Raw genomic sequence first — 115,343 nt, forward strand, 5'->3', positions numbered from 1 at the left:
AAGAGCAAATCACAATTTCCGCAAACCAAAACCCAAAACCTCGAAGCACAAAACCGAGCCAAATGCACACGGGCATTAACCCTAAACATTCTGCTTAAGTTGCGTTTTTCTCGTTGGCAACTAACGCTTTCTATACGGCTTTTTGCCGTCTTTCAGACACGCTACCGCCGTTTTTCTAACAAAAACAAATATGAATAATAGCACTTATCTTTATGAAAAATATAGAAACGGGGTATGAATATGAGTGCTAACACGCGCAATTAGGCGGCTAAAAGCAGGTTAATTAACTGTAGGATGCTAAATTAACAAGCCTGTATAAATAAACAGGACACATTTCGTCATGAAATCCCAGTTTTTACTTAGTGTAAAAGAGCACATGTTACTGCGTCATTACTCAAATAAAACGATTGAAAGTTACCTATTTTGGATCAAGCGTTATATCGTTTTTCATCAGTTTGCACATCCATCTAAGTTATCAGAAGAACATGTAGTTCAGTTTCTTAGCCACATGGCCATTAAAGATAAAGTTGCAGTAAAAACCCAAGCTTTAGCTCTTTGTGCGATTGCATTTCTATATCGAGATTTCTTTCAGACCCCTCTCTCACTAGATATGCAATTTCAAAAGTCACTTACGGAGAGAAAACTTCCTGTCGTATTAACACGAGACGAGATTCGTCGTTTTATTCAACATATAGACCCCAAATACAAGCTTCACACACTTCTACTCTATGGCTCCGGGCTTCGGTTGATGGAGTGCTTAAGATTAAGAGTTCAGGACATTGATTACGATTACGGCGCAATTCGCGTCTGGCAAGGTAAAGGCGGAAAGAACCGTACGGTGACCTTAGCAAAAGAACTACATTCTCCCCTAAAAGCACAAGTGGAACTCGCTAGAAATTATTATCAAAAGGATTGTCATACGCCTGGGTACGCAGGTGTTTATATTTCAGAAGGGCTACAACGTAAATACCCAAACGCGCAGTTGGACTTTAACTGGCACTTTCTATTTCCGTCAGCAAAACTCAGTGTTGATCCGGAAACGGGTGAGTTACGCAGACACCATATAAATGAGAGTGTTATTCAAAGAGCAGTTAAACGTTCAGCTCTGGATGCTGAAATTAAAAAGTCGGTAACCTGCCACACACTAAGACATAGTTTTGCAACCCATTTACTGGAGTCAGGCGCCGATATCAGAACAGTTCAGGAGCAGTTAGGACACTCGGATGTCAAAACCACACAAATCTATACCCACGTTATAGAAAGAGGAGCGAGCGGCGTGCTTAGCCCTTTATCCAGCCTTTGAATAACGAAAGCCACCGAGTTGGTGGCTAAGAATATTAATAACAGCATGCTACCTAGTGGCGTTCACCTAGTTGAACGTTGCCTTTTGAGTCAAACCAAAGTGCTTGAGAGCGACGGCGGCCAATCAACATTGGGCCATCGTCATAGAACAGGAAGTTCTTCCAGTGCTTTTTGAAGATAGACCACTTGGTTTCAATGACGTTGTATTTCTCGTAACAGAAATAAACCGTCACATCGTCTTGCCAATCAATATGTGTTTCCACTTCGGTTGGCATTTCTGGCTCGTCCGACTCCCATGCGGCCATCCAGTCAACAGTTTCTAACCAATTGGACTCTTTCATTGGCCAATCTTGAGAGCTCAAACGGTCCATGTCAGGGCTTTGCGCACTGATGTTCTCTTTCCAGAACTGAGCGGAGCGAGCCTGACTCATCGGCTTTATCTGCGCTAAGTCTTCTTCTGGTACCGGCATAGACTGGTGAGTAAAAATCCATTTTCTTTGGTATTCGTCCAAAGGCAAATAAGACATTCAGTCTCCTTTATTACGACTTCAGCCAACCTTTATCGGTGGCATTTTCAATTATTTCTTTCGCTTTGTCCCACAAAGTGACAGAGCCAAGTTCAATTCGTTTATTAATAGTAAGCGCTTGTTCGCGCGTTACGCCATGTTCTTTCCAACTTTGACCGTCGTTATGATAATTCAGAAGCATTGGTATTAAACGGTCGAGCGCTTTTGCATACTTTGCATCATCAGTCTGGGCTGCTTCAAACTCATGCCACAGTGCCAATAGCTCTTTACCTTGATCTCTTGGCAGCATACCGAATAAACGTTCTGCGGCTTTGATTTCTTTTTCCGCCTGCTCTTTTGAAGCGGCTGTATCATAAACAAAGGTGTCGCCGGCGTCGATCTCAACAACATCGTGAATCAGCAACATTTTCATGACGCGACAAATATCGACAGGCGCATTGGCATGTTCTTCCATCAACACAGCCATGAGGGCGACATGCCAACTGTGCTCACCACTATTCTCCAATCTGCCTCCCGCGCTTTTAATACGGGTTCGACGAAGCACATTTTTTAACTGATCCAACTCTATTAATAGCTTTAGCTGCTTCTCTAGTCTGTCCATATCATCGAGCCTTTGGTTGCCAGTCACGTTTAGTCAGTGAGGTTAAGATATGATCTTGCCACTCGCCATCTATCAAAAGATAGTCCTTCGCATAGCCTTCTTTATTAAAACCAACATGTTCCAGAACAGCTTCGCTGCGTTTATTGTGCGGCATGTACCCTGCCTGAATTCGATGCATATTTTGCACGTCGAACATGTAATCACAAGCCATTTTTAGACCACGACGCATGTATCCGTTACCTTGCGCCGTTTGGGCAAGAGAGTAACCAACGCTGCAGGAGTGGAATGGGAAACGAACCAGACCGCTGAAGGAAATTGTCCCTAACATGCGTTGTTTTTGGGTATCAATGAGAAGGCAGTAATAGCCAAGCCCCTGACGGTGGAGTTCGCTTAGTTTAATGAGTTTTTGTAGCCAACCATTGACGGTAAAGAAGGCGTCCTCGCGCGTTGGTTCAAACGGCTTTAAGTACTCGCGATTTACCTGAAAATATTCGGCAATCATATCTGCATCAGCGATTTCAGCAGTACGCAGAAGTAAGTCGCCGTCCAACTTATGAACGGCGACGGATGAACTTTTATCTTCCATTACAAATGACAACGTCCGTTTTCTCTTCGTTCAGGATTAATTCTTACGAATCCCATAGTCACGCAGTTTATTGGCAATTGACGTGTGTGATACATTTAAACGCTTCGCCAGCTTGCGGCTTGATGGAAATGATTGATACAAACGCTCAAGGATCTGAGACTCGTAATCACGCATAATCTCATCCAAAGAGCCATCTAAGTTGAGTGTCGCACTGCCACCACCGACAGATTGAGGTTGTGGCAAATTAAAGTGCTCAACCTTCAATAAATGACCATCCATCTCGGTTAACGCGCGCAAAACCATATTATCCAGCTGACGCATATTGCCTGGCCATTGGTAGTTTGCGAGTCCGTCAATCAAATCGTCGTCGAAATCCGGCTTATCAATGCCCAATTGCTGCGCGTGCTTGGTCACAAACAGCTCTAATAATGGAGAGACGTCGTTAGATCGCTTACGTAAAGGAGGAATATTCAACGTAAGAACGTTCAGACGATAGTACAAGTCTTCACGGAACATGCCCGCTTCCGACAGCTCAGCAAGGTTGTGCTTGGTAGAGGCGATAATGCGAACATCTACGTGCATTTCATCCTCTGCGCCAACTCGACGGAAGTTACCATCCTGAAGAAAACGCAGTAGCTTGATTTGCAAGTGGGAGCTCATCTCACCAATTTCGTCCAAGAAGACGGTGCCGCCATTCGCTTGTTCAAAAATGCCTTTGTGCCCCTGCTCGTGGTTAAATGAGCCTGGCGCATGGCCGAACAGTTCAGTTTCAGCCACATCATCCGGCATAGACGCGCAGCTCAGTACAAGGAAAGGCTTGCTCGCTCGGCTAGATCGGCTATGACACGCTTTGGCCAGCATTTCTTTACCAGTGCCTGTTTCACCTTCAATCAGTAATGGCTGATCAAGGACAGACAACTTCTTGGCTTGATTCATCAATGCTTTATGGCGGTTAGATAATCCGACAAAGTGTTCAAAACCAAGCGGGTTATGCAGCGGCACGGCTTCTTCAATTCTCGAAACTTGCTGGCTGGAGCGAATCGTGATCAACGTACTCGCCAGTGTCGAGTTTTGCGCTTCATCTTTGATATAAACCGGCATTAACTCGAGAATATAATCCAAACCATCAATCACCAGGTTTTCACGAGTTCGGGCGTTCACCCCTTCCGACCAACGAGAGAAACGCATACTTGGTAATAGAGTACCAATTTGAGTACCGATCACCTCTTGCTTGTGCAAACCTAACAGGGACAACGCGGACATGTTTGCCATGTCTACCGCGCCTTTGAGGTCGATAGCAAAAACGGGATCTGGTAAATTATCCACCAGCGAAAGCAGCTCGGTATTGTGGCGCTCCATGGGCATGAACTGGATTTTACGTACGTCTTTAACCCCCGAAATACGACGGATTTCGGCCATTAGTTCGCTAAAGGTATCAAAATCAATATCCGGGCAATTCAAATATATAATGCCGCTGATATCAATCTCGATACCACGCAAGTCGATACTCTTAGATGCTAAAATATCGAGCAGTTCTCGGGTAAGACCGAGTCTATCTTCACATAAGACTTCAAGACGCACTGAAAATATCCCAATTCACAACTGTCAGGAAAAGTTGACAGTAGTTTCTATCAAGCTTGGAATGGCGTCAAGCAATCCTATTCATCAATGGTGATATTGGTTACGGTTTCATCGTAATTGATGCAACTTTCGCCACTACGGCTTTACGAATCGTACCCAGTTTGACCTGACGCTCAGGATACCAAGGTAGAGGGCGCAACAATGTCATCGCTTTCAAGCCCAAACGAGCGGTAAGAATACCGACACCAAGCCCCTGACCTGCGCGAGCTGATACTTTACCCGCAAGATCCATCGACATTAAATCCATGCCAGCATCAATCGCGAGCTCACTCGCACCTGCGGCAGCCATATTCACAAAGACCGCTTTAAGCAGTTTTATTCGCGACGCATAACCTAGCTCGACACCATAGACTTTCGATAAATTATCGATCATTTTGAAGTTACGCCAAGCAACCAAAAACATATCTGCAGCGGCAAGTGGGCTTACTGCGACTAACGCAGCGGACTCTGTGGCATGTTTAGACACGATTTTAGTTGCGAGCTTATCCTGCTGGCTAACCACCATTGAGTCGTACATATCAAGAATTTCCGCGTCGCTGTGTGCAGGGTTAACACTGTTCTTCCAACGATCAAAGCCTGGATTTTCAGCCAGAACGCCACTTTGTTCAGCCACTTTTTCACAAAACACTTTGCCCTTGCCAACGCTATCACTGCCAACAAGTAATTCGCTCTCTTCTTGAATACTGAAGTGATTTCTCAGTTTACGCAGTTTCCACAACTCTTTGCCTAACGCGCCAATACCAAATGAGGCAATGGTTGCAATAAAACCAGCCCAGCCCAACGCAAGCCAATCAGATGTTTGAACCGCCGTGATAACTGAATCGATCGCCTGCCACCCCACCAGACCTGAAAACGCGGTAAGTAGCCCTGTCGCCAACCATTTTCGACCAGATTTAGGGCGAATCACATGCTCAAGCTGTAATTCCTGCTCCGTTTCTTGCGTCTCTTCTTGCACGGTTACGGGCACAAAGGTCTCTTTGTCACTAAAGGCCTGTTGAGAAGTTAAATCCTCAGATTCAGACTCCTGATCTTTCTCTAGTACATTGTCGGAGAAGACCTGCTTTTGTTTGAACTCACTCATTTCAACTTATCTCCAAGCAGGTAATCCAGTGCCTTATCTAAACGTATGTGTTTCATTGGTTCATCACTTGCTGACGGCATTGGACGGAAAGAAGTGAAATCAAAACCACTGTTTTGCCAATACGCCGCATTCGGTAATTTCCTTGGTACCTCACCAGGGAACATCGTCATAGGTTCACCATCCAGGGTTGTGCCTTGTAAAGCCGGAACAGTCTTGTCGCCGGTGGAAATAAACCCGGGCGTCGTGGCCTGAATCGAGGCAATGCTCATACAGCTCATCTCGATATTCTCATACGCTGCGGTTTGCCAAGCTGGATGTACCATCTGCTGAAGTAAAGAGACCAAATTCGGGTGCTGCTCTGGCGTCACATGGTCCGCTTTGGTTGCTGCGAAGAGGACTTTATCTATTTTTGGCGAAAATAGCCGACGCAAAAAGCTACTGCGTCCGTAACGGAAGCTGTGCATGATCTGCTCCAGCGCCTGACGCATATCATAGAACGCTTCATCCCCCGCATTCAAAGGTTGTAAGCAATCCACCAGCACGATCTGACGATCAAAAGTCGCAAAGTGATGTTTATAAAACGCCTTCACTACTTTTTGCTGATATTCATAGAATCGTGCTTCTAGCATCGCCAAGTTACTGCCTTTAACTGGCTTAGCATCTGATTCAATCCGACATGGGAAAAACTGTAGAACCGGTGCACCGACTAATTCACCTGGCAGAACAAATCGCCCTGGTTGAACCCAATGCAACCCTGCGTCTTTACAACCATGTAGATATTGCGTGTAAGAATGTGCAATGCTCTCAAGCTGCTTTTCATTGACACTTTCGTTAAGGTCTAGATTTTCCAGTTCTGCTAACCACGATTCTGCTAACTTACTGCGTTGGCCTTTTAACGCATTAAACTGTGTTTCCGACCAAGTCGCGAAATCCATATCTAACAGGGGTAAATCGAGCAGCCACTCGCCCGGATAGTCGATGATATCCACGTTAAGCACGGCGGTTTTGCTCAATAACTTTTTGGTGGTTTTATTCGGCTTATATTTCAGCGCAAGACGGATTTCACTTACATCTCGCGTAGGCACTGGCCACTCTGGGGGCGTGGCATGAATTTGATCGATTGCTTCGTCGTAAGCAAAACGGGGAACCATCATGTTCGATTGAGGCTCGCGTTTAGCACCTATCAAGCGTTTGTCTCTGGCCGCGGTTAGTAATGGCAGATTGTCGTGCGTCGCCGTATAAAGCAGTTGATTGACCAGAGAAGTAATAAACGCCGTTTTACCCGCTCGGGATAAGCCGGTAACAGCAATTCGGACATTAGAGTCCATGCCACGGTTGATAAAGTCATTCACTTCTTTTGTTATTCTTTTCATGCTTTTTTTATCTCGTTAGTAAACGACGAAGGTATGAGTCTAATTTTACATACATTAATCAAAGATGAACAAAATACTCACATCAGAAATGCATCGCCCAAAAACACAAAAGCCCCTGAGAACTCTCAGAGGCTTTGGTATTCTAACTATCGATCAAACGATTTAAGCCTAAACGATCTAATCTTCTTCAATCAGTTTGTAGATAACGAATAGAGCCACCTCTAGCACTAACCACAATACACACGCAATCGTGACGTATTTTTCATCAAAGATGCTGATACCATGAAGAATCAAGTCATAGCCAACAAAGCCACCCACCACAACAGCAAGGATAATTTGTAGAATTTGAATAAAACGAGGCATGCCGTCTCCTAATTATTATTGTTCGCATAACGTCTGTTGCTATGCCAAAAGGTTAATATACCTAGTATATAGACAAAAAGTGCAGTTTTCGCTGCACTTTTGTCAATTGTTTGCTAGGTAAATCAGCACCTTGTCACATTCTCAAGACTGAGACGCCCTCAAAGTGCCATTTACATTAAGCTTCCATCTCTTGGATTTTTACTTTCCAAGTGTCCGGACCAATCTGGTGAGCGTTCACACCGTTAGAATCTACCGCGACGGTTACTGGCATGTCTTCTACTTCAAATTCGTAGATCGCTTCCATACCGAGATCTTCAAACGCGACCACGCGCGCTTTCTTAATCGCTTTTGCAACCAGGTAAGCCGCACCGCCAACCGCCATCAAGTAAACCGCTTTGTGCTTCTTGATAGATTCAACTGTCGCAGGGCCACGCTCCGCTTTACCGATCATGCCCATAATGCCTGTTTCATCAAGCATCATGTCGGTGAATTTGTCCATACGTGTTGACGTTGTAGGGCCAGCAGGACCTACGGCTTCATCACCTACAGCGTCTACCGGACCTACGTAGTAGATAAATTTACCTTTGAAATCGACACCTTCTGGCAGCCCCTCACCATTTTGCAACATAGTCTGGATGCGTTTGTGTGCTGCATCGCGACCAGTAAGAATCTTACCAGAAAGAAGAACTGTCTCACCGGTCTTCCACTGCTCAACATCTGCTTGTGTCACTTCGTCTAAGTTAACGCGACGAGTATTCGCGCCCGCTTCCCAAGTGATATCTGGCCACTCTTCAAGCTTAGGCGGCGTTAAGTCTGCCGGGCCTGAGCCATCTAGCGTGAAGTGTACGTGACGAGTCGCAGCACAGTTCGGGATCAGACACACTGGCTTAGACGCAGCGTGCGTAGGCGCGGTTTTGATCTTAACGTCAACTACGGTAGTCAGGCCGCCAAGACCTTGCGCACCGATACCAAGCTTGTTCACGCGATTGAAGATATCAAGACGAAGCTCTTCTTCTGCGTTTTGTGGGCCACGATCGATAAGCTCTTGAATATCGATGTGCTCCATAAGCGATTCTTTTGCCAGTACTGCTGCTTTTTCAGCCGTACCGCCGATACCAATGCCAAGCATACCCGGAGGACACCAACCAGCGCCCATCGTTGGTAGTGTTTTTTCTACCCACTCGGCAATATCGTCAGATGGGTTTAGCATCACCATCTTAGTTTTATTTTCACTACCGCCGCCCTTCGCCGCGATCTGAATTTCAACTTTATCGCCCGGTACCATATTGATGTGAACTACTGCAGGCGTGTTGTCTTTGGTGTTAATACGTTTACCAGCCGGATCCATTAGAACCGATGCACGCAATGGGTTATCTGGATTCGTGTAGGCCTGTCGAACGCCTTCATCTACCATTTGCTGAACCGTCATGTCCGTTGAGTCCCACTGCACGCCCATACCGATGTTGACAAAACACGTCACGATCCCTGTGTCCTGACAGATTGGGCGGTGGCCTTCTGCCGACATACGGGAGTTAATTAAGATCTGCGCAATCGCGTCTTTCGCGGCTTGGCTCTCTTCGCGGTGGTAGGCTTTTTCAAGGGCTTGAACAAAGTCTAGCGGGTGGTAGTAAGAAATGTACTGTAGCGCATCAGCAACACTGCTGATGACATCCTGCTTGCGAATTACCGTCATTACATGCCTCGTTATAGTTATGCTTCCATTACTGGCTTGGCTTCAATCGTGTTTGTTAAGCGATTTGCTCTTTTGAGCTTCATTTTTATAAATACATTTTATAAACAATTGTCGAATGGCTGATCTCGACACACGAGTTACTGAAGTCGCCTTCTTGTATAGTAAAACCGCCTCTGAACCCTGTGTATCGAGGAAGTTTGGCTATACGGTGGAATATGATACTCTTGCTGCCCATGACATGCCATGCAGTGAACGATCTCTTTGTCACAAATTACACAAATGAACAACATGGATAATCAATTCATTGATTTTAAAGCGTTGGAATACGCACCAGACTTAGCGCTTCACCTTTTTTCGCGTATTCAGCACCAGCCTTGGGCGATGTTGCTACGCTCCGCGTCCGAAACTCACATCGATAGCCGTTTTGATGTGCTGGTTGCGAACCCGGTAGCAACGCTAGAAACCATCGCCGAGAATACATACATCAAAACGCCAACAGACGCTTACACCTCGAGTGATGACCCGTTTACATTACTCGACCACTTGCAACAGCAATGGTTACCGAGTGTTGAGCTCGGCTCAGAGTGGGATCTGCCGTTCGTTGGCGGCGCGCTTGGCTACTTCAGCTACGATTTAGGTCGCCGTGTGGAAGCCATGCCAGAGCTTGCGGAAAAAGATCTGCAAACAGCCGATATGGCGGTTGGCCTCTATCAATGGGCTCTCGTCGTCGATCATAAACTAAACAAGGCCTGTATGGTTGGGCAAAATATTGCTCAAGCTTGGGATTGGCTCAATAAACAAATAGCAGTGCAAGACACTGAATTTAGTTTAACTGGCTCTTGGCAATCTAATATGACCGAGCAATCGTACGGCTCTCGCTTTGATAGCGTACAAGAGTACCTGCTAAGCGGTGATTGCTATCAAATCAACTTAGCGCAACGTTTTAATGCCCCCTATACTGGCAGCGAGTGGCAAGCCTACCTAAAGCTGGAGTCGGCGAACCAAGCGCCATTTTCTGCGTTTATTCGTATGCCTGAATCGTCTATTTTGAGTATCTCACCAGAGCGTTTTCTGGAGCTGAAAGAGAGAGTCATCGAAACCAAGCCGATCAAAGGTACGCGCCCACGTAGCCTGGATTCAGAGCAAGATGAGGCCAACGCCCATGACTTACAAACGGCAGAGAAGGATCAGGCTGAAAACCTGATGATTGTCGATTTGCTGCGAAATGACATTGGTCGCGTTGCATCACCGGGTAGTGTTCATGTGCCAAAATTATTTGATATTGAAAGCTTCCCTGCGGTTCACCATTTGGTAAGTACTATTCGTGCCGATTTAGATAAGCAACACTCTCCTGCGGATTTGTTGCGAGCGTGCTTCCCTGGCGGCTCAATCACTGGCGCACCTAAAGTGCGTGCGATGCAGATCATTGAAGAGCTAGAGCCCCATCGACGTAGCGCTTACTGCGGCAGTATTGGTTACATTTCGCGCCATGGTCGTATGGACACCAGCATTACCATTCGCACTTTGGTTGCAGAGAAAGGTAACTTGTACGCTTGGGCCGGCGGTGGTGTAGTCGCAGACAGTGAATGCGCGGCCGAATATCAGGAAACACTGGATAAGCTGTCGAAAATTCTGCCAGCATTAAAGTAACGCCAACGGTACTCTCCGAACAATAGCTTAACGCCTCCACAATTGGGGGCGTTTTTGTATTAGACGTTCTTACCCTAACGTCTGATTTACTCCTGTTCGCCATCGTTATAATCTTGATAACACATTGAGAGAGGGAGTGAGTCCTCTATAATTATCAATAGATGTTAGATAAAAGGACGCAATTTGGTCATCAATAAAACGAAGCTACTGCAAAACTTTCAACTGCAGTTGCCTACTGGATATCACAAAGAGTCACTCGCTCGATTAAGCTTTTTAAAAAACAAGCCACTGCGTGACGCAGCAGTGTTGATTGGGTTTGTTGAACGCCAAGAAGGATTACAGGTCATTTTGACCAAACGAGCCGAGCACTTGCGCCATCATCCAGGGCAAATCAGCTTCCCCGGTGGTAAATTTGAACCTGAAGACATTCACTTGTTGAATACCGCGCTTCGTGAAACAAAAGAAGAAATTGGTATCGCAAATAACGAGATACATGTCTTTGGCCAGTTACCAAAACTTCCTACCATTAGCCGCTTTAATGTCACTCCTTTTTTGGCTTTTGTATCACCAGACTACAAAACTCATATTGACCCCAATGAAGTTGAGTATGTGTTCGAAGTACCCGCAAACCATATTTTAAATCCGAGCAAGCTCTACAGCACCAAATTTAACCTTAAACAAAGTGGACACCGAGTGTTTGCTATTCCTTATCGTCAGCACTTCATTTGGGGCATGACCGCTCAAATTATTGAGTCAATGCAAAGGCACATCAGTGCCAAGTAGGTATGGAGCGATGTGCCCTTCCATCCTATTTCACCAATTCAAAACCTGTTTATAACCCCTCATTCACATTAGTTTAATTTGTCGTTTTCACCGCAAGCGTTTGCATTGATAAAAATATGTACAAATAACATTATCAATTAGATTTTCTAATTCGACACATTAACATTAATCACCAGTAGCACATCATTTTCGTGATAAAAAACGGGTTTTTGACATATTATTCAATAAGCCCGAGCAATACATGACGCAGATCTAATTTTCTCAATGCAAAATCTTGCAAAATTGCACCCGACTTATTTCCTGTTCCCAAAATGAGTAAACAAAAAATGAATTCAATCAATTCAGCGGTTTCTACCGCACAATCGTCTAGTAAGTTTTCTTACAAAGACTTCACCTGGTGTCTGTCGTTATTCGGTACTGCCGTAGGCGCAGGTGTATTATTCCTACCAATTAAAGCTGGTGCGGGTGGTTTTTGGCCATTAGTAATCCTAGCCCTAATCGCAGCACCAATGACTTGGTTCGCACACAAATCTCTGGCTCGCTTCGTTCTTTCCGCTAAGAACCCAGAGGCAGACATCACTGACACAGTGGAAGAACACTTCGGTAAAACTGGCGCAAACCTTATTACTTTCGCTTACTTCTTCGCTATTTACCCTATCGTACTTATCTACGGTGTCGGCATTACAAACACGGTTGACTCATTCTTAGTGAACCAAATGGGCATGGAGTCTATTCCTCGCTGGCTACTGTCTGGTGCTCTTATCGCAGCGATGACAGCGGGTGTGGTATTCGGTAAAGAGTTAATGCTGAAAGCGACATCTGCAATGGTTTACCCACTGGTATTTGTCCTGCTAGCGCTGTCTTTCTACCTGATTCCTGATTGGAACACGTCAATGATGGAAGTATCGCCAAACTGGGGCGACATGCCTTCAATCATTTGGCTAGCTATTCCAATCATCGTTTTCTCATTCAACCACAGCCCTATCATTTCTCAGTTCTCTAAAGAGCAACGTCGCGTGTACGGTGAAAATGCAGTGAAGAAAACTGACGCTATCACTGGCGGCGCAGCGATGATGCTAATGGGCTTTGTTATGTTCTTCGTGTTCTCTGTTGTGCTTTCTCTGTCTCCAGAGCAGCTAGCGACAGCACAAGCACAAAACATCTCTGTTCTTTCTTACTTAGCGAACGTTCACGAGTCTCCACTGATCTCTTACTTAGGTCCACTGGTTGCGTTTGCCGCTATCACTTCGAGCTACTTTGGTCACTTCCTAGGTGCTCACGAAGGTCTGGTTGGCCTTATCAAGTCTCGCTCTAACTCTCAGATAAGCAAGATCGAGAAAACATCTTTGATTTTTATCGTACTGACGACATGGGTAGTTGCTATCGTTAACCCAAGCATCCTAGGTATGATCGAAACAATGGGTGCGCCAATGATTGCGGCAATCCTATTCCTGATGCCTGTTTTCGCTATGCAAAAAGTGCCAGCAATGGCGAAGTACAAAACTTCAGCACCTGTGCAAATTTTCACAGCAATCTGTGGTCTTGCAGCCATTAGTTCTGTAATCTACGGCGCTCTTTAATCTCAGCTGAAATACCAGCGTGATTAATCGAAAAATATAACGATAAAAATTAAGCCTCCCAAATCCCCTTGGGAGGCTTTCTTCTGAGGTAATCGATATGATTAGTGTATTTGATATCTATAAAATCGGTGTTGGACCTTCAAGCTCACACACTGTAGGCCCAATGAAAGCGGGTAAAGAGTTTATTGATGATCTTCGTGCAATGGGAAAATTGCGCGACATCACTAAAATCACCGTTGACGTTTATGGATCGCTATCACTGACAGGGAAAGGTCACCACACAGATATTGCTATTATCATGGGTCTTGCAGGCAACTCCCCTGAGAAAGTCGATATCGATTCTATTCCGGGCTTTATTGCTCGCGTAGAAGATACTGAACGTCTTCCTGTTGGCATGCACTGTCATACAGTATCGTTTCCACGCGAAGGTGGAATGAACTTCCACAAAACGAATTTGGAACTTCACGAAAATGGTATGCAAATCCACGCTTGGATTGATGACGAAAAAGCATACTCAAAAACCTACTACTCTATCGGTGGTGGTTTTATCGTTGATGAAGAAAACTTCGGTAAAGAGGAAGAGAACCCGATCAAAGTTCCTTTCCCATTTACCACAGCAGAAGAACTGGTAAATCAGTGCCGTGAAAGTGGCCTTTCTATCAGTGCGCTAACCATGAAAAATGAACAAGCGCTTCATTCTGATGAAGAGACCCGTACGTACTTTGCGAACATCTGGCGTACCATGCGCGAATGTATGGATCGCGGTATGAACGAAGAAGGCATTCTACCTGGTCCACTGCGTGTACCTCGCCGTGCTGCAGCACTTCGCCAACAACTGCTTACTTCTGAAAAGACAACCAACGATCCTATGTCCGTGGTTGACTGGGTAAACATGTTTGCTTTTGCTGTAAACGAAGAAAACGCGGCAGGTGGTCGTGTTGTAACGGCACCAACCAATGGCGCGTGTGGTATTATCCCTGCGGTACTGGCTTACTACGATAAGTTCATTCAAACCGTATCAGAGAAAGACTACATCCGTTACTTTGCTGCTTCTGGTGCAATCGGTGGTCTATACAAACGTAATGCATCTATCTCGGGCGCAGAAGTTGGCTGTCAGGGCGAAGTTGGCGTAGCGTGTTCAATGGCAGCAGCTGGCCTTGCAGAACTGATGGGTGGTAGCCCAGAACAAGTTTGTATGGCAGCAGAAATCGCAATGGAGCACAACCTAGGTCTGACGTGCGATCCTGTAGCAGGTCAGGTTCAGGTTCCATGTATCGAGCGTAATGGTATTGCAGCTGTAAAAGCGATCAACTCAACTCGCATGGCTTTGCGTCGTTCTTCTGCTCCGACAGTATCTCTGGATAAGGTTATCGAAACCATGCTAGAGACAGGTAAAGACATGAACGCGAAATATCGCGAAACTTCTCAAGGTGGTCTGGCAGTGAAAGTTATCTGCTAATCCTACCCTCTGAAAATCAAGCCCGAGCTATCTGCTCGGGCTTTTTTGTATGTGGCTTAGCTTTTATAATCCATAGACAACAAAGGCAAGCGATAGGCTTGCCTTTGTAAATGACGCTTGTTGCGATTACTCGCCTTTGTAGATACAACCTGCTGTGCAAGTTTCTTTGATCTCTACTTTGCTTAGTAGCGGAAGGCTTGGTTTTAGTTGCTGCCAAATCCATTTCGCTAGCACTTCGCTGGTTGGGTTTTCCAAGCCTTCAATATCGTTTAAGTAGTAATGGTCTAAACGATCATAAATTGGTTTGAAAGCGGCTTTGATTTCTGCAAAATCCACAACCCACCCCGTATGCGGGTCTACCTCACCTTCCACATAAAGACGAACAAGGAAAGAGTGTCCGTGCAAACGACCACACTTATGACCTTCAGGTACATGTGGCAAGTGGTGTGCCGCTTCGAACATAAACTCTTTGTATAATTCTGTTTTCATCTTGAATCTCGGGCTTTAAAAAAGACGCGGTATACTACGGAATTCACCGCCAAGAGACAAGCTTTAGTCCTTTATTGAGTCATAAATCAGTATCTTTATTTAGCCAAATGATATTCAGACTTCAAGTTTGGTCAGACACCGATTATTTGATTACATAATAATTACATTACGAGCACCAACCAAAACAGCTTTTTAACGCTGCATACGAATAAATGCCCTCTGCCAGCACCCTATAAACTGAATTTCAGGGTCAGCGTACAATTTCTATCTGAACATTTTTAGCCATTCCCGCTTTCGGCGGCAGTAAAACGAAGACGAAATCATCTTTTTCTGACCTTCAAAATGAATATAAAGGTTGAAGCTGACGAATTGACAGGTAATATGTCTCGATGAATCTGTAAAATTCTACCCAACCCAACGCTTTGCTTGTTTTTTAAACAAAAAGATTATGAAACAAGGACTTTAATAAGCGTTGCGTTGTATTTTTACCTCTATGGAGAATATTGAAAACATGACTTACGCGCCTGTATCAGACGTTTTGAAAGGTCAGCTAGCAGTAGACAGTGAAGTGACTGTTCGTGGCTGGATCCGTTCACGTCGTGATTCCAAAGCTGGAATCTCTTTCCTTGCCATTTATGACGGCTCTTGTTTCGACCCGATTCAGGCCGTGGTCCCTAATAATCTTAATAATTACGAAGACGAAGTATTAAAGCTGACTACAGGCTGCTCTGTTGAAGTAACTGGCAAGATTGTTGAGTCTCCTGCGAAAGGTCAGGACTTTGAGCTGGCAGCAACTGACGTTAAAGTGGTTGGTTGGGTTGAAGATGCTGAAACTTACCCAATGGCAAAAACTCGTCACTCAATCGAGTACCTACGTGAAGTAGCACACCTTCGCCCACGTACTAACGTGATTGGTGCGGTTGCTCGTGTACGTAACTGTCTATCTCAAGCTATTCACCGTTTCTATCACGAACAAGGTTACTTCTGGGTATCAGCTCCGCTGATCACAGCTTCTGATGCTGAAGGTGCTGGTGAAATGTTCCGCGTTTCTACGCTGGACATGGAAAACCTACCTCGCACAGATGCAGGCAAAGTAGATTACAACGAAGATTTCTTCGGTAAAGAGACTTTCCTAACCGTATCTGGCCAGCTAAACGCAGAAGCTTACGCTTGTGCAATTAGCAAAGTTTACACTTTCGGTCCAACTTTCCGTGCTGAAAACTCAAACACAAGCCGCCACCTGGCTGAATTCTGGATGGTTGAGCCTGAAGTTGCGTTCGCAGACCTAGATGACGTAGCGAAACTGTCTGAAGACATGCTGAAGTACGTATTCAAAGCGGTACTTGAAGAGCGTCGTGATGACCTTGAGTTTTTTGCTCAACGTATCGATAAAGAAGCGATCACTCGTCTGGAGCAATTCGTTGAATCTGATTTCGCACAAGTCGATTACACTGATGCAATCCAAATTCTTCTCGATTCTGGCCGCGAGTTCGAATTCCCTGTTGAATGGGGCATCGATATGTCTTCTGAGCATGAGCGTTTCCTTGCAGAAGAACACTTCAAAGCGCCTGTTATTGTTAAGAACTACCCGAAAGACATCAAGGCTTTCTACATGCGTCTAAATGACGACGGTAAGACAGTAGCAGCGATGGACGTTCTTGCACCGGGCATCGGTGAAATCATCGGTGGTTCTCAGCGTGAAGAGCGTTTAGACGTTCTTGATGCACGTATGGTTGAAATGGGCATCGACCCAGAGCACATGAGCTGGTACCGAGATCTACGTCGTTACGGTACTGTACCTCACGCTGGTTTCGGCCTAGGTTTCGAGCGTCTAGTGTCTTACGTAACAGGTATGGGTAACGTTCGTGATGTAATTCCATTCCCACGTACACCACGTAGCGCTAACTTCTAATCAAAGTTTTATCGAATTGAAAACCTCCTTCGCGGGAGGTTTTTTTCGTTTCAGGGTTATAGAAATCAGCGTCTATCTATCATACTTATAGTGTTCAGGAGCTTTATGAAGAACTCAAAATGAAAGTATTCAGAATGGAAGACCTCAATTACATTGGTCAGAAATATGGTGTTCATTGCTGGGATCATCCTCAGGCCACTACCCCCTACTACTGGCATCCTGATTGGTTACATATTGCAGAAGATGCCATGGGTATTTACCCCAAAGAACCTCTGGATGTAAAAGATGGCGAAGAGGATGCTAAAAAAGCGATTGTTAAGCATCTTAATGATAATCAGGATTAGGCTCTCTGATTTCTATTGCGGCCAAAGTGTGGTGTATTTACTTTGGCCGTCAAACTCGATTTCCAAAAAAGTTAGTACTATTGAATGCCCATCCCTGGAAATACCAACCCTCTATTTTTGACACTTCATGCGGATGTTCCGCAAGCAATGAAATTTCCATATTTCCTCTTTGACATATCGCCCGCTTAAGTGATGAGCAACCCAACTAACGTATTGCGGAAACTAAACAAGTATGCGATGCCTTTTCAAAGGTGAACGACAACGTGCAGCATATTATGGAGGTCAGAGGAATTGGTCCACAAACAGCAATCTCGGACACTTTTTATGGTTATTAATCGGTAATACTGACGCCATGTTAATTCATGGTGACAATAATGCTACCTCATCAATCCATTACACTGCGATCAGTTATCAGGCTTAGTCAAACCAAAGTTACTTTGACTTGGCTGATGGTACTCGCTGAAAACGTCATACTTATTCTTTTACCACTCTTTATTGGTATTGCCATTGACGGTGTGCTTAAACAAAACATGCAGCCGCTTATTCTGTTTGCTTCCATTCTTTTAATGCTGGTCATATTTAGTGTGGGTCGTCGCTTCTACGACACTAGAGTTTATGGTGACATCAGAGTTAAATTGGCTAATGTGGTCGAATACAATCTGCGTAAGACATCAGTGTCTGTAAAAGATGCTCGCTTGACAATGTCACGCGAGCTTGTTGACTTTCTTGAGCAAGATTTGCCATTACTGATCACTGCAATCGTTCAGTTGATCGCTACAGTAGTCATTCTGGCTACCTTTCATCTCAAACTAGCATTGTGTGTATTGGCAGCTGGTCTATGCATGCTCGTCATTTATGCCCTGTTTCACCATACGTTCACTCACCTCAACGGCACATTAAACGATCAGTTAGAGCAGCAAGTAAGAGTTCTTAGTGGCGAACATTTTTCGGCTATACGAACACACTTTGAACGTATTAAACATTGTGAAATCAAGTTGTCCGACACTGAAGCACTGGTGTACGGACTGATCTTTATTGCCTTATTTGCGTCAGTACTAACCAACTTATGGATAATCAGTAGTCTTAAAGCTACCAGTGTTGGTGAAGTATTTTCTATCGTGGCTTACTCACTAGAATTTGTTGAGGCAGCAGTGATGCTCCCTCTGGCCTTGCAAACCTTGTCTCGATTGACAGAAATAAGCCAACGTCTCAACAAAAACCTCACTCAGCATCCTGCCGAGGAGAAGCCTTATGAAATTTAAAAAGGGGCTTGCCACACTAATTGGCCTTGGGGCGATATTCGTAGCTTTGGTTGCTGTCGATATTCTCAAGCCCCAACCTGTTGTAGGCACGTTGAAACCACAGGTCAAAGATCCAGTGTCCGTGCTGGAATTAATACCGACCACTCATGACTCTAGCCTTACCTTACTGGCAACAACCTCGGCCCGTTGGCTCATTCAGCTCAAAACATCGAGCAATGCTCAACTTGTCTGGTTGAATCCAGACATTGAACCGGGCTCATTAGTTACAAAAGGAACTCACTTAGCGAAACTGAATGACAGTGCGCTCAAAGCTAACCTCGCTCAGGCAAAGAGTGGCGTCAAACAGGCAGAGTTGAACCTGAAACAGGCTCAACATGAACAGACGGTGGCATTGAAAATGTTGCCATCAACAAAAAGTTCACCGTTTGCACGCCGAGAACCCCAGTTATCGTTAGCAAAAGCGGAACTGAACCAAGCAATACAAGGCTACGCCAGTGCCGAAAAACTATTAGAAGAAGCAGCGATCCTCGCCCCGTTTGATGCCGTGATCATGCATCGGCATATCAGCCCCGGCGAATGGCTGGAAGCAGGTCAGGTAGCCTTTGAGTTGGCGGCCAGCGACTCTCTAGATGTCGAACTACCCGTATCTGAACTTCACTGGCAGAGAGTTCAGTCTGCGTTACACAAGCCAGAGATTAAGGTACTGAACCGAGATGGAAGTGAGTGGCCCGCTCAGGTTCGCTATGTTGCTCCGCAAGCCGATATAACTACTCGCCAGAGAAAGGTGATACTTTCGGTCGAGCAACCTTATCAGGGATCTAACCCCTTACTACCCAACCAACAAGTCAAAGCGATCATTAGCCTTGGAACGCAACCAAACATCGTGGCGTTACCACTAAGTGCAATAACACGCGACGGTTACGTCTGGACGCTTGATGAACAAAACCGGCTTCAAAAAGAGTGGATTCAGGCGATAGAACAAGCATCTGATCTGGTATATGGCCGATTTGAAAATGAGAGTGCGAAAGTACGCCAAGTCGTGGTTTATCCGCTGCAATCTTTGTTACCGGGGAAACAGGTAACTCCAAATCCCGCTCCGATGTTAGTAACAAAACAGGAGTCTAACCAATGAACTGGCTAACGAAATGGTTTATCCACAATCCGGTGGGAGCGAACCTTTTGATGTTCGCTATCCTTACTAGCGGTGTGATGGCTTTTAGCCCATTACGTGTGGAGTCATTTCCACAAATTGCACCATCCTCTGTACTCATCACGGTCGCCTATCCAGGCAGCACAGCAGAACAAATTGATCAAAGTGTAACACAGCGAATAGAGGAAGCCATCAGTGGGATTGCAGGCATCAAGCAAGTGACCAGTGAGTCCAGAGCGGGCTTGTCAAGCGTCCTGGTCCGTAAAACAAGTAGCGCAGATCTCAACAAACTGCTCGATGATATACGTAATCAGGTAAATGCCATCAACGGCTTTCCCATTTATGCAGAAAAACCGCAAGTCGTGAGAAATGAGTTCACCAACCTGGCGGCTTTTATCGTGATCTCCGGGCCTCGTAGTGATGAAGAACTCCAACCAATTGCCAGACAGGTTGAACTTGCTCTAAAAAATCACCCTCAGATATCCAAAGTATCCAATTGGGGAAGCAAAACACCACAATTGATTATCGAACCGGACCCTGCCCAACTCAAGATTTTGGGGTTAAACCTTGAGGATCTAGCTAACACAATGAGTCAAATGTCTCTGGAATCACGAACCGGTGAACTGTTCAGTGATAAAGGCAGGATGGTGATACGAGGAGATGGCTACGCCGATGATATACAGAAACTTCGTCGTCTGGTGGTTGTTTCTGGCCCATCAGGAACGATACACCTTGGTGATATTGCTCAACTAAGCCGCGGATATGAACATAGTGGCTCCATCGTGCGTAACAACGGCATTAATGCGATAGCTCTGCTCGTCAGCACCAGTCAGACCGACAACCTACTTAAAGTCAGCCAGGCCATTAAACAGACCTTATCTGAACAACGCCAAATTCTGCCTTCAGACATTGCGCTCAATACCATGGCGGACATGGCACCTTACATTGAGGAGCAACTATTCCGATTGGGTGACAATGCGTGGCAAGGGCTGCTTATTGTCATTGTTTTGTTAGGTATTTTTCTAGAACTCAAACTCGCATTTTGGGTGGCAGTTGGCATTCCCGTTGCTATTGCTGGAACATTGGGCGCCATGCAGTTGACCGATTACAGTATTAACGACATTACCCTGTTTGGTTTTATTCTGGTGCTAGGTATTCTGGTTGATGATGCTGTCGTTGTGGGTGAAGCCATTCATGAGCAGCGAGGCCAACAAAGTAATGGACGTAAAGCAGCGTGGCTGGGCGTCGATTCTGTTTCAGTCGCTACTGTATTTGGTGTGTTAACGACAATTGCGGCGTTTTCGCCGATGCTTTGGATAAATAACGAGTTAGCAAAAATACTAGCGGGTTTTTCCGCTGTGGTGATATTTGCCTTATTCTTCTCACTGGTTGAGAGCAAATTCATTCTGCCATCGCATCTAGCCCACTTGTCTGAAAACAAGCCATCCAAAGGCCCCTTTACCAAAATTCAGTCTATCGCACAGGGCGCACTAAACTGGTTCAACCAAAGGGTTTACAAGCCTACTCTGGAAAAAGCGTTGGATTACAAGCTAGCAGCATTACTTGGCTTTGTGGCGACAATTGTCTTCGCTTACGGACTATGGTCAACCGGCACGATTCGCAGTGCGCTTTTTCCAGACATACCTGGACGCTATATTACCGCAAAAGTGGAGCTTGAAGACGGGGCCCCTATACCTTTGCAAAAAAAGGCTTTGGTACAACTAGAACACGCTATGGCAAGAGTTCAGGAAACTCTGATGCAAAACTACCCTCTGAGTGAACCACCTGTCGTAAACTTGCTCGCTTGGTCTGATGGTTACGGACAAATTGAGGTTACGGCAGAGATGACCAGCGAAGCATTGACAATCTTACCCGGGAACTTATTAACTGATCGCTGGCGTACAAAGACAGGAAAAATTGAGGGAGCTTACTCGGTTCAGTTCAGTGCCGCAGAAGAACTAACTGGTGGAACATTCATCTCAATTGCTTCCAGCGACAGAGAGTTAGCGAAACGCCTCAGCAGCCAGTTAGCTGTAAAACTAAGAACTCTATCCGGTGTGACAGATGTCTACGACGACGGACAAAATGGTGAACCACAAGTTCGATTGGTTCTAAATGGATACGGTCAACAACTGGGGTTAACTCAGGAAAAACTGGCTCGTCTTGCGGCTAATGAATTTGGCGAGCGTGAAATCCATCGCCTACTTGAGCAAGGACAGGAAACCAAGGTGCTGTTGCGGTATTCTCACGAAGGACGTAAATCACTCTCTCAGCTAGAACAGACGATAGTACTACTCCCTGATGATAAGAGTGTACTACTTAGCGATATAGCAGAATTCAGACACGAGAAGGAACCACAGGTCCTATATCGTCGTAATCGCGAACAGGTGGTAAACCTATACTGGAAACAGAATCGTGACATTCAAGCACCAGAACAAACCATGGATCAGTTGAGCGAAGAAATTGAAGCTTTACATCATCAATTTCCTGAAGTTCGAATCAAAGCGGGTGGTGAATTAGAAGAGATTGGCGACGTATCAGACGGATTCCGTTCTGCTATGAAGCTCACGGTTCTGCTTATTTACATTTTGCTCGCGGTTCCGCTCAAGTCTTATTTACAACCGTTTATCATTATGGCGGTGATTCCATTTGGGTTTGCAGGCGCGATTTTTGGTCATTACCTGATGAATTTACCGATTAGTTTGCTCTCCATGTTCGGCATGATGGCCATGACAGGTATCGTGATTAATGACTCTCTGGTTCTGATGACCCGTTTTAATGCTGAGTATCGCAGCGGTGTACCGCTCAAGGAAGCGTTAGTCATCGCGGGAACCAGCAGATTTAGAGCCATTTTCTTGACGACGATAACCACGGTATGTGGTTTGGTGCCACCGTTAATTGAAGACGCCGAGCAAGCACAGTACTTGAAACCAGCCGCAGTATCGCTTGTCTTTGGTGAACTGTTTGCCACAGCGGTGACGCTGATCTTGATCCCGATATTAATAGAAATGACGAGTCGTAAGTCATCAAAGTTTATCGAAGTCAGTCTCAGTGCAGAAAGACAAAGAGCTCAGTGTGATTGATATTATTCCACTGACAGACGATAGTGATTCTTTCATCCCGGTAAGGTCTGATTCTGTGCAAGAACAAGAGAAACCTACGTTCAAGTTGGTCCCGGAAATTGCTTTGCTAGAACCATTGCCAGAGCACTGGCGAAAGCGCTTTAGCAATGCACTGCATCTCATGCACGAAGATCTTTCTGTACAAAGGTCATGGGAGAACATCGCCACTGAAAGTGCGATTTCTCCCTATCATTTTCATCGTCAGTTTACTGAATTGTTTAGCGAAACTCCCGGACAATACCTTATCCGTTTACGTCTTCAGGTAGCGGTTAACTTGCTGCTAAATGATAAGCCGTGGAGCGTTATGGATATTGCTCAATACTGTGGTTTCTCTTCCTCTCAGGCTTTGGGCAAGGCTCTTAAAAGAGAACTCGGAGTGACAGCGAAACAGATACGAAAAATGGGATATGAATCCACCCCGAGCGAGACCACAGATTTTATCGCCAAACTTGCTCACCCTGGTTCTCAACATTCTCTCGAAACAGCATTAGCAAATGCTATGCCTACTGAAGTAGTTTGGTATCCTCAGAGAGGTATGAAAAAGGTTAATCTGGCAAACCCAGACTGGGACGCAGTCCTTGAGCACTATGGTAAAAAGTCAATACGCTTGCTTGGCGCGACACCGATCAATCAAATGGATCGAAACTGGGAAGAGATTGAGACCTTTATCGGTGACTGGCAAGTAGAAGAGGCATTACACGATTTTGTTATCCCCGAAGGCTACTACTTGTGCGCAGACGTTTACCTCGTCTCCGACGTTGCCTACTGTGCTGCTCTTGAAGCGATGTTTGATATTGCAAAGGAACAGAAACTAGAAATAGATGAGCAGGCATTTCTTCTCGAAATAGTTCGTGATATCGAAATGACACTAACTGGAGGAGCGACATTTTCGTTTCAAATTCCCATTCACATGTGACTTGAAGAAGCGCTAAATGGCTGATAACAGTAGCCAAGAGAAAATTTCATTTGATACTGAGATTATACCAATCATAAAAAATCCAATATTATGCAACAAAGCCATAGAAAATGATGACCCAATATTATATTTGGATTAACTATGGGTTACGAACGTTTGGTTTCTTACGTAACAGGTATGGGCGACGTTCGTGATGTAATCCCATTCCCACGTACTCCTCGCTCAGCGAACTTCTAATCACTTTTTAGTGATACAAAATTTAAAAAGACCTCCTAAGTGGAGGTCTTTTATTTTGTCTGGCACTCATACTCGTTAAGTATTACTTTCTTCTTGATCGGCTTTCACCGCATATCTCACACCCACAAAACACAGGCTAAAGATAACGAACGGAATGACCGCTGCGGTGTATTCAACCCACGCATAGTGTGCAAATGATTTAGCCAAAATAAGGTGTGCAAACACAAGTAAGAAAGCACTAAATATCGCCACCATGATCAGTGTTACTTCATGTTTTACTAACTGCTTTTTCATCATCACTCCTAGCTAACAGGTTGTTATCTCGTTGATTAAACCACATTCAAAGTAAGATGAACTGATACAGTTATTGTGAAAAACGTCTAAACAGTTGTCAGTAACTCGCCTATTTTCTTGATGGCATTTTCTAATGCTCCATCGACAGGCATGGAAGTATTAAGCCGCAGGTAGTTTTGAAACTTGCTATCGCTTGAAAACAACTTCCCATATGCCACGGTTATCTGTTGTTGCAACAAAGCTTGATAAATCGACTTGCTGTCCGTCCCATTTGGCAACTTAACCCATACAAAGTAGCCACCTTCAGGTACGTTATAAGTCAGGTTTTGGGGCAAGTAACGTTGTATAAGTTCAATGAACAAGCTTTGGCGCTGTTGCATGATTTTTCGCAGCTTTCTCAAGTGATTGTCGTAGCTGTCATTTTGCAGATAATGGGCGATACCTTGCTGAATCGGTGCACTCCCAGACAAAGTAGAGATAAGTTGTAGCTTTTGAATCGGTTCGTTAAAGCGATGGCTCACAACCCATCCTAGCCGGTACCCCGGACAAAGACTCTTAGAGAGTGAGGAGCAGTGAAGCACTCGCCCTTGCGTATCAAAGGTTTTAAGAGAAGCCGGTTTATTCGCCGTGAAATACAACTCGGAATAGACATCATCTTCAATTAAGAAGACGTCGTATTGTTCCGCCATCCGGACAATACGTTCCTTTTGTTCATCAGACAGCAATGTGCCAGTCGGGTTGTGAAAATTCACCATCAGCCAACAAGCGCGAACAGCATGTTTTGCAAATATTGCTTCAAGCTGTTCAAGATCGTGCCCGTTTTGGCTGTCTACCGGAACCTCGATTGCCTTCAGCCCAAGACGTTCTATCGCTTGAAGCGCGCCATAAAAAGCAGGTGACTCCACGACAACCGTATCTCCGGGCTGAGTAACCGCTTGCAAGCTCAGATTCAACGCCTCGAGCGCACCTGAGGTGATCACAATATCTTCGTGCGTAGTCGATATGCCTTGCTGTATGTACCGTTGCGCAATCAATCGACGTAATGACTCACTCCCCGGAGGCATGTTATCAAGCAAGCTTTTTGGTCCCATTTTACGGCCAGAACTGGCTAGGTTGCGGTTTAACGCTTCGAAAGGGAATAGTGTGGCGTCGGGAAAAGCAGAACCCAGACGCACAGCATCGGGCAATCCTTGCTGTTTAAGATAATCGTATAACTCATCATTGAAGGTAGATGGGTAAGTAGGCACGACTTCATTACTTGCCTCAAAACGCTCTAATTCGGCCGTGACATAATAGCCGGATTGAGGTTTAGCGCTTATCCAGCCCTGAGCTTCAAGTAACTGGTAAGCCTGTAATACCGTCCCCGCACTCAGTGAATGATTACGGCTGGTCACACGCACAGATGGCAGCTTCTCCCCTGCTCTCCAGGTGTTCTGCTGAATCTGAGTTTTAAACAGCTCAGCTAATTGACGGTATCGATTCATCATTCTCTCACTTTGACTTCGGGTGCACCTTAGCATACTTCGCTTCGAAATTCTGATAGCTGATTTATCGTTCTTGCAAGGTAATTAATCGATCTTAGTCCGATGAATTGTCGATCCGAAGTGTAGAATTATGTTCCATACTTTCAAAGGAATGACGTTTTTGGAGGAAGTTATGAAAGTGTTTACCATGGATGATCTCTCATACCGAGGAGCGCATAAAGGTGTCCATAGCTGGGACCACCCTGGTGCGACCAATCCTTATTATTGGCACCCTGACTGGTTACATATTGCTGAAGATGCAATGGGTGTACACAAAATGGCGGATCTTGTTGTACCACCGGGTGAAGAGGCAACGGAAGAACATGCCAAAGAGGCGATTATAAAACACCTCAACAAGGAAAACTCTGAGGAAGAAAACGCAGACAAATAAATACGTTTCAGAGCTCCTATTCTGTATGTGCGCCTTCATAAACTAGCTAGACCACGGCGACCGAATCCGACGGTCGCTGTAGATTGGCGCATTTTCCGCCAAGTGTCTTCTAATTCACGCTGTTTGGGGTTATATCAAGTGTTATTGATATCGAAAAAACGGCATCAGCCCTTATTTTCTCTCCAATGTAGTCAAAGATCTAATTCCTTCCAAATCAGCGATAAAAGTTACTAGTGAGAAATCCACACCTGAAGTCCTACTTCTGCGATTACTCAGCGCTAGTCCGCTGCTTTAGCTTTGTAACGAATACATCTAGAGTTTTGCCTAATTTAGCAAGCAGAATCGCGTAACTTCTCAATAACAAATCACTCCCTACAGCCCCTTTCCGTAAACGATTGCGTCAAGTGGGCAAAAGTGTATCAATTCGCGATAAAGCTCGCTGCTAATTCCCCTTATCAGCACCGTTAGCGTGCCAAAAATCTGGTTTATCTTCGAATTCGATCTCTAATCGAATCTTTTTTAGGTTTTCTTATCAGAAGGTGTTGTAACAAGTAATGCTGAAAGGTATAAATACGGGCACACCCTTCGATTAACATGGATGAAGATTATGTTTGAAAAAGTAGTAGCCGCTCCGGCCGACCCTATTCTTGGTCTTACAGAAGAATTTAAAAAAGATGCTCGCGCAGAAAAGATTAACCTTGGCGTAGGTATTTACAAAAACGAACAAGGTGAAACCCCTGTTCTTGCAACAGTTAAAAAAGCTGAAGCAGCACTTATTGAGACTGAAAAAACCAAATCTTACCTAACAATCGAAGGTACAGCGGAATACGGTCTGGCAGTACAAAAACTACTATTTGGTGACGATGCAGAGATCGTTGCAGACAAACGTGCAAAAACAGCTCAAGCGCCAGGTGGTACAGGCGCACTGCGTGTTGCTGGTGAGTTCATCAAACGTCAGCTAGGCGACGTTAAAATCTGGATCAGCAACCCTACTTGGGCAAACCACAATGGTGTGTTCACTGCGGCTGGCATCGAAACGGCTCAATACAGCTACTACAACGCAGAAACAAAAGACAAAGACTTCGATGCAATGCTTAACGATCTTCAAGCAGCTTCTGAAGGCGACATCGTTCTTCTACATGGCTGCTGCCACAACCCTACTGGTATCGATCCAACAGCAGAAGAGTGGGAAACACTGGCTAAGCTAGTTGCAGAGAAGAAATTGCTTCCTCTATTCGACTTCGCATACCAAGGTTTCGCGAAAGGTGTTGAGGAAGATGCAGCAGGTCTGCGTACGTTTGCTAAGTACAACAAAGAAATCCTAGTTGCTAGCTCGTTCTCTAAAAACTTCGGTCTTTACAACGAGCGTGTAGGTGCCTTCACTCTTGTTGCTGAGTCAGAAGAAGTGGCAACAACAGCATTCTCACAAGTTAAAGCAATCATCCGTTCTATCTACTCTAACCCACCAGCTCACGGTAGCGCTGTTGTTACGCATATTCTAAACGATGCTGACCTTCGTGCAGAGTGGGAAGCAGAAGTAGCAGAAATGCGTGATCGTATCCAAGAGATGCGTGAGTTGTTTGTAGCAACACTGAAAGAAGAAGGTGTAGATGCGGACTTTAGCTTCATCGAACGTCAAAACGGCATGTTCTCTTTCTCTGGTCTATCTAAAGAGCAAGTGAACCGTCTGAAAGAAGAATTCGGCATTTACATTGTCGGCTCTGGCCGAATCAGTGTGGCTGGCATGACTAAGTCAAACATGGGTCCACTATGTAAAGGCATTGCAGCTGTACTGTAGTAGCCAACGCGATAAATAAATAAAGGTCAGCACTTGCTGACCTTTTTTGTTTTCCTGAATGATGCCGGATTAGTAAACAAACTTAAGACTTAAGCCCACCTCGTTGATGTAATCGGAGCTGGCTCCCGAGTAGTCCGTATCTCGGTATTGGTAGTAAATACCGCTACCAATAACATCATGCCACTGATAGTTGAAACCAATTTTATATTTGTTTTCGTCAACAATATCGCTGCGATTGGCTTCAATCTCAGCATTAACAGTCAGCGTTTCACTCAACAGGTAGTTAAAGCCAAATACAGCCGCGTGTAGGAATTCCGATTCGGATACCAGTGTTTTATCCGTATCGTCATCCGTTGCTTTTGCCTTAATTGCACCCAAACGATAAACACCGTAAAGGTCGAGTTGTTGAGTTATGCCATATCGGTAACCACCACCAAACGTTAAACGATCGATGCGCAGCGTATAAGTGTCTGGGTGAAAAAACTGGGCGGAATAGTCTGCATTAAACAGCCAGTTGTCCGTGAGCAAATAGTTACCACCAAAATCAATCGTCGTAACATTAGCATTTTCTAACCAATCTTCGTTGGTTGTCCCTGCACCAACGTTTAGATAAATGTGTTCATAACCAAATTTGTCCGCTTGTTCCGCCTCTGAAGCACAGCTAAGTGCAGAAAAAAAACATAGCGGCACAAGTAATAAACTTCTCAACATTCAATTTCCTTTCATGAGAATCAATAGATGTTTTCGTAACCCAATTTTACTCATTCAACATCCACGATATTAGCCGAACGACGTTACCATTGTCTTGTTACAAGTCGGAATCTTATGATTAAGTGCTCAAAACGACAAACGAGTAAGACTCTGTTTTAAAACTAAGTTAAGATTACTTTATTACTTGAAAATCAAAAGGCAACCTTATGGATGCAGAACTTCTCGAGATTTATAACTTTCTCGCCAAGTACCCCCCTTTTAACGAACTCCCAGAAGAAGCGCTAAGCAAAGTCACCGAGAGTGTCGAAATTTCGTATTATCGAGAAGATACTCCGATTATCCACTTTGGAGATGAAGTTCAAGAACTCTTCGTGGTGAGAAGTGGTGTCGTTGAAGTTTACCGACGCAAAGGTGAACTTTATAGCAGACTAGATGAAGGCGACCTCTTTGGTCAAATGGGCTTGCTTACCAATAATAAAGTTCGTTTTCCTGTAAAAGCGATCGATGATGCCCTGATCTACTGTATCCCTGGCGACGTTTTCCAGGAGATGTACGATACCTACGACTCATTCGCTGACTTTGTCGAAGTAGAAAACAGCGCGCGACTGCGCATGGCTATCTCTGAAAATAAAGAAGCCAATGATCTCACGACTTCCAAAGTGAAGACTTTGCTAACGCGTGACACTCCAACGATCGAGCGTGGGCAGTCGATTCAAGAAGCGGCAAAAATTATGGCGGAAGATAACGTCTCGTCTCTGCTTATTATTGATCCAGATTTTGTACGAGACGAAGACGACCCTCAGTCGCCAGTATTAGGCATTGTCACCGACAGAGACTTGTGTGCGCGTGTACTGGCCGAGGGTTTATCTCCACAAGAAGATGTGGCGACGGTAATGACTACCGAAGTTATCTCACTCGATCATAACGCTTACATCTATGAAGCCATGCTTAAAATGTTGCGTTATAACGTACACCACCTCCCTGTGGTGAAAGATCAACAGCCAATCGGTATCATTGAAACAACAGATATTGTTCGCTACGAATCGCAAAACTCATTACTGCTTGTAAGCAGTATTTTCCACCAGCATACCATCGAAGAACTGGCGGCAGTTGCTGAAGAAGTGAAAAGCAGTTTTGTTCGTTTGGTAAACGAAGACGCCAATTCTCACATGGTCGGAAGTGCTATGTCCGTAATTGGTCGAAGCTTCAAACAACGCTTACTGGAAATGGCCGAAGAAAAGTTAGGTCCGCCACCAGTCCCTTACTGTTTTCTCGCACTCGGCTCAATGGGGCGTGATGAGCAACTTTTGGTTACTGATCAGGACAATGCCATCATTCTCGACGAGAGCTATCAAGAAACAAAACATGGTAAATATTTTGAGGAACTAGCACAGTTTGTCAGCGATGGCTTAGATGCCTGTGGCTACAAATATTGTACAGGCGACATCATGGCGACCAACCCAATGTGGAGGATGACACGTTCACAATGGGAGGAGTGTTTCGCTGACTGGATCGACGATCCAAACCCGAAAGCATTGCTCAACGCATCCATCTTCTTCGATTTAGACGGCGTGTACGGGCGACTAAAATGGGCAGAGCAGTTAACTAGCTTTATCGTTCGTCGTGCACGTAAAAACAATCGCTTCTTGGCTTGTCTTGCACGTAACGCGCTAAACCGAACGCCTCCACTCGGGTTCTTTAAGAGCTTTGTGGTTGAAAAAGATGGACAGCATAAAAACTCAATCAACCTTAAACGTCGTGGGACAGCCCCTCTGGTCGATTTGATCAGGGTGCATGCACTGGCCGTTGGGTCTCGTACACAGAACTCTTTTGAACGTCTTGATGACATTATTGACGCAGGTATTTTGCCAAAAGGTCGCGCTCAAGATTTAAAAGATGCGTTAGAGTTCATCTCCATGGTTCGGATTCGCCATCAAGCGTACGATGTTGAAATGGGCATTGAGCCAGACAACAATATTGAACCAGAAAATCTGTCGGACTTTGAGCGTAGAAACCTTAAGGATGCTTTCCAAATCCTGAGTAATGGCCAAAACTTCCTTAAGTTTCGCTATCAAGCAAACAAGAGCTTTAAGTGAGGCTTAACATGTTAAAAAAGCTCTTTCAAAAGCCGACTATTCAATGGCACTCGAAGTTTAAACAAAAAGTTGAGATGGCGACGGATGAAAACCTGATAGCCTTTTACGGCACTGAGTTACCAGCGCCGGATACGCCGATTTCAGAAGTTGAGTTTGTCGCACTGGATTTAGAAACCACTGGCTTAGATCCTGATAAGAACGACATCATTACTATTGGGCTGGTCCCTTTTAACCTGAAGCGTATCTTTTTGCGAAATGCACGTCATTGGAAAGTAAGACCTAAACAAAAGCTGGATGAAGACTCTGTTATCATTCACGGCATTACTCATAGCGAGCTTATTGATGCGCCTGATTTAGGGGATATTCTCGATGAGCTGTTACCCTGTTTAAGCGGTAAGATCGTTGTGGTGCATTACCGTCGCATAGAACGAGAGTTTCTCGATAAAGGACTGCGAGTTCGCATCGGTGAAGGTATTGAGTTCCCGGTATTGGATACTTTTCAAATCGAAGAAGACATTCAAAAAAAACGACCGGGAAGCCTGTGGGAAACGCTAAAAGGCAAAAAGCCCGAATCGTTGCGATTAGCTCAATCACGACGCCGCTATGGCTTACCGGACTATACCCCTCATCATGCTCTGACTGATGCGATAGCAACCGCTGAACTGCTTCAGGCACAAATCGCGCACCATTACGATGAGAGTCAAACAATCAGCGAATTCTGGCTTTAGTCATACAACCAGTAAATTAAAAAGGAGCCAACGGCTCCTTTTTAATTTAACGCGAACTCTATATTTCGAGAGTTACAGCTTAAAGCGTTTGATCTCCTGCTCAAGCTCATGTGACAGCTCGGACAAATAAGCGGCCTGCTCTGCTGCCTGATGTGCTTCAGCTGAAAGCTCGTTAGAAACATCACGAATGCCTTCGGTGTTACGAGTAATCTCTGTCGTTACCGACGCTTGTTCTTCAGCTGCAGACGCTATCTGCGTTGCCATATCGTTGATTTGCTCTACCGCACTGTGAATTTGAGTCAGACTCGCCGCTGCTGAGTTCGCATCATCAACGCTGGTATCAGCCAGAAGACGGCTGTCACCCATGATTCCGACCGCTTTCTTCGTTGTACCCTGAAGCATCTCGATGGTTTCTTGAATTTCTTTTGTTGAAGCATGTGTACGTTGGCTCAATACACGAACTTCATCGGCAACCACCGCAAAGCCACGTCCTTGCTCACCAGCTCGCGCCGCTTCAATAGCCGCATTAAGTGCCAGCAAGTTTGTTTGTTCAGCGATATCTTGAATGGTCGATAAAATCGTATTGATGCTATTGCCGTGTGCTTCCAAATCCTGAATTACATCAGTCGCTACTTGCACTTCTTTGGCTAGATTCTGGATCGAGGTTTGTGTCTGCGAAACTTGGCTAGAGCCGTGAGCACAAGCACCTACCGCCTCTTCCGAATTGCTCGCCGTACTTTCTGCATTGCCCGCAATTTCTTGCGTAGCCGCCGCCATTTCATTAACAGCAGTAGCTACCATGTTGATTTCATCTTGCTGATAAGAAATACGCTGACTACGTTCTTCTGCTTGCTGAGCCGTGGTACGTGCTTGTTCAGACAGTGATGAAGAGACATGGCTTAGTGTGGTCACCATGGTATGCATGTTACCGACAAAACGGTTAAAGTTTTCTGCCAGTTTACCAACTTCATCGTCACTGCGTGGTTCAAGACGCTGAGTCAAGTCACCTTCACCAGAAGCAATCTCTTCCAGTGCATGAGATACTCTGTTTAGGTCACGGAACAAGAAGCCGACTAACCAAGAGACCGCAACAATTACCGCTATCGTAATCATCACTGCGGTGATCAGCAAATCGCGCAACAACACGGCGTTGCCCGCTTCTTCCGTCGCTCGATCCATCTCAATGGCAAACATCCAGTTCGTTCCTGATACTTTATGAAAGAAGTAGAGTTTCTCTACCCCATTGATCGTTGTACTTTCAATTTTACCTTCGTCAGCAGCGCGTTCGATCGCCTGGCGTGAAAAGTCTTTTGATAAACTGGTAATTGGCTTTAACGTTAAGCTTTTCTCAGGGTGTGCAAGAAAAGTTCCTTCGTTCATATCAATCAACATAGCGTTGGCATTCTTGCCAGCATCTAAGTTAATCACATCACTGATCAGCTGATCAATTAGAACATCGGCCCCGACGACCCCGATAAACTGACCATTCTTCATGATTGGCTCAGCAATAGTGACCAAAAGTGCATTGGTAATCGCATCTTGATAAGCCTCAGTGATGATCTGCTTACCCGCGACATTGGCATCTTTATACCAAGGACGAGTTCGCGGATCATAATCAGCTCGATTCCGCTCTGGGTGAGAACGGTACATTTCTCCTCTTGGCGTACCAAGGAAAATATCATCAAAGCCACCAGCTTTGCGTGCTTGCTGTAGGAAAGGAACAACGTCTTGTTCGGTCGAGTAATCGTTAAACGCTGTAGCAATTTCTTTGCGGATCGTAATCCAGTCAGAAATCCCTTCCGATGCAACGGTACTCAGGCTTTGTGCTCTTGAATAGACACCTGCAGAAGTCTGATCAAACAATTGACCAGCCGACAACCAAGTCAGTGCTGCTGCCATGATAACAACAGCCGAAAGACTCGCGCCGATAAGTTTTTGTTTTAGTGAAAGTTTCATATTTTTTATTTGATTTGGGAGGACAACCTAGAAAGCGTAAATATTACACTCTTTCTTGGTACTAATCACCAAGTTTCAAACAATCAAATACAATGCTAACTTATTGTAAGATATGAGATTTAACAGTGTCATTCTTTTGTCTATCGCCAGAAAAACAGCACAAAAAAAGCCAGCTAAGCTGGCTTTTAAAACGTAATATTTTATTTAGATTATTGACGCTCGGTTCTCATACCCATCAATAAGCTCACACACATCGCAAGCAAGATGATAGTGAATGGTAATGCCGTGGAGATAGCACCGGCTTGTAGAGCCTGAACGGCTTCCGAACCACCAATCCAAAGTAATGCAACAGCGATTGCACCTTCCATCAATGCCCAGAAAATACGCTGTGGCACTGGTGCGTCAACTTTACCACCTGCCGTGATGCTGTCGATTACCAATGAGCCTGAATCTGAAGAGGTAATAAAGAACACCAAAACCAGAACGATAGCAATAAACGACAGGATGTTCCCATATGGTAGTGAATCAAACATTTGGAACATGGCAAGCGACACGTCAGTCAGACCATTGGCACCTAGTTCACCCACTTTGTCAACCACCTGTTCGATAGCCAGACCACCAAATACAGACATCCAAATAACCGTTACTCCGGTTGGAACAAGCAGAACTGCTGTAATGAACTCTCGTACCGTACGACCACGGGAAACACGCGCGATAAACATACCTACGAATGGTGACCAAGAAATCCACCAAGCCCAGTAGAATACAGTCCAACCTTGGAACCACGCTTCATCAGTACGACCAAAAGGGTTACTTAGGGGAATGATGTTTTCTGCGTATGCCATAAATGTCGTAGGAATGGAACCTAAGCTAGCCGCCCAACCAATCAAAGCGACAAGAATAAGCAGTAAGAAAGCGACAATCATGTTGATGTTACTGATGACTTTTACTCCGCCATCAATACCACGAACAACCGATACCACAGCAAGTAATGTCACCACAGTGATCACGATCACCTGCAACCCAATACCAGCCTCGATACCAAACACATGCTGAATACCACTTGCGGCTTGCTGTGCCCCAAGACCCAGTGATGTCGCCAGACCAAACAGTGTCGCCAGTACCGCTAAAATATCAACAACATGACCTGCCCAGCCCCACGCTCGGTCACCCAGTAATGGGTAAAAGATTGAGCGCATCGACAGTGGAAGCCCTTTATTGTATGAGAAAAAAGCTAAGGAAAGCGCAACAATACCGTAAATTGCCCATGGGTGCAGACCCCAGTGGAACATCGTTGCACCCAATGCCAACCTCGCCGCTTCAGGCGTGTTAGCTTCGACACCTAACGGTGTTTCATACCACCCAGTGAAGTAAGCAACCGGTTCTGCAACACTCCAGAACATGAGACCAATACCCATACCGGCAGCAAACAACATAGCTAGCCACGATAAGAACGAGTAATCGGAAACTGCGTCTTTACCGCCGAGACGGATTTTCCCCATCGGGGACACTATCAGTGCTAGGCAGAATATAACGAAAATATTGCCTGAAATAATGAATAGCCAATCAAATGAACCAATGATTTGCCATTTGATTCCATCAAGTACCGTCTTAGCTGTGTGTGTATCTAGAACTAATGCAGCAACAAGAAACAGCGCAATTAAACCCGCACTAATCCCAAAAACAGGGTTATGTACGTCAAACCCCCATTTTTGAACGTTATCCTGACCTACCGTATAGTCTGTACTATCGATACTGTACTTATCTATACCTTTTGTCATCGTTCCTCTCTTTATTTTTGTAATCTTTACGCACCAAACAAAAATCGTTCGAACACGATACGTTTTACATTCTACGAAGGCCTAAAATCCTAACATTTGAGGTCTTTTTGTCTAGAATTTTCATAAGAAATCCACATTTATTACCTTTTAATCAGAGATTTCTGACCAAAATAGTGCAACATGCTGCATTAATAGTTAGACCACAAACAATTGTTGCTATAATAATTCTGGGGCGTGATATGTCACTTGCACTAATCGAAAAATAGAAATTTGAGCAATCAAACAAGTGCAGAAAACCAATCAAGGGAATTTTTTTACTCACCCCTTTAAATAACAAAGCATTTGAGTTAGTGTCGCCTCGTTAAATGTTCCTACAGACTGGATGAAAAAAATTGGAAAAGTACGAAGAAGTATTGGTCTCGATTCGTCAGATCATCCGCGCTATTGATTTACACTCTAAAAAGCTGAGTAAAGAGTCTGGTCTGACTGCACCTCAGCTGATTTTAATGCGTGCTATCAACGAGCTAGATAACGTAACGATCAAACAGTTGTCTAGCCATACCAATATGAGTCAAGCAACGGCGACAACCATTCTCGATCGATTAGAGCGAAATCAGTTTGTAGAGCGTCGTCGTAGCGTGGAAGATAAGCGTAAAGTGCACGCAGTACTGACAGAAAAGGGACAAGAAGTGTTAAAGCAAGCACCTACCCCGCTGCAAGAGCATTTCATTAATCGATTCCAGAAACTGGAGGAGTGGGAACAAACCCTGTTATTGTCTTCAGTGCAGCGTATTTCGACCATGATGAATGCAGAAGATATTGACGTTGCCCCAATGCTTGAGATTGGTAGCATCACCGGTACAATTCCCAAAGCAGAGTAATCCTCTCTGCCAGTGCTCGCCTGACGCGGGCACTGCGTTATTTTGTAAGTCCTGTCTCATATGCATATTTGGCTAACTCAGCAGTCGAGTGCAGATCCAATTTGTGCTTAATATTGTGACGATGTGTTTCAACTGTTCTGTAACTGATGCTGAGTAATGTGGCGATTTTTTTGCTGCTATTCCCCTGTGCGACGAGTTTGAGTACCGCTTCCTCCCTCCGGCTAAGTGGGTTGGGCCTTTGATTGATAGGCATAATATCTTGGGTGAACAACGTCTGGGTGACGGACTCACAAAAATAGGTGGAACCCTGGTTAACAGTTTTGATGGCCTGAACCATTTTCTCTGCAGAAATCTCTTTCAACATGTAACCAACTGCCCCCGCTTGCATCACTTTCATGATGTACTCACGATTATCATGCATGGTTAACATCAGAATTCGGCTCTCAGGCACTTCCTCTTTGATGATTCCCGTTGCCTCAATGCCGTTCATTATTGGCATACTGATATCCATAAGTATCACATCTGGATGAAGATGTTTGGCTACTTCTATTGCTTCTAAGCCGTTACTGGCCGTACCGATGACTTCAATATCCGGTTCTAACTCCAGCCGTGCCATAAAACCATCTAAAACCACCTGATGATCATCGACAATCAACACACTAATCGGTTTATCCATAAACACCTTCATCCAAATTTAGCAGCACGGTAATTTCCGTCCCCAGACCAAGCTCGCTCATCAGCTCAAATTCACCACCAATAAACTCAACACGCTCCTGCATGTTTCGCAGCCCAATCCCTTGACGGTGGACCGCTTGGTTGACAACAAATCCAATACCATCGTCACGTATTAGTAATTGCAGCATATCGCCCATTTTTTGCAAAATAACCGTCACTTTTTTCGCTTTCGCGTGCTTTTCGATGTTGTTCAATGACTCCTGAGCAACTCGGTATAAGGTGGTGGCAACTTCCGAAGTCAGTTTTTGCTTTTGGGTATCAAAGTGACTATCAATATCAATCCCGGAGTGAGAGTGAAAATCCTGTAGTAAAGTGGTGAGGGCTGCCTCCAAACCAATATCGTCCAATGCACTTGGCCTCAACTGATGGGAAATATGCCGAACTTCATTGATGGCGGTAACCAACGAGCGCTGAGATTTATCTAAGTGCTGCTTGAGGTTTTCATCTTCCAAACGATGACTCATCAGATCTAAATGGCATTTGCTAGAGACCAACAACTGATTGATGCCATCATGAAGCTCTCGCGCCAAATGTTTTTTTTCATCTTCCTGAAACATCACGGTTTTATAAGCTAACTCTTTCAGATGTTTATCTGCAAGGCGATGTTCGTGCAAGTTAATAGCAAGGGTTAATACAATGATCACTGCAACTGTCACGACCAGAATCACAACAACCGAAAAGAATGTAGTTTCGATATTTTTGTTCACTGCCGCGCGCATATTGGCCACTTCCAGGCTAACGTCTTCAATGTACAACCCAGTACCTACCATCCACTCCCACTTCTCTAACCAACCAGCATAGCTAAGCTTTGGGACGACCTCGCCCGTCGAAGGTTTTTGCCATAAATATTGGTGAAAACCACCACCGGTTTGCGCTTGATATAACAGTGCCTCAATGAGCCGATCGCCATTTTCATCTTGGAGGCCAAGGAGGTTCTTCCCGACTAAATCAGGTTGCGCTGGGTGGACAAGGTTAGTGCCATGTTTATCGTAAGCAAAGAAATACCCATCAGAACCATAGGATAAGTGGTTTAAAATCGCTTTTACACGGGCTTTGGCAACGTCTTCTTCAATCGTTGTGTCATTATAGATGTGGATGATGGCGTCAAAAGCAACGTCAACGGTATCCTTTAGCGCGGCTTCTTTTGACTGAATGAGGTTTTGGTGGAAAAGCTCCACTTCTCGCTGACCAAGGGTCTTAGCCTGATAGATAGAAATCCAACTGATACTGGCTGACACCAATACCACAGGTATCAGTGTCAGCAGAATTAACTTTGCTTTGAGAGGCATCCCTTCCCTCCATGAAACGCTGCTCCAAGCGTCAACGTATAATACCAATCGTAGTAAATAACTGGTCATTCTAGCTTGTCAAAATACTCGATAACTGCGTTACAATTTTTGACTGTAGAATAACTACTTATCGAAAAATTGTGCCTTATCCTCAAGCATTTTTTCTATGCTGCTTCTGACCACTTACTGTAATGGGTATAGGCAGCTTAACAACATGTTTCAAAAGGTGGAATCTCTCAGGTCACAAAACCTCCTTTTAGCCCATACCGTAAAAGCTAGGGAAGAACAAAAGTGACGCAAGTACGACTATTTGAATAGCGATAAACGGCATCACACCCTTATAGATATCCCGTGTTGTTACACCAGTTGGCGCAACCCCTTTTAAGTAGAACAAACTAAAACCAAAAGGTGGGGTTAGAAAAGAGGTCTGTAAGTTCATTGCAACCAAAATCGCAAACCACGTCATATTAATACCTAGCAGCTCAGCGACTGGCGCAAGGATAGGAACGATAATGAAACAGATTTCGACGAAATCGATAAAGAAACCCAGAATCAAAATGACAAGCATGGTGATGATTAGGAAGCCCCATTTTTCGCCCGGAATATTCAGCATCCACTCTTCTACTAAGTAATCACCACCAGTGTAAGTAAAGGCCATAGAGAAGGCGGTCGCGCCAAGTAATATGGCAAATACCATTGCAGTGACTTTTACCGTCTCTTTCGAAGCATCATAAACCATCGTCCAACTAAACTGCTTGTACAACACAGCAAGGACAATCGCGCCTGCACCACCCAATGCCGCCGATTCTGTTGGCGTGGCAACACCTGCGAAAATAGAACCTAATACCACAATGATTAGGGCTAGTGGCGGCAGCACCGCTTTTAGTGCACTAATGACTTCTTCTTTGCGGCTAACAAATTCATCACGCTCAATAGGCTGAGCCGCGCCCGGATTCAATTTTGCGTAAATAAGGATATATATTACGTACGCAGCCACCAAAGTAATACCCGGCCATATTGCCGCTTGGAATAGGTCACCGACAGGCACTCCTAATACATCCCCCAACAGGATCAGCACGATGGAAGGAGGAATGATTTGTCCTAACGTACCTGACGCACAGATGGTGCCACACGCTAGGCCTTTGTCATAATTGTACTTTAACATCACTGGCAGTGAGATCAGTCCCATCGCTACCACTGATGCGCCAACAACACCTGTCGATGCGGCAAGTAATGCACCGACTAATACCGTAGAGATCGCGATACCACCACGAACCCCACCAAACAGGCGCCCCATTGATTCTAATAACTGCTCTGCGAGCTTTGTTTTTTGTAGGACAAGCCCCATAAACACAAATAGTGGCACGGCCATTAGCACCGTATTTTGCATAATCGATTGAATACGGTATGGCATAAAGGCAAACATTTCTATGCCTTCCGCCCAAACACCAAAAATCAGCGCAATGCCGCCAAATGTAAAAGCAACAGGGAAACCCAGAAGTAGCGCAAATAACGCTACAAAAAACATGACTATACCGATCATAATAACTTCCTTTTACGACTTACCGCTTTTGCCGGCATAGATAAGATAAGGATTAACGATTTTATTGATTGAGTGCAGTAGCAAACCGATACCACTCACCGCCATGAAAAAGAACGATAATGGGATCATTGCCTTGATGATCCAACGATAAGGCAAACCACCAGGGTCTCCAGATGTTTCCCCTAACGCGTAACTTTCTTTGGCAAAGTCAATACCAAACCAAGCGACCAATAAGCAAAAAGGAAGTAGGAAAAGTAACGTGCCTATCATGTCGATGATCGATTGCGCTTTGTAAGACAACCGTTCATAGAAGATGTCGACTCGAACGTGACCGCCAGATTTGATGGCGTAAGGTACACCCAGCAGAAAGACTGAGGCAAACAGGTGCCATTCCATTTCCTGAAAGGCGATCGAAACATCGTTGAACACGTAGCGCATGACAACGTCGTATACCACATTCAGTAGCAGTAAGATGAAGAGGATGCTGGACAACCACCCCAAAAAATCACTGAAGCGGTTAAACATCCGCTCAATATAAATAAGGCTTCTCATTCCTGACTCCGTGGAACGTATGGTTGAGCTCCGCTAAAACGCGGAGCATTTTATTATGCGTTTTTCTTGGGCTTCACTGGCCGCCCAAACCACGCAGGCTTGGGCAGCCTACTCACGTATTAGTCAGTTTGACTGTTTAGATACGCTCGTTGTGAGATGTTAGTCCATTGACGAACTTGCTCCATGTAGGCAGCCTGAGACTCTTGTATCTCTTTGGCTAAAGCATCTTCTTCTGCGTGTTTTTTCAGAAGACGATCATTCGCTTCTTTCATTGCCGCCATAACTTCAGGTGGGAAGTCTTTTACTTCTACGTTCGGGTATTCTGACTTAATCGTCGCCCAGTTTTTTCCACTTTCGTGTTTAGACTGGGTGTACATATCGTAAGCGGATGCTTTCATTGCTACTTTTAAAATCGCTTTCAGATCATCAGGTAGCTTTTCCCAAGTACGCTTGTTGACTAGGAACTGAAGCTCTGTCGCAGGCTCATGCCAACCTGTGTAGTAGTAAGGTGCAATTTTGTGAAAGCCCATGCGAAGGTCTAGAGAAGGACCAACCCACTCAAGTGCATCAATGGTGCGACGCTCAAGAGAGGTGTAGAGCTCGCCCGGAGCAATATTGGTTGGTTTTGCGCCCAATTCGGCCAAGATTTCTCCGGCAAATCCAGGGATACGCATTTTCAGACCTTGAAGGTCATCCAATGTTTTGATTTCTTTTTGAAACCACCCCCCCATTTGAGTATCAGTGTTACCACCAGGGAAGGACATCAGGTTATGAGGAGCGTACACTTTTTCCATCAGTTCCATACCACCACCGTAGTAGAACCAAGCATACTGTTCTGTAGGCAACATACCGAAAGGCATTGAAGTAAAGTAGAGTGTGTTAGGGACTTTGCCTTTCCAGTAATAAGACGCTGAATGGCCTAAGTCGTATTGACCTGATTTGACCATGTCAAACACACCAAAAGGTGCTTTGTGTTTGTTCGCTGAGTCAATACGGATTTGTAGACGACCGTTTGACATTTCTTCTGCCATTTTAGCCATATTTTTCGTGGTATCGCCGAAGATAGGAAAGTTAGGTCCCCATGTTTCTGCAAGTTTCAGGCGGTAGACTTTCTCTGCAGCATTTACAGAAGTTGCGGCAAATGCCATCGCGGCAACCACAGCGGTAGTTTTCAGCACTCTTTTAAGAGATTTTTGGATCAAACTCATCGTTCACGTCCTTTGTCACCAAGGTTATTGTTATCATCCATTTCACAAGGATTTGTATTACACCAAGTAACGAACAATGTGCTTTTCTAAAGTTGTCCTCTTAAAATAACGCAGCATCATTTGAGTTACAGGGCGTAACTTGATGCTAAAGATGTATCAATAATGTTGATTCTGAAATCGGCAGGAACACGCAATTTTTAGTGCTTATTCCTCATACACTAGCTATTGGTAGTACGTATTTATACGTAGGTCATTCACCAACCAAAATTTCAATACACAATAAAACAGTAACTTAAGATGATTTTAAAGCGGTTAAAAGCTGAAAACTACGTAAGTGTTATCTTCCCAAAAAATTTACAAATTACTTAAAGAATTGTGACAATTGCCAATTTAACGTTGCTAGACTTACCGAAGAAGGAACAGAAATACGAAGGTAACGGGACTTTAGGTCGCTCGGTAAAAAAATACCCCGACGATGGTCGGGGTATTAGAGAGCGGTATCTTAATAAGATCGACGACTTAAAACTAAATCGCTTTATAGATAACTTTGTTACCTGCCAATTGCTCTTTTTGAACTAGGTTTTCTTCAAGAAGCTTCTTCAGAGCGCCAGTTGCCCATGATGCTGCTTTAGTGTCTTCTTGACCTGCAGCAAGGCCGATGCCTTTAGGGTTAATACCGTCCGCATTTGCGACAACAATATCTAGCACTTGTTGCTGTTTTGGAGTTAGCGCAACTTCTACTGTTTTCGCTACAGCTACTTTCTTCTCAGCTACTACTTTCTCCGCAACAGCTTTCTCAGTAACAGAAGGTGCTGCTTTTTCAGCAACAGGCTTCGCTGCTTTTTGTACTGCAGCAATGTTTGCTACTGTCGCTTTAATGCGTTTTTGCAATTTCATTTGCACTTTACGCTTATGAGCAAGTCTCATTGAATATGTCTCCAGTTCACTGCATCTCAGCAGGGATGAAAATTTGAAGCGCGTTTTATACCAAAATTCGCAAGCAATTTGTAGGTTTTAGCGCCGAAACGCGATGAAAAATGCGCTCAAAACGCAGAGCGTCTAGAATTTATACAGATAATTTGTGAACTGTTTTATTGAATACTGGGTATAAAAACAGAGGTTTTTTATCCACCAAGTGCAATTTATTTCACAATTGCAAAATGAAGTAATCGCACCTCAATTAGCCTAGAAACCAAGTTAAATTAGATCGTGATTGCCGGGAAAGCACTTGGGTATTTTTGTTGAATCAATGAGGTTAAAAGCATGGAAACGCTACATCTCACAAACTCACATTTTAAGCCTGGATCTGTTCTTACCCGAATAACCTTGTTTGTTGTCGCTCTGATAACTTTGTTTCTGGTTTTGATATCACCTGGCTGGAAGCAGGCTATATTGTCTGTAATATTAATGGCGGCTATTGTCGGGTTTGCAGTAATGATGATTAAGAAAAGCCAAGTTTCATTTACGCTAACCGCAACCCACTTTCAACAACACCTTTTTAAAGGTGGCTGGGTCGTTCGCTGGTGCAATATTGAATCGATAGGTATTTGTAGCTATCAACAAGATGGATGGTACCAGCCACTGCCTTGGATTGGCGTACGTTTAAAACACTATTCTCCCTACCTTGATGCGATTTGTCCTCGCATAGCAACAGAAATCCTCCTAAGCCAGCGTGCGCTCCTGTATTTAGGGGCCAAACAAAATCAATGTGAAGAAAAGTTTGAAGATATGGTGCTAGACCCAAGGCCATACCTGAGTAGTGAGGGAAAGCATTACGATGGCTTACTAGCAATTCTCGCGAACAGGATGAAGTACCAGCGAGATTTTTATGGTTATGACGTGTTTATCTCAGTCAGTGATTTGGATAGGGAAGCCGAAGACTTTGTCGGGTTAACTCGACGGTATTTAGCTGCCGCCGAGCCAGACTTACTCGAGAAAAAGTAGCTTTATGCTCCCCGAGTCAGCCATTAAATTACCCGATATTTTCCGAAACAGAACTCGCTAATAGAGCGGCATCTCATCGGCAACAAATGGGTTGGTTTTACGTTCATGACCAAAGGTAGATTGTGGGCCGTGACCTGGAATGAAGGTAACATCGTTACCAAGTGGCCAGAGCTTCTCTTTGATCGACGTGATCAAAGTATTGAAATCACCTTGAGGAAAATCTGTACGACCAACACTACCGTTAAACAGGACATCACCCACAAATGCTACGCGAGCTTCTTCACTGTATAACACGACATGACCTGGCGTATGACCCGGAGTATGGATCACCTTCAGCGCTTGGTTACCAAATGTGACAGTGTCACCATCATCAAGCCATTGATCAGGTTCAAAAGCTTCAGTTAGCGGGAAGCCAAACATTTTGCTTTGCCCTTCTAAGCCTTGTAACCAGAAATTGTCCGCTTTATGAGGACCAACAACTTTTTTTCCACCAAGCAAAGCCGACAGTGGCTGAGTACCACCAACATGATCTAGGTGACCGTGTGTCAAAACCAATTGAACGACATCAACACCTAACTCTTTGACTAACGCAGCAAGCTGCTTCTCATCACCGCCTGGGTCAACCACGATGCCTTTCATCGTTTCATCACACCAGACAATAGAACAGTTTTGAGAAAAAGCTGTCACCGGGACAATTTGGTATTTAAGAGCCATGGATAACCTATCACCACATAAATGTTGTTAAAACTGCCGCAACTATGACACTAAGCCTAAGTGACTTCAAGACTTGTAAAAGCCATGCAACTCGTGATTCTTAGGCAATCGCAACTACCAAGAGCGAACCGCTCCAGTGTCAATGTGAACGAAGTTACTGCCCGGGTAGTAGCCAACGCCACCCGCTTTCAGGCTTAACGCGGCATCACGTACGGTGGACAAATTTACCCCGTCTAAACGAAAATCGATGGCTTTACCTTCCATGTGAAGACTTTTCTTGGCCACGCCAGAAGATCTATTGCGTAATTTAGAGTTCGTCTTTGGTGAACGATAACCAGAGATCACAATAACTTCTGACTCCGTACCAATGAGCTTTTGAATTTGGCTAATCTGGTCGAACAAACGGCGATCCATTGGAAAAGCTTCATTACGTCTATAGTCGCGACAGAACTGATCTAACCTTTTTAACTCACTTTTTACGTACCCACTTCCATCGAAGTAGCACGTTTCTAATTGCTCTCCAGTATTCAGGTTATTCATCGCTAGTACGCGAGGTTCATCGGGGAGTGATGCCCATGAAAAAGTTGGCATTGTAGACGCCAAGACAACACCGCCAGTGGTCATTTTAAGAAAATCACGACGGGAAAAGTTACGACTTACCATATAGAAATACTGCTCAAAAACTACACGAAAGTCGGACATTAACCAAACTTGCGCATTTCGTCAAACGCGCGAGTCAGTCTGGAAAGTCCTAATTGACGATATTGGATGGTTTACTGATTGAACGAAAAGTAGATTTTCTAGAATGTAAATTTACTTAAAGTTTTTTATGCCATTATCCTTGATTATCGTAAGAATAAATATCATCACGGTAATAAAGCGTTCCCTCTTCTAACCACGCGGTTTGATAGATGATGTGAACCGGAATACGCTCACCTAACGGAACTGCAGTGTTCGAACGAGTAGCGCTTTCGCGTTTTTTCGCGAAACGCTCTTCCAGCCCCTGCGTTTTGAAAAGCAGCTCAGCTAATTGATCGGCATTTTCCACTCGAACACAACCAGAACTAAATGCGCGACGATCTTGTTCAAACAAATTTTTACTTGGCGTATCGTGCAAATAAATCGCCTGCGGATTTGGCATGTTGAACTTATACAAGCCCAGCGCATTTTGCGATCCAGAAGCCTGACGCATACGGTATGGGAAAGCTCTGGGATTAACCGTTGCCCAATTGATAGTGGTTGGATCAATGATCTCTCGCGAGGTCCATGAGCGAATTATTTGAATGTTATTATGGATCAAATACATCGGGTTCTGTTTTACTTTAGGAATGATGTCTTTGACCATGATTTTCCATGGCACATTCCAGGTCGGATTCAAAATAACCGAATCCATGTCAACCGTCATTATCGGTGTCTTTCTCGAACTCTTCCCAACAACGACTTTCGACTCAAACAATGGCCGACCATCGTGCCAGTACGTAACTTGATATCCTGGCACATTGACAAATACGACGTTATCTCGCTCTTTCGCCCATATTCTTGAGCGCTCGGCATTTAAAGCAAGTAAGTGCAGACGCTGCTGCGGGGAAAAGTTAATCCAACGAATGGTATTTGGGCCGATAATACCGTCTTGTTTCAAACCATGGATGCGTTGGAATTCTTTCACTGCTCGCTCAAGGTTCTCGTCATACTGAGGTGAGTAAAGATCAACATAGCTGACATCCACGCCCACAATCGCAAGGCGCTCTGTCAAAGACATTTTATTCGTTATTGGATCACCAAAACGAAGTAAGCCTTGTTGCTCGTATAGAGGGTATTGGTATTGCGCGTGCTCAGATAGCGTTGAAAAAGCCGAGTTGAAATCTCGATCCATTTGCAGTGGAGAACGCAAACTTGATAAAAACTGATCCAACTTACCAACAGTAAGTTCATTGCTAAGGACCGACAATGTATCGATGCTCGGTGGAGGGAGATCAACTTGGGCTTTATTGGCAAACAGCCAGTTAACCCCTTCATGAGGCAACTGCTCAAGGTAGCTCAAATACATAAGCAACGAGTCAGTCATCACCAAATCAAAGTCGAGGTTGTCACCTTGCCATTTGGTCTGGTTGATTCTATGCAGCAGGTCATCAAACTCTTCAGTGACGTCAGCAAGCGCGACAATATTCAGCTGAAAAATGAACTGCTCAACATCCCTTTCATTTTGCCAGTTCAAACGGTAATTAGTGCTCTGGTACAATTGCTCCACCACAGATGGATAGTGGATCATTTTTCCAATTGAGAGCTCCTTAACCGCGCTTTCTTGCTCCGCTTGTGAAGCATTATCAAGAGAAACAACGGTGGAAAAGCTGCAAAACGGCACTAAAAGTGCCGTCATTATTAAAACCCTAGCAAACACTGATACAACCCTTACCTACTTGCCTTATTAAAAAGTATGGCAAATATCTCACAGGTTGCTGCTTTAAAAATAAGAACGGGACAATGTTTTTTCCGATAAGTTTCACATAAAACTATCAGTTAGAGTGCTTTTTAGACAACTCTAGACCAGTGATTATCCCACTGTATACCGCTGGAAAATGTATTTTTGAATTCTGTTGGCCGTTGTTCTACAACTTTACCTGCGCCAGAGCTGATGCGGAACTCATCCCCGCAGAGCACGACACCCGATGCATCGGGTAACGCGTTCAACTCAACCAGCTTGCCCGTCGCTTTAGACCAGATCCCATAGCAGCTGCCTGGAGGAGAAGTGGCTAATATCCACTCCTCTGTCGCAGCAATGCTGGCGACATAATGGTTGAAACGAGCCCACTCTTCAGGCTCAGCCTTAAGATCTAGCATTTTATCTCCTCGAGTGTGCATAGCGATGAGAGCCGGATATTCGTCTGGCTCACCTCGATATTGCTGGCCGCATAGCACTGTCTCTGAGCCATCATGCGCAAGATGACGAATGCTTAGCTTGTTATCGGGCAGAGATATTTGTTCGAGCAACTCACCATCTTGAGACAGGTAACTCAGGTTTGGATTCATTGAGTCGAGGTTTAGAGGCTCTCTTCCATTAGTATGCACACCGCCGACACCGATCGCTAATGCACCATCGGGCATCATGATGACTTCATGTGGCCCAATCCCAAAGCCTGACAGTTCGTCCATCTTTTGATATTGCTTGCGCACATCGTAAACGCCAACAATACCTCTGCTTGTGCCTCTTTCACCTTCTGTCGTGAACAGGTAGTTCCCATCATGGGAATACACGCCGTGGCCATAGAAGTGACGATTTTCTTTTGCATAATGCAGCTTTATCGCTTGCCCGGTCCGATAGTCGAATACCATGAAGAAGGTACCCGGTCGACGACCGAACACCACCGCATGTCCGTGTTGGTTGGTAGCAACACCGTGACCACGTTCTGGGATTGGCAATTTAGAAATCGGCATTCCATGTTCATCAGCAACAACCGCTGCATACTTGTCACGACCAATGATAGAACACCCAATCAAAGCGGGTTTACGCTGAACAGTACTAGCACAACCAAAAGGCAGTAATGGTGTTGCCGCTCCAAACAAGGCCGCTTTAAGCAATGTTCGTCTTGTTTGATCAGTCACCATCGGTAGCATTAAATCCTATAACCACGCCGAGTTCGATAGCCACCTCTTCATGAATGAGGTACTTCAATTGCTCTAACTTATTGTACTGTGCCAATACTGTGCGGTAGCCATCTACCGTTTGCAGCGCGGTAAATAAGCTCTTCTCTTCAGGCCAGGTATCAAGTGTTATGTCGAACTGACGAGACACTCGATCGGCGAGTTCCGGCTTGCCCTGTTCACGTAAAAGTGAATCTAAACCGCCACCATTAGCGAAGTATAAGGTTTGCATGCTTTGCACGTTTGCTTTCAAATTCGCGAGTGAAGTGCCTGAACGCCAAGACTCTGAAAAGTAAGCCCTCGGGTGACCAATTTTCGCCATCGGACGGCTTAACTTCTTCATACTGTACTCAAGCTGGTTCGACAGTAGTGAAATATATTCTGACTCCCACTCCGTTTTTTGCATCGTTTTCCATGGGTTCTGACCCCAAGCTTGCGCTATCATCTTGGCTTTAGCATTGAGGTTTTGCGCAATCGAAACGCCTGTGGAGCAAGTATTTCTGTTCGTTTCCAGCGTTGATGCGCTGTCGTAAAGCAACCACTCAAGAGCGCCCAAGCCTTGTACAGTCACACTTCGCGTTGATATTTCTTGTGCACTCCAAACGTGATCCGCTTTAGCAAGTGCAGACATTTTTCGTCCGGTTGTGTTCTTTTTATCCGGCCAGAACTGCACATTCCAACTTTGCTCCAACGCTCTCGCTGGTCCGCGCTCCTGACCTTGCAGAGCCATCCAGGCGCGCATGGTTTCATGCCATTGTTGTTTTACTGCAGACGGGTCTTTATCCTCTGATGTACAAAAATCATTAAAAACGCGCTCTAATAAAGAACTCTGATTTAAGAAGGTCTGTGCTGATTGATACTCGATTTCATACACACTTTGTGAAATGTGGCTCGTTTTCTCCGCCTGATCATCTTCTAAACTCAATATTGACTGACAGCCAGTCAGACTTAGGGCAGCAACGACGGCACCAACTAATGGATTTTTATTCACGTTCGATTCCTTATAACGAATCCAGGAAAGCCACCAGCGCATCACGCTCGCGCTTACTTAAAGCCAGTACGTTCTGTTTTGAAGCTTCAGCTTCACCACCATGCCACAGTACCGCTTCCATAACATTGCGAGCACGGCCATCGTGCAAATAGTAGGTATGACCATTAACTTCTTCGGTATAACCTAGCCCCCAAAGTGGTGGGGTACGCCATTCGCGACCATTCGCCAGATATTCAGGTCGATTATCTGCCAGCCCCTCGCCCATATCGTGTAACAGTAAGTCTGTATATGGATGAATTTCTTGTTCTGAAAGCGCAGGTAAGCCAGCTCGTTTAGCGGTTTTTACGTTAGTTTTATGGCAGCTTTCACAACCTGATGCGGCAAAAATCTTCTGACCTAGTTGAACTTGTGGGTCATCTACATTGCGACGAATTGGAACGGCTAAGTGCTGACTATAAAACTCAACGAAGTCGAGAATATTCTGGCTAACTTCTGGGTCACCGCCATTTGGCAATTCATCACAGATTGATTGCTTTGAAGTACAGTTTTCGTTCGGGAACAGATGACTTGTGAGGCCAACATCACCATTAAAGGCGGCGGCATTCTGCTGCATCAATGTTGGTTGACCCGCTTTCCAGCCAAAGCGACCGAGTGAAAAGCCCCCTTTTTCTATATCCCAAACTTTGTTTACTTTTCCTGAAATACCATCTTCGTTGGTGTCTTTTTCGTCCGCCCAAGCAAGCAAAGTATCGTCAGGAATGCTCTCCAATAGACCCAAACCTATCATTGGTGGCGCAACACGCGCAGAAAATTGGGTATCTGGGTGCATGTCTCCATAGCCTAGGTCAGTAATCTTTAGAGCTGGTTTTCTTAGCGTTACCGTTGTGCCATCGTTGAACTGCACCGGAACATCGCTATAAGTAATCGAAATTTTGCCTTCGGGAACTTGGTCTTGGAGGGCAAAATCTTGTAGCTGACCACCATAAGTCGGCTCAGGAATGCCACCATCAATAATGAACGCTTTTTTTTGCTCTGGTGTTACCGCAGGGATACTCAAACGCACCAACATTGAAACGGCATGGATATCCCCTTCTTCAGGTGGATGACCTCGACCATCTTTAATATGGCAGTTCTGACAACCATTGGTATTGAATAGCGGGCCGAGTCCATCTCGCGCATCCGTAGAAGCTAGCGCTTGTACCCAAGGGTTTCTAAAAAAGCTATTCCCAACGCTAAAGTCCAGTCGTTTACTCATAGGTAAATTAGCGGCAGGAAGAGAGTAGGCATTCGCGCCCTCTTTTTTAACACTGGTTTTTCCGCCCGAACGCACCTCATACGCAGATACCGAAGTAGAAAAAGCAGCAGTAAAAAGTAGCACTAAATGGAAGTAATTAAGGGATGATGGCTTCATATCATTGCTCTTAAATGAATGGATAACAGCGAGCTCAAACAGGAAGGGCTCAATTATGAGATGAGCCCTTGATTAATGATTATGTTTTTTATTAGAACTCGTGGTCTGCCGTATCTGGGCTTAAGCTTTCAATGCCAATGATGTTTGCAGCGCGTTCAATCGCACCAGTTTGTGCTACCAACGACATGATGGTTTCATTGACTAACGCATTACCTTGAACGTTATCAGCCGCAATCAGTTGGTCAAAGTGTTGGTTTTTCTTCTCGGCAGACGTCACCAGCTCACCCACTTGGCTACGAGTGTCATCAAACTGCTTTTGAATCTCTTTCGCGGCTTGTTCATCTTGTTGTGACACTAGGTCTGCAAGACTTGGTCCAGTCAATAGCGTGCCGTCTTGGCGCTTATAAAGCCCCATGTACACGTTGTAGATACCCTGCTCGTTGTAGTAGTGAGAGTTGTGTGTGTTGTCCGAGAAACAATCGTGCTCGTCTTCTGTTGAGTTCGCTTCCAACGCCACTTTCATGCGCTCACCGGCCAATTCGCCGAGAGACAGCGAACCCATACCAAACATCATCTTGCGCAAGCCATTGTCTGCTGAGCCAGCAAGTAGCTCCTGACGGTAATTGTCTTTCACATCCGCAGACCACTGTTTCTCCATCCATTCAAGATCCTGAACCAATAGATCTGCTGCCGCTTTTAGGTATTCACCACGACGTTCACAGTGACCATTAGTACAACCAGATCCGACAACAAAATCAGTGTAAGCACGTTGACCTGCCCCGGCATTTGTTCCATTAAGGTCTTGGCCCCAAAGTAGGAATTCAATCGCGTGGTAACCAGAAGCCACGTTGGCTTCAGAGCCACCGATTTCATTCAGATCGGCAATCAGCTCAGGTGTGATTTTTGATACGTCGAGTTTGGTTGCACCAATCGTCAGACTTGTGTTAGCCACTATGTTCGCCACAGCGCCTTCGTTACCAAGCTCATATTGGTAATCCGTGGCTACGTAATCGATAAGACCTTCATCCAACGGCCATGCGTTAAGCTGACCTTCCCAATCATCGACTATCTCGTTACCAAAGCGGAATACTTCAGATTGTTGGTATGGAACGCGAGAATTAAGCCATGCTTGTTTAACCTCTGCTAGCTTTTTATCTGAAGGGGCTTTGAGGAACTCATCAATTTTCACGTCCAACGCTTTAGCCGTGTTTAATGAATCTGAGAATACAGCATGAGCGACGTCTGCATAGTGTTCAACAACACCTTGCTTGGTTACCTGAGCAGCAACCGCAGTACCACTGGAAATAAGAAGTGAAGCAGTAATAGCTTGAACTAACACTGTTTTTGCGTTCATGAGAAGCATCCTTGTTGAGCAAATTATTTTATATACGTAGTGCTAATTATTCTTATTTGCACTTTCATTACCGATATAATACAAATTTACAATTTATTTGCAACTTAAGATCAAAAAAAGCCTCAACAATGTGAGGCTTTTAACATGAATTATTAGCAGTTCTGCTTTTAAAGCTAAACCTTTAGGTTATGTTTGCCGTGAGAAGCTTTTGCTTTTAGATAGTTCTCGTTACCATCTTTGACGTGAGCAGAAGTGTTGACAACTTCAACAATTTCGATTCCGTATTCGGCGAGCTCACGGATTTTTTTAGGATTATTCGTCACGAGGCGTATCTTGCTGACACCTAAAGCTTGTAACATTTGAGCAGCTTCAGTGAAGTCACGTAGATCGTCATCAAACCCTAAGTGGTTGTTCGCCTCATAGGTGTTCATACCCTCGCTTTGTAGCCGGTAAGCATCAATCTTATTGTATAGACCAATACCACGTCCTTCCTGACGTAAATACAGAATAATGCCGCCGCATTCTCCCATTCGTTGAATCGTTTCTTCTAATTGCTCACCACAGTCACAACGAGAGGAGTGAAAAACATCGCCGGTCAGACACTCAGAATGCATACGCACCAGTGGCGTTTCTTGAACTTGGTCTGCTTGCTTAAAGATAACTGCTACATGCTCTTTATCCGTCTTCAAACCACGGAAAGACAGGATTTCAGCATCAATATCACTCTTAGCCCCGACTTTAAAATCTACTCTGGCACGTACTTCAGCCATATCTACACTCACTCGATTTATTTCTTGATGCACTTTCGTTATTACATTCATGGGATGAACTCATGCTCTTCAACTATGGGGATTGATACCACATTTTTCAATGCATAGATCACTATATCTTAGATCTTTTCCTCTCAACGATACGTGACGAAAGATGCCCTACGTCACGTTGACGAAGTGTTATAATATAACATTTCCGTCAAACTACAATAAAAAACCCCAGACAAATTTTGTCTGGGGTTGATAAATTCTGGTGTTAAAAGAAGGGGCTCAGTGTGCCTGACGTCGCTTCCAGACGGAAAATTCTATCCATACTGTTTCGAGTTCTTGAATTTCCTCGTCGCTCAGAACGGCGAGAGTTGAAGTAACTTGTGGCAATTTTAGTGCCTGCATCGCGCGAATGTGCGCATGAAAGTCCTTTCTTAACTGCGATATAACTGAATCCACTCGTATACCTACTTAGATCTTTTACTACTCCAGCGTAAACAACTGTCTTTGCTAATTACTGAGAGTTTTACAAACTGAAAAAAATCATACCACTATGCTTGCTATTTGCACATTCTGACTTTAAATATGGAAGGACATTCACATTATTGTGGTCTTATTTTTTTAATAGAAAATAGTGCAAAACAAATTACAAATAATGCAGGAAAGATCCATAAGGCCGCGGTTGAATAATTGAATGGAGGGTGATAAAGAACGATATTCCCATATCTCTTGACCAAATAATCTTTAACCTCTTGTTCCGTACTGCCATCGTTCACCATCGAATAGACTTTTAATCTTAAATCCTTGGCAGCTTGCGCGTTTGATTCTACAAGGTTTTGGTTCTGGCATTGAGGGCAGCGCAAGGCTTTAGCTAATGTCACCGCTCTTTGTTGCAGTTCAATAGTATGAAATTCAAATAGATCAACATGCTGTTCTAACTGCTCTGCTTTTAGCAAAGGAGAAAATAGCAAATAAAGAACAATAACGATGAACGTACATTTAAAGTGAAACATTGAAATACCCGGAAAATAGTGAGTTCCATTTATCTGTTGTGAGCTTGCCTCTGTATTTGATCACAACATTACCACGCTGATCAATTAAGTAAGTTTCAGGGGTTCCAATCACACCCAGCTCCACAGCAAGTTGACCATTTGGATCAGAGATCACCTCTATATAGGGGTTTTGTTTGGCGTTCAAATAACTTTTTGCCGCGCTGTCTTTATCTCGATAGTTGAGGCCAATAATAGGAACACCTTGTTGTGCCAAGTCGAGTAAGTCGTCATGTTCTTGTTTACAAACCCCACACCAAGAAGCCCAAACATTCAATAGCAAATATCCCTTATTATCTAGCACTGCTTCGGTGACTTGCTGCCCTGATACTAATGATTGAGCAGTAAAAGAAGGAATAGATACCTCGCTCTTTTGTAGCAACTCTATGTCTGGCCTGTCAGACAGAGCAGTCACCGATAAAACAGCAAAAGTCGCCACGAGCAAGATAAGACCAGCCAGTTTAAGCGTACTTTTCGATCTCATACCCCCTCCTCTTCCTTTGGTTCATCAAAGTCCCCATGGCGCTTATCACGATGAATGCGCCACCGCACCATATCCACCAAATGCCAGCACGATATTGAACTTTAATCGCGTAGGCGTTTTTATCAACCTTATCACCTAAAGTGGTGTAGTAGTCGCCATGCCACAATGATTGAATCGCAGGCTCTGTCATGCCCATCACCCGCACTGGGTAATGACGTTTTTCGGGTTTAAAAGTGAGTCTCGAGCCATCTTCCAGGCGGATATTAATCAGTCCTTGCTCTGCCGTGTAGTTAGGGCCCACTAGCCATTCAATGCCATGATAGTCAATGGTAATGCCTGCTTTTTGATGTGAGCTACCTGGCTCGACGCGTAAGTTGTACTCGTATGAATAGTCACTGTTAAATACAGCTCCAGTTACCGCCAGCGCGAAGCCTATATGGGCAAAGACCATCGATACCAATTTAGTCTTGTTTTGGACACTTACAAGCATCCATAAATGAGCGGCGATAACCCAAGTTGCTAATGCTAAAGTGATCAAGGTCGTGATGTGGATCTCTTCGACTGCAGCAACAAAAACAATGCTAATCACGATAGATGAAGTACAGGCAAGCGCGATACTATTAGCCGCGTTTGCTAACGTCCCTGTCGTCCATTTCAACACAGGCATGATAGCGAGAACAATAAGCGTAAGTAGGCATAAAGGAAATACAAGACTGTTAAAATATGGTGCTCCAACGGATATATTGCCCAAGCCAAGCAATTGATAAATCATCGGATAAAAAGTACCAAGAAACACTATCGCCGTGGTAATAACCAACAGTCCAATGGCAATGTAGGCGGTGTAAGCTCGACTGAGCAAAGAAACCAGATTAAACCGAGGAATGAGATCTCCTCGCACAATGAGCACACCAAAAGTGATGATCACAAGGAAGCTCAGAACGGTGAGCAGCAATAAGCCTTTTGTTGGATCGACGGCAAACGCATGTACCGAGGTCAACACACCAGAGCGAACGACAAATGTACCGAGGATGCTCAAACTGAACGTCGCAAACGCGAGGGCGTACGTATTCCAACTCGCGCCATTGTTACGCTTTGACAATACGCCACTGTGAAGTAAAGCCGTGCCCGTCAACCAAGGTAGTAAAGAAGCATTTTCTACCGGGTCCCAGAACCACCAACCACCCCAACCTAACTCATTATATGCCCACCAAGAACCGAGCAATATACCGACTGTAAGTGCCCCCCAAGCAAAGAAAACCGCGCCCCGTGCAACCTTGTACCACTCGTTCAGCGGTCGTTTACTCAATAACGCCGCCAAAGCAAAAGCAAGAATTGCGGAATATCCCACGTAGCCCAAATAAAGCAGAGGTGGATGAATGATAAGCCCAACATCTTGCAACATCGGATTAAGATCGCGCCCTTCAAGTGCCAGTGCGGAAGCATACTCGAATGGATTTGACGTCGTTAATGTAAACCAAGCAAATATAGCGATAAGTACGTTCATGATGCCAAGACAATCCGCGATATATCCAACGTTGATTGGCGATTTAAGCGCGATAAAGGATGCCCATAAGCTCAAGGTTACTACCCAAAACAGCATCGAGCCTTGGTGTCCCCCCCATGCTGCTGCAATCTTGAACGCCACTGGCAACTGGCTATTGGAGTGTGTGACAACGTATTCCAATGCAAAATAATCTTGAATGAAGCAAACAATCAGAAGAGCTAAACAAACCAAAGAGGCTAAGCTGATGATATGTGACGTCGCCACTTGATGCGGTAACATTACCTCCTTACCAATCACGCGACGAGTCCAATGCAGCAATGCTGCACATGTCGACGCCACCGCCACCAATATCAGCAAGAAGAATCCCAGTTCAGCCTCCATTACTCCTCCTTAAACCACGGTCATCTGACCGGCATAGAGAATGAAAGTCCGCAGCATCAACACACCCACTAAACTCAATGTGGTTACGACAAAAACGTAAGTACCTTTATGGCGAACTTCAGAAGGTGTCAGCCAGTTCAATGTTAGCGGCATCAACATACCGATTAATATTACGCCTACCCAGAACCATTGTGCCCAAAAGCCACTGGATATCGCATTCCAAGCCGCAACTTCGTTTTGACCGCCACTAAAGATCAAACCAGTAAAGAAAGTCACCAGTACAAACAGTTCAAACAACACAACAGGACGTTCAAAACCATGCACCCAAGCGACACTAGGACTTCTAGCTGATTCTTTAAATACCAGAATGCCAACCATCAAACACGCAGCAGCGCCTGAGGATAAACTTGAGAACAAGAACAAGATTGGCAGTACTGGATTATTGAGCATCGGATAGGTCTTCAATGCCGACAGCAGGAAACCCGTGTATGCAGCCAGTATTATCGCTAAAAAGCCCAAGAACAACTCAATAACATTGCTGGCTTTACCCATCTTAATTAAGAGGCCATCGACAAAATCCAACAACTTGCCTGGTAATTTACCTTCGCAGAAATTAATGATGTGATGACGGAAAATCACGCCTATCCAGATAAACAGGACTATCATGTAAACTTGAAACAAGATGACGCCCATCGACATCACGGAAGTCGGATTGTAGTAAATCATGATCTTCCAAAACGCGAGCGGTTTAGTTAAATGGAAAATCAAAATTACTAAGCCTGAAATGATACCAAATGGTGCCAACCAAGCCATCGCTTTCAGAATGCCATTGCTTGCCGGATCACCCTCAATCACTTTGCGTTTGAGATAAAGAGCGATCATCACTGCGCCAGCCGACATCCCTGCGAGAAACAGGTAAATGGCGATGATCCAATCCCATACTAACGAGTCAAAGTGGAAAGCACTTTCGAATCCGTTCATGATGACACCTCCCCTTTACTATGCGGAATTTTGTATAGCTTAGGTTGCGTACCTAAATGAGATTTATCGCGATACACAACATGGCTTTCTATGGCCTTACTCACGTCACTGGTTGGATCATTCAAGTCACCGAATATCAGCGCTTTGGTTGGACAAGACTCAACACACGCTGGCTGTTTACCTTGCGCCAAATTGGTATCGCGGCAGAAGTTGCACTTGTCCGCAGAATGGTCGACCGGGTTGAAAAAACGGACTTGATAAGGACAAGCGGCCAGGCAGTAACCACAGCCCACACACTTCTCTTTATGCACATCCACAATCCCCGTTGTTTCGTCTTTATAAGCCGCCCCCGTTGGACACACATACACACATGGCGGGTTCTCACAGTGCTGACAAGATTCACGAGTGAACTGATACTCAACATCTGGAAACTCACCAATTGGTTCGCTGCGATGAATTTTAAGACGAGTCACCCCTTCCGGCACATTGTTTACTTCTCGACAAGCATCGGTACAAGCCGTACAGCCTATACAAGCGTTTTCATCGTGTACCATCCCCATGCGTTTCACTTGCTCACTGTCGCTGGCGTACAGAGAAGAGCTCACAACAGAGGTGCCTGCAACGCCAGTGGTCAAAATCAACGCGCCGCTACTCGCTAGGAAGTTTCTTCTAGAACATTTCATGCTATCTCTCCTCTTCTTTTACAAGTTCAGGTTCGACGGCAAATTCAGAGTGACAATCGACACACTGCTTAATTAGCTGTTTTCTGTCATAAGACAAGGCTTTAGTTTTTGCAGCATGAACATCATGGCAGTTTGAACAAGTCAGATTCTTTGCGTGCACATCGTGCGTCCAATGCTTTTCTCTTAGCTTGAGTGGCCCGTGGCAATCCACGCACTGGCTATTAGCTTTGAGAATTAAACTTGGATCGAGGGACACTTGGTCGTGCACCGCTTTAGATTGGGCGGCAGAGAACTTAATCACATCGGGAGCCCCTTCACGGTGATCGGGTCCGATATTGCTGTGGCAGTTGGTGCAATTGAGCTGCTTGCCTTTACTTAACAAAGCTTGAGGGTCATGCGATAGATTCAGAGTGTCTTTAGCATCCTTATGACATTGAAGACATTTGTAGTCTCGGTCACGGAGCAACTCGACTTGATGACGCTCGGCTTGAGCACCTTCAACCGGCTCTGAAGAAGTCGCATGGGCGGCGATGGAGAAACCATAGATGGCAAAGACGAAGAGAAATTTCAGCATTGTCTCTATGGTCAATTTTATATTGCCCATATTTTTCTTTCCTTAGCTCGATAATAATTGATAACTGTTCTCAACTATTTATTTGAGCGACAATTAATTTCCTCTGAAGATATAAAATATCTTCAAATAACATCAATTCTTATTTCGGAAAGCCACAACGCTAAACCTATATAAATAATACCCCTATTATTCATAAGGGGTAGAAGCAACTATTCAAAAAGCGAACTTAATCACTCTATTTAAAAATAGTTAAAAACTAAAGTATTGTCATACAAGGAGTTAACTCATACCACTTTAGGGGTATAAGAGCTTAAATATGATTGAGATCACTAGTGTAAATTGATCTAAAACAAAACAAGTTTCGCGCGCTATTTCATCTATTTAATTAAGCAATAATATTACCGATAGATCTCCGATTCTTATTTGGAATAGCTCTTCACAACGCTGCTAATAAAAACGAATATGGAGATAACACCGTGAGCATAAAACACTGGATGAGCGCACCTATAGCGGCTGCGACTTTATTCGCCAGCCAATTATTTTTGGTTGGCGCTCCGTTGGCGGCAGAAGATCTTATCGATCCTCGCAATGACGCCTTTGAGCAAAACCACCCAGACCAATACCACTCTTGGAAAGCAACGTCAGAAAGTGAAAATATTGAAGACGCCCTAAGTGAAGATCCGAACATGGTAATCTTGTGGGCAGGCTATGGCTTCGCAAAGGATTACAACAAAGCGCGTGGCCACTTTTACGCATTGGATGACGTTCGCCAAACATTACGTACAGGCGCTCCAACCGATGAAAACTCTGGCCCGATGCCGATGGCTTGTTGGAGCTGTAAAAGCCCAGATGTCGCCCGCGTCATTGAAGAACGTGGAGAAGATGGCTACTTCGAAGGGAAGTGGGCACGTTTAGGCGCTGAAATTGTTAACCCAATCGGCTGTTCAGACTGCCATGACACCCGATCAGAAGAGTTTAAGAAAGGCGAACCTGCCCTCGCATTAACTCGACCATATGTAGAACGAGCTTTTGAGGCTATCGGCAAAAACTTTGATCAACAATCTCGCCTGGATAAACAAGCGTCAGTCTGTGCCCAGTGCCATGTGGAGTACTACTTCACTGGCCCAACAAAAGCGGTTAAGTTCCCGTGGGATATGGGTACCACAGTTAATGATATGGAAAAATACTACGACGCTCTGAATTTCAAAGATTGGACGCATGCAGTCTCTAAAACTCCAATGTTAAAAGCACAACATCCAGGTTTTGAAACTTGGCGAGCGGGTATTCATGGTAAAAACAAAGTAGTTTGTGTGGATTGCCACATGCCGAAAGTAACCAAAGAAGACGGCACAGTTTACACCGATCATAAAGTGGGCAATCCATTCGATCGCTTCGATGACACGTGTGCACAATGCCATACCCAAACCAAAGAACAGCTACAAGGCATCGTGTCGACACGTAAAGCGCAAGTACTGAACATGAAACTTACCGCAGAGAAACAAATTGTCGCCGCACACTTCGAAGCCGGTGAAGCCTGGAAAGTAGGTGCAACAGAAGAAGAGATGCAGCCAATCCTTCAAGATATCCGTCATGCGCAGTGGCGCTGGGACTACGCGATCGCCTCTCATGGCGTTCACATGCACGCTCCAGAAGTCGCACTTGAAGTACTAGGAACTGCGGTAGACCGTGCTGCGGATGCGCGTACTAAGCTAGTTCGTTTACTCGCTAAAAAAGGTATCACCGAGCCAGTGCAAATTCCGGATATCTCAACTAAAGCCAAAGCCCAACAAGCATTAGGAATGGATATGGAGAAGATGAATTCAGATAAGAAACATTTCCTAGAAACTGTTACTCCTGATTGGGATAAAGCAGCTGCAGAGCGCGAGGCAAAGTATTAGTCAAAGCTAGACACAACAAGGGGCGCGTTATGCGCCCCTTTTCTATGTTCAGAGATAAAGTAAGTAGTGGCGGCGGCGAGTTTTCGGTATAGCCTGAATGCTTAGTCTCTTTATTCGTCGCACACAGCTTATAGAATGTATACCTACAGCAACTCTTTCGCTCTATTAATGGAGTTAATGATTTGCACTCTGTCCAAACTTGTATCATTCGAGTCTAATAATTGTACCCATGTATCGATTGCTTCCTGAAAGCGAAATGAAACAAAATGATCGTTGGCGATTAGAGATAAAGCAGCCGTGTTATGAGGTTCCAACCGCAATGCTTGTTCAAGCAGCAAGGTGACTTCATCGGTCATGCGTTGATTGTGGAGGTAATACAGTACCGTCGCTTTTGCTGCAAGCGGGGTAGCGCTTACTGGATTACTCAGTTGAATAACATAATCAAAACAAGTCAAGGCACCATTAAACTCACCTTCTACCAAGTATCCTTGTCCTAATTGAAACCACAGTTCAGCATTATTCGGGTCTTTTCTCAGTTGTGCTTGTATTTCCTCCATAATATCTTGTGCGGTCATGGTAGGAGGCATGTTCGTTTGGCTTAACTGAGGAGGGGGCTGGTGCAAAACCAAAAAGCTTGAAGTGGTTAGCACTAACACTAAAGCACAAAAGCCAAACCATTGCCTAGGCTTTATTTTTGAAGCACTTAAAGACAAAGACACGATAAACAAGCTCATCAAGGTGATAGCAACAAAGAACCAAACTGACATAAGGGCATCCATGAGTAGACGTAAGCATAGTGTACGGGTTTAGCGTCGAAATTGCGTTGATACAGGTACAAAAAAGCCGAGCAATCTGTGGCTCGGCTTTTAATATTAGCGATGAAGAATTACTCTTCGTTGCCTTCTTCTGAATCATCAGCTGCTGGTGCTTCTGGAGCATCTTGCTGCGTATTTACTTCAGTTGATTCTGTCGCTTCCGCTTCTTCACCTTCTGGTAAATCAGCTTCTTCAATTTCTTCAATGCGCTGTAAACCAACCACTGATTCATCTTCAGCTGTTCTGATCAGTGTAACCCCTTGGGTATTACGACCAACCTGGCTAACTTCAGCGACACGTGTACGAACGAGAGTACCAGCGTCGGTGATCATCATCATCTCGTCGCCTTCTTCTACTTGTACTGCGCCAACAACAGGACCATTACGCTCAGAGACTTTGATAGATACGACACCTTGCGTTGCACGACCCTTAGTTGGGTACTCTGCAAGCTCGGTACGTTTACCATAGCCGTTCTCGGTTACTGTTAGGATATCGCCTTCATTTGAAGGAACAATGAGAGACACAACTTGGTCGTTTTCACCCAACTTCATACCGCGAACACCAGAGGCAGTACGACCCATAGGACGAACACCTTTAAACTTAAATTCTGGTTGACCGTTCTCATCAAGAACTGGGTTACCATTTTCATCAAGTACTGGAATCTCTTCGGCTTCTTTAAAGCGAACCACTTTACCCGCTTTAGAAAACAGCATGATTTCGTTTTCGCCATTGGTGATATCAACACCGATTAACGAATCGTCTTCACGTAGGTTAACTGCGATTAGACCGTTTGAACGAACGTTTGCAAATTGGTTCAGCGGAGTCTTCTTAACTGTACCGTCACCCGTCGCCATAAAGATGAACTTATCTTCAGAGAACTCGTCTACACGTAGGATAGCCGTGATACGTTCACCATCTTCCAGAGGAAGAATGTTTACGATAGGCTTACCACGAGCAGTACGGCTCGCTAGCGGTAGTTGGTAAACTTTCAAGCGGTAAGTTTTACCACGCGTAGAGAAACACAGGATGTTGTCGTGGGTATTCGCCACGAGAAGACGCTCAATATGGTCTTCGTCTTTCATCTTAGTTGCGCTCTTACCTTTACCACCACGACGCTGTGACTCATAGTCGCTCAGTACTTGGTACTTAACGTAACCGCCGTGAGACAGAGTTACTACTACGTCTTCACGCGCAATCAGCTCTTCCATATCGATATCATGGCTAGCCGCTGTGATCTCAGTACGTCGAGCGTCGCCAAAGCCGTCACGAACCGCTTCTAGCTCTTCACGAATCACTTCCATCAAACGCTCAGTGCTTGCAAGAATGTGCATTAGCTCAGCGATTTCGTCTAGAAGCTCTTTGTATTCAGCCAGAATTTTCTCGTGCTCAAGACCTGTCAGTTTGTGTAGACGTAGGTCTAGGATTGCTTGCGCTTGTTGTTCTGTCAGGAAGTACTGGCCGTCTCGGATACCGTATTGCGGCTCTAGCCACTCTGGACGAGCTGCGTCAGTACCGGCACGTTCAAGCATTGCAGCAACGTTGCCAAGATCCCAACCACGGGCGATAAGCCCTGCTTTCGCTTCTGCTGGCGTTGGCGCTTTACGAATTAGGTCGATGATTTCATCGATATTTGCTAGTGCAAGAGCCAAACCTTCTAGGATGTGTGCACGTTCACGAGCTTTACGTAATTCGAAAATAGTACGACGAGTAACCACTTCACGACGGTGATCCACAAAGCACTTCAACATATCTTTCAGGTTGAATAGCTGTGGCTGACCGTTGTTCAGTGCCACCATGTTGATACCGAAAGTCGTTTGTAGCTGAGTCTGAGAGTAAAGGTTGTTAAGAACCACTTCACCGACAGCATCACGCTTACATTCAATAACGATACGCATACCATCTTTGTCAGATTCATCACGTAGCGCACTGATGCCTTCTACTTTCTTATCTTTAACCAGCTCAGCAATCTTCTCGATCAAACGAGCTTTGTTTACTTGATAAGGAATTTCAGTAACGACGATGGTTTCTCTGCCGTTTTTCTCTGTTTCGATGTCCGCTTTTGAGCGCATGTAGATCTTACCGCGACCCGTTTTGTACGCGTCTACAATGCCTTTACGGCCACTGATAAGTGCTGCCGTCGGGAAATCTGGACCAGGGATGTAATCCATTAGTTCATCAATAGTGATCGCTTCATTATTGATGTATGCAAGGCAGCCATCGATCACTTCGCCAAGGTTATGTGGCGGGATGTTGGTCGCCATACCTACCGCGATACCAGAAGCACCGTTAACCAGTAGGTTTGGAATTTTTGTTGGAAGAACCGCTGGAATCTGCTCCGTACCATCGTAGTTAGGTACGTAGTCTACGGTTTCTTTATCTAGGTCAGCCAGAAGCTCGTGGGCAATTTTAGCCATACGTACTTCGGTATAACGCATTGCCGCAGCAGAATCGCCATCGATTGAGCCAAAGTTACCTTGACCATCGACCAGCATATAACGAAGTGAGAACGGCTGAGCCATACGTACGATTGTGTCGTACACAGCACTATCACCATGAGGGTGATATTTACCGATTACGTCGCCGACAACACGGGCTGATTTTTTATATGGTTTGTTCCAATCGTTGCCTAGTACGTTCATCGCGAATAAAACGCGACGGTGTACTGGTTTTAGACCATCACGCACATCTGGAAGAGCACGACCCACGATTACTGACATCGCGTAGTCTAGATATGAACCTCTAAGCTCGTCTTCAATGTTTACGGGCGTGATCTCTTTAGCTAAATCGCTCATGGAGCCATTATCCCTCTATTATCTGATCGTAATTACGATACGTGTAAGGCGAAAAATATAACACACATTTCATCACTTCGGCATCCCTTTCCCTCTCCTTTTATCAGGTTGTGAGCTTTGTTGAGATTCAAATGTCGAGAATTTGCACACTCATCTGATATCTTTCTGATAACTGGTTATATTTCAGTCAATATTATGCAAAATGAGATTTATGGTAGGCAAAACGAGGATTTATCAGTTTAATACTAATAGACCCTAACGACTTCAAGATACGGGACTTAAAGCATCTCGAGGTTGTTTGGGTATAAAACGTTGGAGTATACTGGCGCTCTCTAAAGGACTCAGATTGAATGCAGTACAACCATTATGACTAAAGCACAAAACGTCGACCCTAGTGAAATTAAGAAATTCGAGGACATGGCTTCTCGCTGGTGGGATTTAGAGGGTGAATTCAAACCACTTCACCAAATCAACCCACTTCGTTTGAACTATGTACTCGACAAAGCAGATGGTTTGTTTGGCAAGCGCACACTCGATGTCGGTTGTGGTGGTGGTATTCTTGCAGAGAGCATGGCAAAAGAAGGCGCGATCGTAACTGGGCTAGATATGGGGAAAGAGCCGCTAGAAGTCGCGCGCCTGCATGCTCTGGAGACGGGCACAAAGCTGACCTATATCCAAAGTACTATCGAAGACCATGCAGCAGAAAATGCCGAGACTTACGATGTCGTCACTTGTATGGAAATGCTGGAACATGTACCCGATCCTCTTTCTGTTATTCGTTCTTGCGCGGCACTGGTGAAACCAGGTGGTCATGTGTTCTTTTCAACCTTGAACCGCAATATCAAATCGTACTTGTTTGCCATCGTTGGCGCAGAGAAGTTACTTAAGATTGTTCCGGAAGGCACTCACGACCATGAGAAGTTCATCAAACCAGCAGAAATGATGAAGATGATTGACCAAACCGAACTGACTGAATTAGGTATCACAGGTTTGCATTACAACCCACTTAACGACAGCTATAAGCTCGGTCGTAATGTGGATGTAAACTATATCGTTCATACTAAAAAATACTGAACGCCATAACGCTAAAAAACCTAGCTCTTGTTGACCATTCAGTTAAGAAAACAACCTAAAGCGGTAGCACAAAGTTACCGCTTTTGTGCGTAAGAATTGTGCTGTAGATAGCATTTTGACCAACCTAATTTTCGCAAATAAAAATGTCCAAAGATCAAGAAAAATATTTTTCCGTGCGGTTATTTCTAAACCGATCTCAGAACTGTGTTTTTACCTATTCAAGTCCGCTCTTTTCTCATCGGTTAGTATTCACTTACTGATTTTTTTCATTTGAGTAGTTATCCACAAGTCATCCCAAACATGTACCTTGATCAATCCGAGCAATAGCACTATCTTGTAACCCGCAAACAAATGAACCCCTATATATTGTGTTTAAGCTACAATATATAGATAGACTTTGATCACAAAGCCACCGCAAGACTCGAAAGCTTTGCATATAAATAGACAAAAACACGGCTTTTATCAGTTTTCTTAGGGAAATAAAGCAGAATGAACCAACAACTTACCGTCACCAAGCGTGATGGCCGTAAAGAAATTATCGATCTGGATAAAATCCACCGCGTTATTACTTGGGCTGCAGAAGGTCTGAACAACGTTTCTGTCTCTCAAGTAGAGTTACGAGCTCACATCCAGTTTTATGATGGTATTACAACGTCAGATATACACGAGACTATCATCAAATCTGCGGCCGACCTTATCTCAGAAGAGACACCGGATTACCAGTACTTGGCGGCTCGTCTAGCCGTATTCCATCTACGTAAAAAAGCTTATGGCCAATATGAGCCACCGAAGCTTTACGATCACGTAGCTCGACTCGTTGATATGGGTAAGTACGACGGACACCTGTTAGAAGATTACACAAAAGCAGAGCTAGACGAACTTGATTCGTACATTGACCACAAACGTGACCTGAACTTCTCTTACGCTGCAGTAAAACAGCTGGAAGGTAAGTACTTCGTACAGAACCGTGTATCGGGCCAAATCTACGAAAGTGCCCAGTTCTTATACATTCTTGTGGCTGCGTGTCTGTTCGCTAAGTATCCGAAACAAACACGTCTTGATTACATCAAACGTTTCTACGATGCGACGTCAACATTCAAGATCTCTCTGCCTACGCCGATTATGTCAGGTGTACGTACGCCTACCCGTCAGTTCAGCTCATGTGTACTGATCGAGTGTGGTGACAGCCTAGACTCTATCAACGCAACGGCAAGCTCTATTGTTCGTTACGTTTCTCAACGTGCGGGTATCGGTATCAACGCAGGACGTATCCGTGCTCTGGGTTCTGAGATCCGTGGCGGTGAGGCGTTCCACACGGGCTGTATTCCTTTCTACAAATACTTCCAAACCGCTGTGAAATGTTGTTCACAAGGCGGTGTACGTGGCGGTGCAGCCACTGTGTTCTACCCAATGTGGCATGGTGAAGCACGTTCACTATTGGTTCTTAAGAACAACCGAGGTGTTGAAGAAAACCGTGTTCGTCACATGGACTACGGCGTGCAGCTCAACAAGCTGATGTACCAGCGTCTGGTTGAAGGTGGTAACATCACGCTATTCTCACCATCAGACGTACCAGGTCTATATGACTCATTCTTCGAAAACCAAGAAGAATTCGAGCGTCTGTACGTTAAATACGAGAACGATCCTTCAGTTAAGAAGGAAACCGTGAAAGCGATCGAGATGTTCACTCTGCTAATGCAAGAGCGCGCATCTACAGGTCGTATCTACATCCAGAACGTGGACCACTGTAACACTCACAGCCCATTTGATTCTGAAGTAGCGCCAGTTCGTCAGTCTAACCTGTGTTTGGAAATCGCACTTCCAACCAAACCACTGACCAACGTAGAAGATGATTCAGGTGAGATCGCACTATGTACTCTGTCTGCGTTTAACTTAGGTTCCATTAAGTCTCTGGATGATTTCGAAGAGCTGTCTGATCTGGTTGTGCGTGCTCTTGATGCCCTATTGGATTACCAGGATTACCCGCTTCCGGCGGCATACAAGTCGACAATGAACCGTCGCACTTTGGGTGTAGGTGTCATCAACTTTGCTTACTACCTAGCGAAGAACGGCGTGAAATACTCAGATGGCAGCGCAAACGGCCTGACTCACCGTACGTTTGAAGCGATGCAGTACTACCTATTAAAAGCATCAGTAGCGCTGGCGAAAGAGCAAGGTAAATGTCCTTCGTTCGACGAAACAAACTACGCGAAAGGTCTCCTGCCAATCGATACGTACAAGAAGGATATCGACCTGATTTGTGACGAAGAGCTACACTACGATTGGGATAGCCTGCGTACAGAAATCATGGAACACGGTCTACGTAACTCAACGCTGACTGCGCTGATGCCTTCTGAGACATCTTCTCAGATTTCTAACGCGACAAACGGTATTGAGCCGCCTCGTGGTTTCGTATCTGTAAAAGCGTCGAAAGACGGTATCCTGAAGCAAGTTGTGCCAGAATTTACTGAGCTAAAAGATAACTACGAACTGCTTTGGAACATTGGTTCTAACGATGGTTACCTTCACCTTGTCGGTATCATGCAAAAGTTTGTTGACCAAGCTATCTCTGCGAATACCAACTATGACCCATCACGCTACGAAACTGGTAAGGTTCCTATGAAGAAACTTCTTCAAGACCTACTTACGGCGTACAAGTTTGGTGTGAAGACGCTTTACTACCATAACACTCGTGATGGCGCTAAGGATGAACAGAAAGACGCAGTTCAACCTGAAGAAGAAGATTGTGCAGGCGGCGGTTGTAAGATTTAATCTTTACCACCCACGCAATCCGCAGTAACTGAATTAGTAACAGAATATCGAAAACCTCCCCTACGCGGGAGGTTTAAAAGGAATTGAGGCATTATGGCTTACAGTACTTTTAACCAGAAAAAAAACGACCAACTAAAAGAACCAATGTTCTTGGGTCAATCAGTAAACGTTGCTCGTTATGACCAACAAAAATTCGAAATTTTCGAAAAACTGATCGAAAAGCAGCTTTCTTTCTTCTGGCGTCCAGAAGAAGTTGACGTGTCTAGCGACCGTATCGACTACAACAAGTTGCCAGATCACGAGAAGCATATCTTCATTTCTAACCTGAAGTACCAAACGCTTCTCGATTCAATCCAAGGCCGTAGCCCGAACGTTGCGCTGCTTCCTCTTGTTTCTCTGCCTGAACTAGAAACATGGATTGAGACTTGGTCTTTCTCTGAAACGATTCACTCTCGTTCGTACACGCACATTATTCGTAATATCGTGAACGATCCGGCTGTCGTATTTGATGATATCGTTGAGAACGAACACATCCTAAAGCGTGCAAAAGACATCTCGCACTATTACGACGACCTGATTCAAGCGACCAATGATTACCATCGCTACGGTGAAGGTGAGCATGTCCTTAACGGTGAAACGGTTAAGGTAAGTCTGTACGACCTTAAGAAGAAACTGTACATCTGTCTGATGTCTGTGAACGCTCTAGAAGCGATTCGTTTCTACGTAAGTTTCGCATGTTCATTCGCTTTCGCAGAACGCGAGCTAATGGAAGGTAACGCGAAAATTATCAAACTGATCGCACGTGATGAAGCGCTTCACCTAAACGGCACTCAGCACATGATCAACCTGCTGCGTAACGGTCAGGATGATTTCACTTTCATGCAAATCGCAGAAGAAGCAAAACAAGAGTGTTTTGATCTCTTCAAAAAAGCGGCAGAGCAAGAGAAAGAGTGGGCTGAATATCTGTTTAAAGATGGTTCAATGATCGGTCTGAACAAAGACATTCTGAGCCAGTACGTTGAGTACATCACCAACATCCGTATGCAAGCGGTAGGTCTACCAGTGGCTTACCCTGAAGCAACAAGCAACCCTATTCCATGGATTAATGCTTGGTTGTCTTCTGATAACGTTCAAGTTGCCCCTCAAGAAGCAGAGATTTCATCTTACTTAGTTGGTCAAATTGACAACGAAATAAGCGCGGACGACTTTGAAGGATTTGAGCTGTAATGCCAACAATCAAAATCAACAAACTTATCAGCATTGAATCTAACCCTTCCAATACTATTTTGGAGACGATGGAACAGTCAGGCTTATTACCAGAATATAACTGCCGTGACGGACACTGCGGTGCCTGTCGTTGTAAGTTAGAGTCTGGTGAAGTTGAGTACGTTGGTTTTGCAATGGCTTACACCCAAGGCGAAGAAATTTTGCCTTGTATCTGTAAAGCAAAATCCAATGTTTCACTCAGTGGCGTTAACTACACGATGAAAGAAAAACAACGCGCCTAACGACAACTGAGAAGCATCGAACATAAAAAAGCCAAGGCAACCACCTTGGCTTTTGTTTATTTAAATATCGGCGTACTGGCTCTCTAAATTACACTGGCTGGAATGTGCATCTCTTTTACTTTCTCTAAGAACGCATAGTGGGCAAACATCGGCTTACCTTCCAGATAACGGCGCAGTAGATCGAGCGCGGCAGTACTGATGACTTTTACTTTATCATCACGCTGATATTTTCTGGACAGCTTATAGACAACTCCCCATTCACCTTCAGCTGTCGACAGCGCGACAGAGAACACATCATCATCGGCTTTGCCTGTGACTAACGACAAATCCGTTTGACACTTTTCGCGAGTGACACCCGACAGTGCAAATGTTGCAGCTAGTGGGTCACCTTCGTCTTTGATACCTTGATTGCTACCCGATAAAACCCAGCTGTGGCCAAGCTGCTTTTCTGCGTTTTCATCACTGTTTAGCCAGTAACTCAAATACCCTGCACTGCTATTTTCAGAGACTGAAAGCGTTAACGCTTTTTCCTCTAACAGTTGGCCCACATGCTCTATCATAGGCAGGTCAATACTGACGGTATTGGTTTCCAGGTGTTGATTAACTAGCTGCAATAACTTCAATCGCTGCTCTAACTGATCGGTCGGCCCAAACAGTTTTACTTCAATGAAAGGTAAATAAGAACGATAACCAAGCTCATACCCTTGGGGTAACTTTATCGGATCCAACTTATCTGAGATGCCCGACTCTGACAGACCGAAAGTATAAATACGACTACATGAAGAGCCTTTTACATCCGGGAAGGAGCGCTTCAGATCTGGGAGAATCTGCGTTTCTGCCATCAGTTTAAATTCGCTGGGTACGCCAGGCGTAAAATAGAAAACTGCATCGTTAATCAGCATCTTAAAACCACAGGCAGTACCAATTGGGTTGTCGAGTATTTGAGCCGTTTCAGGTAGCATAGCTTGTTTTAAATTACTATCTGGCATCGGTTTGCCACGTCGTGCATACATGCTCTCTAGCTGTTCGAGCCATTCCTTAAACAGCACCAACTTACAATCAGCCGCTTTTGCTGCTGCCGAGGCACTCAAGTCATCGGTCGTTGGACCTAAACCACCATTAACGATAACAACGTCATTGTTGAAACTCAGCATTAAAAACTCTTCAATCAAGATCGATTGCTTATCACCAACTGTAGAGCGTTTAGTTAAGCCAAATCCTTGCTGATAAAACAAACTAGACATCCAAGCCGCATTTGTATCAACTATATCCCCATGAAGGACTTCTTCACCGGTACTAAGCATTGCAATTTTCACAACTGACTCCTCAGCATGAGTACCATTTTAATTTTGTATGCTGTACTCATATCATGTTCTATTTATTGAATTAGTTTTAAGTGCACTGGTGTTAACTATACACAAATCCGCTTGAAATGCATGGTTCAAACCGGGCAACCGGAGCAAAAGAAACCACAACGACAGAGCTTGAGGGTTGCGAAAATGTGCACAAGTTGCAGCTCGAACCGCTTAGATACTGCAAACCAATCATGTCACGTACAAGCTCGAGTAATGAAATCATTTTGATATAAATTAAGCACAAGTATTTCAATGGATTTTTTTTTAATGGATAATTTGAATCAGATCATCAAATTAATTACTCGGAGACCTTTGTGTCAAAATTATCCATATTCAAGAAGACGCTAGCAGGGCTCGGCTTTGTAACAACAAGCATTGCAAACGCAAGCCAATACGATATGGCCAGGCATTCTGAGTTTTCCTACGCGCCTGATTGCCTTTCTGGATACTGCGCAGTGACCAATCTATATACCTATGGAAATCAAAACCGTAGTCTTGCTTTTGAACAGAATAATGATGACGCTTTAAACCTTAATGCAGGTCTTCAACCTAAACACCTTATCGTTCCTCAAGATAAGGATTGGGATTACCTAATGGGTCAAACGTATACCATTCTTGGCTTGAGTGTGGCGACCGTCGGTTTGATGACCTTCCTTCCTGAAAGTATCACAAAGTGGGATGAAGAAGACCGTGATATGAGTAAGCTGGGTCAAAAGTGGAAAGATAATGTCTCTGATGGCCCGGTTTGGGACCGAGATGAACACGCCCTCAACTATATTATGCACCCCTATTTTGGTGGTGTTTACTATACCGCGGCTCGCCATTCTGGTTATAACGAGTTTGAATCGTTCTTGTACTCCGCGACGATGTCCGCATTATTCTGGGAGTATGGTGTAGAAGCCTTCGCTGAAGTTCCTTCATGGCAGGATCTTTTCATTACGCCATTCTTTGGTGCCGTTATTGGTGAGATGATGGTCACTGCGGAGCAAGACATACTCGCAAATGGTGGCGAAGTATTAGGCTCGGAAACCGTGGGTGATATATCACTTTTCTTCCTAAACCCAGTCGGTCATGTCCACTACTGGGTCACCGACGCATGGGGTGGCAGTGCCGAACTTCAATTTAGTTCATCCCCTTGGTTTGGTAATCAGGATGTGGCTAATTTTGCGATGAACGCAGGTGCCAGTTACGACAGCCAGTTCTATGGCATCGAATTAGAAGTGACGTTCTAGACTAACGTTAACGTAAGTAGCAGCCAGAAGGCTGCTTTTTTGTGGTTCAAACACAGTTTTAAATATTCGCGTCCAGAATTAGCCCAAAAAATTGACCTTCATCAAACATATACCCCACCTAACATCTACACTGAATAAAAGGATTTATTCCAATAACTTAAGCGCTACGTTGGGCCGTGCCGCGTCCAAACCTTTTCCAGGAGGGGACCATATGAACACTGTGTTTATCGTTAATTTTGCTGGTCAAGCATCACCTGCGACCATCAAGGAACTTGCTGCTATCACCCATGAAAATGGCGGTAAATGGTTAATCAGTAAAGTTAACTTTATTGAAGACCAAGTGGCGGGAGTGATTAAAATTGAATTACCTAAAGAAAAAGCCGATATCGTTAAAGACGCATTTTCCGCATGTCAGACGCTAGTGGTTAAATTCGTCGATTCAGAGCCTTATTCACATAGCGCGGATACTATATTTGAGCTCAGGCTCGACGCCAATGACAGAGCGGGCATCGTAAATGAGATAACCCACTTACTCGATGATCAGGGTATTTCAATTTTAGATATGGATTGCCAACGCGTCTTTATCGCAGGAGGTGGCGGCGTGAGTTCAAGCCTGTTTAGTGCAAAAATCGCCATTAAGCTTCCAAGCGAAATGGAAATCGAAGATGTAGCGAATGAGCTAGAGGCATTGAGTGAAGATACTCGAGTTATCATAGAAGACTAGGAGCCTACTCTCCGTCATCCATAAAAAAAGAGCAGCCTAAGCTGCTCTTTTGTCATTGATATAGTGCAGAAAGCTAGAACACTTATTTCACTGACCATTGAGATAGTGAACGTTTAAAATCTGAATAATCAAATTCGTTCAGCTTTTGAATCTCGCCGTTTGAGCGCTCACAGTAAACCGAAGGCATACGCAAACCGTTAAACCAGTTTAGTTTCACCATGGTGTAGCCAGCGCTATCTAGAATGTGCAGACGTTGGCCAATTTCTAACGGCTGTTCAAAATTTGCTACACAGAACTGGTCACCAGCAAGACAAGAGCATGAGCCAATCACGTATTCGTGCTCGCCGTTCTCAGATGCTTCTAGAATCGATGCTGGCTCATTGTAAATCAGCGTATCTAAACGGTGTGCTTCAGTTGCTGAGTCCACAATTGCCGTTTTCTTTACGTTTTCAACGATATCTACCACCGTTACTACGAGATCCGTTGTCTTAGTAATGATCGCTTCACCAGGCTCTAAGTACATTTGTACGCCATGTTTCTCAGAGAACGCTTTCAGCGCAAGACCAAGCTTTTCAATATCGTAACCTGGCCACGTGAAGAATACACCGCCGCCCATGCTTACCCAATCCAGCTTGTTTAGGTATTCGCCAAACTGTTCTGAAATCGCATCCAGTAAGCCAATGAACGCATCTACGTCTTTGTTCTCACAGTTCATGTGGAACATCACGCCGTCAATACCTTCGAAGACTTCTGGCTTGATGTGATCCGCTTGTACACCAAGGCGAGAAAACTGACGTGCAGGGTTTGCTAAGTCTTGACCTGCATAGCTTACGCCCGGGTTCAAACGCAGACCAATTGACGCTTTACCTTCAATGATATGACGGTAAGCAGCAAGCTGAGATTGTGAGTTAAAGATCATCTTGTCACAGATGTCAGCGACTTCACGTACGTCATCTTCACTGTAACCCACACTGTAAGCGTGTGTTTCACCGCCAAACGTTTCATGGCCAAGCTTTACTTCAAACGGGCCAGAACTTGTTGTGCCGTCTAAGTAAGGTTTGATGATGTCGAATACACCCCAAGTTGAGAAACACTTCAGTGCAAGAACCAGCTTCACACCAGAGATCTCTTTCAGCTGCTTGGCTTTCTCTAGATTCTCAATCAACTTGTCTTCATTGATCATGAAGTACGGAGTTTTTAGTTCGTTGTGTTGCATTGTAATACCTTAAGCTCCCTCGCCTAAACGAAGGCACTATAAAATCGAACAAAGCCGACGCAGAAGCACCGGCTTAGATTTTAATGATTTAACTTTGTTGGTAATTCGCCGAAATTTGTCTCTGTAGCAAGGAGAACGCGTGGAGTTTACGAACGTAAATGAGCACGTTCGACAACGCTACAGAAGCAAATAGCTAGAATTACTTCAAAGTGTGGATAACTGGTAGGCCTTGACCTACTTCCAGCTCCTGAACATGCCAGTCCAGACCGATAGAAGGCATCGTTTCTAGGAACGGATCTGGGTCTAGCTGTTCCATATTGAATACACCTTTATCCGCCCACTCGCCACGGAAGAATTGCAGTGCCGCTGTGATCGCTGGTACACCTGTGGTGTAAGAGATCGCTTGGTGCTCTACGTCTTCGTATGCCACTTCGTGGTCAGCGTTGTTGTAGATGAATACACTACGCTCTTTACCATCTTTCTTGCCTTGTACCCAAGTACCGATACATGTTAGACCAGTGTAGCCTGGTGCAAGAGAAGTTGGATCTGGTAGTAGTGCTTTCAGTACGTGCAGAGGCTGTACTACGGTGCCATCGTGCAGCGTTAGTGGATCTGGGCTCAATAGGCCGATATCACGCATTACATTGAAGTAGTTTAGGTAACGGTCACCGAAACCCATCCAGAACTCAATGCGTTTTGCAGGGATGAACTCTTTCATTGAACGAACTTCATCGTGCGCCATTGAGTACACTTTGTGTGAACCACAGTTAGGGAAATCAAACTCAAGCATACGTGAGTGACAAGGCACTTGTTTCCACTCGCCGTTCTCCCAGTAGAAAGAGTCACCTTGGATCTCTAACATGTTGGTTTCTGGATCGAAGTTTGTCGCAAATTTCTTGCCGTGGTCACCAGCGTTCACGTCCATTACGTCGATAGTATCGATTTCATCGAAGAGGTGCTTCACAGCGTATGCTGCGAATACTGATACTACGCCTGGATCGAAACCTGCACCCAGGATACCTGTGATGCCCGCTTCTGCGAACTTCTCACGGTAACCCCACTGCCAATCATAAGCCTGAGGCACTTGCTGACCTTCAGAACACAGGTCAACCGCTACTGATGTATCTAGATATGACACTTTTGCTTGGTAACACGCTTCCATGATAGGCATATTTACCCACGGAGGACCTGCGTTGATCACGAGATCAGGCTTCACTTCTTTAATCAGAGCAACAAGAGAATCTACGTCGTCAGCATTAACAGCTCTAGCTTCTAATTTCTTAGTTGAATCTTTCAGGTTGTTTTTCTTCTGAATCGATTCGATGATTTTCTCACACTTACCTACGGTACGTGATGCGATTGTGATATCACCCAGAACGTCATTGTTTTGTGCTGCTTTGTGTGCAACTACCCAGCCAACGCCGCCTGCACCAATCTGTAGAATTGCCATAGTTTTCCGTTACCTTTGTTAAACTAGCTCAACGGCTAGCATATGGATTTTTGAGAGCAAAGATTCAAAGTCCGCCGTCGTTAGACACGGGTTCAAAATCGTAAATTTAAGTGCGGTTTTACCGTCAACAATGGTTTCACCCAGAACTGCGGTTCCGCGAGTCAGCGCTTCTAAACGCAACGCTTTATTCAATTCATCAAGGTCTGCTGATTCATGTGTCGCACGGAACAGTACTGTAGACAGTGATGGTTCCGATAACAACTCAAAATGCTCGTTGTCACGGATCATATCTGCAACTTCCAGCGTCTGTTCAAGCAGATGGTCGTACATGTCACCTAAGGCTTTTGGCCCTACACTTTGCATTGTCATAAACACTTTTAATGCATCGAAGCGTTTCGTTGTTGCAATAGACTTATCCACCAAGTTTGGCAGCTCGTCGTGCTCACGGTTCAAGTAGTCTGCATGATGAAGCAGGAACTTGAAGTTTGACTTATCGTTAACAAGAAGCGCACCACAACTGATTGTTTGGTAGAACAACTTGTGGAAGTCAACACTGATAGACTGAGCACGCTCAACACCTTTTAGGCGAGCTTTTTGACTGCTAAGAATCAAAGCACCACCGTATGCGCCGTCAACATGCATCCACAGCTCATGTTTTTCAGCCATGTCTGCAATGAAGTCTAGATCATCAATCGCGCCGTGATCGGTTGTACCAGCCGTACCAACAATCGCAAATGGGATTAAACCTTCCGCTTTTGCCTGAGTAAGCACATCATCCAGCTTATTCACATCCAACGTGCCGTCTGGATTCGCATCAACAGTCATGACTGCTTTTTCGCCCAGTCCCATCCATGACGCTGATTTTTGAACCGTGAAGTGCGATTTCTTCGAACACACAATTCTCAGTTTGTCGGCGTACTCTGGAAGACCTAGCTTCTGAATAGAGTGACCACTTAGCTTGTCTGCGATCCAATCTCGCGCCAACATCAAGCCCATTTGGTTGCTTTGTGTACCACCGCTAGTGAAAATACCGTCAGCTTGCTCGCCGAGCTCGTATTTATCGCAAAGCCAGTTCACCACTTTTTGCTCAACGTAAGTCGCAGAAGATGCTTGATCCCAAGAATCCATAGACTGGTTCAGAGCCGCAATCATCGCTTCTGCAGCAATCGCAGGCATCAATGGTGGTGTGTGTAAATGCGCAATACAATCAGGGTGCTGTGTAAAGATCGCATTCTTTGCAACAAGCTCTGCAGCGTCGTCAATCACTGATTTAAGTGGCGCATTTTTGTTGTCTAAGTCAACAGCATTGATCGCTTCTTCTAACGCTTTAGGGTCCATACCTGAATATGGCGCACTTACTTGTTCGAATACAGACTTCATAGCGGCAGTCGTGTGGTTCATCACTGATGCAAACTCTGCACTACCTAATTCACCAGTGTGAATGAAGTGTTTTTTCCACTCTTCTTGTGGATCAGCTTCCACATGGCTACCGCCAGCAGTAATGATTGCTTCTTCAAGAACACGTAAAGCAAAATCGATTTGCTCAAACGAAATGATCAGTGGTGGAAGAAAACGAATCACTGAGCCATCACGGCCACCCTTCTCTACCATCAAGCCACGCTCTAGCGCCGCACGTTGAATCGCAAGCGTCAACTGACCATCAGCCACAGGCTCACCGAACTTGTTCAATTCGCCATTAGGGTTCTTGATTTCAACACCTAGCATCAAACCTTTACCGCGAACTTCTGCAATACAGTTCACACGTTTCTGGATACCTTCCAAACCAAAACGAAGGTACTGGCCGGCAATGTTTGCGTGCTCAACAAGGTTGTCACGTTGAATAATTTCTAGTGCTTTAGCACCGCTAACCATTGCAAGCTGGTTACCACGGAAAGTACCAGTGTGCTCACCCGGCTTCCAAGTATCGTGCTGCTTGTTGATAACAAGAAGCGACATAGGCATACCGCCACCGATCGCTTTAGACAAACACAATACGTCTGGAACGATCCCTGCTTCTTCGAAAGCAAAGTTGTAGCCAGTTTTACCAACACCACATTGAATTTCGTCGAAGATCAGCAGGATGCCATGTTCGTCACAGATACGACGAAGTTCACGTAACCAGAATGCAGGCGCAGGCACTACGCCACCTTCACCTTGTACAGGCTCAACGATGATCGCAGCAGGCTTCATAATGCCAGCTTCATCGTCGTTTAACAGACGTTCGATATAGCGAATACTCGCTTTTGCACCTTCATCACCACCTAGGCCAAATGGGCAGCGAAGGTTGTATGGGAAAGGCATAAAATGCACATCTGACATAAGACCTGTGCGACGAGCCTTAGTACCTAAGTTACCCATCATGCCCATCGTACCGTTAGTCATACCATGGTAAGCACCACGGAATGCGAACATCGTGTTACGGCCAGTCGTCTGTTTCGCCAGTTTAATAGCCGCTTCTACCGCGTCAGCACCAGAAGGCCCACAAAACTGAATCACACAGTTGTCACTCAGTTCTTGAGGAAGAAAAGACTTCACAGACTGAATAAAATGAGTTTTTGCAGAGGTAGCAATATCAAGCGTCTGATAAGGCAAGCCAGAATCTAGCTGATCTTTCAATGCTTGATTGATTTCTGGGTGGTTATAACCCAGCGCCAACGTACCTGCACCCGCAAGGCAATCCAAAAAGATTTGACCTCGAGTATCTTCCACTAAACAGCCATAAGCCTGTTTAATAGCAATCGGCAAGCGACGAGGATATGAACGAACTGCAGATTCGTGTTCAGCCTGATCAAGCAACACTTGATCTGGTGTTAAGTCGTACGTTCCCTCAACAACTGGAACCTGTGATGAAAAAATGTTTGCGATATTGTTATCGACTTCAAAGGCGGTGGTCATACTAGGTAATCCCTTGAAATATATTAGTTCTTCACCCTGTATTAATTGTCATTAGAAAAAGTTACAGGAGAAATAAGTAAACCTCCGGATTTGTCATCGCTTAGATGACAAACACAGATAATCATGTCACGACAATCGTGACTTCTATATGCGCTGGGACGTAATCAAGGTTCCGTAATACACCCGTTTTGCAAAACAGGGCATTTCGGCAGTATGAAGCTGATTAGTGTGTGTTTATTCAAAGGTTTCAATGTTGGGTTTCCCATTAATATGCTGCACTTACAGCATTAGTATCCCGTCTATCAACAAAAGGCTTTGCCGATACCTACCCTACGTAGTGTCACAATCAGCTTGAATGGTCACTACGCGTATCCCCCAGAGAATCAAGGCGTAAATTACGCTCCGAGATTGCGCGCGAATTTATCACAAAATAAAATCTTATGGCAATGATTTTTCATCATTGATTTGTTGATCTCGGACGCAAATGTATTTTGCCAATGGCGGCAACACTTGTAACCTTTATTTATATAAGGTAGTCACGAGGTATAACAGATGCACGTAACAAGCTGAAAACGTGCATAAATTAGGCTGGAAATAACAACACTGAGCTATGTAAGCAGAAATACGGTTGGGACGTGAGATAGGTAAAGGCTTCTAGAAACTGCCATTTCGGCTAGAGAGAAAACGAAAAAGCCCAGCATGAAAATGCTGGGCTTTCGAATTTTGGAGCGACACACGAGGTTCGAACTCGTGACCTCAACCTTGGCAAGGTTGCGCTCTACCAACTGAGCTAGTGTCGCATTGAGATGGTGCCCCGGGCCGGACTTGAACCGGCACAGCGCGAACGCCGAGGGATTTTAAATCCCTTGTGTCTACCAATTCCACCACCAGGGCACACAAATATACTTTGTGATGCCTCTACAGAAACGTAAAACACCATCTGATACCGCTTAACGCCATATCTTTAAATTTTGGAGCGACACACGAGGTTCGAACTCGTGACCTCAACCTTGGCAAGGTTGCGCTCTACCAACTGAGCTAGTGTCGCACTTATTCTCGAAAGCCATTTACTCTCGAAATAATAATGGAGGCGCCTCCCGGAGTCGAACCGAGGTCCACGGATTTGCAATCCGCTGCATAGCCACTCTGCCAAGGCGCCTCATTGCAAGAAAATAACCTTTTCTTACCACCCTTTTGAGCTGCGCTCTCTTGGGTACGGGATGCATTCTACGGATTCGAGCATTCTAGTCAACACTATTTTTATTTTTTTAAATCGTTTGACTAGAATTTGTGCGAAACACGGTAGATTGCTTAGTTTTAATACAAAAACTTGCTCAAATACACTTGTTTATCGTGAAATTTTGACTACTTCCCTACCATAGAAACCGGAGACCCAGCCCACATCAACCTTTCATAATCAGGTCATTCTTTGTATCGGATAAGCAACACAAAGAAAAACAGGATCTAAATCACATTTATTTTTTGTGCCACAATAGCTGTTGCTAGGTGAAGGGCACAAAAAAGCAGGCCATAATCGCCTGCTTAGTAAAAATACTTAATTGTTAGTGATGCTTCTCATCGAGCAAATCGTCTTTGGCTGCAGCAAGATATTGGATCATTGACCAATATGTGAGGACAGTAGCGATGTAGAGCGCAGCAAAGCCAACCCAAACCATCCATTCGTCATAACGCCATATCAACACCCATAACGCGAACATCTGTGCGACGGTCTTTACTTTACCTACCCACGAGACGGCAACACTAGCGCGTTTACCGATTTCAGCCATCCACTCTCTTAAAGCGGAAATGATAATTTCTCGGGCTATCATGGTAACCGCGGGAATCGTAACCCAAATAGAATGGTAATATTCGGTAATTAAAATCAGTGCAGTCGCAACCAATACTTTATCAGCCACAGGATCGATAAACGCACCAAACCGAGAAGTTTGGCCTAGTTTACGAGCTAGCATACCGTCTAGCCAGTCGGTAAAGCCCGCGATCCAAAACACCATTGCTGCCGCAAACGGTGCCCATGAATAAGGCAGATAAAAAACAACCACAAAAACTGGAATTAAGAACAGTCTAAGAAGAGACAGAATGTTCGGGATATTCAATCGCATTTTATTATTCTCTTACACATTGCGTGCTAATGTTGCGGGATTTTCCTTATTGTTTCAATGCTTGGAAAATAATTTCTGCTAAAGAGTGACTAATCCCCGGTACTTTGGCGATTTCTTCGACACTTGCACGTTTAAGTTCCTGTAATCCGCCCATGTATTTTAACAAAGCTTGACGTCGCTTCGGTCCAACACCTTCGATCCCTTCTAAAGCACTCGTGCGTCGTGTTTTACCGCGTTTAGCCCGATGTCCTGCAATCGCATGATTATGGCTTTCGTCCCGAATATGCTGAATAAGATGAAGCGCTGGTGCATCACTTGGCAGATTAAACTCATGTCCATCTACTGTTATTAACGTTTCAAGCCCTGGCTTACGCGTTACCCCTTTCGCAATACCAATCAAAACTGGTCGTTTTGGCCAATCGCCCCAATGTTGTGAAATGATTTCATGAGCACGATTTAGCTGACCTTTACCACCATCGATGAAAATGATGTCTGGGATTTTCTCCACATCCAGTTGCTTTGAGTATCGGCGATCCAGTACCTGTCCCATCGCGGCATAATCATCACCACCGGTAATCCCCGAGATGTTGTAACGGCGATATTCTTGTTTAACCGGTCCTTCATTATTGAAGACCACACACGATGCAATCGTGCTCTCTCCCATCGTATGGGAGATATCAAAACACTCCATGCGCGCTATCGACTCCATACTCAATGTTTCACGTAGGGCATGAAAGCGCTGGTTGATAGTCATCTTATGATTAATTTTAGTGGTAATTGCCGTCAGTGCATTGGTGTTCGACAGTTTGAGGTAGCGTCCTCTGACACCAGTGGGTGATGTATGAAAACGAACCTTACGTCCCGCAACTTCGGTGAGAGCTTTTTGAATCGGTCCAATATCCTCTGCCAGCTCCTGGTTGAGAATAATCCGGGCGGGAATGGTACGCGCTTCATTGTGGCTCAAATAATACTGAGTTAAGAAGCTATCAAACACTTCTTGCTGGCTAGTATTTTGCGGAATTTTAGGGAAGTGACTTCGACTGCCCAAAACCTTACCCTGACGAATCATCAGGATATGGATACACGCTATTCCGCTTTCTTGCGCAAACCCAAGCACATCCATATCGTCCATACTGTCTTCGGAAACGTACTGTTGTTCCTGAACTCGGCGTATTGCCTGAATCTGATCGCGAAACTTTGCCGCATCTTCAAAGCGTAGCTGATGGCTAGCATGCTCCATTTTGTCAATCAGCATCTTCAGTACTTGCTGGTCTTTACCTTGTAAAAACAAGCGAACAAAACCCACCAGCTCAGCATATTCTTCGTCTGAGATGATAGAGCTGACACACGGCCCTGCACAACGCCCAATTTGATACATCAAACATGGACGAGTACGGTTCGAATAGACGGTATCTTCGCATTGGCGAACAGGAAATATCTTTTGCAGTAGATGTAAAGTTTCTCGCACTGCACCGGAATCCGGATAAGGCCCAAAGTACTCACCTTTGCGCTTTTTAGCCCCTCGATGCATCGATAATCTTGGGTGTTTGTGCCCGCTGATAAAGATATACGGATAAGACTTATCGTCACGCAGAAGTACGTTGTATTTCGGTAAGTATTGCTTGATGTAATTGTGCTCAAGGATCAGCGCTTCGGTCTCGGTATGAGTGACCGTAACGTCGATTTTGGCAATATTGCGGACGAGTGCGCGAGTTTTTTCACTATCGACTTTTTTACGAAAGTAACTCGAAAGGCGCTTCTGGAGGTCTTTGGCTTTTCCGACATAAATAACAACAGCCTCGGCGTTGTACATTCTGTACACGCCGGGCTGATGAGTTACTGTCTTGAGAAAGGAAGCCGAATCAAAAGGAGGATTCACACTAAAGCGTCTCAGTGTCCAGCATTCCATGACGAATGGCTAAGTGCGTTAACTCAACATCGCCGTTAATGTCCAATTTGCTAAACAGTCTATAGCGGTAACTGTTCACCGTTTTTGGACTCAAGTTAAGTTGTTCAGAAATATCCGTTACTTTCTGACCCTTAGTAATCATCAACATGATTTGCAATTCACGTTCAGATAAATCTTTAAACGGGTTTTCAGAAGCAGGTGAGAATTGACTCAATGCCATCTGCTGCGCAATCTCTGGAGAGATGTAACGCTGCCCACTATTTACCACACGAATCGCGTTAACCATCTCGTCTGGGCCTGCACCTTTGGTTAAATAACCAGAAGCGCCCGCCTGCATTACTTTGGTTGGAAACGGATTTTCCGTATGAACGGTAAGTACGATGATTTTTACATCAGGATTCAAGCGAAGAATCTTCTTAGTGGCTTCTAAGCCACCGATTCCTGGCATGTTCATGTCCATCAAAACGACGTCAGCATGATTACTGCGACACCATTTTACTGCCTCTTCACCGCTGTCAGCTTCTCCTGCTACGTTCATTCCACGGACGTCTTCAATAATACGTCGTATCCCTGTGCGAACCAGCTCGTGATCATCTACAAGGAAAACATTTATCAAACTTGTATCTCCACACTTTCTATTGGTTCTGCACCCACATGATGTTCTATGTGGATATCAGTATGACGCCTAATACTAACGTATTTGACGACAAATTGCTTTCTATGAATATGTGCTCAAACGCAAACTTTGGCAAGTACTTATTCATAAACCACTCGGTTACTTCAGAGCGTACTGTGCAGAACCGAAATATAATACAGATTAATTAACAACATTAATTGTAATAAATCAAGCAACTAGATTTTATATTGCCCAGTGCAACTCAATATCAGCGCCAAATGGTCAATCTATAAACGAGATGCCGTGCTCCGAATTCAGAAACCAAGTATCGGCTTGCGGCAATGTCATCGTTTGAATTCAACGCTATTCTTATCTGCTGGGCATTGGGCATACAACCGCGATACCCGAAACTGATTCGACAAGAAAACCAGCAACGGCCATCACTACGCGTTTCCTTCTTATCTCTTGGTGCTAGAATACCAGGCTTAAATTATCGATAAGGTTTTTCTCACTTGAACATCCAGCAAGGCTTCCTACTCACTCGTCAGGCACGAGATATCCAAGGTCAGACTCAGATAGAGCTATGGGTATCGACCGAAGCTGGACCCACTCAGTTGCTGATTCATGGCGAAAAACCCGTTTTCTTTATTTCTCAAGCAGACTTAGAGCAAGTCAGAGAGCTCGCCCAAGCAAGCAAACTTCACGTTGAATTTCGTTTGCTGGAGATTAAAACGTTCGATCACACTGCTCTTGTGGCTTGCTATACAAAACTTACCCGAGATGCCATTTCGTTACAGGGTAACCTTACACATCACGACATTACCACATACGAAGGCGATATTCGGCTTGCTGATCGCTATTTGATGGAACGCTTCATCAGAGGTGGCATCGAATTTACAGGCAACCAGCAAGATTTCAACGGATATCAACGCGTTCAACATGCAAAATGTCGATCTGGTGACTATGCACCTAAACTGCAAGTCGTCTCTTTAGATATCGAGTGTTCTGAAAAAGGCATTCTCTATTCTATCGGCCTAGACAGTCCAATGGACTCGCGAGTCATTATGATAGGCGGTCCTGAACCTGCCGATACCCCTATCCAATGGGTGCAAAACGAGAAAGCCTTACTGGACGCTTTAGTCGCATGGTTTAAACAGTTTGACCCTGATGTGGTGGTCGGCTGGAACGTGATTGACTTCGATTTCCGCTTGCTGCACAAACGGGCGGAATGGCACAACATGAAGCTCAAATTAGGAAGAGCGGATCAAGCGAGCTTCTTTCGTAGTTCATCACAAAGCCAACAGGGGTTCATTACTATTCCCGGACGTGTGGTAATGGATGGTATCGACACGCTAAAAACAGCGACATACCACTTTCGTTCATGGTCACTGGAATCCGTCTCACAGGAACTACTCGGTGAAGGCAAAGAAATTCACAACGTGCATGATCGTATGGATGAGATCAATCGCATGTATCGTTCAGATAAGCCCTCTTTAGCGAAGTATAATCTTCAGGATTGTGTGCTGGTCAATAAAATCTTCGATCATACTCATCTGCTCGCTTTCGCGATAGAACGTTCACGATTGACTGGCGTAGAGCTGGATCGAGTTGGAGGTTCCGTCGCCGCATTTACTAATCTCTATCTACCGCAAATTCACCGCGCGGGTTATGTTGCACCGAACTTACACCCTGAAAATTGGATAGCCAGCCCCGGAGGGTACGTAATGGATTCAATTCCGAACCTTTACGACTCCGTTTTAGTTTTGGATTTTAAGAGCCTGTACCCGTCCATCATTCGCTCGTTCTTAATTGATCCAATGGGGCTTGTTGAAGGGCTTCAACTTGAAATTGGCAAACAAGACAACCAAGCCGTGCCCGGGTTTCGCGGCGGCCAATTCCATCGCACAAAACACTTTTTGCCCGAGATGATTGAAAAGCTCTGGGCGGCACGTGATGTCGCCAAGAAAAACAACGAAAAAGCGTTCTCTCAGGCGATTAAAATCATCATGAACTCATTCTATGGCGTGCTAGGTTCGTCAGGTTGCCGCTTTTTTGATACACGACTGGCATCCAGTATTACCATGCGCGGCCACGAGATCATGAAACAGACCAAAGTGCTGATCGAAGAGCAAGGTTATCAGGTGATTTACGGTGATACAGACTCAACCTTTGTGTCGCTAAACCGCACTTATACTCAGGCAGAAGCAGATAAAGTCGGAAATCAATTAGTCGATCACATTAACACCTGGTGGCAAGCGCATCTTCGTTCGGAATACAACCTCACTTCAATGCTAGAAATCGAATACGAGACCCACTATCGTAAATTTTTGATGCCCACGATCCGCGGCGCGGAAACTGGCTCGAAAAAGCGTTACGCAGGCTTAATTGGTGAAGGCGAACAAGAGCAGATAATTTTCAAAGGGCTAGAAAGTGCACGCACAGACTGGACACCGCTGGCGCAAAAATTCCAAAACACACTCTATGGCATGATCTTCCATGGCGAAGACCCAAGTGATTATGTGCGCGAAATGGTTGAGAAAACCAATAATGGTGAATTCGATGACCAGCTGGTTTATCAGAAGCAGCTGCGCCGTAAACTGCACGAATACCAAAAGAACATTCCGCCCCAAGTGCGTGCCGCTCGACTGGCAGACGAAATCAATGCCAAGCTTGGTCGACCGCTACAGTATCAGAACCGTGGTCGAATAGAGTATGTGATTACCGTCAATGGGCCTGAGCCACATGAATACCGTAGTAGCCTGATTGACTATCAACACTATATTGATAAGCAATTGAAGCCTGTCGCAGATGCCATTTTACCTTTTATTGGCACCGACTTTGAAACCTTGTCGGCTCCGCAGATGGGCTTGTTTTAACAACCAGCTTTAGCTAACCGATGCGAAACTCTGTTTTTTGATACTGCTTGACCAGCCAGCTGCCAAAGCTATCTAAAAGCCCTACTACCGAGCGTTTCGGGATAGTTCGTCCTGCAAGCAATATACCCAGGCGTTCGATCTCCAAATGCTTTTCTGGATGATAAGTCAAAAACACCTGACCACATTCGACAGGATCGTCAAACCAGCGCTTATCGCGGTACATAATCAGAGAATACGACGCTCGCAGCAACTTTTTGGCAATGATCGTTTGAGCTTGAGTTTGCTCTTCAACATTTTTTGCCTGAGCAATTTTCGCACGATAGACAGAGAGCCACTCTTCTACATCCATATTCCAATGCTTGGCAATCTCCCAACTTGGAACATAATCGCCAAAGCAGTCTGATAAGTCATTACCATAAATACAGACACAGCAATGTTTGAGCATAAAGCCCCAGGTAAAAATACTGTCGAGATTCGCCACCTCACTAACCAGTGCTGTTCGAACTGAAACGCCGTTTACTTGAGGATACCCTTGCTGTGTACGCCACTTGATAGTGTTCAATAATGTGGCCCGGTTAGACTCAAATGCCGCTTTTGTTACAACGACTAAATCTAGGTTCGATTTACCTGCGACAGCCGTTTTACGCGCAACGCTGCCATAGACATACACACTATGTAAGTTCTGCCCTAGCCCACCTTTAAGGCACATCAGAACTTCTCTGATCAGAGGTTCGAATTCGGTTTGAAAAGGTTGTTTTGAGTCGATAACAGGAAGAGACATTGGAAATAACACGATCTAAAGCTTAAGATTCAGGAACATTATGATCCACCAGCACTGATTTTGGATCAAGCCTAATAATGCGTTTATTCATGAGAGGTGATGCCTATTTCAACGATGAATTTTGATGCTAGAAAGGCAACTTAACGCTATAATCATTGAGTTTTGCGTAATAAGTATCAATAGGAAAATACAATGCCAAAGGCAAGTGAAATCAAGAAAGGCTTCGCAATCGAGTCTAATGGTAAAACCCTTCTAGTTAAAGACATCGAAGTAACGACTCCAGGCGGTCGTGGCGGCGCGAAAATCTACAAGATGCGTTGTACTGATCTAACAACCGGTGCACGCGTAGACGAGCGTTACAAGTCTGATGATGTTGTTGAAACGGTTGAAATGAACAAGCGTGCCGTTGTGTACTCATACGCAGACGGCGATGAGCATATCTTCATGGATAACGAAGATTACTCACAATACACATTTAAAGAGAATGATGTAGCCGACGATCTGCTGTTCATCAATGAAGACACACAAGGTATCCACGTTATCGTGGTAGACGGTTCAGCGGTTGGCCTTGAACTACCTTCTTCTGTTGAACTAGTGATTGAAGAAACAGACCCATCAATCAAAGGTGCGTCAGCGTCTGCACGTACTAAACCTGCCCGCTTCGCTTCTGGCCTTACTGTTCAAGTTCCAGAGTACATCGCAACAGGTGACCGAGTAGTGATTAACACTGCAGAACGTAAATACATGAGCCGAGCATAAGCATGTCTGATTTGATTTCTTACGACGACGTTATCGACGCAGCGTACGACATTTTTCTTGAAATGGCTCCAGATAACCTCGAGCCAGCTGATGTCATTCTGTTTACTGCACAGTTTGAAGATCGTGGTGCCGCGGAACTTGTCGAAACCGGTGATGACTGGGTTGAACATGTCGGCTTCGAGATCGACAAAGAGGTGTATGCAGAAGTGCGTATCGGCCTAGTAAACGAGGAAAATGACGTACTTGATGACGTGTTTGCTCGTATGCTAATCAGCCGAGACCCAGACCACAAGTTCTGTCATATGCTTTGGAAGCGCGACTAACGCTTCCCTAACTGATAAGTAAAACACCAGCCTTCGAGCTGGTGTTTTTTATTCGCTTGCAATAAGAAAAAGGCTTGCCAATGGGCAAGCCTTTCTAATTTTTTAGCCGAGCTTAACGATGCTTGTTGCGAACGCCTTGCTCACCAGCACTTTTCTTTGTCTTGCGACGAGCAGGATTATTGCTGCGGCCTTTAGGCGTATTTACACGCTCTTCGTGGCGCTTAACTGCACGACGAATTTTCTGGCTACGTGCACGTTCACGTTTACGTGAGGTGTTATCTTTGTTCAGATCAAGCATGGTTTCTTTCTCTGGGCGAAGTTCTACTAGCTCACGCAGGTAGTTTACTTCTTTCAGGTCCAGTTCCATCCAACCACCACGTGGCAGCTTTTTGTCTAGGAAGATATCACCGTAACGAACACGCTTCAGACGGCTTACCGTACAATCTTGAGATTCCCATAGACGACGGACTTCTCGGTTACGACCTTCATTGATTACAACATAGAAGGTGTGGTTCATGCCTTCACCACCAGCGTAAACAACGTCTTCAAAGCGAGCCATACCGTCTTCTAGCTCTACGCCTTTTACTAGATTACGAACTTTTTGTTCAGTTACTTCACCGAACACACGTACTAGATATTCACGCTCAACCTGGCGACTTGGGTGCATTAGGCGGTTTGCCAATTCACCATCCGTAGTGAAAAGCAGCAGACCTGAAGTGTTTGCATCCAGACGACCTACTGAAATCCAACGCGAGCCACGAATTTTTGGCAGGCGATCAAAAACAGTACGGCGACCTTCTGGATCATGACGAGTACACAGTTCACCTTCAGGCTTGTAGTATGCCAGCACACGACAGACCACTTCCTCTTGTATCTTCGCAGACACAATGTGACCATCGATACGAACGACACTGCTCTCATCTTCAAGTCTTTCACCAAGTTTAGCGACATTACCGTTCACGCTTACGCGGCCGGATTTAATTAACGATTCAATCTCGCGACGAGAACCGTGACCAGCACGTGCTAATACTTTTTGTAACTTTTCGCTCATTTATCTACCTATGTGTCGTCTTCACAGACGTCTAGACCAGGATTGGTCTGTATTATGCAATCTACCCATCTTCACGGGATTTTTTCAGTCCGCCATTATACGTAACTTTCTGACTTAATGTAAGCAAAATCCACGTAGTCCTCTGCTACACAATCTAGTTAAAAAACCGTGGCCTTTTACCACTAAAAAACAAAAGGAGGCACATTGGCCTCCTTTCATTATCAACGATGATATGTGATTTACTCAAACGGTGCAGGGTCACCAGCTCCTAAGCGAGCCACTACGGGCTCTCCTTCACTAAAATCGATCACTGTCGTTGGCTGCTCGCCTAAGTAGCCACCGTTAAGTATCACATCTACTGCATGCTCCAACTTATCACGGATGTCTTCTGGATCTGACTCAGTGACGTCACTGTTCGGCAGGATCAACGACGTAGACATCATCGGCTCACCTAATGCTTCGAGCAGATCAAGCGCGATCTGGTTATTAGGAACACGAATACCGATGGTTTTACGCTTTGCATTCATCAAACGACGAGGCACTTCTTTTGTGCCTTTGAAGATGAATGTGTAAGGTCCCGGTGTATTGCTTTTCAATAATCGAAACGCGCTGTTATCTACGCGTGCGTACAGCGAAATCTCCGATAAATCTCTACATAACAACGTGAAGTTGTGCTTATCGTTCAGTCGACGGATCTGACAGATACGCTCTAACGCCTGTTTGTTCTCCAGTTGACAGCCAAGCGCATAACCCGAGTCGGTTGGGTAAACCACGACACCGCCGTTACGAATGATTGCTACTGCTTGATTAATCAAGCGAGCCTGTGGGTTTTCTGGATGAACGTAAAAAAACTGGCTCATTGTAATTCCTCATTATCGAGCCTCTCGGCTCTATATCCTTATGGAGCGTGGACTTCGTTGCGATCCAACGAAGGGTCAATGCCCCAATCTTTCCAAACTGGTTCTACGCCGGACGGCAACCAGAGGTTTCGACCCAACTCCATCCAAGGAGATGGATAGTGAAAGTCGCTACCTTGGGACGCTAATAGTTTGTATTGTATAGCATAATCCGCCAGGTTGCGTCTTTCTTGTTGTGCTTGTTGTGGCTGAGCGACTTCCATCGCGTCACCATTTGCTTCCGCGAATGCAGCAAGAAGACGCTTAATCCACTTTGCTGTCAACTGATATCGCCCCGGATGAGCTAACACCGCGTGGCCACCAGCAGCGTGAATCGAATCTATTGCATCTTTCATCGAACACCAATTTGGTGGCACATAACCGGGGTTGTTACGCGTTAGGTATTTTTTAAACACCATTTGCATATTTTTAGCGAAACCATTGTCAACCAACCATTTCGCAAAATGCGCACGTGTAATTGGCGCACCGCCCGCAATCTGTTGTACCTCTTCCAGAACGCCTTCGCGGGTCGCTTTCTGCAGACGCGATGCGATCAACTCGGCACGAGTGATTCGATGCTGTTTTTGTTGTTCAATAAGCGTCTTCAACGCTGGATTATCGGGATCAATATTCAAACCCACGATATGGATATCTTTATTTTGCCAAACGGTTGAGATTTCGATGCCATTAATGATTTGTATCGGCAACTGATTCTCTTTTACATACTGTTTTGCTGGCACTAAACCGTCAACGGTATCATGGTCTGTAATCGCCAAAACTTCGATATCAAAACTCAGTGCCCTATCCACTAAATCTTTCGGTTCCAGTCGGCCATCAGAAGCTGTGGTATGGCTGTGTAAATCAATTCTCATATTTTTTATCGTTTTAATGCTGTTTTGGGGTTGACTTTTCATCTCCGCACTAGTTAACTAGTACGCAAATACAGAACTCATTATTCAAGGCTCACTATGTTACAAGAATTGAAGCAAAACCAAAAAGCGAAAGTTGCAGTTTGTCTGAACAAGACAAGCTCGGCAGACGTTGCTTGGTGGCGCACTTGGACAAGTTCTTGGTGGGCAAACGTGTACTTCTAGTTTAGAAATTAAAACGTTAAAAAGCCCGCTTCCAAAGCGGGCTTTTTATTTTTTCGCCCTTTTCACGTTTAACTGCTTAAACATTAACCGGATCTCGTAAACTCTTAATTGGGCCTACGCCTAGTTTATGCCACTATGTTCAGCAGGAAGATTAAAATAGCTATAAGGAGGTCTTGTGAACAAGGCCATTGAAATCAAGAATCTTGGACAACTGGAAGTATTAACGGCTTCTGTTCCTTACAATCAAGACCCGACCCGCTTGTTTCACACCCTATGTGAAAATAAGACGGATAGCTTACTTCTAGAATCTGCGGAAATTGATTCGAAACAGGATTTGAAGTCACTTTTGATCGTCGACTCTGCGGTTCGCATTGTTTGTTATGACCACTCCGTCACCATGCATGCATTAACGGACAATGGTAAAAACTTGCTTGCTCATCTCAATAACAACGTACGTAGTGACGTCACTTCTCAATTTGATGGTGAGACTTTCACGCTAGACTTTGCCCAACCATGCGACACTCTGGATGAAGATTCTCGCTTACGTGAAGCTTCTTCATTCGATGCACTGCGTTTGGTTCAACACAGTTTTGATCTTGCAGATAAAGATAAGCACGCGATTTTCCTTGGTGGTTTATTCGCTTACGACTTAGTGGCAAGTTTCGAACCTTTGGGTCATGCAGATGCGACCAATCAATGTCCAGATTACGTGTTTTACGTAGCGGAAACTCTACTCGTCGTTGACCATCAAACTGAGTCTTGCCATTTGCAAGCAACGCTATTTGTCGATAACTCACAACAAGCAACCTTAGAAGCTCGCATTGCAGAGATAGGCGAACAATGTAGCGCACCTAAGCATCTGCCTAGTGCGGCTAAACTGACCGATGTGACGGCTCAACCAAGCATATCTGATGAAGACTTCTGCCAGATTGTAAGTGATTTAAAAGAGTATGTAGTGAAAGGGGATATTTTCCAGGTTGTCCCTTCACGCCGTTTCACGCTTCCTTGCCCTTCCCCGCTGGCGGCATATAAAGAGCTGAAGAAGAGCAACCCAAGTCCATACATGTTTTACATGCAAGATGAGTTATTCACTCTATTTGGGGCCTCTCCAGAAAGTGCATTGAAGTACGAAACCGACACCAATCAGGTCGAGATATACCCAATCGCAGGCACTCGCCGCCGTGGCAAACGCCCGAACGGAGAAATCGACTTTGATCTCGACAGCCGCATTGAACTTGAACTGCGTACTGACATGAAAGAAAACGCAGAACACATGATGTTAGTTGACCTGGCACGTAACGACGTCGCACGTATCTCTAAAGCAGGTAGCCGCTATGTAGCCGATCTACTTAAAGTCGACCGCTACAGTCATGTCATGCACTTGGTGTCTCGTGTCGTTGGCCAATTACGTGAAGATTTAGACGCACTGCACGCTTATCAGGCAAGCATGAATATGGGCACACTGACAGGCGCGCCAAAAATTCGCGCTATGCAGTTGATTCGTGACGTGGAAGGTGTACGCCGCGGAAGCTATGGCGGTGCAGTTGGCTACCTAACCGGAGAAGGCACACTCGATACGTGTATCGTGATTCGCTCTGCGTATGTTGAAAACGGTATTGCTCAAGTACAAGCAGGCGCTGGTGTGGTGTTCGATTCAGCCCCACAAGCAGAGGCGGATGAAACCCGCGGTAAGGCACAAGCCGTTATTTCTGCTATTCAAGCAGCCCATTCTCAACCTACAAAGAAGGAGGAGTAGCAGACCATGGCTAATATTGTATTTATCGATAATTTTGACTCTTTTACTTATAACCTAGTGGATCAATTTCGTTCACTCGGCCACTCAGTAAAAATTTACCGTAATAATATCTCGGCAGAAAACATAGAGCAGGCAGTAAATGACCTGGAGAACCCGGTTGTTCTTCTTTCGCCTGGTCCGGGCGCCCCTTCTGAAGCGGGCTCAATGCCAGACTTAATTCAGCGCATGAAAGGCAAAGTGCCAATGATAGGCATCTGTCTTGGCCATCAAGCCATCGTTGAAGCTTATGGCGGCACTGTTGCGGGCGCAGGCGAGATCATTCACGGCAAAGTGTCGATGATGGAACATGAAAATCACGCCACTTACGCCAATTTGCCATCGCCACTGGCTATTGCTCGTTATCACTCATTGGTCGCAACCTCTGTTCCAGAAACGCTGACCGTTACCGCTGAAGTGGACGGACTAACCATGTCAGTAGTACACGAGAAAGATAAAGTTTGCGGATTCCAGTTCCACCCGGAATCAATTATGACCACGTATGGAGCTACCCTACTAGCCAATGCTATCGAATGGGCACTTGAGAAAAACAACGCATAAGGACATAGGGAGAGGAATTATGGAAGCGATTATCAACAAACTATACGAACAACAGTCTCTTACTCAAGAAGAAAGCCAGCAATTATTCGATACCATTATCCGTGGTGAACTCGACCCAATTTTGATGGCATCTGTTCTAACGGCGTTAAAGATTAAAGGGGAAACCCCCGAAGAGATTGCAGGTGCGGCAAAAGCTCTACTTGCCAACGCAAAACCATTCCCGCGTCCAGACTATGACTTTGCCGATATCGTCGGTACGGGCGGTGATGGTCACGATACCATCAATATTTCCACCACAGCAGCTTTTGTCGCGGCGGCATGTGGCGTAAAAGTAGCGAAACATGGTAACCGCAGTGTATCCAGTAAATCGGGCTCTTCTGATCTCTTGGATTCTTTTGGCATCAACCTTGCCATGAGCCCTGAAGATACACGCACAGCCATGGACGAGATCGGCGTTGCATTTCTATTTGCCCCTCAATACCACGGCGGTGTGCGTCATGCGATGCCAGTACGTCAAACCATGAAAACACGCACCATCTTCAATATTCTCGGTCCACTGATTAACCCTGCTCGCCCTAACATTGAATTAATGGGCGTTTACAGCGAAGAACTAGTTCGTCCTATCGCAGAAACCATGCTACAAATGGGTATGAAGCGCGCAGCAGTGGTACACGGTAGTGGTTTGGATGAAGTTGCTATTCATGGGCCAACCACCGTGGCAGAAATTAAAGATGGTAAAATTGTCGAGTACACACTGACGCCAGAAGACTTCGGCCTAGAGACACACCCGCTAGAAGCGATTAAAGGTGGCGCTCCAGAAGAGAATAAAGCCATCACCACTAATATTCTCACGGGAAAAGGAACCGACGCTCAGCTTGGTGCTGTCGCGGCGAACGTGGCCTTGCTCATGCGTCTGTTCGGTCACGAAGATTTAAAAACCAATACGCAGCAAGCGATTGAGGCAATGAATTCAGGCAAGGCTTATCAGTTAGTACAGCAACTTGCCGAACACGCTTAAGGAAATAATCAAGATGACGGATTTCAACCCTCAAAAAGCGGATAACCTTTCAGAGCACGTGTCAAAAAAAGAAGCAGAAATGGCGGAAGTACTCGCTAAGATTGTTCGTGACAAATATACGTGGGTCGCAGAACGTAAAGCTTCTCAGCATTTGAGTACATTTCAATCCGATTTAGAACTGTCAGATCGTAGCTTCTACGACGCACTCAGCGGCGAAAAAACGGTCTTTATTACCGAGTGTAAAAAAGCCTCACCTTCGAAAGGGCTCATCAGAGACAACTTCGATCTAGACTACATCGCATCGGTTTACAACAGTCATGCTGATGCCATTTCTGTCTTAACTGACGAGAAATACTTTCAGGGCAGCTTCGACTTTATTCCACAAGTGCGCAGCCAGGTCACTCAGCCAGTACTTTGTAAAGATTTTATGGTGGACGTTTACCAAGTTTACTTGGCGCGTCACTACGGGGCTGACGCCATCTTATTGATGCTGTCTGTGCTCAAAGATGAAGAGTACAAAGCATTAGCTGAAGTCGCACACAGCCTGAAAATGGGGATTCTGACAGAAGTCAGTAACGAAGAAGAGCTACATCGTGCGGTTGACTTGGGAGCCCTTGTTATCGGCATCAACAACCGTAACCTACGCGATTTAAGTACTGACTTAAACCGTACCAAAGAGCTGGCACCATTGATTCGAAAACTCGCCCCAGAAGCGACGGTTATTTCAGAGTCAGGCATTTACACCCACCAGCAAGTTCGCGATTTAGCGGCTTATGCTGACGGATTCCTGATTGGCAGCTCACTTATGTCAGAAGACAACCTGGAGCTCGCGGTTCGCAAGGTGACATTGGGTGAAAATAAAGTTTGTGGCTTGACCCACCCTGACGACGCAGCAAAAGCGTATAAAGCAGGCGCAGTGTTTGGTGGCCTGATTTTCGTCGAACAATCAAAACGTTCCGTCGATCTTGAAACAGCTCGTATGACGATGAGCGGTGCTCCGCTTCAATACGTGGGTGTTTTTCAAAATCATGAGATTGACTTTGTGGCTTCGATAGTCACATCACTCGGCTTGAAAGCGGTGCAACTGCATGGCGCTGAAGATCAAAGCTACGTCAACCAGTTAAAGGCCGAGCTTCCTGCTGGCGTTGAAATTTGGAAAGCGTATGGCGTCAAAGAGAGCGTGCCGTCTTTGCTTGCTGAAAACGTTGATCGTCATCTACTGGATGCACAAGTAGGAAATCAATCGGGCGGCACCGGGCAAGCATTCGATTGGTCACTTATCGGCGACACGAGTCAAATTATGCTGGCAGGTGGACTCTCGCCTGAGAATGCTCAACAAGCGGCATCACTAGGCTGCTTGGGATTGGATTTAAACTCTGGCGTAGAAAGCGCGCCAGGTAAAAAAGATGCACAGAAGTTGCAGGCCGCGTTTAACGCAATTCGCAACTACTAAAATTATTCGTAGCAAAAAAATACGAGAAGGACTATCACGATGGCAAAACTGAATGCCTACTTTGGCGAATATGGCGGTCAGTACGTTCCGCAAATCCTCGTTCCTGCATTGGAGCAACTTGAGCAAGCGTTTATTGATGCACAGGAAGATCCAGAGTTCCGTAGCGAATTCATGACACTTCTTCAGGAGTACGCAGGTCGCCCTACCGCGCTGACGCTTACTCGAAACTTAACCAAAGGTACAAAAACCAAACTGTACCTAAAGCGTGAAGACTTACTCCACGGCGGTGCACACAAAACTAACCAGGTGCTAGGTCAGGCTCTACTGGCTAAGCGCATGGGCAAAACAGAAATCATCGCCGAAACTGGCGCTGGTCAACATGGCGTAGCCACAGCACTTGCATGTGCGCTACTTGGCCTGAAATGTCGCGTATATATGGGTGCTAAAGACGTTGAGCGTCAAAGCCCGAACGTGTTCCGCATGAAACTCATGGGCGCTGAAGTCATTCCAGTACACTCAGGCTCTGCCACTCTGAAAGATGCGTGTAATGAAGCACTACGTGACTGGTCAGCAACTTACGAAGAAGCACACTACCTACTTGGTACTGCAGCGGGTCCTCACCCGTTCCCAACTATCGTTCGCGAATTTCAGCGTATGATTGGTGAAGAAACCAAGAACCAGATTCTGGCTCGTGAAGGACGTCTTCCAGATGCGGTCATCGCTTGTGTTGGTGGTGGTTCTAACGCCATTGGTATGTTTGCTGATTTTATCGAAGAGGAAGGTGTGCGCCTTATTGGTGTCGAACCTGCGGGTAAAGGTATTGATACCGACCAACACGGTGCGCCGCTGAAACACGGTAAGACAGGCATTTATTTCGGTATGAAAGCGCCAATCATGCAAGATGAAAACGGACAGATCGAAGAGTCCTACTCTGTTTCTGCGGGTCTTGATTTTCCATCAGTGGGCCCTCAGCACGCACACTTGAATTCTATTGGCCGTGCGGAATACGCTAACGTCACCGATGATGAAGCGCTAGATGCGTTTCAGGAAATCGCGCGTAGCGAAGGTATCATTGCGGCTCTTGAATCATCTCACGCACTTGCGCACGCGCTGCGTATGGCTCGCGAGAATCCAGAAAAAGAACAGCTTTTGGTCGTCAACTTATCCGGTCGTGGTGACAAAGACATCTTCACCGTAAACGCCATCCTAGAAGAAAAAGGAGTGATCTAATGAGTCGTTATGAGAAGATGTTTGCTCGCCTGAACGAAAAGAACCAAGGTGCGTTTGTACCGTTCGTAACGGTTGGTGATCCAAATGCAGAGCAGTCATACAAAATAATGGAAACTCTGGTTGAATCAGGTGCTGACGCACTTGAGCTAGGTATCCCTTTCTCCGATCCTCTTGCAGATGGCCCAACAATCCAGGGCGCAAATAAGCGTGCTTTGGAATCAGGTGCAACACCAGGTATCTGCTTTGAGCAAATCGGTAAAATTCGCGCAAAATACCCAGAACTGCCTATTGGCCTTTTGATGTATGCAAACCTCGTATACTCACGTGGTATTGAGAACTTTTACGAACTCTGTGCAAAAGCTGGTATCGATTCCGTTCTGATTGCCGACGTACCAACCAATGAAAGCGCAGAGTTTGTCGCAGCAGCAGAGAAGTTCGGTATTCACCCGATATTTATTGCACCTCCAACGGCCAGTGATGAAACCTTAGAACAAGTTGCAGAATTGAGCGGAGGTTACACATACCTGCTTTCTCGCGCAGGCGTGACAGGTACCGAAACCAAAGCGAATATGCCAGTCGGACAGTTGCTAGAAAGACTGAGTCAGTTCGATGCACCACCAGCATTACTTGGCTTCGGTATCTCGGAGCCAGAACAAGTGAAGCAGGCGATAGAAGCCGGTGCTGCTGGCGCTATCTCTGGTTCAGCCGTGGTTAAAATCATTGAAACGAACACAGAGCAGCCACAGATTATGTTGGACAAGCTTGGTGAGTTTGTTTCGGCAATGAAGGCAGCCACTCAAAAATAAGCATTCTTCTTGAAGATTAATAAACGCCCACTAATTACAATAAGTGGGCGTTTTTTTGTCTGGTGGATGAACGACTCAACTCTCTATCTAAGCGTCTGACTTTTCATATAAACCACTTCTCAAACAAACCGCTTCTTAAACTAACGATGCTCACTCAAATAGAGACCCATCACAAATTCAGATTATAACCTTCTCTCGACATAAGCCCCCTTGAGTGCATCGAATTATAAAATGTTAAAATAGCTCAGTTAACAGTGCTGCATTAAGGTACCGACATGGAAGAGTTAAAAAAGTTGTTGCTTCAATGCCCCGTCCTATCTGGATTACCTGAAGAGGGCATAAATGACGCGGTACAAATTGCAAGGACCCGGCATTTCGACGAAAAAGCGCTTATCTGCAATAAAGGAGACAAGCATTCATCTCTAATGGTGATTGCTAAAGGAGCAGTAAGAGTCAACTCGATAAGTACAAAAGGTAAGGAAGTCACGTTAATGATTTTCGATGCTGGCGGCTGGTTCGGAGATAATGTTTTCTCGCCAGGCATGCCGCGCATATTCGGAGCAACGGCTCATTCCGACGTGACACTCCTAGAACTACAAGGGGATAAATTCCGTCAGTTGCTAGCGAAGTACCCTCAAAGTTACCCGGTCATTCTGGATCTTATGAGTCGAAGACTATGGTCAGCAATATCCGTTATAGAAGATGATGCAATACGAGGCATCGAAGAGCGCATTGGTCGCCGGTTACTTTTACTCGCGACTTATCAAACCAATCGGGCAATAAGTGCCGATCCTTGTGTGGTTCGTGTAACACGAGAACACATCGCGAATATGATGGGACTAACCCGCCAAAGTGTGCACAAAGTATTAAAAAAACTTGAAGAATTGGGAATACTTAAGCTGAGCTACGGGAGCATCACTATTCCCAACCCTTTAGAGATGGAAGAGTATCTCAAACAACTCGAATAACCCAACCGCTGCATCATCCCGATCTTCAGAAAACAAAAAAGCCAGCTAATCACTAGCTGGCTTTGCATTTAATCATCTGTCTAAGCGACTTTGAGTTCTGCTTTCAACTCGCGCTTTAAGATCTTACCTGTTGCACTCATCGGGAGTTGGTCACGAATTTCAACAAAACGAGGATATTTAAATGCCGCTAAATGTTCACGTCCCCAAGCCTGAAGCTCCGCCGCTTCAATATCTTGATCAGGTTTAAGAACCACGTAAGCCTTAATTTCCTCTCCGTACTCTTGATGAGGAATACCAATCACCGCAACCATCGCAACGGCAGGGTGTGTCATGAATACTTCTTCAATTTCACGAGGGTAAACGTTAAAGCCGCCACGAATAATCAAGTCTTTGATTCGATCCACAATGTACAAGTTGCCTGCTTCATCGAAGCGACCAACGTCACCGGTGTGGAACCAGCCGTTTTTCAGCACAGACTCTGTTACTTCTGGACGCCCCAAGTAACCTTTCATGACGTTATGACCACGAACGACGATTTCACCTTCTTCACCTAAAGCCACTTTATTACCATCTAAATCGACAAGCTTAACCTCCACACCTTGGATAGGCTGGCCAACCGATCCAGGAATTCGCTCTTGATCTAAATGGTTGAAACAGGCAATAGGACTCGTTTCAGATAAACCGTAACCTTCCAGAATAGGCACGTTGAACTTTTCTTCAAACGCACGGAACACTTCTGTTGGTAACGATGAACCACCACTTGCCGCCACACGTAGCGACGAAATATCATAATCAGTATCTGCATGAAGCATACCGATGTACATTGTTGGTACACCAGCGAAAATGGTCACTTTGTGTTTTTCGATCAATTCAAGAATATGAGAAGGTTCAAATCGAGGAACAAGAACCAAAGTTGCACCACCCAAGACACTTGCATTCAAGTGCACGGTTTGACCAAATGTATGGAATAGAGGCAAGGTTACTAAGTGTACATCGTCCCCTTGCATGGCCATGACGTTCTGCCCAACAATAGCATTCATCACAATGTTTTGTTGCGTTAACTCCGCCCCTTTCGGCATTCCGGTCGTACCCGAGGTATACAACACAACACAGGTGTCATCCGCATTACGTGGCACGTAATCAGTTAGTGGTTCAACGTCACGAATAAAGGCGTTAAGTGTTGGTACACCACCCCACTCTAAATCAGCCTGCGACTGGGTCATTACCACCATGTGTTCGCAGGTTTCAACTTCCTTAAAAGCTTTCACACCTTCTCTGGCCATTGGCAGCTCTGGCGTACCTTCAAAACAGAAGAAAAACTTAGCGTTTGAGTCTTCTAGGTGATATTTAATTTCTCTTGCTTTCAACAACACGTTGAGTGGTACGGCAACTGCACCCGCTTTCTGAACAGCGAAATAGATAAACGCAAAGAAAGGCAGATTAGGACACGACAACGCGACTCGGTCACCCGGTTTGACACCACTATTGATCAAAGACGTCGCGATTTTGCCTGCGATCGCATCAAATTGAGAATAAGAAACTTCCAAGTCACCGCATATCAACGCTGTCTTATCAGGCTTACTGGCAGCATTTCGCTGCAGCGCAGCAGCAAGATTCATCATAATGACTCCACCTCTAGATTATTGGCATTCACGTTGCTATTAAATATTCAACAACAAAAAGTTAACAATACAGTGGCTTTATACGGTTATTGCATTTTTAACTCACCACTCATTAACATTATATTTACAACACTTAACATCCCGAGAATGTAAAATATTTAACATTTATAAACATGAAATCACTAAAGTGTGAGCTTGCATCCTAATTATTGCTAGAAATATCAGGCAATAAATACGTTCTTTCCCAACCTTAAAATAGCAAACATTTTGTTAACAAATGTTTGCTCAAAAAAAGGCCACACCATTAACTGGATTGATAATTCATCCAGCGACGCATTTGAAAAACAAATAGCAAACGTTTGCTATTGAGCAAAAAGTTAGCACCCGTCAATGAAATATCGATTATTTCATCAATAAAGCTGTTTAGCATATTGCCAATTGTGAATGATAAGTGTAAAAAGCGAAGGCGAAATTATTCTCCGTTTATTTATATTTAAACAGTGTGTGATTTTAGGATTTTACATTTTATTAGCACAGAGGTTATGGAAGTGTTAAAAGAAAAGAGTTTGCTAAACAACATTGGCGTGCAAGTCGTCATTGCAATGATCGTGGGTACAGCCGTTGGTGCTCTGATGGGTCACGACGCTACGGTCTTCGCGCCACTTGGTGCTATCTTTATTAACCTAATCAAAATGCTAGTAATCCCGTTGGTTGCTGTCGCTTTGATTTCTGGTGCTGCTGGTCTTGGTAATAGCCAGTCTGCAGGTAAAGTGGGCTTAGTAACACTAGGTTACTTTGGTCTAACATCGGCCCTTGCAGTCGCACTTGCTCTATTTATGGGTGAAGTATTCCAACCGGGTATTGGCATCGACGTTTCTGGCGTTGAAGGCATGTTCTCAGCTGAATACGCTTCTAAAGGTGAACTACCAACTTTCTGGGCAACCATCACTGGTATGATCCCAACCAACGTTTTCCAGTCACTGAACGAAGCGAACATTCTACAGATCCTAGTATTCTGTATGTTCTTTGGCATTGCGATTTCGCAACAAGCTAAAGAGCGCCGTGATCCTATCATTAACGGTGTTAACTGCATTGTTGACGCGATGGTTTGGATGATCAATAAAGTGATGATCATTGCTCCTATCGGTGTATTCGGCCTGATGGCTGAAGCGGTAGGTACGTTTGGTTTTGGCGCACTGATGGTTGTATTCAAACTGTTCGTGGTCTACGTAGCAGCGATCCTAATCTTTGGTTTCGTTGTTTACCCAGCTATGGTTCATATTTTCACTAAGACATCAGCGAAGAAATTCCTTTCTTCAATGAAGAAGCCACAAGCAGTTGCACTATCTACAGCTTCTTCAATGGCAACGCTGCCTGTAACGATGGACACTTGTGAAAAAGATCTTGGCGTTAGAAACTCGACCGCTTCGTTCGTTCTGCCTCTTGGTGCAACGATCAACATGTCTGGTAACGCGATTTACTACGGCTTGGTAGCCATCTTCTTCGCTCAATTGTTTAACATTGAGCTAGGCATGGGCGCGTACATCGCAATCATCATTACTTCTACTCTTGGTGCGGTTGGTCAGGCTGGTGTACCTGGTCCATCATTCTTGGTTGTTGCGGTTCTGCTAGCAGCTGGTATTCCAATTGAAGGTCTACCACTACTATTCGCACTTGACCGTATCTTCGATATGATTCGTACCGCTCTGAACATCACTGGCGATGCTGCATGTGCTGTTATTGTTGATGCGCTTGTAGAAGAAGAAGTACAAGCAAATAAAGAAGTTGAGCTGAGTAAGCAAGAAGCTTAATTTTTCTTTGATAAATTTATAGAAGCCGCTCTAAATGAGCGGCTTTTTTTTATCCAACTTTTGCATTAGATAACCATACAAAAAGAAACTGGTAGCATAAATTATGTAACGTGATATAACGCACCTATAAAATATAAAAAGTGTCAGTGCTAGGTTGTTTCATGAGTCTAAAGTTGTCTTTAGACCTGATCTCCAATACAGATTGGTCTATTCAAGTAAATCAAATAGTTGCGCATGAAGTCATTCATCGTTCAACTCACTACTATTTGCTGCTGTGTTTATGTTTTTTGAGCATTGGCACGGCTGGCTGTGCCCGTATTTTCATCAAAGCGTGGCGTGAGAAACCTCACACTTTCTTCGTGAAATTTAGTGGGAAGTATTGTGAACAAAAAAACAGACTTCTTCCACAGGTGAGCCAGAATGTCTGATTTTGGTTTGGCAGGTCTGCTCTATCCAAAAGCGATTACATTATATGTCACCATAGCCGCTGTTCTCCTGTGGCTGCTGTACTATTGCTATCGCCTGAAAAATCGCAACGAGCGTGTTTTGGGTACCTATCATGCTCCCTACATCGCATACTCTGTCTGCATCATTATCTGGATTAGCAGTAATGCCTATTTTCATACTGACCTATTGGTGAAACTTGGCTCAGAGGGCGGTGTATTCATGGCAAAATTGGCTAATATCGCGTCTTTCTTCTCTTTTGCCTTTGCGTATTACTTTTCCTGTCAGTTACTTGCCGAACAGAAAAAGAGGGATATAAAAAGATGGCAGCAACTGATATTTTTACTACTTTCAGTGTATTCACTTTTTATAAATTTACGTCCGGATCTAACGGTAGAAAATGTCTCTATACAAGAGCCGAGTAAGTTTGCGATTGAATTTGGCTCTCATACCGCCTACTTCTTCAACTCTATACTGGTATTGATTGCTCTTACACTCATCAACCTTGCCCGTATGCGAGTCAACAGCAGTAAACTAGTGCTGGCTAAAAGTAACTACATGATTGCAGGAATCTTGGTATTCATGCTGTCGACTACAGCCATTCACCTCGGAATGACCTATTTTCTCGGTGACTTTTCCCTGACATGGTTGCCACCAGCACTCTCCATCAGTGAAATGCTATTTTTTGGCTACGCTTTACTGACCTCACGCTTCTATAGTGCGAAATATCTCGCCTACATCGCCGTCAGCACATTACTGGTATGCGGTATTTTTGTATTGCCTTTAGGGGCGGCATTGATTCCAATAACCGAAGGAAACCAGTGGCTTGTCTCCATTCCTATCTGCGCACTGATTGGCGTCACCTGGAACTGGCTGTATCGTCGAGTGAGTCATTTGGTGTCCTATTTTGTTTATTTCAAGAAACAGACTCCAGTCCAACAAATTCTTACTCTGGAAGATGACTTTAAGCATTCGATTGATGATGCGATGGAAAAGCTTGGAGAATTACTTGATGTCCCTAAAGACAAGCTTCAGCTGGTGAGCAGTCAATTTTCGGGAACGTTTTATGAAAACTATCTGCGCTCTGACAAACCGGTTCTGTTACTCGATGAACTGTCTGAGGAGATAAAGTACACATCGGTAAACAGAAGTGCATTGAGAAAGCTCTATAATAGAATGCGCTCTAGTGGTACGGCGCTGGTCATGCCGCTATATGGACATAGCTGCTCAGTTTCTCACCTTTTGATTTCTTCCCATAAAAGAAATCAAAAGCTGTTTTCTAACGAAGAGATTTCCGCCTTACAAACTCTACTGACTCGCGTGCAAAGCACTATTGAAGCGGATAGAAAAGTTCGTCAAAGTCGTGCACTCGCCCACTCCATTGCTCATGAGATGCGTAACCCCCTTGCACAAGTGCAATTGCAATTTGAAGTGCTGACTCAACATATTGAATCCCAGTTTCCATCAGAAACTCTAAAAGGCGATATCAATAAGGGACAGGCTGCAATTCAGCGAGGTCGGCAACTGATCGATATCATATTAAGAGAAGTCAGTGACACATCGCCAGAACAAGAGCCACAGGTAGCAACGTCCATTCATAACTCTGTTCATCAAGCGATAGCTCGCTATGGTTTTGAAAACAACAAGAGTCTCGAGCGAGTAAAACTGCCTCAGACAGAAGATTTTGTGGTGATGTTAAATGAAACACTGTTTAACTTCGTTATTTTCAACTTGATTCGCAATGCGGTTTACTACTTTGACTCTTATCCGTCGAGCCAAATTGAAATTAGAACTCAAACTGGACCGTATGAGAACATACTAATCTTTCGTGATTCCGGTCCTGGTATTGATAACACGATTCTGCATAAGATCTTTGACGATTTCTTTTCATACCAAAAAAGTGGTGGGAGTGGTCTGGGGCTAAGTTATTGTCAACGAGTAATGCGTTCATTTGGCGGCCGAATTGAATGTCATTCTGTAAAGGGAGAGTTCACGGAGTTCTATCTTTACTTCCCCGTCGTCCCGAACTCACCAAAAGCAGAAACCTTTAGAGCCAACTCCGAAAACAGAAGTCATTCAAAAGATGACATTGAGTCTCTTGTAATGAATAACTTAACAGTCGTTGATCACGCACCAACAGTGCTCATTGTTGATGATAAAGAAGTGCAACGCACATTAGTTCAGTTGTATTTGAAACAATTAGGTGTCCAATGTTTGCAGGCAAATAACGGCGCAACCGCAATCGAAATGGTTCAATCTCACAAAATCGATTTGGTTCTGATGGATGTGCAAATGCCTGTTATGAATGGTTTTGATGCAAGCCAACGTATCAAAGAAATCTCCCCTTCCGTCAAGGTAATCGCGTTATCAGGGGAATCGGGAGATTTAGAGCTCGCACAGATTTCTAAACTAATGGATGGCCGCTTGAACAAACCGACAACCTTAAATGCGTTACGAGAGGTCATACATACGTGGCTCATTCAAAACCAACCCACTGAGTCAAACTCACTTTAAATTACTTGGCATAACTTATGCTTGTACAAGTAGAGCTACCTAAATCATAGCATTAGGCACGGGTAGAAAAATGTTAAAGGGAGATGACGATGTTACTCAACAGAGACACTTATCGCAGTTTGATTCATCATGGTATTAAAGCACTATTGTTAGATCGTATCGGTCACTATTCCGAAAATGAGTATCATCAATACCTCAATCTGATGACGGGTAAATCATCCTGCGTCACCATGACGAATGACGAGCTTGCCGCCACAGTAGATAACCTTTTGTGTGAAGGCTATTTAGAAGATGTCAAAACGCGTATCCCCCAATACCAGAATGTCGCCTAAACTATAAATTAGAGACAAGGATTGCCGCCATTGTCGCGGCAATTTTTGTATCCAATTGTCTCGAGCTATTCACATTGCGTCAGATTCCGCTAGACTGTGAACAACTCAATAACCAGGTAGTTTTCTGCAACATGAAGCAAATTCTTGATTTTATTCCACTCATTGTCTTCTTTGCCTTGTATAAGATGTACGACATTTACGTTGCGACCGGAGCACTCATCGTCGCGACGGCTATTCAAATCGTCCTGACATTTGTGATTTACAAAAAAGTGGAAAAGATGCAGTTAATCACTTTCGTGATGGTAGCTGTATTTGGTGGCATGACCATATTTCTCCACGATGACAACTTCATTAAATGGAAAGTGACCATTGTTTACATGGTATTTGCTATTGGTCTTGCGGTCAGTCACGCGATGGGCAAATCAGCGATTAAAGGGATGCTAGGAAAAGAGCTCTCTCTTCCTGAAAATATTTGGACACGCATCAACTGGGCTTGGGTCGGCTTCTTCTCTTTCTGCGCAGGCTTAAACATTTATGTTGCCTACGAACTGCCACTCGATGTCTGGGTTAACTTTAAAGTATTTGGTCTGCTGATCGCGACATTCATTTATATGATCGCTACAGGCTTTTACATCTACAAACACATGCCAAAAGAGCAGAAAAATAGCTCTTCCGATGTTTCGGTTGATGAATAACAGCTCAGCTTTGCTATAATCCGCGCCAAATTATTTTTAACAGCGACCTTCGGGTCGCTGTTTTGTTACTGTTCCAATTAATATTTGCGCTTGTTATCAATCGTAGTAACTAACTGATCATCCTAGCGGGTTAAAATGCTTGGGAACTTTTATTTACTGAGATTGGTCCCATTTAAGCGCTGACGATGATTTAGGATGTCACAATGAGCCAAGAATTTAACTCTCCGAAAGGCCAACTACTGCTTCGTACCCTCGCAATGCCTGCTGATACTAATGCGAATGGCGATATCTTTGGTGGCTGGATTATGTCTCAGCTTGACTTAGCTGGTGCTATTTTGGCGAAAGAAATTTCTTCCGGACGCGTTGTCACCGTTTCTGTATCGAGCATTACGTTTAGAAAGCCAGTGAGCGTTGGTGATGTCGTCTGTTGTTATGGTGTGTGTAAAAACATCGGCCGAACTTCAATGAGTGTAGACCTTGAAGTGTGGGTAAAACCGGTGAAAGTAGACGGCATTGAAGATCGCTTTATGGTCTGTGATGCAACCTTTAATTACGTCGCGATCGACAGTGAAGGTAAACCTCGCCCTATCGCAAAATAGGTTTGAAACGGTTCTAATATAAGGAAAATTTTCACATTTTCCATTGTTAACTTGTGAGAGTCACCAAAAAGTCGTTAAATTAGGACTTCAACCTACCAATTAAGGAACTATGCTATGTGGTATGTCATCTTTTCTCAGGACATCGAGAATTCATTAGAAAAGCGCATGAGTGTTCGCCCTCAACACCTAGAACGTTTACAACAACTTCAGGATGAAGGACGACTTCTGACCGCAGGCCCAATGCCAGCGATTGATTCTGATAACCCAGGAGAAGCGGGATTTACCGGTTCAACCGTCATAGCAGAGTTTGATTCTTTGGAAGACGCAAAAGCCTGGGCAGATAGAGACCCTTACGTGGCGGCGGGCGTTTACGAAAACGTGATCGTCAAACCGTTCAAAAAAGTGTTTTAATTTATGAAAAAATTACTGTGTTTGTTTCTGGCGCTTGGTGCGCTAGCAGGCTGTACGTCTAGTGCGGATAAAGAGCATCAGCTGGAACTGATGGCATCTAATCGTGCCGGTGTTCTCTCTGCTGGGCTACCGATGGAATATGGACCACTGCAAATAATGCGAGTCTCTTCTGCTAAGAATGTCGTTGAAATGATGATGATTTATAACGACGGCGCTATGGGTGCGAAACCACTAGCGCAGGTTCTTAACTCGAGTATCTACACATTCTGCCATAAACGAGAAATCCGAGATCATATCAATATGGGTTTAATGTATAGAGTGAAAGTTCGTAACACGCGCGGTCAATTGATAGCGGATGAATTGATTTCAGAACAACGCTGTAGCAATTAGTCACAGTAATTTGCCAAGCTAGCTCAGTATTGGATGTAATCCAAGCATCGCATCTGAATGGCTGGTTAAGAGTACACATAAAAGCAGGGATTCAATCCCTGCTTTTTCTTTCGCAGCCTCTTTACGCTAGCTCAGTGCGCAGCTTTTTCGCTGCTGAGACTAAATTGGCTAACGCTGCCTCTGTTTCTGCCCAGTTTCGTGTTTTTAGACCACAGTCTGGATTCACCCATAAACGTTGTACAGGAATTTTCTCTGCTGCTTTTTTAATCAACCCTTCAATCCACTCTTCACTCGGAATGTTCGGTGAGTGAATATCATAGACGCCAGGACCGATTTCATTAGGATAGTTAAACTCTTCAAACGCTTTTAGCAATTCCATATTCGAGCGTGACGTTTCAATGGTAATCACATCCGCATCCAGTGCCGCAACAGAATCGATAATTTCATTGAACTCGCTGTAACACATATGAGTATGAATCTGTGTCTCAGGCTTCGCGCTACCAGCAGAGATCTTAAACGCATCCACAGCCCATTCCAGGTAAGCTTTATGAGCACGCTTCTTAAGCGGTAACCCTTCACGAATCGCAGGCTCGTCAATCTGGATGATATTAATGCCTGCATCTTGTAAGTCAGAAACTTCATCTCGCAGTGCTAAGGCCAACTGCTGGGTGATTTCCTTGCGTGTAATGTCTTCACGAGGGAATGTCCAACACAAAATTGTGACAGGGCCAGTCAGCATTCCTTTCATTTGTTTGCTGGTCAGGGATTGTGCGTAGGTTGACCACTCGACCGTGATTGGTTTTTCACGCTCAATATCAGCCACTACAATAGCGGGCTTCACGCAGCGAGAACCGTAACTCTGAACCCAACCGAATTTGGTTGTTTGGAAACCAGCCAGATTTTCAGCGAAGTATTCAACCATATCGTTACGCTCAGCTTCACCGTGCACCAACACGTCCAGATCCAGCGCTTCCTGACGTTGTACCGCTTCAGCAATATGCCCTTTAAGTGCGGCAATATAGTCTGTCTCAGAAAGTTGACCAGAGCGATAGGCGCTGCGCTGAATACGAATTTCACCGGTTTGGGGGAAAGAACCGATAGTCGTAGTTGGCAATAGCGGTAAACCCAGAACTTCTGCCTGATGAGCAGCACGCTCAGGATAAGGGGCACTGCGCTGGGTTAGATCTGTGGTGATTCGATTGATACGGGCCTGCACCTGCGGTTTATTCACGTGTGTGGCCGTTATACGCGCTTTGATTGGCTGGCTGTAAGTGTCACATGTCAGAATAGCATTATGATCACCGTCCAGTGCTTTACCTAGTAGGGCCACCTCAGTAACTTTCTGTTTAGCAAAGGCGAACCAGCTTTTTACTTCTTCGCTAAGCGTCGTTTCAAGTTCTAGATCAACCGGGCTGTGCAGTAATGAACATGAGCTTGCAACCCACAGCTTGTCACCTAGCTTCTCTTTTACAGGTAGTAAGCTCGCCAATTGCGCACTTAAATCAGCACGCCAAACATTACGTCCATTGATAACGCCAGCCGATAACACCCAACCTTTTGGTAGTTTTTCCACAACTTCATCGAGCTGGTCTGGCGCTGCCGATAAGTCAATGTGCAGACCATCAACAGGTAGCTCGACAATTTTGTCCAGAGTATCGGTAACAGCGTCAAAGTAAGTCGTTAGCAGAACTTTTACGTCACTACGGATGATTTGATACGCCAGTTTAAATGAATCCGCCCATTTACTTTCCAGCTCAAGCGACAGAATAGGCTCATCGATTTGTACCCACTCCACTCCCAGATCAGCCAATTTAGCCAAAATTGCTTGATACGCGGTGAGCAATCTTGGTAACAGAGACAGGCGGTCAAAGCCTTCTTCAACTTCTTTACCCAAGTACAAGTAACTTAATGGACCAAGTAGAACAGGCTTAACCTTATGTCCCGCGTTAACAGCTTCACTCACCTCTTCAAATAACTGTGGCCAGCTCACCTCAAAAGTATCGTCTTTGCTAAATTCCGGCACAATGTAGTGGTAGTTGGTATTGAACCACTTAGTCATGTCAGAGGCAGCTGCGCCTGCACAGCCACAACCTGCCTGTGATTGGCCTCGACCAACCTTGAACAAGATATCAAGGTTAGGTGTGCCCTCGGCATGACGCTTTGGTACGTGCCCCAGTAACAGTGTTGTTGTCAATACGTGATCATACCAGGCAAAGTCGCCGGCAGTAGCAAAACTCAGACCCGCATCACTTTGCACTTGCCAGTTGTTCGCTCTTAGCTGTGCGCCAACCTGCTGGAGTTGTGCTTGATCGATTTCTCCGCGCCAGTATTTCTCCTGCGCAAATTTCAGTTCACGTTTTTCACCAATGCGTGGGTAGCCAAGTATGTGTGTAGTTGTCGCCATTTCCTTAGTCCTTATTATTCAGTTTATTTTGGTCAGAGCATCTCTGGCTTAACCGTCAGGATGTCTGGATGGCTAAACTATCTCTCTCAGACTAAAACTGAACAAGGTCTAAATATTCAACTTGTTTATTAAAAAATTTCATAATACAGTCGAAAAACGCACCAACACCTTGAATTAATAGACGTCTAGACGTTTACATTTCTATGTTTTGCAGTTAAGTTAATTGAGTTCATGGTGAGCATTAAAGGATGAAAGAGATTCATGATAGAGCTAAAACACTTGCGTACTATTACCTCGCTTCGAGATACGGGCTCACTGACTGCCACTGCAACCGCGTTGCATTTGACTCAATCGGCTCTTTCCCACCAAATTAAGGATTTGGAGTCTCGCATTGGTGGGCAGTTGTTTCTTAGGAAAACCCGCCCGGTGAAATTCACTTCCGAAGGTGAAATTCTATTGCACCTTGCTGAAGAGATCTTACCGAAACTCGCTAGAGCAGAGAATGAACTGGCAAGTTTGAAAGAAGACGTTAATGGCCGATTGCACATGGCTATCGAATGTCACTCTTGCTTTCAATGGCTGATGCCTGCTCTTAAGGAATACCAATTGGCTTGGCCTAGTGTGACGCTGGATTTTTCTTCAGGCTTTGGATTCGAGCCTTTACCTGCCCTACTCGCCGGGGAGCTGGATCTGGTTATTACTTCTGATATTCAGCCGCGTTCAGAGGTGCACTACGAGCCATTGTTTGACTTTGAAATGCGCCTAATCACGTCCACCAGCCACCCACTGGCTGATAAAGCGATTATTGATCCTCAAGATCTTGCCGATCAAACCATGCTGTCTTATCCGGTTCAAAAACAGCGACTTGACGTAGTTAAACACTTCTTACAGCCTGCTGGTGTGGAGCCAGCTAAATGGAAGCAAGCGGACAACACATTGATGTTAGTGCAAATGGTCTCGGCTGGATTAGGGGTTGCTGCACTGCCGAACTGGGCAATTTCAGAGTTTTCTCGACAAGGATTAATTACCAGTAAGCCATTTGGCAATGGGTTGTGGCGTCGTCTGTTTGCTGCTGTGCGAAATTCAGAAAAAGACAAACGCTATTTACAAGCGTTTTTCGCAACCGCAAGACAACAATGTAAAAGCCACCTTGATGGCATCAAGATGGCTTAAGAATGGGAGATATTGAACGTTCTTAGCGTTCGTACGGTTTGAATTGGTTAGTGAGAGGGTCGTACTGGTAGCCAAGCGTATCCAGCTTGCCTACTACCGACTCTGTATCCATTTCATAAGTCGATACTAATTCGTCAAAACTGTCACACTCTAAGCGTAATTTTTCGTTGACGATACCTAACAAAATAATGCTATCCAGATTACCTACATTGCTTAAATCCATCGCGACACTCCTCTTCGACAAGGTTTATATCCCAATAACCTCAAGTGAACGGGTATATATACAGCGTAGACATAATCTGGCGAAATTAAAGTGAGCCCACTCTAGATCGTGAGCTCACAGACAGGATATTAAGCGATCAATGCAAATATGCTTTGCAGGCTTGTCATAGAAACAAGAGCAAATAACAAAGCGACACTAAGCTGCACTTTCTCAGGCGTTTTATGAGTAAAAATGTGCCAACACCAAACCACAATAGAAGAGATCAACATCGCCAAGACAATTAATATTGGTTGAGTTGCGGTACTCAATGCTGTCTCATCTAACTGGTAAGTGGAAAAAAGCGTCGAAATCACCAACAACATGCCAGATACAATTCCGGTTACTGGTAAAATTCTATGAAACGCTTGTAAGCGGCTACGCGCAATCGTGAGTAGCAATTGAGAAAATGAAGCTCCCAAAAAGAAGATCATTAGCGCCATAGCAACAGCCGCAGGCCAATGAGACTGTTCAAATACTTGAATGCTAACATAGGCAAACGCCAAACCATTCGCTAAGTGCAATGCCCAAAGAGGTCCTTTCTCACGCGTTTTTTTGGTCTGGACCTGGGAATAGAAGTAAAAGATTGCAAACACCACCATAAACGCCTCAATGCGTAGTGATGCAACTGCCAGCCACATGACTCCTATTGCAGGTAACATTTTGTGCAGACGACCTCGCTGACCCGGACAAATATCGCCCTTGATTAAAAGCAAAGTCAGTAGCGCTTGTGCGCCAAATAACATCGGAGGAAAGGTAACCAGCAAGTGTTGAATCATGATGTAGCAAGCTCAAAAGTCGTTTGGGGTGGCGATAATAACAAATCACCTATCGCCAAACCACCTAAACCCTCTAAGGCCATTACTCGGCTCTGTTAGCCCTTCGAACTCATTTCTTCCGCATTTCTGGGTACGTATACGAGGCAGAAGTTTTCGTTACTCAGAGCACTGCCAAAAAAGACGCTTTTGTTCTTGCTCGATGCCTTCTGCAATGACTTTTACTCCCAGCTGGTGCACAATTTCAGTGCACAATCTGATTATATACACGACTCAAGATAACAGTTCGGTTGCTTATCTATTGTATTAACATTGGGACACTTTAAATCACAAACCTAATAACCATAAGGGTTTCAAGGTGATATAAGATAAATTTAATCGATAACTCCGTCCAATTTTTACAATCCAAATAAAACTCCATAAACTAAGCTTGAATAAACAAGTTTGGTATAGATACCTGATCATCAAATCGCTATAATTCGCGCTCCCTGGAACAGAGAGCAAAATATGACCAATAACATCACTCCTATTCATGAGTACAAAAAATACTGGGCCGAGTGTTTTGGTTCGGCACCTTTCTTGCCGACCAGCCGCAAAGAAATGGATGCCCTAGGATGGGATAGCTGTGACATTATCATTGTGACAGGTGACGCCTATGTGGATCACCCAAGCTTTGGTATGGCGATCATTGGCCGTCTATTAGAAGCACAAGGCTTCCGCGTCGGCATCATTGCTCAACCAGAATGGCAAAACAAAGATGCGTTCATGCAGCTTGGTCAGCCGAATCTGTTCTTTGGGATCACAGCGGGTAACATGGACTCCATGATCAACCGTTACACCGCGGATAAAAAACTCCGTCACGATGACGCATACACACCAAATAACGAAGGTGGCAAACGCCCAGACCGCGCGACTTTGGTCTACTCTCAGCGTTGTCGTGAAGCCTACAAAGAAGTGCCAATTGTTCTAGGTGGTATCGAAGCCAGCCTACGCCGCGTTGCGCACTACGATTACTGGTCAGATAAAGTTCGCCGCTCTGTACTGTTTGATGCAAAAGCAGACATCTTACTTTTCGGTAACGCAGAACGTGCGCTTGTGGAAGTAGCACATCGTATTGCAAATGGCGAAGACATCAGCACCATGACCAATATTCGTGGTACTGCCGTGAACTTGCCTGCTGCGCCAGAAGGTTACACGGTTATCGACTCATCTCGCATTGAAAAACCTCGTAAAGAAGCGTTCGTACCTAAGAACCCATACGAAGTAGAAACTCAGTGTGAAACCAAAAAAGATGAGCCTGTTGCACAGCCAATCACTATCCGTCCGTCTCGTCATGATGCTAAAACCACAGCGGTACGTTTACCTTCGTTTGAAAAACTAAGAAACGATCGCATTCTTTATGCTCATGCAAGTCGTGTATTGCATTTAGAAACCAACCCGTACTCTGGTCGAGCGTTACTTCAAAGCCATGGTGATCGTGAACTTTGGGTCAACCAAGCACCAATTCCGTTGACGACAGAAGAGATGGACTTTGTGTTTGGCCTGCCTTACGCGCGTGTCCCTCACCCTATGTATGGTAAAGCGAAAATTCCTGCCTACGACATGATCAAAACGTCTGTGAACATCATGCGTGGTTGTTTTGGTGGCTGTTCTTTTTGTTCGATTACCGAGCACGAAGGCCGAATCATTCAAAACCGCTCGAAAGAGTCGATCATAAACGAGATCGAAGAAATTCGCGACAAAGTTCCGGGCTTTACTGGCACGATTTCCGATCTTGGTGGCCCTACAGCGAACATGTACCGTCTGGGTTGTAAAGATCCAAAAGCGGAAGCGAACTGTCGTCGTCCTTCTTGTGTGTTCCCAGGCATCTGTAACAAGCTAAATACAGACCACAAACACACCATCGACCTTTACCGCGAAGCACGTAAAGTGGAAGGCGTGAAGAAAGTGATGGTCGCATCTGGCGTACGTTACGACCTTGCGATTGAATCACCAGAATACGTGAAAGAGCTAGTGACTCACCACGTTGGTGGCTACTTGAAGATTGCACCGGAACATACAGAGAAAGGCCCTCTTGATCTGATGATGAAACCGGGCATGGGCACGTACGATCGCTTTAAAGAGATGTTCGAGAAGTACAGTGCAGAAGCAGGCAAGAAACAGTACTTAATCCCCTACTTCATCTCCGCGCACCCAGGCACAGAAGACGAAGACATGCTGAACCTTGCGCTGTGGCTGAAAAAGAATAACTTCGAGTGTGACCAAGTACAAAACTTCTACCCATCGCCGATGTGTAACGCAACGTCGATGTACTACTCAGAGACAAACCCTCTGAAACGCGTGAAGTATAAAAAACGTGAAGATGTGCCAGTGGCAAAAGGTGAACGTCAGCGTCGCCTACATAAAGCACTGTTGCGTTACCACGATCCAGCAAACTGGCCAATGATTCGCGAAGCACTGATCAACATGGGCAAAAAACACCTGATTGGTGACAAAGCTACCTGTTTGGTTCCGGCTGAAGACATTGATGCGCAAACACCAGCGCAGCGTCGCAAATCTGGTCGCCACGGTGCGAACCGCTTTGCAACGAAACACACCAAGAACCAGCCTGGTTTTGGTGGTCACCTTGAGAAACGCTCTGAAGGTGGTTCTCGTGACGACAAGCCTTCTGGCAACCGCAATGGCTCAGGCAAAGCGCAAGGTGGTCAAGGTCGTGGTAATAACAACGGCCAGCGCGCAGGTTCAAACTCAAACCGTCCGAATGGCGGCAAGCCACAAGGTCAGGGTCGCCCTCAAGCTCAGGGTAAACCAGCGGGTCAGCGTAAACCTAAGCGTCGATAGCCATTAAAAATAGCTAAAAATCTAATAAAGGGCTCCAGAAGCAATTCTGGAGCCCTTTTGTTTTGCGTGTTACGCTTTCAATCAGTCACTTACACTTGCAATCGTCTATAGCATTGACAACTTTTTCACGCTTGTAGTGAATAATGTTCATTAAGGGCAAACCGACATTGCCGAGATTGGATAAGAATGAATGAAACGTGTGCTTTTAGTGGAAGATAATCGAGAAATCGCCGGAATGTTGTTTGATTACTTCGAATGTGCAGGAATGCAACTTGATTACGCCGACAACGGAGAACTTGGCCTTAAGCTCGCGCTTAGTCACTCTTTCGACATCATCTTGCTCGATTTAATGTTACCGCGTATGGATGGTTTAACACTGTGTAACAGATTAAGAGACGCAGGAAATAATACCCCAGTGCTCATGCTCACCGCTCTAGATAGCCGCGACGATATGCTGAAAGGCTTTGCCCATGGAGCAGATGACTATCTGACAAAGCCTTTTGACCTCGATATTCTCGAAGCTCGCATGACCGCGTTGATAAAACGCTATCGTGGTACCGTTGCCTCAAGTCAACTCCAGTACGGTGAAGTGACGATTGACCAAAAAACGCACCAGGCTTATCGCCAAGGTAGGCAATTAGCACTCAACCCGACCACTTACACCATTCTCGAAATGCTGGTACAAAGTGCACCAGACATTGTCACCAGAGAAGAGATTGCCTTTCGTTTATGGCAAGAAAACGAGCCAAACAACGATGTGCTTCGCAGCCATATCTACCAACTGCGTGGACAACTCGATAAACCCTTTAAAGAGCATTTGATCAAAACCATTCCTAAAGTCGGCTTTCGTTTGGAGCCGGGAGCATGATTCGTCGCTTACTCGGTAATACCCAAAGTATGACCGGTCGCCTTGAACTGTTTTTCTTGCTGGTTTCTGTTGTGATCGGGTTACTCTGCTTTGCTCTGGTCAGTGGGTCACTGTTGTGGTCGGAAGATCGTGTTGGTGAACGCCGGATTATGATCGACAAAAAAGAAGCCATTGAGCATTTTAAAAACACGCCTTC

Annotated in this window: 98 protein-coding genes, 4 tRNA genes, 1 pseudogene and 1 other annotated feature (1 of these 104 running past the window's edge); of the genes and pseudogenes, 47 read left to right on the plus strand and 56 right to left on the minus strand. The window is 44.9% G+C overall.

The window, feature by feature from the left end:
• Positions 1–340: 340 nt before the first annotated feature.
• Positions 341–1,303, plus strand: coding sequence for an integron integrase (locus tag L3V31_RS10935; protein WP_237316088.1), 963 nt, complete (start codon positions 341–343; stop codon positions 1,301–1,303).
• 52 nt (positions 1,304–1,355) lie between these two features.
• Here L3V31_RS10935 and L3V31_RS10940 read toward each other — a convergent pair whose 3' ends face one another.
• The 8 genes from L3V31_RS10940 to L3V31_RS10975 form a co-directional block, all read right to left on the minus strand.
• Positions 1,356–1,829: a DUF2947 domain-containing protein gene (locus tag L3V31_RS10940; protein WP_237316089.1), complete on the minus strand. Its 474-nt coding sequence runs from the start codon at positions 1,827–1,829 to the stop codon at positions 1,356–1,358.
• A 13-nt stretch (positions 1,830–1,842) separates the two neighbouring features.
• Positions 1,843–2,430 carry an HD domain-containing protein gene (locus tag L3V31_RS10945; protein ID WP_237316090.1) on the minus strand — a complete coding sequence of 196 codons (588 nt, stop codon included), beginning with the start codon at positions 2,428–2,430 and terminating at the stop codon, positions 1,843–1,845.
• A 1-nt stretch (position 2,431) separates the two neighbouring features.
• The gene (gene rimJ, locus L3V31_RS10950; RefSeq protein ID WP_237316091.1) at positions 2,432–3,016 is read right to left on the minus strand and encodes a ribosomal protein S5-alanine N-acetyltransferase; all 585 of its coding nucleotides are present in this window, start codon (positions 3,014–3,016) and stop codon (positions 2,432–2,434) included.
• A 36-nt stretch (positions 3,017–3,052) separates the two neighbouring features.
• Positions 3,053–4,597 (minus strand): transcriptional regulator TyrR, encoded by a 1,545-nt coding sequence (gene tyrR / locus L3V31_RS10955; RefSeq protein ID WP_237316092.1) that lies wholly within the window; start codon positions 4,595–4,597, stop codon positions 3,053–3,055.
• A gap of 100 nt (positions 4,598–4,697) precedes the next feature.
• A complete protein-coding gene (locus tag L3V31_RS10960; protein ID WP_237316093.1) occupies positions 4,698–5,738 on the minus strand; it encodes a TIGR01620 family protein in 1,041 nt (346 codons plus the stop codon).
• Positions 5,735–7,111, minus strand: coding sequence for a YcjX family protein (locus L3V31_RS10965; protein ID WP_237316094.1), 1,377 nt, complete (start codon positions 7,109–7,111; stop codon positions 5,735–5,737). The genes L3V31_RS10960 and L3V31_RS10965 overlap by 4 nt, the downstream gene beginning before the upstream one ends.
• A 177-nt stretch (positions 7,112–7,288) precedes the next feature.
• A complete protein-coding gene (locus tag L3V31_RS10970; protein ID WP_237316095.1) occupies positions 7,289–7,474 on the minus strand; it encodes a hypothetical protein in 186 nt (61 codons plus the stop codon).
• Between the two features lie 175 nt (positions 7,475–7,649).
• Positions 7,650–9,167 carry a fumarate hydratase gene (locus tag L3V31_RS10975; RefSeq protein WP_014232348.1) on the minus strand — a complete coding sequence of 506 codons (1,518 nt, stop codon included), beginning with the start codon at positions 9,165–9,167 and terminating at the stop codon, positions 7,650–7,652.
• A 288-nt stretch (positions 9,168–9,455) separates the two neighbouring features.
• Here L3V31_RS10975 and pabB point away from each other — a divergent pair, with 288 nt between their 5' ends.
• The 4 genes from pabB to L3V31_RS10995 all read left to right on the plus strand — a co-directional run bounded on the left by pabB (position 9,456) and on the right by L3V31_RS10995 (position 14,639).
• Positions 9,456–10,817, plus strand: a complete 1,362-nt coding sequence (gene pabB, locus L3V31_RS10980) for an aminodeoxychorismate synthase component I (protein WP_237316096.1) — start codon at positions 9,456–9,458, stop codon at positions 10,815–10,817.
• Between the two features lie 183 nt (positions 10,818–11,000).
• Complete coding sequence (locus L3V31_RS10985; RefSeq protein ID WP_237316097.1) at positions 11,001–11,600, plus strand: CoA pyrophosphatase; 600 nt, start codon at positions 11,001–11,003, stop codon at positions 11,598–11,600.
• Between the two features lie 326 nt (positions 11,601–11,926).
• Positions 11,927–13,180 carry an aromatic amino acid transport family protein gene (locus L3V31_RS10990; protein WP_237316098.1) on the plus strand — a complete coding sequence of 418 codons (1,254 nt, stop codon included), beginning with the start codon at positions 11,927–11,929 and terminating at the stop codon, positions 13,178–13,180.
• 97 nt (positions 13,181–13,277) lie between these two features.
• Positions 13,278–14,639: an L-serine ammonia-lyase gene (locus L3V31_RS10995; protein WP_237316099.1), complete on the plus strand. Its 1,362-nt coding sequence runs from the start codon at positions 13,278–13,280 to the stop codon at positions 14,637–14,639.
• Positions 14,640–14,765: 126 nt separating this feature from the next.
• On the opposite strand, the gene queD is transcribed toward L3V31_RS10995, so the two are convergent.
• Positions 14,766–15,128 (minus strand): 6-carboxytetrahydropterin synthase QueD, encoded by a 363-nt coding sequence (gene queD, locus L3V31_RS11000; protein WP_014232353.1) that lies wholly within the window; start codon positions 15,126–15,128, stop codon positions 14,766–14,768.
• 511 nt (positions 15,129–15,639) lie between these two features.
• On the opposite strand from queD, the gene asnS reads away from it, so the two are divergent.
• From asnS to L3V31_RS11035, 7 genes are all read left to right on the plus strand, one after another.
• Entirely contained in the window at positions 15,640–17,040 is a 1,401-nt protein-coding gene (asnS, locus tag L3V31_RS11005) for an asparagine--tRNA ligase (protein WP_237316100.1), read from the plus strand.
• 119 nt (positions 17,041–17,159) lie between these two features.
• Positions 17,160–17,384 (plus strand): hypothetical protein, encoded by a 225-nt coding sequence (locus tag L3V31_RS11010; protein ID WP_237316101.1) that lies wholly within the window; start codon positions 17,160–17,162, stop codon positions 17,382–17,384.
• 374 nt (positions 17,385–17,758) lie between these two features.
• Positions 17,759–18,646 (plus strand): ABC transporter six-transmembrane domain-containing protein, encoded by an 888-nt coding sequence (locus L3V31_RS11015; protein WP_237316102.1) that lies wholly within the window; start codon positions 17,759–17,761, stop codon positions 18,644–18,646.
• Positions 18,636–19,778: an efflux RND transporter periplasmic adaptor subunit gene (locus tag L3V31_RS11020; RefSeq protein ID WP_237316103.1), complete on the plus strand. Its 1,143-nt coding sequence runs from the start codon at positions 18,636–18,638 to the stop codon at positions 19,776–19,778. The genes L3V31_RS11015 and L3V31_RS11020 overlap by 11 nt, the downstream gene beginning before the upstream one ends.
• Positions 19,775–22,879, plus strand: coding sequence for an efflux RND transporter permease subunit (locus L3V31_RS11025; RefSeq protein ID WP_237316104.1), 3,105 nt, complete (start codon positions 19,775–19,777; stop codon positions 22,877–22,879). Before L3V31_RS11020 ends, L3V31_RS11025 begins: the two co-directional genes overlap by 4 nt.
• Positions 22,880–22,934: 55 nt before the next feature.
• Positions 22,935–23,834, plus strand: a complete 900-nt coding sequence (locus L3V31_RS11030) for an AraC family transcriptional regulator (protein WP_237316332.1) — start codon at positions 22,935–22,937, stop codon at positions 23,832–23,834.
• A 141-nt stretch (positions 23,835–23,975) separates the two neighbouring features.
• The gene (locus L3V31_RS11035) at positions 23,976–24,071 is read left to right on the plus strand and encodes an amino acid--tRNA ligase-related protein (RefSeq protein ID WP_237316105.1); all 96 of its coding nucleotides are present in this window, start codon (positions 23,976–23,978) and stop codon (positions 24,069–24,071) included.
• Between the two features lie 75 nt (positions 24,072–24,146).
• On the opposite strand, the gene L3V31_RS11040 is transcribed toward L3V31_RS11035, so the two are convergent.
• Complete coding sequence (locus tag L3V31_RS11040; RefSeq protein ID WP_237316106.1) at positions 24,147–24,365, minus strand: hypothetical protein; 219 nt, start codon at positions 24,363–24,365, stop codon at positions 24,147–24,149.
• 86 nt (positions 24,366–24,451) lie between these two features.
• Positions 24,452–25,849: a PLP-dependent aminotransferase family protein gene (locus L3V31_RS11045; RefSeq protein WP_237316333.1), complete on the minus strand. Its 1,398-nt coding sequence runs from the start codon at positions 25,847–25,849 to the stop codon at positions 24,452–24,454.
• A 172-nt stretch (positions 25,850–26,021) separates the two neighbouring features.
• Between L3V31_RS11045 and L3V31_RS11050 the strand changes: the two genes are divergently transcribed.
• Both L3V31_RS11050 and L3V31_RS11055 read left to right on the plus strand, forming a co-directional pair.
• Entirely contained in the window at positions 26,022–26,279 is a 258-nt protein-coding gene (locus L3V31_RS11050; RefSeq protein ID WP_237316107.1) for a hypothetical protein, read from the plus strand.
• 607 nt (positions 26,280–26,886) lie between these two features.
• The gene (locus tag L3V31_RS11055; RefSeq protein WP_237316108.1) at positions 26,887–28,077 is read left to right on the plus strand and encodes an amino acid aminotransferase; all 1,191 of its coding nucleotides are present in this window, start codon (positions 26,887–26,889) and stop codon (positions 28,075–28,077) included.
• Positions 28,078–28,146: 69 nt separating this feature from the next.
• Here the strand turns inward: L3V31_RS11055 and L3V31_RS11060 are convergent, their stop codons facing one another.
• The gene (locus tag L3V31_RS11060) at positions 28,147–28,788 is read right to left on the minus strand and encodes an outer membrane beta-barrel protein (RefSeq protein WP_237316109.1); all 642 of its coding nucleotides are present in this window, start codon (positions 28,786–28,788) and stop codon (positions 28,147–28,149) included.
• Between the two features lie 206 nt (positions 28,789–28,994).
• Between L3V31_RS11060 and L3V31_RS11065 the strand changes: the two genes are divergently transcribed.
• Positions 28,995–30,884, plus strand: a complete 1,890-nt coding sequence (locus tag L3V31_RS11065) for a DUF294 nucleotidyltransferase-like domain-containing protein (RefSeq protein WP_237316110.1) — start codon at positions 28,995–28,997, stop codon at positions 30,882–30,884.
• Positions 30,885–30,892: 8 nt separating this feature from the next.
• Positions 30,893–31,612, plus strand: a complete 720-nt coding sequence (locus tag L3V31_RS11070) for a 3'-5' exonuclease (protein WP_237316111.1) — start codon at positions 30,893–30,895, stop codon at positions 31,610–31,612.
• 72 nt (positions 31,613–31,684) lie between these two features.
• Here L3V31_RS11070 and L3V31_RS11075 read toward each other — a convergent pair whose 3' ends face one another.
• Positions 31,685–33,568, minus strand: a complete 1,884-nt coding sequence (locus L3V31_RS11075; RefSeq protein ID WP_237316112.1) for a methyl-accepting chemotaxis protein — start codon at positions 33,566–33,568, stop codon at positions 31,685–31,687.
• Positions 33,569–33,777: 209 nt separating this feature from the next.
• Complete coding sequence (locus tag L3V31_RS11080; protein WP_237316113.1) at positions 33,778–35,349, minus strand: BCCT family transporter; 1,572 nt, start codon at positions 35,347–35,349, stop codon at positions 33,778–33,780.
• Positions 35,350–35,741: 392 nt separating this feature from the next.
• Between L3V31_RS11080 and cosR the strand changes: the two genes are divergently transcribed.
• The gene (gene cosR / locus L3V31_RS11085; RefSeq protein WP_237316114.1) at positions 35,742–36,230 is read left to right on the plus strand and encodes a MarR family transcriptional regulator CosR; all 489 of its coding nucleotides are present in this window, start codon (positions 35,742–35,744) and stop codon (positions 36,228–36,230) included.
• A gap of 37 nt (positions 36,231–36,267) precedes the next feature.
• Here cosR and L3V31_RS11090 read toward each other — a convergent pair whose 3' ends face one another.
• The 6 genes from L3V31_RS11090 to L3V31_RS11115 form a co-directional block, all read right to left on the minus strand.
• On the minus strand, positions 36,268–36,906 hold the full coding sequence (locus L3V31_RS11090; RefSeq protein ID WP_237316115.1) for a response regulator transcription factor: 639 nt from the start codon (positions 36,904–36,906) through the stop codon (positions 36,268–36,270).
• The gene (locus tag L3V31_RS11095) at positions 36,899–38,254 is read right to left on the minus strand and encodes a cache domain-containing protein (protein ID WP_237316116.1); all 1,356 of its coding nucleotides are present in this window, start codon (positions 38,252–38,254) and stop codon (positions 36,899–36,901) included. Before L3V31_RS11095 ends, L3V31_RS11090 begins: the two co-directional genes overlap by 8 nt.
• A gap of 256 nt (positions 38,255–38,510) precedes the next feature.
• Positions 38,511–39,797: a TRAP transporter large permease subunit gene (locus L3V31_RS11100; protein ID WP_237316117.1), complete on the minus strand. Its 1,287-nt coding sequence runs from the start codon at positions 39,795–39,797 to the stop codon at positions 38,511–38,513.
• Positions 39,798–39,809: 12 nt separating this feature from the next.
• Complete coding sequence (locus tag L3V31_RS11105; RefSeq protein WP_237316118.1) at positions 39,810–40,349, minus strand: TRAP transporter small permease subunit; 540 nt, start codon at positions 40,347–40,349, stop codon at positions 39,810–39,812.
• Between the two features lie 119 nt (positions 40,350–40,468).
• Entirely contained in the window at positions 40,469–41,557 is a 1,089-nt protein-coding gene (locus L3V31_RS11110) for a TRAP transporter substrate-binding protein (protein WP_237316119.1), read from the minus strand.
• A gap of 525 nt (positions 41,558–42,082) precedes the next feature.
• Positions 42,083–42,484, minus strand: coding sequence for a hypothetical protein (locus tag L3V31_RS11115; protein WP_014232370.1), 402 nt, complete (start codon positions 42,482–42,484; stop codon positions 42,083–42,085).
• Positions 42,485–42,820: 336 nt separating this feature from the next.
• On the opposite strand from L3V31_RS11115, the gene L3V31_RS11120 reads away from it, so the two are divergent.
• Positions 42,821–43,501 (plus strand): DUF2982 domain-containing protein, encoded by a 681-nt coding sequence (locus L3V31_RS11120; protein WP_237316120.1) that lies wholly within the window; start codon positions 42,821–42,823, stop codon positions 43,499–43,501.
• A 57-nt stretch (positions 43,502–43,558) separates the two neighbouring features.
• Here the strand turns inward: L3V31_RS11120 and L3V31_RS11125 are convergent, their stop codons facing one another.
• The 15 genes from L3V31_RS11125 to nrfB all read right to left on the minus strand — a co-directional run bounded on the left by L3V31_RS11125 (position 43,559) and on the right by nrfB (position 58,054).
• Positions 43,559–44,215: an MBL fold metallo-hydrolase gene (locus tag L3V31_RS11125; protein WP_237316121.1), complete on the minus strand. Its 657-nt coding sequence runs from the start codon at positions 44,213–44,215 to the stop codon at positions 43,559–43,561.
• Between the two features lie 114 nt (positions 44,216–44,329).
• On the minus strand, positions 44,330–44,878 hold the full coding sequence (locus L3V31_RS11130) for a DUF882 domain-containing protein (RefSeq protein ID WP_237316334.1): 549 nt from the start codon (positions 44,876–44,878) through the stop codon (positions 44,330–44,332).
• A gap of 172 nt (positions 44,879–45,050) precedes the next feature.
• A complete protein-coding gene (locus L3V31_RS11135; protein WP_237316122.1) occupies positions 45,051–46,592 on the minus strand; it encodes a L,D-transpeptidase family protein in 1,542 nt (513 codons plus the stop codon).
• A 152-nt stretch (positions 46,593–46,744) separates the two neighbouring features.
• Positions 46,745–47,827, minus strand: a complete 1,083-nt coding sequence (locus tag L3V31_RS11140) for a DUF1513 domain-containing protein (protein WP_237316123.1) — start codon at positions 47,825–47,827, stop codon at positions 46,745–46,747.
• Positions 47,808–48,845, minus strand: a complete 1,038-nt coding sequence (locus L3V31_RS11145; protein ID WP_237316124.1) for an imelysin family protein — start codon at positions 48,843–48,845, stop codon at positions 47,808–47,810. The genes L3V31_RS11140 and L3V31_RS11145 overlap by 20 nt, the downstream gene beginning before the upstream one ends.
• Positions 48,846–48,855: 10 nt before the next feature.
• Positions 48,856–50,256, minus strand: coding sequence for a di-heme oxidoredictase family protein (locus L3V31_RS11150; RefSeq protein WP_237316125.1), 1,401 nt, complete (start codon positions 50,254–50,256; stop codon positions 48,856–48,858).
• Between the two features lie 91 nt (positions 50,257–50,347).
• Positions 50,348–51,610, minus strand: a complete 1,263-nt coding sequence (locus L3V31_RS11155; protein WP_237316126.1) for an imelysin family protein — start codon at positions 51,608–51,610, stop codon at positions 50,348–50,350.
• A 173-nt stretch (positions 51,611–51,783) separates the two neighbouring features.
• Positions 51,784–52,431 (minus strand): GTP cyclohydrolase II, encoded by a 648-nt coding sequence (gene ribA / locus L3V31_RS11160; protein ID WP_237316127.1) that lies wholly within the window; start codon positions 52,429–52,431, stop codon positions 51,784–51,786.
• A 219-nt stretch (positions 52,432–52,650) separates the two neighbouring features.
• Entirely contained in the window at positions 52,651–52,827 is a 177-nt protein-coding gene (locus L3V31_RS11165; protein WP_237316128.1) for a hypothetical protein, read from the minus strand.
• A 143-nt stretch (positions 52,828–52,970) separates the two neighbouring features.
• Positions 52,971–53,381 (minus strand): cytochrome c-type biogenesis protein CcmH, encoded by a 411-nt coding sequence (locus L3V31_RS11170; RefSeq protein ID WP_237316129.1) that lies wholly within the window; start codon positions 53,379–53,381, stop codon positions 52,971–52,973.
• The gene (locus tag L3V31_RS11175) at positions 53,368–53,901 is read right to left on the minus strand and encodes a DsbE family thiol:disulfide interchange protein (RefSeq protein WP_237316130.1); all 534 of its coding nucleotides are present in this window, start codon (positions 53,899–53,901) and stop codon (positions 53,368–53,370) included. The genes L3V31_RS11170 and L3V31_RS11175 overlap by 14 nt, the downstream gene beginning before the upstream one ends.
• A complete protein-coding gene (gene nrfE, locus L3V31_RS11180) occupies positions 53,879–55,786 on the minus strand; it encodes a heme lyase NrfEFG subunit NrfE (protein WP_237316131.1) in 1,908 nt (635 codons plus the stop codon). Before nrfE ends, L3V31_RS11175 begins: the two co-directional genes overlap by 23 nt.
• A 9-nt stretch (positions 55,787–55,795) precedes the next feature.
• Positions 55,796–56,767, minus strand: coding sequence for a cytochrome c nitrite reductase subunit NrfD (nrfD, locus tag L3V31_RS11185; RefSeq protein ID WP_237316132.1), 972 nt, complete (start codon positions 56,765–56,767; stop codon positions 55,796–55,798).
• Entirely contained in the window at positions 56,764–57,450 is a 687-nt protein-coding gene (gene nrfC / locus L3V31_RS11190; protein WP_237316133.1) for a cytochrome c nitrite reductase Fe-S protein, read from the minus strand. Before nrfC ends, nrfD begins: the two co-directional genes overlap by 4 nt.
• A gap of 1 nt (position 57,451) precedes the next feature.
• Positions 57,452–58,054: a cytochrome c nitrite reductase pentaheme subunit gene (nrfB, locus tag L3V31_RS11195; protein WP_237316134.1), complete on the minus strand. Its 603-nt coding sequence runs from the start codon at positions 58,052–58,054 to the stop codon at positions 57,452–57,454.
• Positions 58,055–58,500: 446 nt separating this feature from the next.
• Here nrfB and nrfA point away from each other — a divergent pair, with 446 nt between their 5' ends.
• Positions 58,501–59,922: an ammonia-forming nitrite reductase cytochrome c552 subunit gene (gene nrfA, locus L3V31_RS11200; protein ID WP_237316135.1), complete on the plus strand. Its 1,422-nt coding sequence runs from the start codon at positions 58,501–58,503 to the stop codon at positions 59,920–59,922.
• A 143-nt stretch (positions 59,923–60,065) separates the two neighbouring features.
• Here nrfA and L3V31_RS11205 read toward each other — a convergent pair whose 3' ends face one another.
• Both L3V31_RS11205 and gyrA read right to left on the minus strand, forming a co-directional pair.
• Entirely contained in the window at positions 60,066–60,689 is a 624-nt protein-coding gene (locus tag L3V31_RS11205; RefSeq protein WP_237316136.1) for a hypothetical protein, read from the minus strand.
• 119 nt (positions 60,690–60,808) lie between these two features.
• Positions 60,809–63,529, minus strand: coding sequence for a DNA gyrase subunit A (gyrA, locus tag L3V31_RS11210; RefSeq protein ID WP_237316137.1), 2,721 nt, complete (start codon positions 63,527–63,529; stop codon positions 60,809–60,811).
• 366 nt (positions 63,530–63,895) lie between these two features.
• Between gyrA and ubiG the strand changes: the two genes are divergently transcribed.
• From ubiG to yfaE, 4 genes are all read left to right on the plus strand, one after another.
• Positions 63,896–64,603, plus strand: coding sequence for a bifunctional 2-polyprenyl-6-hydroxyphenol methylase/3-demethylubiquinol 3-O-methyltransferase UbiG (gene ubiG / locus L3V31_RS11215; protein WP_237316138.1), 708 nt, complete (start codon positions 63,896–63,898; stop codon positions 64,601–64,603).
• A 489-nt stretch (positions 64,604–65,092) separates the two neighbouring features.
• Positions 65,093–67,375 (plus strand): class 1a ribonucleoside-diphosphate reductase subunit alpha, encoded by a 2,283-nt coding sequence (nrdA, locus tag L3V31_RS11220; RefSeq protein ID WP_237316139.1) that lies wholly within the window; start codon positions 65,093–65,095, stop codon positions 67,373–67,375.
• A gap of 93 nt (positions 67,376–67,468) precedes the next feature.
• On the plus strand, positions 67,469–68,602 hold the full coding sequence (nrdB, locus tag L3V31_RS11225; protein WP_237316140.1) for a class Ia ribonucleoside-diphosphate reductase subunit beta: 1,134 nt from the start codon (positions 67,469–67,471) through the stop codon (positions 68,600–68,602).
• Entirely contained in the window at positions 68,602–68,883 is a 282-nt protein-coding gene (gene yfaE / locus L3V31_RS11230; protein ID WP_237316141.1) for a class I ribonucleotide reductase maintenance protein YfaE, read from the plus strand. The genes nrdB and yfaE overlap by 1 nt, the downstream gene beginning before the upstream one ends.
• 83 nt (positions 68,884–68,966) lie before the next feature.
• Here yfaE and L3V31_RS11235 read toward each other — a convergent pair whose 3' ends face one another.
• Positions 68,967–70,199 carry a molybdopterin-binding protein gene (locus tag L3V31_RS11235; protein ID WP_237316142.1) on the minus strand — a complete coding sequence of 411 codons (1,233 nt, stop codon included), beginning with the start codon at positions 70,197–70,199 and terminating at the stop codon, positions 68,967–68,969.
• Between the two features lie 368 nt (positions 70,200–70,567).
• On the opposite strand from L3V31_RS11235, the gene L3V31_RS11240 reads away from it, so the two are divergent.
• Positions 70,568–71,470 (plus strand): DUF3943 domain-containing protein, encoded by a 903-nt coding sequence (locus L3V31_RS11240; RefSeq protein ID WP_237316335.1) that lies wholly within the window; start codon positions 70,568–70,570, stop codon positions 71,468–71,470.
• A 211-nt stretch (positions 71,471–71,681) separates the two neighbouring features.
• Positions 71,682–72,194, plus strand: coding sequence for an ACT domain-containing protein (locus tag L3V31_RS11245; protein WP_237316143.1), 513 nt, complete (start codon positions 71,682–71,684; stop codon positions 72,192–72,194).
• Positions 72,195–72,276: 82 nt separating this feature from the next.
• On the opposite strand, the gene nspC is transcribed toward L3V31_RS11245, so the two are convergent.
• The 10 genes from nspC to uvrY form a co-directional block, all read right to left on the minus strand.
• On the minus strand, positions 72,277–73,410 hold the full coding sequence (nspC, locus tag L3V31_RS11250; protein WP_237316144.1) for a carboxynorspermidine decarboxylase: 1,134 nt from the start codon (positions 73,408–73,410) through the stop codon (positions 72,277–72,279).
• Positions 73,411–73,609: 199 nt separating this feature from the next.
• Positions 73,610–74,860 carry a carboxynorspermidine synthase gene (locus L3V31_RS11255; RefSeq protein WP_237316145.1) on the minus strand — a complete coding sequence of 417 codons (1,251 nt, stop codon included), beginning with the start codon at positions 74,858–74,860 and terminating at the stop codon, positions 73,610–73,612.
• Between the two features lie 18 nt (positions 74,861–74,878).
• Entirely contained in the window at positions 74,879–77,755 is a 2,877-nt protein-coding gene (locus tag L3V31_RS11260) for a pyridoxal phosphate-dependent class III aminotransferase (protein WP_237316146.1), read from the minus strand.
• A gap of 724 nt (positions 77,756–78,479) precedes the next feature.
• Positions 78,480–78,555: transfer RNA gene (locus L3V31_RS11265), tRNA-Gly, on the minus strand.
• Between the two features lie 7 nt (positions 78,556–78,562).
• Positions 78,563–78,649: transfer RNA gene (locus L3V31_RS11270), tRNA-Leu, on the minus strand.
• 78 nt (positions 78,650–78,727) lie between these two features.
• Positions 78,728–78,803, minus strand: a tRNA-Gly gene (locus L3V31_RS11275).
• 37 nt (positions 78,804–78,840) lie between these two features.
• Positions 78,841–78,914 (minus strand) — tRNA-Cys (locus tag L3V31_RS11280).
• A 403-nt stretch (positions 78,915–79,317) separates the two neighbouring features.
• Positions 79,318–79,875, minus strand: coding sequence for a CDP-diacylglycerol--glycerol-3-phosphate 3-phosphatidyltransferase (gene pgsA / locus L3V31_RS11285; protein WP_237316147.1), 558 nt, complete (start codon positions 79,873–79,875; stop codon positions 79,318–79,320).
• A gap of 46 nt (positions 79,876–79,921) precedes the next feature.
• Entirely contained in the window at positions 79,922–81,754 is a 1,833-nt protein-coding gene (gene uvrC / locus L3V31_RS11290; RefSeq protein WP_237316148.1) for an excinuclease ABC subunit UvrC, read from the minus strand.
• Position 81,755: 1 nt separating this feature from the next.
• On the minus strand, positions 81,756–82,400 hold the full coding sequence (uvrY, locus tag L3V31_RS11295; protein ID WP_237316149.1) for a UvrY/SirA/GacA family response regulator transcription factor: 645 nt from the start codon (positions 82,398–82,400) through the stop codon (positions 81,756–81,758).
• A 512-nt stretch (positions 82,401–82,912) separates the two neighbouring features.
• Here uvrY and L3V31_RS11300 point away from each other — a divergent pair.
• Complete coding sequence (locus tag L3V31_RS11300) at positions 82,913–85,276, plus strand: DNA polymerase II (protein WP_237316150.1); 2,364 nt, start codon at positions 82,913–82,915, stop codon at positions 85,274–85,276.
• 13 nt (positions 85,277–85,289) lie between these two features.
• On the opposite strand, the gene L3V31_RS11305 is transcribed toward L3V31_RS11300, so the two are convergent.
• The gene (locus L3V31_RS11305) at positions 85,290–86,057 is read right to left on the minus strand and encodes a nucleotidyltransferase domain-containing protein (RefSeq protein ID WP_237316151.1); all 768 of its coding nucleotides are present in this window, start codon (positions 86,055–86,057) and stop codon (positions 85,290–85,292) included.
• Positions 86,058–86,249: 192 nt separating this feature from the next.
• On the opposite strand from L3V31_RS11305, the gene yeiP reads away from it, so the two are divergent.
• Together yeiP and L3V31_RS11315 are read left to right on the plus strand one after the other, a co-directional pair.
• Complete coding sequence (gene yeiP / locus L3V31_RS11310) at positions 86,250–86,816, plus strand: elongation factor P-like protein YeiP (RefSeq protein ID WP_237316152.1); 567 nt, start codon at positions 86,250–86,252, stop codon at positions 86,814–86,816.
• Positions 86,817–86,818: 2 nt separating this feature from the next.
• Positions 86,819–87,139: an HI1450 family dsDNA-mimic protein gene (locus L3V31_RS11315; RefSeq protein ID WP_237316153.1), complete on the plus strand. Its 321-nt coding sequence runs from the start codon at positions 86,819–86,821 to the stop codon at positions 87,137–87,139.
• 112 nt (positions 87,140–87,251) lie between these two features.
• Here L3V31_RS11315 and rluB read toward each other — a convergent pair whose 3' ends face one another.
• From rluB to L3V31_RS11330, 3 genes are all read right to left on the minus strand, one after another.
• Positions 87,252–88,190, minus strand: a complete 939-nt coding sequence (gene rluB / locus L3V31_RS11320; RefSeq protein WP_237316154.1) for a 23S rRNA pseudouridine(2605) synthase RluB — start codon at positions 88,188–88,190, stop codon at positions 87,252–87,254.
• 239 nt (positions 88,191–88,429) lie between these two features.
• Positions 88,430–89,050, minus strand: a complete 621-nt coding sequence (locus L3V31_RS11325; protein ID WP_237316155.1) for an L-threonylcarbamoyladenylate synthase — start codon at positions 89,048–89,050, stop codon at positions 88,430–88,432.
• A 38-nt stretch (positions 89,051–89,088) separates the two neighbouring features.
• Positions 89,089–89,958: a PHP domain-containing protein gene (locus tag L3V31_RS11330; protein WP_237316156.1), complete on the minus strand. Its 870-nt coding sequence runs from the start codon at positions 89,956–89,958 to the stop codon at positions 89,089–89,091.
• A 96-nt stretch (positions 89,959–90,054) separates the two neighbouring features.
• Here L3V31_RS11330 and L3V31_RS11335 point away from each other — a divergent pair, with 96 nt between their 5' ends.
• The 8 genes from L3V31_RS11335 (at position 90,055) to L3V31_RS11370 (ending at position 98,008) form a co-directional block, all read left to right on the plus strand.
• Positions 90,055–90,180, plus strand: a complete 126-nt coding sequence (locus tag L3V31_RS11335) for a trp operon leader peptide (protein WP_014232405.1) — start codon at positions 90,055–90,057, stop codon at positions 90,178–90,180.
• Positions 90,127–90,230 (plus strand) — a sequence feature (Trp leader region). It overlaps the preceding gene by 54 nt.
• Before the next feature lie 125 nt (positions 90,231–90,355).
• Positions 90,356–91,936: an anthranilate synthase component 1 gene (locus L3V31_RS11340; RefSeq protein ID WP_237316157.1), complete on the plus strand. Its 1,581-nt coding sequence runs from the start codon at positions 90,356–90,358 to the stop codon at positions 91,934–91,936.
• A 6-nt stretch (positions 91,937–91,942) separates the two neighbouring features.
• Positions 91,943–92,533, plus strand: a complete 591-nt coding sequence (locus L3V31_RS11345) for an aminodeoxychorismate/anthranilate synthase component II (protein WP_237316158.1) — start codon at positions 91,943–91,945, stop codon at positions 92,531–92,533.
• A gap of 19 nt (positions 92,534–92,552) precedes the next feature.
• Positions 92,553–93,551, plus strand: coding sequence for an anthranilate phosphoribosyltransferase (trpD, locus tag L3V31_RS11350; RefSeq protein WP_237316159.1), 999 nt, complete (start codon positions 92,553–92,555; stop codon positions 93,549–93,551).
• Between the two features lie 13 nt (positions 93,552–93,564).
• Positions 93,565–95,004: a bifunctional indole-3-glycerol-phosphate synthase TrpC/phosphoribosylanthranilate isomerase TrpF gene (gene trpCF, locus L3V31_RS11355; RefSeq protein ID WP_237316160.1), complete on the plus strand. Its 1,440-nt coding sequence runs from the start codon at positions 93,565–93,567 to the stop codon at positions 95,002–95,004.
• A gap of 39 nt (positions 95,005–95,043) precedes the next feature.
• Positions 95,044–96,234, plus strand: coding sequence for a tryptophan synthase subunit beta (gene trpB / locus L3V31_RS11360; protein ID WP_237316161.1), 1,191 nt, complete (start codon positions 95,044–95,046; stop codon positions 96,232–96,234).
• A complete protein-coding gene (trpA, locus tag L3V31_RS11365; protein ID WP_237316162.1) occupies positions 96,234–97,040 on the plus strand; it encodes a tryptophan synthase subunit alpha in 807 nt (268 codons plus the stop codon). The genes trpB and trpA overlap by 1 nt, the downstream gene beginning before the upstream one ends.
• 275 nt (positions 97,041–97,315) lie before the next feature.
• On the plus strand, positions 97,316–98,008 hold the full coding sequence (locus L3V31_RS11370; protein WP_237316163.1) for a Crp/Fnr family transcriptional regulator: 693 nt from the start codon (positions 97,316–97,318) through the stop codon (positions 98,006–98,008).
• 80 nt (positions 98,009–98,088) lie between these two features.
• Here the strand turns inward: L3V31_RS11370 and L3V31_RS11375 are convergent, their stop codons facing one another.
• The gene (locus tag L3V31_RS11375; RefSeq protein ID WP_237316164.1) at positions 98,089–99,630 is read right to left on the minus strand and encodes a long-chain fatty acid--CoA ligase; all 1,542 of its coding nucleotides are present in this window, start codon (positions 99,628–99,630) and stop codon (positions 98,089–98,091) included.
• A 542-nt stretch (positions 99,631–100,172) separates the two neighbouring features.
• Between L3V31_RS11375 and L3V31_RS11380 the strand changes: the two genes are divergently transcribed.
• The 7 genes from L3V31_RS11380 to L3V31_RS11410 all read left to right on the plus strand — a co-directional run bounded on the left by L3V31_RS11380 (position 100,173) and on the right by L3V31_RS11410 (position 106,826).
• Complete coding sequence (locus L3V31_RS11380; protein ID WP_237316165.1) at positions 100,173–101,441, plus strand: dicarboxylate/amino acid:cation symporter; 1,269 nt, start codon at positions 100,173–100,175, stop codon at positions 101,439–101,441.
• A gap of 420 nt (positions 101,442–101,861) precedes the next feature.
• Positions 101,862–104,399, plus strand: a complete 2,538-nt coding sequence (locus L3V31_RS11385) for a hybrid sensor histidine kinase/response regulator (RefSeq protein ID WP_237316166.1) — start codon at positions 101,862–101,864, stop codon at positions 104,397–104,399.
• 89 nt (positions 104,400–104,488) lie between these two features.
• Positions 104,489–104,731 carry a hypothetical protein gene (locus L3V31_RS11390; protein WP_237316167.1) on the plus strand — a complete coding sequence of 81 codons (243 nt, stop codon included), beginning with the start codon at positions 104,489–104,491 and terminating at the stop codon, positions 104,729–104,731.
• A gap of 131 nt (positions 104,732–104,862) precedes the next feature.
• Positions 104,863–105,426 (plus strand): septation protein A, encoded by a 564-nt coding sequence (locus L3V31_RS11395; RefSeq protein ID WP_237316168.1) that lies wholly within the window; start codon positions 104,863–104,865, stop codon positions 105,424–105,426.
• A 203-nt stretch (positions 105,427–105,629) separates the two neighbouring features.
• Positions 105,630–106,025: an acyl-CoA thioester hydrolase YciA gene (yciA, locus tag L3V31_RS11400; RefSeq protein ID WP_014232419.1), complete on the plus strand. Its 396-nt coding sequence runs from the start codon at positions 105,630–105,632 to the stop codon at positions 106,023–106,025.
• A gap of 114 nt (positions 106,026–106,139) precedes the next feature.
• Positions 106,140–106,436, plus strand: coding sequence for a YciI family protein (locus L3V31_RS11405; RefSeq protein WP_237316169.1), 297 nt, complete (start codon positions 106,140–106,142; stop codon positions 106,434–106,436).
• A 3-nt stretch (positions 106,437–106,439) separates the two neighbouring features.
• Positions 106,440–106,826, plus strand: a complete 387-nt coding sequence (locus tag L3V31_RS11410; RefSeq protein ID WP_237316170.1) for a GspS/AspS pilotin family protein — start codon at positions 106,440–106,442, stop codon at positions 106,824–106,826.
• Positions 106,827–106,947: 121 nt separating this feature from the next.
• Here L3V31_RS11410 and metE read toward each other — a convergent pair whose 3' ends face one another.
• Positions 106,948–109,230, minus strand: a complete 2,283-nt coding sequence (gene metE, locus L3V31_RS11415) for a 5-methyltetrahydropteroyltriglutamate--homocysteine S-methyltransferase (RefSeq protein ID WP_237316171.1) — start codon at positions 109,228–109,230, stop codon at positions 106,948–106,950.
• Between the two features lie 261 nt (positions 109,231–109,491).
• Here metE and metR point away from each other — a divergent pair, with 261 nt between their 5' ends.
• Positions 109,492–110,403 (plus strand): HTH-type transcriptional regulator MetR, encoded by a 912-nt coding sequence (gene metR, locus L3V31_RS11420; RefSeq protein ID WP_237316172.1) that lies wholly within the window; start codon positions 109,492–109,494, stop codon positions 110,401–110,403.
• Positions 110,404–110,425: 22 nt separating this feature from the next.
• Here the strand turns inward: metR and L3V31_RS11425 are convergent, their stop codons facing one another.
• Positions 110,426–110,626 carry a DUF4250 domain-containing protein gene (locus L3V31_RS11425; RefSeq protein WP_237316173.1) on the minus strand — a complete coding sequence of 67 codons (201 nt, stop codon included), beginning with the start codon at positions 110,624–110,626 and terminating at the stop codon, positions 110,426–110,428.
• Positions 110,627–110,754: 128 nt separating this feature from the next.
• Positions 110,755–111,441, minus strand: a complete 687-nt coding sequence (locus tag L3V31_RS11430; RefSeq protein ID WP_237316174.1) for a hypothetical protein — start codon at positions 111,439–111,441, stop codon at positions 110,755–110,757.
• 504 nt (positions 111,442–111,945) lie between these two features.
• Here L3V31_RS11430 and L3V31_RS11435 point away from each other — a divergent pair.
• The 3 genes and pseudogenes from L3V31_RS11435 to L3V31_RS11445 all read left to right on the plus strand — a co-directional run.
• On the plus strand, positions 111,946–114,279 hold the full coding sequence (locus L3V31_RS11435) for a YgiQ family radical SAM protein (protein ID WP_237316175.1): 2,334 nt from the start codon (positions 111,946–111,948) through the stop codon (positions 114,277–114,279).
• Positions 114,280–114,469: 190 nt separating this feature from the next.
• Positions 114,470–115,147, plus strand: a complete 678-nt coding sequence (locus L3V31_RS11440; protein WP_237316176.1) for a response regulator transcription factor — start codon at positions 114,470–114,472, stop codon at positions 115,145–115,147.
• Positions 115,144–115,343: pseudogene (locus tag L3V31_RS11445) on the plus strand (HAMP domain-containing sensor histidine kinase) (it continues 1,081 nt past the right edge of the window). Before L3V31_RS11440 ends, L3V31_RS11445 begins: the two are co-directional and overlap by 4 nt.

It is taken from the genome of Vibrio sp. J1-1 (assembly GCF_021728395.1).
Classification (GTDB): domain Bacteria; phylum Pseudomonadota; class Gammaproteobacteria; order Enterobacterales; family Vibrionaceae; genus Vibrio.

Coding starts and splice junctions, on each gene's coding strand:
- L3V31_RS10935 (WP_237316088.1), top strand. CDS start 341: ATGAAATCCCAGTTTTTACTTAGTGTAAAAGAGCACATGTTACTGCGT.
- L3V31_RS10940 (WP_237316089.1), bottom strand. CDS start 1,829: ATGTCTTATTTGCCTTTGGACGAATACCAAAGAAAATGGATTTTTACT.
- L3V31_RS10945 (WP_237316090.1), bottom strand. CDS start 2,430: ATGGACAGACTAGAGAAGCAGCTAAAGCTATTAATAGAGTTGGATCAG.
- rimJ (WP_237316091.1), bottom strand. CDS start 3,016: ATGGAAGATAAAAGTTCATCCGTCGCCGTTCATAAGTTGGACGGCGAC.
- L3V31_RS10960 (WP_237316093.1), bottom strand. CDS start 5,738: ATGAGTGAGTTCAAACAAAAGCAGGTCTTCTCCGACAATGTACTAGAG.
- L3V31_RS10965 (WP_237316094.1), bottom strand. CDS start 7,111: ATGAAAAGAATAACAAAAGAAGTGAATGACTTTATCAACCGTGGCATG.
- L3V31_RS10970 (WP_237316095.1), bottom strand. CDS start 7,474: ATGCCTCGTTTTATTCAAATTCTACAAATTATCCTTGCTGTTGTGGTG.
- L3V31_RS10975 (WP_014232348.1), bottom strand. CDS start 9,167: ATGACGGTAATTCGCAAGCAGGATGTCATCAGCAGTGTTGCTGATGCG.
- pabB (WP_237316096.1), top strand. CDS start 9,456: ATGGATAATCAATTCATTGATTTTAAAGCGTTGGAATACGCACCAGAC.
- L3V31_RS10990 (WP_237316098.1), top strand. CDS start 11,927: ATGAATTCAATCAATTCAGCGGTTTCTACCGCACAATCGTCTAGTAAG.
- L3V31_RS10995 (WP_237316099.1), top strand. CDS start 13,278: ATGATTAGTGTATTTGATATCTATAAAATCGGTGTTGGACCTTCAAGC.
- queD (WP_014232353.1), bottom strand. CDS start 15,128: ATGAAAACAGAATTATACAAAGAGTTTATGTTCGAAGCGGCACACCAC.
- asnS (WP_237316100.1), top strand. CDS start 15,640: ATGACTTACGCGCCTGTATCAGACGTTTTGAAAGGTCAGCTAGCAGTA.
- L3V31_RS11010 (WP_237316101.1), top strand. CDS start 17,160: ATGAAAGTATTCAGAATGGAAGACCTCAATTACATTGGTCAGAAATAT.
- L3V31_RS11015 (WP_237316102.1), top strand. CDS start 17,759: ATGCTACCTCATCAATCCATTACACTGCGATCAGTTATCAGGCTTAGT.
- L3V31_RS11020 (WP_237316103.1), top strand. CDS start 18,636: ATGAAATTTAAAAAGGGGCTTGCCACACTAATTGGCCTTGGGGCGATA.
- L3V31_RS11025 (WP_237316104.1), top strand. CDS start 19,775: ATGAACTGGCTAACGAAATGGTTTATCCACAATCCGGTGGGAGCGAAC.
- L3V31_RS11035 (WP_237316105.1), top strand. CDS start 23,976: ATGGGTTACGAACGTTTGGTTTCTTACGTAACAGGTATGGGCGACGTT.
- L3V31_RS11040 (WP_237316106.1), bottom strand. CDS start 24,365: ATGAAAAAGCAGTTAGTAAAACATGAAGTAACACTGATCATGGTGGCG.
- L3V31_RS11045 (WP_237316333.1), bottom strand. CDS start 25,849: ATGAATCGATACCGTCAATTAGCTGAGCTGTTTAAAACTCAGATTCAG.
- L3V31_RS11050 (WP_237316107.1), top strand. CDS start 26,022: ATGAAAGTGTTTACCATGGATGATCTCTCATACCGAGGAGCGCATAAA.
- L3V31_RS11055 (WP_237316108.1), top strand. CDS start 26,887: ATGTTTGAAAAAGTAGTAGCCGCTCCGGCCGACCCTATTCTTGGTCTT.
- L3V31_RS11060 (WP_237316109.1), bottom strand. CDS start 28,788: ATGTTGAGAAGTTTATTACTTGTGCCGCTATGTTTTTTTTCTGCACTT.
- L3V31_RS11065 (WP_237316110.1), top strand. CDS start 28,995: ATGGATGCAGAACTTCTCGAGATTTATAACTTTCTCGCCAAGTACCCC.
- L3V31_RS11070 (WP_237316111.1), top strand. CDS start 30,893: ATGTTAAAAAAGCTCTTTCAAAAGCCGACTATTCAATGGCACTCGAAG.
- L3V31_RS11075 (WP_237316112.1), bottom strand. CDS start 33,568: ATGAAACTTTCACTAAAACAAAAACTTATCGGCGCGAGTCTTTCGGCT.
- L3V31_RS11080 (WP_237316113.1), bottom strand. CDS start 35,349: ATGACAAAAGGTATAGATAAGTACAGTATCGATAGTACAGACTATACG.
- L3V31_RS11090 (WP_237316115.1), bottom strand. CDS start 36,906: ATGGATAAACCGATTAGTGTGTTGATTGTCGATGATCATCAGGTGGTT.
- L3V31_RS11095 (WP_237316116.1), bottom strand. CDS start 38,254: ATGCCTCTCAAAGCAAAGTTAATTCTGCTGACACTGATACCTGTGGTA.
- L3V31_RS11100 (WP_237316117.1), bottom strand. CDS start 39,797: ATGATCGGTATAGTCATGTTTTTTGTAGCGTTATTTGCGCTACTTCTG.
- L3V31_RS11105 (WP_237316118.1), bottom strand. CDS start 40,349: ATGAGAAGCCTTATTTATATTGAGCGGATGTTTAACCGCTTCAGTGAT.
- L3V31_RS11110 (WP_237316119.1), bottom strand. CDS start 41,557: ATGAGTTTGATCCAAAAATCTCTTAAAAGAGTGCTGAAAACTACCGCT.
- L3V31_RS11115 (WP_014232370.1), bottom strand. CDS start 42,484: ATGAGACTTGCTCATAAGCGTAAAGTGCAAATGAAATTGCAAAAACGC.
- L3V31_RS11120 (WP_237316120.1), top strand. CDS start 42,821: ATGGAAACGCTACATCTCACAAACTCACATTTTAAGCCTGGATCTGTT.
- L3V31_RS11125 (WP_237316121.1), bottom strand. CDS start 44,215: ATGGCTCTTAAATACCAAATTGTCCCGGTGACAGCTTTTTCTCAAAAC.
- L3V31_RS11130 (WP_237316334.1), bottom strand. CDS start 44,878: ATGGTAAGTCGTAACTTTTCCCGTCGTGATTTTCTTAAAATGACCACT.
- L3V31_RS11135 (WP_237316122.1), bottom strand. CDS start 46,592: ATGACGGCACTTTTAGTGCCGTTTTGCAGCTTTTCCACCGTTGTTTCT.
- L3V31_RS11140 (WP_237316123.1), bottom strand. CDS start 47,827: ATGCTACCGATGGTGACTGATCAAACAAGACGAACATTGCTTAAAGCG.
- L3V31_RS11150 (WP_237316125.1), bottom strand. CDS start 50,256: ATGAAGCCATCATCCCTTAATTACTTCCATTTAGTGCTACTTTTTACT.
- L3V31_RS11155 (WP_237316126.1), bottom strand. CDS start 51,610: ATGAACGCAAAAACAGTGTTAGTTCAAGCTATTACTGCTTCACTTCTT.
- ribA (WP_237316127.1), bottom strand. CDS start 52,431: ATGAATGTAATAACGAAAGTGCATCAAGAAATAAATCGAGTGAGTGTA.
- L3V31_RS11170 (WP_237316129.1), bottom strand. CDS start 53,381: ATGTTTCACTTTAAATGTACGTTCATCGTTATTGTTCTTTATTTGCTA.
- L3V31_RS11175 (WP_237316130.1), bottom strand. CDS start 53,901: ATGAGATCGAAAAGTACGCTTAAACTGGCTGGTCTTATCTTGCTCGTG.
- nrfE (WP_237316131.1), bottom strand. CDS start 55,786: ATGGAGGCTGAACTGGGATTCTTCTTGCTGATATTGGTGGCGGTGGCG.
- nrfD (WP_237316132.1), bottom strand. CDS start 56,767: ATGAACGGATTCGAAAGTGCTTTCCACTTTGACTCGTTAGTATGGGAT.
- nrfC (WP_237316133.1), bottom strand. CDS start 57,450: ATGAAATGTTCTAGAAGAAACTTCCTAGCGAGTAGCGGCGCGTTGATT.
- nrfB (WP_237316134.1), bottom strand. CDS start 58,054: ATGGGCAATATAAAATTGACCATAGAGACAATGCTGAAATTTCTCTTC.
- L3V31_RS11205 (WP_237316136.1), bottom strand. CDS start 60,689: ATGTCAGTTTGGTTCTTTGTTGCTATCACCTTGATGAGCTTGTTTATC.
- gyrA (WP_237316137.1), bottom strand. CDS start 63,529: ATGAGCGATTTAGCTAAAGAGATCACGCCCGTAAACATTGAAGACGAG.
- ubiG (WP_237316138.1), top strand. CDS start 63,896: ATGACTAAAGCACAAAACGTCGACCCTAGTGAAATTAAGAAATTCGAG.
- nrdA (WP_237316139.1), top strand. CDS start 65,093: ATGAACCAACAACTTACCGTCACCAAGCGTGATGGCCGTAAAGAAATT.
- nrdB (WP_237316140.1), top strand. CDS start 67,469: ATGGCTTACAGTACTTTTAACCAGAAAAAAAACGACCAACTAAAAGAA.
- yfaE (WP_237316141.1), top strand. CDS start 68,602: ATGCCAACAATCAAAATCAACAAACTTATCAGCATTGAATCTAACCCT.
- L3V31_RS11245 (WP_237316143.1), top strand. CDS start 71,682: ATGAACACTGTGTTTATCGTTAATTTTGCTGGTCAAGCATCACCTGCG.
- nspC (WP_237316144.1), bottom strand. CDS start 73,410: ATGCAACACAACGAACTAAAAACTCCGTACTTCATGATCAATGAAGAC.
- L3V31_RS11255 (WP_237316145.1), bottom strand. CDS start 74,860: ATGGCAATTCTACAGATTGGTGCAGGCGGCGTTGGCTGGGTAGTTGCA.
- L3V31_RS11260 (WP_237316146.1), bottom strand. CDS start 77,755: ATGACCACCGCCTTTGAAGTCGATAACAATATCGCAAACATTTTTTCA.
- pgsA (WP_237316147.1), bottom strand. CDS start 79,875: ATGCGATTGAATATCCCGAACATTCTGTCTCTTCTTAGACTGTTCTTA.
- L3V31_RS11305 (WP_237316151.1), bottom strand. CDS start 86,057: ATGTCTCTTCCTGTTATCGACTCAAAACAACCTTTTCAAACCGAATTC.
- yeiP (WP_237316152.1), top strand. CDS start 86,250: ATGCCAAAGGCAAGTGAAATCAAGAAAGGCTTCGCAATCGAGTCTAAT.
- L3V31_RS11315 (WP_237316153.1), top strand. CDS start 86,819: ATGTCTGATTTGATTTCTTACGACGACGTTATCGACGCAGCGTACGAC.
- rluB (WP_237316154.1), bottom strand. CDS start 88,190: ATGAGCGAAAAGTTACAAAAAGTATTAGCACGTGCTGGTCACGGTTCT.
- L3V31_RS11325 (WP_237316155.1), bottom strand. CDS start 89,050: ATGAGCCAGTTTTTTTACGTTCATCCAGAAAACCCACAGGCTCGCTTG.
- L3V31_RS11330 (WP_237316156.1), bottom strand. CDS start 89,958: ATGAGAATTGATTTACACAGCCATACCACAGCTTCTGATGGCCGACTG.
- L3V31_RS11335 (WP_014232405.1), top strand. CDS start 90,055: ATGTTACAAGAATTGAAGCAAAACCAAAAAGCGAAAGTTGCAGTTTGT.
- L3V31_RS11345 (WP_237316158.1), top strand. CDS start 91,943: ATGGCTAATATTGTATTTATCGATAATTTTGACTCTTTTACTTATAAC.
- trpD (WP_237316159.1), top strand. CDS start 92,553: ATGGAAGCGATTATCAACAAACTATACGAACAACAGTCTCTTACTCAA.
- trpCF (WP_237316160.1), top strand. CDS start 93,565: ATGACGGATTTCAACCCTCAAAAAGCGGATAACCTTTCAGAGCACGTG.
- trpB (WP_237316161.1), top strand. CDS start 95,044: ATGGCAAAACTGAATGCCTACTTTGGCGAATATGGCGGTCAGTACGTT.
- trpA (WP_237316162.1), top strand. CDS start 96,234: ATGAGTCGTTATGAGAAGATGTTTGCTCGCCTGAACGAAAAGAACCAA.
- L3V31_RS11370 (WP_237316163.1), top strand. CDS start 97,316: ATGGAAGAGTTAAAAAAGTTGTTGCTTCAATGCCCCGTCCTATCTGGA.
- L3V31_RS11375 (WP_237316164.1), bottom strand. CDS start 99,630: ATGATGAATCTTGCTGCTGCGCTGCAGCGAAATGCTGCCAGTAAGCCT.
- L3V31_RS11380 (WP_237316165.1), top strand. CDS start 100,173: ATGGAAGTGTTAAAAGAAAAGAGTTTGCTAAACAACATTGGCGTGCAA.
- L3V31_RS11385 (WP_237316166.1), top strand. CDS start 101,862: ATGTCTGATTTTGGTTTGGCAGGTCTGCTCTATCCAAAAGCGATTACA.
- L3V31_RS11390 (WP_237316167.1), top strand. CDS start 104,489: ATGTTACTCAACAGAGACACTTATCGCAGTTTGATTCATCATGGTATT.
- L3V31_RS11395 (WP_237316168.1), top strand. CDS start 104,863: ATGAAGCAAATTCTTGATTTTATTCCACTCATTGTCTTCTTTGCCTTG.
- yciA (WP_014232419.1), top strand. CDS start 105,630: ATGAGCCAAGAATTTAACTCTCCGAAAGGCCAACTACTGCTTCGTACC.
- L3V31_RS11405 (WP_237316169.1), top strand. CDS start 106,140: ATGTGGTATGTCATCTTTTCTCAGGACATCGAGAATTCATTAGAAAAG.
- L3V31_RS11410 (WP_237316170.1), top strand. CDS start 106,440: ATGAAAAAATTACTGTGTTTGTTTCTGGCGCTTGGTGCGCTAGCAGGC.
- metE (WP_237316171.1), bottom strand. CDS start 109,230: ATGGCGACAACTACACACATACTTGGCTACCCACGCATTGGTGAAAAA.
- metR (WP_237316172.1), top strand. CDS start 109,492: ATGATAGAGCTAAAACACTTGCGTACTATTACCTCGCTTCGAGATACG.
- L3V31_RS11425 (WP_237316173.1), bottom strand. CDS start 110,626: ATGGATTTAAGCAATGTAGGTAATCTGGATAGCATTATTTTGTTAGGT.
- L3V31_RS11430 (WP_237316174.1), bottom strand. CDS start 111,441: ATGATTCAACACTTGCTGGTTACCTTTCCTCCGATGTTATTTGGCGCA.
- L3V31_RS11435 (WP_237316175.1), top strand. CDS start 111,946: ATGACCAATAACATCACTCCTATTCATGAGTACAAAAAATACTGGGCC.
- L3V31_RS11440 (WP_237316176.1), top strand. CDS start 114,470: ATGAAACGTGTGCTTTTAGTGGAAGATAATCGAGAAATCGCCGGAATG.